The sequence below is a fragment of the Azovibrio restrictus DSM 23866 genome, assembly GCF_000429665.1.
Taxonomy (GTDB): domain Bacteria; phylum Pseudomonadota; class Gammaproteobacteria; order Burkholderiales; family Rhodocyclaceae; genus Azovibrio; species Azovibrio restrictus.
Genome location: NZ_AUCH01000001.1, coordinates 278,390 through 389,988, shown reverse-complemented (window position 1 = coordinate 389,988; position 111,599 = coordinate 278,390). Strand labels below are relative to the sequence as shown.

The window sequence follows — 111,599 nt, the reverse complement described above, 5'->3', positions numbered from 1 at the left end:
GCCATCCTGGCCGACCTGCAAGCCCGGGACGCCCGGGACAGCCAGCGGCCCGTGGCGCCCCTGCGCCAGGAGGCCGATGCCCTGCTGCTGGATACGGACCATCTGGATATCGAGGCTGCCGTGGGGCAGGTGCTCGACTGGTACCGGGACGCCGCAAAAAAATTGCAATAACCGTTTGATCGATAAACTTTTTCTCTGCTATCATCCCAAGCTTCCCGGGTTGTCCGGGAAAAACGGGGTGCTGGCGGTGCCGTCTTTTCCTTCAGCGTTCATCAACCAACCGCTGCTTTGCAGCAAGAATGGCTTTATCCCTCATGGAATCTTTTGCTCAACTTTTCGAAGAAAGCCTGGCTCGCCAGGAAATGCGTCAAGGCGAAGTCATCACCGCCGAGGTGGTGCGCGTGGACCAGAACTTTGTCGTGGTCAACGCCGGCCTGAAATCCGAATCCTACATCCCCGTTGAAGAATTCCTCAGCGACCAGGGCGAAGTGGAAGCCGCTCCCGGCGACTTCGTGCAGGTCGCCATCGAAATGCTGGAAGACGGCTACGGCGAGACCCGTCTGTCCCGCGACCGCGCCAAGCGCATCGCTTCCTGGAACTTCCTGGAGCAGGCCCTGAACGACGGCTCCCTGGTGAACGGCACCATCACCGGCAAGGTCAAGGGCGGTCTGACCGTCATGACCAACGGCGTGCGCGCCTTCCTGCCCGGTTCCCTGGTGGACATGCGTCCCATCAAGGACACCACCCCCTACGAAGGCAAGACCCTGGAATTCAAGGTCATCAAGCTGGATCGCAAGCGCAACAACGTGGTGGTGTCCCGCCGCGCCGTGCTGGAAGCTTCCGCTGGTGAAGAGCGCGAAAAGCTGCTGGAAAACCTGAAGGAAGGCACCATCGTCAAGGGTATCGTCAAGAACATCACCGACTACGGCGCCTTTGTGGACCTGGGCGGCATCGACGGCCTGCTGCACATCACCGACCTGGCCTGGCGCCGTGTGCGTCACCCCAGCGAAGTGCTGGCCGTGGGCGACGAGCTCGAAGCCAAGGTGCTCAAGTTTGACGCCGAGAAGAACCGCGTCTCCCTGGGCCTGAAGCAGCTGGGCGAAGATCCCTGGGTGGGCATCGCCCGCCGTTACCCCGCCGGCACCCGTCTGTTCGGCAAGGTCACCAACCTGACCGACTACGGCGCCTTCGTGGAAATCGAACAGGGTATCGAAGGTCTGGTGCACGTCTCCGAAATGGACTGGACCAACAAGAACGTCCATCCTTCCAAGGTGGTCCAGCTGGGCGACGAAGTGGAAGTCATGATCCTGGAAATCGACGAAGATCGTCGTCGTATCTCCCTGGGTATGAAGCAGTGCCAAGCCAACCCCTGGGAAGAGTTCTGCCAGAACTACAAGAAGGGCGACAAGGTTTCCGGCGGCATCAAGTCCATCACCGACTTCGGTATCTTCATCGGTCTGCCCGGCGGCATCGACGGCCTGGTGCACCTGTCCGACCTGTCCTGGAACGTGGCTGGCGAAGAAGCCATCCGCAATTTCAAGAAGGGCGACGAAGTGGAAGCCGTGGTCCTGGCCATCGACGTGGAGAAGGAACGCATTTCCCTGGGCATCAAGCAGATGGAAGGCGATCCCTACACCAACTACATCGCCACCCACGAGAAGAACACCATCACCCGCGGTACCGTCAAGACCGTGGATGCCAAGGGTGCCGTGATCTCCCTGGACGGTGAAGTGGAAGGCTATCTGCGTGCTTCCGACTTCTCCCGTGACCGCATCGATGACCTGTCCCAGGTGCTGAAGGTGGGTGACGAGGTGGAAGCCATGATCACCAACGTGGACCGCAAGACCCGTTCCATCAACCTGTCCATCAAGGCCAAGGATCAGGCCGAGCAGGCTGAAGTCATGCAGAAGTTCAGCGCTGACTCCGCCGCTTCCGCTGGTACCACCAACCTGGGCGCCTTGCTGAAGGCCAAGCTGAACCAGCAGGGTTGATTTGTTCAGCATGACCAAATCCGAACTGATCGACCGACTGGCGGCTCGCTTCCCCCAGTTGGTGGCGAAGGATGCGGATTTTGCGGTCAAGATGATTCTCGATGCGATGTCCGGCGCCCTGGCTGCCGGGGATCGTATCGAGATCCGCGGATTCGGCAGCTTTGCCCTCAACTACCGTCCGCCGCGGACGGGGCGCAATCCCAAGTCGGGCGAGAAGGTGCAGGTCCCGGAAAAATGGGTGCCTCACTTCAAGGCGGGTAAGGAATTGCGGGAGCGGGTGGACAACCAGCCACGCTAAACCCGCGAGCTGTGGTAGATTCCAAGGCGGCAACGCAAGTTGCCGCCTTTTTTATTTTGGGCCTTGCAGATAATTCCACCATGCGCGTCCTGACCTGGGTGCTCCGCCTGCTGCTGTTCCTGTTCATGTTTGTCTTCGCCCTGAAAAACACGGGGCCCGTCAATCTGCAGTTCTTCTTTGGCCAGGTTTGGCAACTGCCCCTGGTGCTGCTGCTGCTCGGCTTCTTTGCCGTGGGGATCCTGCTCGGGGTGCTGGCCGTGGCCGGCGCCCTGTTCCGGGAACGGCGGGTGTCTGCCGCCCTGCGCCGGGACCTGGCCAGGTTGAGTCCGTCCCCCTCTACGGTTTCCCCCGCTTCGGAGTCCTGATGGAAATGGAGTACTGGCAGCTTCTGTTGCTGCCGCTTTTCTTTGGCCTGGGCTGGATTGCAGCCCGGGTGGATATCCGGCACGTGGTGCAGGAATCCCGGGTTTTGCCCCGTTCCTATTTCCAGGGCCTCAATTTCCTTCTCAACGAGCAGCCGGACAAGGCCATCGATGCCTTCCTGGAAGTGGCCCGGGGGGATTCCCAGACCGTGGAGCTGCACTTTGCCCTGGGGGGGCTGTTCCGCCGCCGGGGTGAAACCGAAAGGGCGATCCGCATGCACCAGAGCCTGATCGACCGGGACGATCTGGGCGAGGAGGTGCGGCTGCAGGCCCTCTCCGAACTGGGCCAGGATTACCTGAAGGCCGGTCTCCTGGACCGGGCCGAAGAGGTTTTCATCAAGCTCCAGGACTCTTCCCTGAAGGACGAGGCCCAGCGCCAGCTGCTGGAGATCTATCAGCTGGAGAAGGACTGGGGCAAGGCCATCAGCGTAGCCGGGGAGCTGCCCGATCTCTATTCGGGCAAGGAGATCGCCCATTTTTACTGCGAGCTGGCGGCCAACGAACTGATGCGCTCCAACTTCGAGGCGGTGGAGCAGCATCTGGCCGAGGCCCTGAAGGTGCACCGCAAGTGCGTGCGCGCCAGCCTGCTGCAGGGGGACATGGCCATGCAGCAGAATCTCCCGGAGCAGGCCATTGCCGCCTGGCAGCGCATCGAGCAGCAGGACCCGGCCTATCTTTCCCTGGTGGCCCAGCGGCTGCTGGAAGCCTACCGGCGCCTGGATCGCGCCGAGGCGGGGCTGGCCCTGCTGCGGGCCTATCTGGAGCGCTATCCGTCCCTGGATCTGCTCGAAAGCGTCTATCAACTGGAGCTGGAAGGGGAGGGCAGCGAGGCCGCCTACAAACTGGTGCGGGCCGAGTTGCAGCGCAATCCTTCCCTGCTCGGGCTGGAAAAACTGATGGGGGCCCGCCTGCCCCTGGTGGCGCCGGAAACCCGGGGGGACCTGGAGCTGGCCAGAACCATCGTGCAGGGTTACACCCGCCGTCTGGCCCGCTATCGGTGCGATAATTGCGGCTTCCGGGCCCGCCAGTTTTACTGGCGCTGCCCCGCCTGCGGCGGCTGGGAAACCTATCCGCCGCGCCGGGCCGAAGAATTCGATTCATCACTTTAGGACGTTCAATGAAGATTACCGTGGTTGGGACCGGCTATGTGGGCCTGGTCAGCGGCACCTGCCTGGCCGAGGTGGGTAACGATGTGTTGTGTCTCGATGTGGATCCCGAGAAGATCCGCATCCTCGAAGAGGGCGGCATCCCCATTTTCGAACCGGGTCTGCAGGAAATGGTGCGCCGCAACGTGGCGGCCGGCCGCCTGCATTTCACCACCGACGTGGACAAGGCCGTGGACTTCGGCACCATCCAGTTCATCGCCGTGGGCACCCCTCCGGACGAGGACGGCTCTGCCGACCTGCAATATGTGTTGGCTGCGGCCCGCAACATCGGCAAGCGCATGACCGATTACAAGGTGATCGTAGACAAGTCCACCGTGCCCGTGGGCACCGCCGACAAGGTGAATGCCGCCGTGGCTGACGAACTCAAAAAGCGGGGGGTGGAGATTCCCTATTCCGTGGTGTCCAACCCGGAATTCCTCAAGGAAGGGGCTGCGGTCGAGGACTTCATGCGCCCTGACCGCATCGTCGTGGGGGCCGAGGATGACCGGGCCATCCATCTGATGCGCGCCCTCTACGCGCCCTTCCAGCGCAACCACGAGCGCCTGATCGTCATGGACGTGAAGAGCGCCGAGCTGACCAAGTATGCCGCCAACGCCATGCTGGCCACCCGCATCAGCTTCATGAATGAACTGGCCAACCTGGCCGAGAAGCTGGGGGCTGACATCGAGGCGGTACGCCAGGGCATCGGTTCCGATCCCCGCATCGGCTACCACTTCCTCTATCCCGGCTGCGGCTACGGCGGCTCCTGCTTCCCCAAGGACGTCAAGGCCTTGATCCAGACCGCCAAGGACGACGCCGGCATGACCCTGCAGGTGCTGACCGCCGTGGAAGCCGCCAACGATCACCAGAAGCATGTCCTCACCGCCAAGATCAAGGCCCGCTTCGGCGGCGACCTGAAGGGGCGCCGTTTTGCCGTCTGGGGCCTGGCCTTCAAGCCCAACACCGACGACATGCGCGAGGCCCCGAGCCGGGAGCTGATCGCCGACCTGTTTGCCGCAGGTGCCAGTGTACGGGCCTACGATCCGGTGGCCATGCACGAAACCCAGCGCATCTTCGGCGACGAGCCCCGGCTGGCCTACGCGGAAAACCCCATGGATGCCCTCCAGGATGTGGATGCCCTGGTGATCGTCACCGAGTGGAAGGAATTCCGCAGCCCCGACTTCGAGGCCATCAAGGCCAGGCTCAAGACCCCGGTGATCTTCGATGGCCGCAACCTCTACGATCCCAAACTGGTGCGGGATAGCGGCCTGGAATATAACCCCATCGGCCGTCCATGATCGCCCTGGAAAGGCTGCGGCAGGTCCGCCTGCTGGTGGTGGGGGATGTGATGCTGGACCGCTACTGGTTCGGCGAGGTGAATCGCATCTCCCCGGAGGCCCCGGTGCCGGTGGTCAAGGTGGAGCGTCTGGAAGAGCGCCTGGGCGGAGCGGCCAACGTGGCTCGCAACATCGTCTCCCTGGGGGCCACCTGCTGCCTGCTCTCGGTGGTGGGGCCCGACGAGGCGGGCCGGAGCCTGCAGCGTCTGCTGGACGAGGGCGCCATAGCCGCCGGCCTGCAGGTGGATGAAGGCATTGCCACCACGGTCAAGCTGCGGGTCATCGGTCGCCAGCAGCAGTTGCTGCGCATCGACTTCGAGACGGCGCCCTCCCACGAGGTGCTGCGCGCCAAGCTGGAGGACTTCCAGCGCCGTCTGGCCGACTGTGACGTGGTGGTGCTCTCCGACTATGGCAAGGGCGGTCTCACCCACATCGAGGAAATGATCCGCCTGGCCCGGGCTGCCGACAAGCCGGTGCTGGTGGACCCCAAGGGGGATGACTTCTCCAAGTACGCTGGCGCCACGCTGATCACCCCCAATCGGGGTGAACTGCAGGCCGTGGTGGGGCGCTGGCGCTCCGAGGCGGAACTGGAGGACAAGGCCCGCCGTCTCAAGGGGGAGCTGGGCCTGGAGGCCCTGCTGGTGACCCGCAGCGAGGAGGGCATGAGCCTGTTCGCCGACGGGGAGTCCCTGCACGAATCGGCCCAGGCCCGGGAAGTCTTTGATGTTTCCGGCGCCGGCGACACGGTGATCGCCACCCTGGCGGTGATGCTGGCGGCGGGAGCCCCCTGGGCCGACGCCATCCACGTGGCCAACGTGGCAGCCGGCATCGTGGTGGGCAAGCTGGGGACTGCCGTGGTGACCCGTGCCGAACTGGAAGCGGCCCTGAAACAAGGAAGGAACTGAATGTATACCATCGTCACCGGCGCTGCCGGCTTCATTGGCGCCAACATCGTCAAGGCTCTGAATGAACGGGGCGTGACCCGGATCATCGCCGTGGATAACCTCTCCAAGGCCGACAAGTTCAGGAATCTGGTGGACTGCGAGATCGCCGACTACCTGGACAAGGAGGACTTCATCCAGCGGCTCCAGCACGGCCACTTCGACGGAGACATCGAGGCCATCTTCCATGAAGGCGCCTGCTCCGACACCATGGAGACCGATGGCCGCTACATGATGGAGAACAACTACCGCTACTCCACCATCCTGCTGGACTGGTGCCTGGAGCAGGAGGTGCAGTTCCTCTACGCCTCCTCCGCCGCCACCTACGGGGGCAGCAGCGTGTTCAAGGAAGAGCGCCAGTACGAGGCGCCCCTGAACGTGTATGGCTACTCCAAGTTCCTGTTCGACCAGATCGTGCGCCAGCGCCTGCCGGATGCATCCTCCCAGGTGGTGGGGTTCCGCTACTTCAACGTCTACGGCCCCCGGGAAAACCACAAGGGCCGCATGGCCTCGGTGGCCTGGCACCACTTCCACCAGTTCAGGAACGAGGGGCGGGTGAAGCTCTTTGAAAGCTCCCACGGCTACCCGAACGGGGGGCAGCAACGGGACTTCGTTTATGTGGGCGACGTGGCCAAGGTCAATCTGCACTTCCTTGATCATCCGGACCAGTCGGGCATCTTCAACCTGGGTACCGGCCGGGCCCAGAGCTTCAACGACGTGGCCGTGGCGACGGTCAACGGCTGCCGGGCCCTGGAGGGGGAGGCGCCCCTGAGCCTGGAGGAAATCCTCGGGCGCGGCCTGCTGGAATACGTGCCCTTCCCCGACGCCCTGAAGGGCAAGTACCAGGCCTTCACCCAGGCCGACCTGACCCGCCTGCGGGCCGCCGGCTACGAGGCGCCCTTCGCTTCCGTGGAAGAGGGGGTTTCCCAATACGTTCAGTGGCTGGGCCAGCCATGAGCACGCCGACCCGTTTTCGCACCCTGGAGGATTTCGTCGGCAACACCCCCCTGGTGCAGTTGAAGCGCCTGCCGGGGGAAGACAGTTTCCGCCGCAACAACGCCATCCTGGTGAAGCTGGAGGGCAATAATCCGGCCGGTTCGGTCAAGGATCGGCCCGCCCTGTCCATGATCACCCACGCGGAAGCCCGGAGCGACATCAAGCCCGGCGACACCCTGATCGAGGCCACCTCCGGCAACACCGGCATCGCCCTGGCCATGGCGGCCGCCATGCGCGGCTACCGGATGATCCTGGTGATGCCCGAAAACCAGAGCATCGAACGGCGCCAGACCATGCGCGCCTACGGGGCCGAGCTGGTGCTCACCCCCCGGGAGGGCGGCATGGAGCTGGCCCGGGACGTGGCCGAGAAGATGCGCGATGAAGGCAAGGGCATCATCCTCGACCAGTTCGCCAACCCCGATAATCCCCTGGCCCACACCCAGGGCACCGGTCCCGAAATCTGGCGCGACACGGAGGGCAGCATCACCCACTTCGTGTCTTCCATGGGCACCACGGGCACCATCATGGGGACTTCCCGCTACCTCAAGTCGGTCAATCCGGCGATCCAGGTGATCGGCTGCCAGCCCGAGGAAGGCAGCCAGATTCCCGGCATCCGCAAATGGCCCGAAGCCTACCTGCCGAAGATTTACGAGCGCCAGTGGGTGGACCGGCTCGAATATGTCTCCCAGGCCGACGCTGAGGACATGACCCGGCGCCTGGCCCGGGAAGAGGGCATCTTCGCCGGCATCTCCTCCGGTGGCGCCCTGGCCGTGGCCCTGCGCCTGGCGGCCCAGGTGGACAACGCGGTGATCGTTTCCATCGTCTGCGACCGGGGTGATCGCTACCTCTCCACCGGAGTCTTCCCCGCCTGATCCGCCAGCCCCTCCGCCTCCTGCTGATGCTGCTGGGATGCGGTCTGCTGGCCGGGGCGGCCCATGGCCTGTCCCTCGAAAGCCTGGCCCTGAACCTCAGGGCCGGGCGGATTTCCCATCCCCTGTTCAAGCTGGAAGCCCTGGAGCTGCGCCTGGAAGGCCAGGGGGGCGAGCTTTCCCTGGGGCGCCTGGAGCTATTCGGCCAGCAATGGCATAAAGCCAGGATTTCCTGCGGCCGGCTGGCGCTGACTGGCGGCGCCTTCCGTTGCGAGCAGGGGCAACTGCACCTGCCCGGGCAGGCGCCCGTGGCCCTCAGCCTGCGCCAGGAGGCGGGGGAATGGCGGCTGCAACTGCGGCCCGGCCCCGGAGAGCAATGGGACATCCGCCAGCAGGAGGGCGGCCGGCTGCGGCTGCAGGTGCGCCAGGGCCGTCCCCGGCTGCTGCGCCTCTTCCTGCCCCGGGAGCATCCGCTGGCTACCCTGGGCCTGCTGGGCCGCCTGGAGGGGCAGCTGGATTACGGACCCGAAGGGCTGCAGGGGCAGCTGGAGCTCAAGGACGGCGGTTTTTCCAGCGTCGATGGGCGCCTGGCGGCGGAGGGCCTGGGCCTCTCCCTGTCCGTCTCGGGACGGCAGGCCAAGGGCAGCTGGCAGCTCCAGGGCCGCCTGGAATGGCATGGCGGGGCCCTTTACCGGGAACCGGTGCTGCTCCAGGGCGCGGCCCAGTCCCTGGATTTTTCCGGCAGTTTTGCCGCCGGGGCCTGGCGTCTGGATCAGGCCGTCCTGAACTGGCCCCGGGTCGGCGTGCTGCGGGGCCAGGCAACGGGGGGCCGGAACGGACTTCAGGAAGCGGAGCTGGAAGCTTCAGGCCTGGCCCTGGAGCCCCTGGGGCAGGCCCTGTTGCAGCCGCTCCTGGAAGCCCGGGGCCTGCCCCGGACCACCCTCTCGGGAGAGGCCCGGGTGCTGGCCCGCTGGCAGCAGGATGGCCTTGCTGCCCTGGAGCTGGAGCCCCGGGGGGCGGGGCTGGAGCTGGAGGGCGGGCGCCTGAGCCTGACGGGGCTGGAGGGGCGCCTCCAGTGGGACAGGCAGCAGACTCGCTTGGGTGCGCTCCGGGTGGGCCGGCTGGCCCTGGGGCGCCTGGAGAGCGGCAGCTTCCTGCTGCCTTTGCAGCTGAGTCCCCGCCGCGTCGCCTTGAGCCAGGGGGTTTCCATTCCCTTTCTGGATAGCGAGTTGGTCCTGGATCACCTGCAGGCCAGCCTGGGGGCTGACGGCCAGGATTGGGAAGGGGCCCTGGGGCTTTCCATCTATCCCGTTTCCCTGGAGGCTTTGACCCGGGCCCTGGACTTGCCGCCCATGGGGGGGCTCCTGTCGGCCAACCTGCCGGCGATCCGCTATGCCCGGGGCGAGGCCAGCCTGGAGGGGGCCCTGGTGATCCAGGTTTTCGATGGCTACCTCAACTGCACCGACCTGCGTCTGATCGATCCTTTCGGCACCGTGCCGCGCCTCCTGGCGGACGTGGAGGCCAGGCATATCGACCTGGGGCAGCTGACCCAGACTTTCTCCTTCGGCCAGATGACCGGGTTCGTGGATGCCGAGCTGAAGGCTCTGGAAATATCCGCCTGGCGCCCTCAGGCGTTCAAGGCCCGGATTGTCAGTAGTCCCGGAAGTTATCCACGCCGCATCAGCCAGAAGGCGGTGGCCGACATCACGGCCCTGGGGGGCGGCGGCGCCATGGCGGCCATCCAGTCCAGTTTCCTGCGCTTCTTCCAGGATTTCGGCTATCGCCGTATCGGCCTCTCGTGCCAGCTGGAGAACGGCGTCTGCCGCATGGGCGGCATCGAGGGGCTGGACCGGCAGGGGGCCTATGCCATCGTCGAGGGGGGCGGCATCCCGGCCCTGACGGTCATCGGGTACAATCGGGAGGTCCATTGGGACGAGCTGGTCGCCCGCCTGAAGGCGGCCATCAGCAATTCTTCCCGTCCCGTCATCGACTGAGGTCCCCCGATGCAGAAGATACTTTCCCGAACGTGCGTGGTCCTGATGGCCGTCAGCCTGCTTTCGGCCTGCGTCACCATCAACATCTATTTTCCCGCTGCCGCTGCCGAGATGGCGGCGGACCGCATCATCGACGAGGTCTGGCAGCTGCAGCCCCCCGCAGCCCAGCCGCAGCCGAACCCTAATCCGGACAAGAAGGTGACTCCATGAAGAAATGGCTGATGCTGGGGCTGCTGGCCCTGAGCTGCGTGGTCCAGGCCCAGGGCAATCTGGAAGTGAATACCCCGGCCGTGAGCAGTCTCAAAGCCTCCATGCAGGGACGTTTTGCCCAGCTGGAACCCCTGTTTGCCGCTGGCGCCCTGGGGCTGACCCGGGATGGCCGGGTCGAGGTACGGGACCCCGCTGCCATTCCCCTGGCCCAGCGCCAGTCCGCCACCAGCCTGGTAGGAGCGGAAAACCGGGACCGGACCGCCCTGTACCGGGAGATCGCCCGGGCCAATGGTCATCCCGAATGGGAGGCCGACATTGCCAACACCTTCGGCGGCCGCTGGATCGACAAGGCCAGGGCCGGCTGGTGGGTGCAGGAGGCCGGGGGCCGGTGGAAGCAGAAGTGAATTTTCATCGTCCTGTCCTGGTCTTCGATATCGAGACCATTCCCGATGTCCCCGGTTTGCGGCGCCTGCATGGGCTGGACCCGGTCCTCTCCGACGCGGAAGTGGCGGAGCTGGCCTTCCAGCAGCGCCGGGCCCAGTCCGGCCATGACTTCCTGCCCCTGCACCTGCAGCGGGTGGTGGCCATCTCCTGCGTCCTGCGGGCCGGCGACAGCTTCAAGGTCTGGTCTCTGGCGGCGCCCGCCCTCTCGGAAGCGGAGATCATCCAGCGCTTCTTCGATGGCATCGAAAAGTTCACGCCCCAGATCGTTTCCTGGAACGGCGGCGGCTTCGACCTGCCGGTGCTGCACTACCGGGGCCTGATCCACGGGGTCACGGCACCCCGCTACTGGGACCTGGGGGACGGGGATTACGCCGATTCCCGGGATTTCAAGTGGAACAACTACATCAGCCGCTACCACACCCGGCACCTGGACCTGATGGACCTGCTGGCCCTGTACCAGCCCCGGGCCAATGCGCCCCTGGACGATCTGGCCAAGCTGATGGGCTTTCCGGGCAAGCTGGGCATGGACGGCAGCAAGGTCTGGGAGGCCTGGCAGGCGGGGCAGGGGGATGAGATCCGCGATTACTGCGAGACGGACGTGGTCAACACCTACCTGGTGTTCAATCGTTTCCGCCTGCTGCGCGGCGAGCAGGACAAGGCCTCCTGTACGGCGGAAGAGGCCTTCGTGCGGGCCGAACTGGAGCGCCTGAATCTGCCCCACTGGCACGAGTACCTGGCCGCCTGGGGTGCTACGGACTGAATCTGCCCCGATGAAAGCAGAACCGGCCCGCAAGGGGCCGGTCATTCATCTGCCGGCCGGAATCCGGCCAGGGCTCAGGGGATCAATGATTGTGATGGCTCATGATCTGCTTCAGCCCGGGGATGTCGAGGATGCGGATGTGCTTTTGCTGCACGGCGATCAGGCCTTCTTCCTGGAAGCGTGAGAAAGCCCGGGATACGGTTTCCAGTTTCAGCCCCAGGTAACTGCCGATTTCCTCCCGGGTCATGCGCAGGTTGAATTCCGCGTGGGAGAAGCCCCGGGCGGTGAAGCGCTGGGACAGGTTGAGCAGGAAGGCGGCCAGGCGCTCCTCGGCGCGCATGGTGCCGAGCAGCATCATTACCCCGTGGTCGCGCACGATCTCCCGGCTCATGACCTTGTGGAAGTGGTGCTGCAGGGCCTGGATTTCCCGGGACAGGTTTTCCAGCCGGGAGAAGGGAATGTGACAGACCTCGCTGTCTTCCAGGGCTACGGCGTTGCAGGAATGGTGTTCGGTGCTGATGCCGTCCAGGCCCAGCAACTCTCCGGCCATCTGGAAACCGGTGACCTGGTCGCGGCCATCTTCGAGGAGCACGTCGGTCTTGAAGAAGCCGGAACGGATGGCGTAGATGGATTCGAAGGATTGTCCTGCCCGGTACAGATGCTCGCCCCGCTTGATGCGTTTCCTGACGTTGATCAGTTCGTCGAGGCGGGCCATTTCCTCTTCGGAAAGGCCAAAGGGCAGGCAGAGTTCCCGCAGGTTGCAGTTGGAGCAGGCGGTCTTGATGACCGCGATGGAAATTTCCTTGTATACCGGGCTCAGGGGCATTGATTTTCCTCGTCACGCCGTTCTGTTTGGGGGTTGATCCATGTCAACCGTGTCCGGGCGGCTTGCAAACATAATCCGCTCACCTTAAGGCCCTATGTTTCAATGAATTTCTCTACCGCCAATCTGGTTTTCGATCCGCAGATCATCCGCCGTTTTGACGTGAATGGCCCTCGCTACACGTCCTATCCTACCGCAGACCGTTTCGTCGAGGCTTTTGATGCCGAGGCTGCCAAGCTGTGGCTGGGCAAGCGCAACATCGGCGGCATCAGCCGGCCCCTGTCATTATACTTCCACATCCCCTTCTGCAACACCATCTGCTATTACTGCGCCTGCAACAAGATCATCACCAAGGATCACGGGCGCAGCGCCAAGTACCTGAAGTACATCGCCAGGGAAGTGGCCCTGCAGAGCGAATACCTGGATGGTGAGCATGAGGTGATCCAGCTGCACTGGGGCGGCGGCACGCCCACTTTCCTGTCCCACGACGAGATGCGCCAGCTGATGGAAGTCACCCGGCGGCATTTCCGGCTGGTGGAAGGAGGGGAGTTTTCCATCGAGGTGGACCCCCGCAAGGTGGACGATGCCACGGTGTCCCTGCTCGGGGAGCTGGGCTTCAACCGCATGAGTGTCGGGGTCCAGGATTTCGACGAGAACGTGCAGCGGGCCATCAACCGCATCCAGAGCGAGGCGGAAACCAGCAGCGTCATCCGGGCAGCGCGGGCCAGTGGTTTCAAGTCCATTTCCGTGGACCTGATCTATGGCCTGCCCAAGCAGACGGTGATGGGCTTCAACCGTACCCTGGAGCGGGTCATCGCCATGGACCCGGACCGGCTGTCGATCTACAACTACGCCCATCTGCCCAGCCTGTTCAAGCCCCAGCGCCGTATTGCCGAGGCGGACATGCCCAGCGCCGATACCCGGCTGCAGATTCTCGCCCTGGCCATCAAGAAGCTCACCGATGCCGGCTATGTCTACATCGGCATGGACCATTTCGCCAAGCCCGACGACGAGCTGGCCGTGGCCCAGCGCCAGGGCCGCCTGCACCGGAATTTCCAGGGCTACTCGACCTATGCCGACTGCGACATGCTTTCCTTCGGCATTTCCTCCATCAGCAAGGTCGGTCCCACCTATTCCCAGAACGTGAAGACCCTGGATGAATACTACGACCGTCTTGACGCCCAGATTCTGCCGGTGTTCCGGGGCATAGAACTGAATGCCGACGATATCCTGCGGCGTGCCATCATCCAGGCCCTGATGTGTCATTTCGAGCTGTCCATCGAATCCATCGAAAGCGCCCACCTGATCGATTTCAAGCGCTACTTTGCCGCCGAGCTGGAGGACCTGCGGGAGATGCAGGCCGCCGGCCTGGTGAAGGTGGACGATGAATGGATCACCGTCCTGCCCCCCGGGCGCATGCTGGTGCGGGCCATCTCCATGGCTTTCGACCGTTACCTGCGTGCCGACCGGCAGCGTACCCGCTATTCCAAGGTGATCTGAGCAGCACTTCCGTGTTTGCCAAAGGGCCGGCCCGTTCCGGCCCTTTTTACGTGTGCGATTTGATGAGGTTTTCATGCCCGATTCGGCTTTTCTCGCCTTGTTCCTAGTAGGGCTGCTCGGAGGCACCCACTGCGTCGGCATGTGTGGCGGCATTGTCGGGGCCCTGTCCATGGGCGGTCCCCCGCGCTGGAGCCTGCACCTGGCCTACAACCTGGGGCGCATCCTGTCCTACGGCCTGGCCGGCCTCCTGGTGGGGGCTCTGGGGGCTGGCAGCCTGGCCCTGTCGGAACAATTGCCCCTGCGGCTGGTCTTGTTGATATTCGCCAACCTGATGCTGGTGGCCCTGGGGTTCTACATGCTCGGGGCCACCCGGGTCCTGGCCCTGACCGAGCAGTGGGGGCAGCGGCTGTGGCGCCGCATCCAGCCCCTGGGAAAGCGCTTCCTGCCGGCCCGGACGGTGGGGCAGGCTTTTCCCCTGGGGCTGCTCTGGGGCTGGTTGCCCTGCGGCCTGGTCTACAGCGCCCTGGCCACGGCTCTGGGGGCCGGTTCAGCCCTGGAGGGCGGCCTGCTGATGCTGGCCTTCGGGTTGGGAACCCTGCCCAATCTGCTCCTGGCCGGGCTGCTGCTGGCCCGTTTCCGTACTCTGGTGCAGAAGCCCCTGGTCCGGGCGCTGGCAGGCTTCCTGATTCTTGCCTATGGCCTGTATGGACTCTACGGGGCTCTGGGCCTGGCCCGGACAAACTGATATAACGGAGAAAAACATAACTTACCGCCCCCGGAAACAGCCATGACAGAACGACAGCTGGAATTACCCATCACCGGCATGAGCTGTGCGGCCTGCGCCGCCCGCATCGAAAAGGTCCTGAACAAGCTGCCCGGCGTCCAGGCCAGCGTCAATTTCGCCAGTGAAAAAGCCAGCGTCGGCCTGATGCCGGAGTCGGCCACTCCCGAGCAGGTGCTGGCGGCCATCGAGAAGGCAGGATTCCAGGTCCAGGCCCAGACCCTGGAGCTGGCTATTGGCGGCATGACCTGCGCGGCTTGTGCGGCGCGGATCGAGAAGGTCCTGAACCGGCTGGCCGGGGTGGAGGCGAGCGTCAATCTGGCCAGCGAACGGGCCAAGGTGCGTTGGCAGCCCGGGCTGGCGGATGCGGCCCGGATCATCGCGGCCATCGAGAAGGCCGGCTTCAAGGCTGCCCGGGTGGAAGGTCAGTCCCGGGAGGAAGAGCGGGCCCGGAAGGAGGCCGCCTACCAGGCCGAGTTGCGGCGCTTCTGGATTAGCGCCGCCCTGACCTTGCCGCTCCTGGGGCAGATGCTGTTCATGTTCGGTCCCCCCACGGAGCATGGCCATCCGGAGCTGCCCCGCTGGCTGCAGTTCCTGCTCGCCACCCCGGTGCAGTTCTGGATCGGCTGGCGCTTCTACAGCGGCGCCTGGAAGGCCCTGCGCGGCGGCGGGGCCAACATGGATGTGCTGGTGGCTCTGGGAACCACCATGGCCTGGGGCTATTCCGCCCTGGTGACCCTGCTGGGGCTGGTGCATCAGCATGTCTATTTCGAGGGGGCGGCGGCGGTGATCACCCTGGTGCTGCTGGGCAAGCTGCTGGAAGCCAGGGCCAAGGCGCGCACCTCCGAGGCCATCGAATCCCTGGTGCGCCTGCAGCCCCGGACGGCCCGCCTGGAGAAGGATGGGCAACTACTGGAAGTGCCGGTGGACAGCCTAATGCCTGGAGACGTGTTTCTGGTGCGGGCCGGGGAGGCGGTGCCGGTGGATGGTCAGGTGCTGGAAGGCAGCTCGGCGGTGGATGAGGCCATGCTGACCGGCGAGAGCATGCCGGTGAGCAAGGGGGCCGGGGATGCGGTCTATGCCGCCACCCATAACGGGGGTGGTCTGCTGCGTTGTCGCGCCACGGGGGTGGGGGAACAGACCCTGCTGGCTGGCATCATCCGCCTGGTGGCCGAGGCCCAGGGTTCCAAGGCTCCGGTGCAGCGTCTGGCGGACCGGATCGCTGCCGTGTTCGTGCCCGTGGTCTGCGCCATTGCCCTGGCGACCTTCCTGGGCTGGTGGCTGGTGGGCGGCGATCTGGCCACGGCCCTGGTGAATGCGGTGGCGGTGCTGGTGATTGCCTGTCCCTGCGCCCTGGGGCTGGCCACGCCCACGGCCATCATGGTGGGAACCGGGCAGGGCGCCAAGGCCGGCATCCTGATCCGCAATGCGGAAGCCCTGGAGCGGGCTGAACAGCTCCGGGTCCTGGCCCTGGACAAGACCGGCACCCTGACCCTGGGGCAACCCCGGGTGACCGATGTGCAGGACCTGGGCGTCGGGCGGGCCCGGCTGCTGACGCTGGCGGCGAGCCTGGAGCAGGGCTCCGAGCACCCCCTGGGGCGCGCCATCCTGGCGGAGCCCGAGGCCGCCGGCGCCGCTGCGGCGGAAGATTTCCTGAATGTTCCCGGGCACGGGGTCGAAGGCCGGGTCGGCGCCCAGCGCCTGCGCCTGGGGTCCCCCGACTGGGTCCTCTCGTGCATCACCGCGCCTGACCCGGCGCTGCTGGAGGCCGTGGCGGGTTTGCAGGAGCAGGGCAAGACCGTGGTGGCCCTGGCGGATGCGGAGGCCGGCAGCCTGCTGGGCCTGATCGCCATTGCCGATCCCCTGCGGCCTACCTCTGCCGCGGCCCTGGCCCGTCTGAGCGCCGCCGGGGTGCGCCCGGTGATGCTCACCGGCGACAATCCCCGTACCGCCCGGGCCGTGGCCGCCGAGGCCGGGATCAGCGATTTCCGCGCCGGCATCCTGCCCGAGGGCAAGGCCCGGGCCGTGACCGACCTGAAGGCCGAGGGCCTGCTGGTGGGCATGGTGGGGGATGGCATCAACGATGCGCCGGCCCTGGCGGCAGCGGATGTGAGCTTTGCCATGGGGGCCGGTTCCGATGCGGCCATCAAGGCGGCGGATGTAACCCTGATGCGTAATGACCTGAACGCCCTGGCCGATGCCCTGGAGCTGTCCCGGGCCACCCTGGCGAAGATCCGCCAGAACCTGTTCTTCGCCTTCATCTACAACGTGCTGGGCATTCCCCTGGCGGCCCTGGGTTTCCTGAACCCGGTGGTGGCAGGGGCGGCCATGGCCATGTCCTCGGTCTCGGTGGTCAGTAACTCCCTGCGTCTCAAATCCTGGAAGCATCGCCCATGAGCCTGCCTGCCGACCTGCTGCAGATGGAAACCAGCGAACAGCTGGTGCGACGCTTTGCCGAGGCGGTGGGGGACGGTGAGGGGCATGTGATTTACCGGCTCGATCTGGTACGCGGCTGTTATGACTACATCAGCAGTGCCGCCGAGCAGATCACCGGCCTGAGTGCTGCCGAGCTGCGCCAGGATGGTGCCCTGGTGCGTCTGGCTGAACATGTGCACCCTGCTGATTACCAGCGGGTCCTGGATGCCATGGGAGCGGCTGCGAGCCAGATGCCGGACGGGGTGGCCCGGTTGCGGCTGGAATACCGGGTGCGCAACCAGGCGGGCCAGTGGTTGTGGTTCGATGATTCCATGGCCGTGCACACGGATGCCCAGGGCCGGGCCGCCTACGCGGTCGGGGTGGCCATCGACGTGACCCGCCTGAAACGGGCGGAACTGTCCCTGCAGGAGAGCGAGGCCAAGTTCCATACCACCCTGGATGCTTCGTTTGCCGGCTTCTTCGTACACCAGGAGCTGGCCTTCCGCTATGTGAATCCGGCTCTGGCGCGGATGTTCGGCTACCAGGCCGAGGAGCTGGTGGGAAAGCTGGGGCCGGTGGATCTGATCGCTCCGGAACGCCATGTTCAGTTGCGGGAGCACATCGCCCGGCGCGAGGCCGGCGAGGAAAGTTGTTCCTACGAAACCCTGGGACGGCGCAAGGATGGTTCCACTTTCCCGGTGATCATCTGGGCCAAGCGGCTGATGTATGAAGGGCGCCCCGCCTCGGCCGGCACCGTGGTGGACATCAGCGAGCGCAAGGCGGCGGAGGAGGCCCTGCAGGCGGCCAATGCGCAGCTGGAGATGATGGCCCTGGTGTTCCGCCACAGCCAGGAGGCCATCATCATCACTGATGCCGAAGCCAGGATCGTGTCGGTCAACGCGGCCTTCGAGCGCATCAACGGCTACCGGGCCGAGGAGGTGCTGGGCAAGAACCCGCATCTGCTGTCTTCGGGGCGCCAGGACCAGGCTTTCTATGCCGCCATGTGGCAGGCCCTGTTCCAGAACGGTTACTGGGAGGGTGAGGTGTGGAACCGGCGCAAGGACGGGGCCGCCTACCCGGCCTGGCTGCGGGTGTCCGCCGTGCGGGACGCCCAGGGGAACATCCACAACTACATCGGCATCGTGGCCGATGTGACGGAACGCCACGAGGCGGAGGAGCGCATCCGGCAGCTGGCCTACTTCGATCCCCTCACCCGGCTGGCCAACCGTTCCCTGCTCCAGGACCGGGTCTGCCAGGCCCTGGCCCAGGCGGAACGGGACAAGTACCAGGTGGCCCTGCTGTTCGTGGACCTGGACCGGTTCAAGAACATCAACGATTCCCTCGGGCATTTCTCCGGTGATCGGGTGCTGCAATCCGTGGCCGAGCGGCTGGAGTCCTGCCTGCGCTGGGCCGATACGGTGGCCCGCCTGGGGGGCGACGAGTTCGTGGTGCTCTGTCCCGAGCAGGATGTGGATGGAGCTCGGGAGGTGGCGCAGCGCCTGATCGATGCCCTGGCGCGTCCCTATCCCCTGGGGCAGACGGAGCTGACCATCACCGCCTCCATCGGCATCAGCCTGTTTCCCCAGGATGGCGGCGATTTCGAGACCCTGCTCAAGCATGCGGATACGGCCATGTATCGGGCCAAGGCCTCGGGGCGCAACCAGCTGCAGTTCTTCTCCCGGGAGATGAACGTGGCGGCCCTGGAGCGGCTGGTGCTGGAAAACAGCCTGCGCCAGGCCCTGGAGCGGCAGGAGTTCGAACTGGTGTATCAGCCCCAGGTGGATGCCGGCACCGGCCGCATTGTCGCGGCGGAGGCCCTGCTGCGCTGGAATCATCCCCAGGCCGGGGTGATCATGCCTGGGCGCTTCATCCCCGTGGCCGAGGATTCCGGGCTGATCCTGAGCCTGGGCGACTGGGTGCTGGCGGAGGCCTGCCGGCAGCTGTGCTCCTGGCAGGCCCTGGGGCTGTCCAGCGAGTTTCGCCTGGCGGTGAACATCTCCGCCATCCAGCTGGCCGTGTCCGACTTTGACCAGCGGGTGGCCCGGATTCTGGCGGAAACCGGTGTCAATCCGGCCTGCCTGGAGCTGGAGCTCACCGAGAGCGCCGCCATGGCCGACGTGGAGGCCGGCTCCGCCATGCTGCGCCGCCTCCAGGACCTGGGCGTGGGGCTGGCCATCGATGATTTTGGTACTGGCTATTCCAGTCTCTCCTATCTCAAGCGTTTTCCCATCGACAAGCTGAAGATTGACCAGTCCCTGATCCGCGATATCGTGGAAGATGCCAACGACCGGGCCATAGCCGAGGCCATCATCAGTCTGGCCCACGTGCTGCGCCTGCCGGTGGTGGCTGAGGGGGTGGAAAAACCAGACCAGCTGGATCTCCTTTCAGGCAAGGGTTGCGATCTGGTTCAGGGGTATCATTTCTCCCGCCCGGTGGAGGCGGAAACCTTCGCTTCCCTGGTGTGGCAACAGGTCTTTCTCAAATAGGAGCTACGCGTGGACAACACGACCATCAAGGTGGGCGGCATGAGCTGCCAGGGCTGCGTCAAGAATGTCACCGGGGTGCTGCAGGCCCTGGATGGAGTGGCTGAAGTGGAGGTTTCCCTGGAAGCCGCCCGGGCCCGGGTGAGTTTCGATGCCGGCAAGGTGGACCGCCCGGCCCTCTGCGCGGCCATCGAAGATGCCGGGTTTGACGCCGAGTAGCACCATTTTCCCCCTGGCGGCAGCGGAGCTCCAGGCGCTGCTGCCCCGCCTGGGGAGCCGCTGGGTGGGGCCAGAGTTGCTGCAGTCCCTGGCCCGCAATCCGGAGGCCAGGGTTCATCCCGTGAGTGAGCAGCTGGCCTTCAAGGTGGTCCAGCGCTGCTGCCAGCCTCCCTTCGAAGAACCCTTCCTGTTCGGCCAGGTCGCTGCCGCCCATGCCCTGAACGGCCTCTATGCCCGTGGGGCCAGGCCGGTGGCGGCCCTGGCCCTGCTGACCCTGCCCGAACCCGATATTCCCAGCCGCATGCTGGTGGGGATGGAGGCGGGCCTGTCGGCCTGCTGTCAGCTGGCGGAAGTGGAGCTCGGGGGTATCCACGTGATGCCCGGGCCGACCCTGTCCTGCGGCCTCCTGGCCCTGGGGCAGCTCAATCCGCGCAACATGGAGCATGGTTCCCCTCCCTCGGCCGGAGATCGGGTGATTCTCGGCAAACCCCTGGGCGACGCCTGCTATCGGGCCGCCCTGGCCAGGGGGCTGCTGCATGCCCATGATGTCCGGGAGTGGCTGGATAGCGCCCTGCTGCAGCCCAACTGCTCCGGCCCGGCCCTGGACTGCCTGGATGGCGTGCATCAGGTGCTGGCCGTGGAGGAGGGCGGACTCGCTGCGGTTCTCGATCAAGTGGGCCGGCCAGGGATGGGCGTCCGTCTGGAACGGGGGGCTCTGCCCCTCTTGCACCGGGCGGCGGCCCTGGCCGGGGAAGCTGCCGGGGGAGACCCTTACCCGGCCTTGCTGGCGGACAGTCCCCTCAACGGCCCCCTGGTAGTGGTCTGCCACCCGGATACGGTGACCGAGGCCCTGGCGATTTTCCTGCAACAGGGGTTTGGCCACGCGGCCGTGGTGGGGGAGGTGGTGGCCGGCCAAGAAGAAGTGTGGCGCCTGGCCTGAGGGCTGCCGGGCCAGACTGGCGCCCGGAAAAAAGGCAGGCCGCAGCCTGCCTTGCTCTGGTGCGGGGTCGGACTCAGGTGGGGCTGCCGCTGCCCATCTGGGACTGCAGGTAGTTCTGCAGGCCGGTGAGCTTGATCAGGCCCAGCTGCTGTTCCAGCCAGTGGGCGTGGTCCTGTTCGGTATCGTCCAGCATCTGTTCGAGGATTTCCCGGGTCACGTAATCTTTGGCGGCTTCGCATTCGGCGATCACGTCCTTCAGGGCCTTGACCACCGAGTACTCCACTGCAAGATCGTTTTCCAGCATGGCGGGGACATCCTTGCCCACCTTCAGGGCTTCACGGGTGGCCAGGTCGGGGGTGCCTTCCAGAAACAGGATGCGGGCGATCAGGGCCCGGGCGTGTTCCCGTTCGTCTTCCATCTCGTGGTTGACCCGTTCGAACAGGCGGTTCAGACCGAAGTTCTTGTACATCTCCGCGTGGATGAAGTACTGGTCGATGGCGGTCAGCTCTCCGGCCAGCAACTGGTTGAGCCGCTGAATAATCTTCTTGTCGCCTTTCATGGCTGCACTCCTTGATTCTGATGGATTGTGGGTGGCTGGCTGGTCTGGGGGACTGGCTGGCTGGGGAGGGGGATCAGTCTTCTTCGTGGATCTGGGACTGGAGGTAATTCTGCAGCCCGACCTTCTCGATCAGCTCCAGCTGGGTTTCCAGGTAGTCGATATGTTCCTCGGTGTCTTCGAGGATGTCGTCCAGCAGTTCCCGGGAAACATAATCCTTGGCTGACTCGCAGTAGGCGATGGCTTCCTTCAGGGTAGCGTGGGAAACCTTCTCCAGTTTCAGGTCGCCCTGGATGCACTCGGGCACGTTTTCACCGATCAGGAGTTTGTCCAGGTTCTGCAGATTGGGCAGGCCTTCCAGCAGCAGGATGCGCTCGATGAGCTTGTCCGCATGCTTCATTTCCTCGATGGATTCCTTGTACTCGTGCTTGCCGAGGCGTTCGAAGCCCCAGTTGCCGTACATGCGGGCGTGGAGGAAATACTGGTTGATGGCCGTCAGCTCATGGGTGAGCTGCTTGTTGAGGAATTTGAGGACTTGCTTGTCGCCTTGCATGGAGGGCTCCTTTATTGGGGGTGCTGACCATGCGCAGGGTACTACGAAAAGTTGCCGTCAAGAAGCCTCTGGGGCGAGCCGGGACAGCGAGCTTAGAAGCTGAATTTATGTAGGAAAAACGACAATCAGGCGGGCATCAGCTCCGGTGTGGGGGCCAGGTGTACCGGTATGAAGGGCGCGGCCGACTGCTGCTGGGCCTTGCGGGCATCTTTCAGGCACTCGTGGGCACAGGTGGCGCAACGGCCGCAATCCTGGGTGACGCCCAGTTGCTGGCGCAAATCCTTGAGGCGGCTGGCGCCATTGCGTGCCGCTTCGTGAATCTGGCGTTCAGTGACACCTTGGCAGACACAGACGTACATGAATCAGACTCCTGTGGGGTGGTGGCCAGCCCATGAAATTATTGTGCCAGCCTCGTAGTTGCTAGGAATTCTTGTTCGAATTCGTATTGCAGTCGCTGCTTTGAGTGAGGTCAAAGCGGTTTGTTCAAAAAAGGTTTGGCTGGCGATGGCTGGCTGAACCAACGAGAGTGCAACAACGGAGAACGATGAATCGGTACGGCGCTTACTTGGTCAGGATCAGCTTGTTTTCCCGGGTCAGGCGCAGGGAATAACGCACATCACCATGAATGATTTCCACCTGGCGCTGGCCATTCTGAAACAGTTGCCGGGTATCCAGGGTGGGTAGGGCCGGGCTGGTCTGATCGGCACAGGGAGGCACGGGATTGGGCGGCGTATTCATGGCGGTGGTCCTGATGCGATAAGGGCTCAGCATGGCTAGTCACTCTTATTGATGTTTAAATGAGAACTGTTGCTATTGTTGTTCACTCAAGGCCTGCCGTCAACACCTTCCTTGAATATTTGCATCAGGTGCGCAGGGCGTAGTATTCGACCACCTGCTGCATGTCGATGGGAAAGGGCACATCGCTGGAGCCGGGCAGATGGGCCACCCGGACCGTGCGGGCGCCATCGTCCCAGGAGAGCCATTCGGGGCGGATCAGGGCGGGCTCGGCCAAGCTTTCCTTGACTACCTGCAGCATGGATTCGGGTTTGTGCAGGGTGATCTGGTCACCGATTCTGACCTGCTGGCTGGGGATGGTGCTGCGCCGGTTGTTGAGCCGGATGTGGCCGTGGCGCACCAGCTGCCGGGCGGCGGGAATGGTGGGGGCGTAACCGGCCCGGAACACCACGTTGTCCAGGCGCCGTTCCAGCAGGCTGAGGATATTTTCCCCGGTGGAGCCCTTCATGGTCTTGGACTTGAGGACGATACGGCGCAACTGGGTTTCGGTGATGCCATAGTTGTAGCGCAGTTTCTGCTTTTCCATGAGCTTCAGGCCGAAGTCGGACTTGCGCTTTTGTTTCGAGCCATGCTGGCCCGGCGGGTTGGGGCGGTCCTGCATGCTCTTGCGGGACAGGCCGGGGAGGTCCACGCCCAGGGCGCGCAGGACTTTGAGGCGGGGACCGGTGTAACGGGACATGTTTTTCCTTTCTGATGGGTGGGTTAATGGGTGGTGGGTGCGCCGTCGTCGTCGCGTTCCAGTTCCGCATAGGCATGGGCCAGGTCGGCCCAGCGGGCGAGCAGCTGTTCCTGGCACTGGCGCAGGGGCAGGGGAATGCGTTCCCGGGGCAGGCGCTGGATTTCCGAGAGCTTGCGCACCACCAGCCAGCACATGGCTGGTTCGCCGGTGCAGGCGTGTTCGGTCATCCAGTACATGGCCTCGGAGATGAGGTGCACGCATTCTTCGGCGGAGGGGGTTTCTTGGCCCATGGGCTGGTTTCGCGAAGACGGGGTCATAATTGCTCCGGGTGCCAGTGCCTGAAGTGTTCCCGATAGCGGAAGCCCTGGACCAGATCGAAGCCGTGTTTGCGGGCGAACTCCAGGTCAGCCTCGGTTTCCACGCCTTCCAGCACGGTCATCACCGACATGGCGTGGGCGGCTGACAGGGACCAGCGCAGGATTTCCTCCCGGCGCGGCTGTCCCTGCTCCGCCAGCCAGGAGAGGTCGAATTTGAGGTAGGTGGCGTCAGCCAGGGAGCCGAAGGAAATCAGGCCCTTGGAAACGGCCAGATCGTCCATGGCCACCTTGAGCTCGTGTCCGGAGAGGGTGTCGATCATGCGCCGGGAAAGCACTACGTCGCGTACGGCCAGGTTCTCGATGATCTCGATCACCAGACGTTCCTTGATGCCGCAATCTTCGAACAGGTCCAGGAAGGTGTTGCCCCCGGGGTGATCTTTTTCTCCCTGGTCGTAGCTGTCCGGATCCAGGTTGAGAAACAGCAGTCCCTCTTCCGGCGCGTGTTGCAGCTGTATCCGTTTGGCGGAGAGTTCCAGGTGGTAGAGCAGCAGGGGTTCCACATGCAGGCGCTCGAACAGGGTGTCCGGGGCGATGGGGGAGCCTTCGTATCGGTAGAAGCGGGCCAGGGCCTCGTAGCCGATGATGCGTTCGGTGCTGGCCGAGACCAGGGGTTGGTACTCCACGCCGCAGCGGCCCTGGACGGCAATTTCCAGGATCTCGTGGGGGTGCAGCTGGTAGGCATTGATGCTGCTGGGGGCGAGGGGAAGTCGGGCATTCATGGGGCAGCCTTTTCGGAGGGGCAGGGGATGGGAGCGGCAGCAACCGGCTGGGCCAGCTGTTCCAGGCTGCGCACGAAGGTGCTGAGACTGGGGGTTTTCAGGTACAGGCAGGGCTTGCCGGTGCGCTTGCATTGTTCCTTGACGCGCCAGTAGGCGTTGTGACTGATGCAGCCGGCCTGGCAGATCACTGCGTCGGCAGCGGCGATGGAGCCTTCCAGGCGGCCCAGGTTTTCTTCCATGCCGCCGTCGTGGTGGATGAAGCGCCCTCCCAGGCGTTCCACCAGGGCCCGGTAATGATGGGCGGCTCCGGTGCGGCCGCCGACGCAGAGGACGCAGCGTCCGACCAGCGCGTCATCGGCGGCGGGAGCTGGTGCATCTGGCATGGTCGGGGATGGCGGCTGGCGGGTCAGGGCTTCTGCCAGCTGGACGTTTTCCTTCTGCAGGCGATCGACCTGATGCTCCAGTTCGGACGTTCTGGCGCGCAGGGCCGTGTAACGGGATTCGGCTTGCTGGGCCCGGCGCGCGAGGGCGACCGGGGTTTCCTTTTCCCGCAAGTGTTCGCGCAGGGTGGCAAGTTCCCCCTGGTAGCGGGCGCTGGCCTGTTCCTGGCGCAGGGCCTCTTCGCGGCTGGCTGCCAGTTGCTGCCGGAGTTCGTCCATTTCCCGGGCATGCTGCTGGCGCAGGGCGGTGAGCTTGTCCTGCAACTGGTTCCGGGCCCCGAGCAGTTCGGTCTTTTCCTGCTGCAGGCGGCGCAATACCGCCAGATCGGCCCGTTCCCCCGCACCAACCTGGTGCTGCAGCATGTGGATATCCCCATAAACGGTCTGGACCAGATCCGGGGTGCAGCGGGGATGGGTCAGGGTGGCCCAGAGGGGGCCGGCGATATCGGTGATGGCCAGGGCATCACGCCAGAGTGCTGTCAGTTCATCGGTGCTGCGGGCGCGCTTGAAGCGCTGGACCGCCAGAGCGTACTGGCGCTCCAGTTCTTTTTGCAGCAGTTCGGCCAGGGCGCTGCGGCTGCCGCTTTCCCGTACGGCGGTGACGTGAATCTCGAAATCCGTGGTCTGGGGCGTGGTCACCATCACCTTGCCGACCAGCTGGCGAATCCGTTTCAAATCAAAACACACGCCGACCACCGGGCAGTGGCATTTGTGCTCCAGCTCCCAGAGCTTCAGGCGCCGGGAGCCGCCACCTGGATGGAGGGGCTTGTCCATGCTCAGATCTCCCTGGAGCGGCAGCTCTTGCGGCTCAGGGGCAGCCAGGCATCGTAGAGCTGCTCACAGGTGCGGCGCAGGGGGGCGGCCACGGCCGGGTGTTCCGACAGGTGTTCCAGCTGGCAGAGGATGGCCTGGGCCAGGCGGGGATTCTGACTGTCCGGATTGTCCCGCAGGGCGTAGCAGTGCAGCAGGGTCAGCACGGTAGCCAGGGCCGCGTCCGGTGGTGTGCTCAAGGAGGAGCTGACGGGGGTGAGGGGGCTCATGGTTCGCTCCATTCGGTTAATGATTGCGAATCATTCTCGTTAGTGTTGTTCGGTCTGTCAATAGGACAAAGGGCATGGGTGGTGTGGATAATTTCCTTCTTTGGGTGTGCTGTGGCCATGCATGGGAAGCTTGTCTGTTCCGCTGTTCGAGTGGGTGGCAGATTTCTTGCATCGGACTGTCGCAGCAGCTGGTATGCAACTGGCTTTGTCATCTTCAATAATAGTTGTTATCATTTATGTGAATTCGGCCAGCCAGTGAATCCTTGTAGCAAGCGTCCGAATGGGTTCCCGTGGCCGGCTGTTCCTTCCGATTTCAGAGGAGGTCCCCGGACCATGCCGCAACCGCTCTCCGTGCTGTTCCCATTCCCCCCGGTGTTGATGTCCGTTCCCGCCAGGTCTTTCTGCCGGGAGGCGCGCCCATGAGTGCCGTTCATCCTGCTGTTGTGTCCATGCCCCTGCCCCTGGCCAATCCCGGCGAGCCCATGCGCATCACTGCCTTTGCCCAAGGGCGGGAGGTGGAGAAGCGGCTGGCCGGCATGGGCTTGACCCTCGGTTGCGAAGTGCACCTGCTGCAGCACGAAGGAGGAAATCTCGTGGTGGCCGTGGGCAATACCCGTCTGGCCCTGGGTCATGGCCTGGCCCAGAAAATTCTGGTGGTCCCCGCCTGAACCTGAAAGGATGATGATGACAAGCAGTTTGCAGGATCTGAAAGTCGGCCAGACGGCCCGGGTGGCGGGATTTGTGAAGGGGGAGGGCGGAGGTGGCCGGGCTTACCGGCAGAAGCTCCTGTCCATGGGGCTGACCCCGGGAACGGAATTCCTGGTGACCCGGGTGGCCCCCATGGGGGATCCGGTGGAGATCAGTGTGCGGGGTTTTTCCCTCAGCCTGCGCAAGGATGAGGCAGCCAGCCTGTTGGTGGAAGTTTGTGGAGAGCGTCAGTGATGAGCCAGGATAAACGTCTGACCATAGGTCTGGTCGGTAACCCCAACTGTGGCAAGACCACTTTGTTCAATGCGCTGACCGGTTCCCGCCAGCGGGTGGGCAACTGGCCCGGGGTGACCGTGGAAAGGAAGAGCGGTGCGTTCACCCACCAGGGCCGGGAGGTGGAGGTGGTGGATCTGCCCGGCACCTACTCCCTGGACGTGATAGGCGGCACCTCCCTGGATGAGCAGGTGGCCCGCAACTATGTGCTCGCCCACGAGGCGGACCTGATCGTCAATATCGTCGATGCCTCCAATCTGGAGCGCAATCTGTACCTGACCACCCAGCTGCTGGAAATGCGGGTGCCCCTGATCCTGGCCCTGAACATGACTGATGTGGCCGAGGCCAAGGGGGTGAGCGTGGATGTGGCCGCCCTGGCCCGGGAACTGGGATGTCCGGTGCTGACCCTGGTGGCGGCCAGGAATCAGGGCGTCCAGGGGTTGAAGGATTTCCTGGTGACCCAGGTTTCCTTTGCCCTGCCGGCGGCGCGCCCCGCTTACCCGGCGCCCCTGCAGGCGGCCATGGATGAGCTGCAATCCCGCCTTGCCCCCCGTCTGGGGGCCAAGGCCGATCCCCAGTGGGTGGCCCTCAAGGCCCTGGAAGGGGACGAGCTGGCCCAGAAGCTGGTGGGAGCGGCAGATGCCGAATTCCTGGAAGGCCTGCGAGCCCGGGTGGAAGAGGCACTGGATGACGAGCTCGACATCATTGCGGCCGATGCCCGCTACGGCTTCATCGGCCGGGTGGCCCAGGCTTCGGTCAAGCGCCGGGACCGGCTGACCCGCACCGGCTCGGACCGGATCGACCAGGTGGTGCTCAACCGGGTGCTGGGCATCCCCATCTTCCTGTTCATGATGTACCTGATGTTCATGTTCACCATCAACCTGGGGGGCGCCTTCATCGACTTCTTCGATGGGGTGGCCGGGACGATCTTCGTGGACGGGGTCGGGCATCTGCTCCAGCTTCTGGGGGCGCCGCTCTGGCTGGAAGTGCTGCTGGCCAAGGGCATCGGCGGCGGCATCCAGACCGTGGCCACCTTCATTCCGGTGATCGGCTTCCTGTTCATCTTCCTCTCCCTCCTCGAGGATTCCGGCTACATGGCCCGGGCGGCCTTCGTCATGGACCGTTTCATGCGCTTCATCGGCCTGCCGGGCAAATCCTTCGTCCCCCTGATCGTCGGTTTCGGCTGCAATGTGCCGGCGGTGATGGCCAGCCGCACCCTGGAAGGGGAGCGGGACCGGCTCATGACCATGGCCATGACCCCCTTCATGTCCTGCGGCGCCCGCCTGCCCGTATATGCCTTGTTTGCCGTGGCCTTCTTCCCTGAGGGCGGGCAGAACCTGGTGTTCCTTCTGTACCTGATCGGTATCGCTGCGGCAGTGCTCACCGGGCTGGCCCTGAAGCGCACCCTGCTGCCCGGGCAGAGCACGCCCTTCGTCATGGAGCTGCCGCCCTACCACCTGCCCACCGCCAAGGGGGTGCTGATCCACACCTGGAGCCGGCTGCAGGGTTTCGTGCTCAAGGCCGGCAAGGTGATCGTGCCCATGGTGCTGGTGCTCAACATCCTCAATGCGGCCGGCACCGATGGCAGCTTCGGCCACGAGGACAGCGAGGCTTCCGTGCTCTCCGCCATTGGCAAGGGCATCACGCCGGTGTTCGCTCCCATGGGCCTGCATGAGAACAACTGGCCGGCCGCCGTGGGCATCTTCACCGGGGTGCTGGCCAAGGAAGCCGTGGTGGGTACCCTGAACGCCCTGTATTCCCAGGTGGCGGCGGAAGAGGCCGGCGTCGACACCAAGACCGGGGTGTTTGACCTGTGGGCCGGGCTGGGCAAGGCGGTGGATACCATTCCCGAGAAATTCGGGGAGCTGTCCGGCAAGGTGCTGGACCCCCTGGGCATCGACATCGGCGAGGTCAAGGAAGTGGAAGCGGCGGCGGAGGCCCAGGAGGTTTCCGTGGATACCTTTGGCGCCATGGCTCGCCTGTTTGGCAGCGGCGCTTCCGCCTTTGCCTACCAGGTGCTGATCCTCCTGTACTTCCCCTGCGTGGCGGTCCTGGGGGCGGTGAACCGGGAGGCCGGCCTGCGCTGGGCCATGTTCGTGGCGGCCTGGAGTACGGGTATTGGCTACAGCACCTCGGTGCTCTGCTACCAGTTGCTGACCTTTGCCGAACACCCGCTCAGTTCCTCCCTGTGGATCGTCGGGGTGGCGGTGCTGGCCTGGCTGGCCCTGGGCTTCATGGGACGTCACGGCCGCCAGCGCCAGGCTTCCATGGCCCTGGCCCAGGAGGCCCTGTGACCCCCAGCGAGCTGCGCACCTACCTGCGTCAGCGGGGCCAGGCCAGCCTGGTGGACCTGGTGGCCCGCTTCGACACGGACCCGGAGGTGGTACGGGATGTGCTGGGCTACTGGCAGCGCAAGGGCCGCATCCAGGAAACGGCGGCCGGCTGCGGCAAGACCTGTGGCAATTGCAACAATGGCCCGGTAGTTTTCTATCAATGGCAGGAATGAGCATGCAAACCCATGATCTGACACCCTGGCAGCATTCTCACCACTTTCTCGATGACCGGGATGTGCGGCGGCAAAGGCGTACCGAATGGGTGGTGGGCCTGACCCTGGTGACCATGGTCCTGGAGCTACTGTTCGGCTACTGGACAGGTTCCATGGCCCTGCTGGCCGATGGCTGGCACATGGGGTCCCACGTGGCGGCCCTGGGCATTGCGGTGTTTGCCTACCGCTACGCCCGGCGCCAGTCCGGCAATGCCCGCTTCACCTTCGGCACCGGCAAGGTGGGCGCCCTGGGGGGCTATACCAGCGCCGTGTTCCTGGCCCTGGTGGCGGTGCTGATGGCCTGGGAGTCGGTGCTGCGCCTCTGGCAGCCGCTCCCCGTGGCCTACGATGAAGCCCTGCTGGTGGCCATTGTGGGCCTGCTGGTGAACATGGCTTCGGCCTGGCTGCTGCGGGACGACCATGATGGGCACCATCATCACCATCACCATCACCAACACCACGATCATGGGCATCACCATGATCACGGGCACGCCGGGGGCCATCAGGATCACAACCTCCAGGGGGCTTTCATGCATGTGATGGCCGACCTGGTCACCTCCCTGCTCGCCATTGTTGCCCTGGTGGGGGGGCGTCACCTGGGCTGGTTTGCCCTGGACCCCCTGATGGGGCTGGTGGGGGCGGGGGTGATCCTGTTCTGGGCCCGGGGGCTGCTGCAGGCCTCGGGGCGCACCCTGCTGGATGCGGAGGATCACGAGGAAGCCCGGCGGGCCATTGTCGCGGCCATCGAGGCCCGTCCCGACCACCGGGTGGTGGACCTGCACATCTGGCGCCTGGGCCCGGATTCCCGGGGCTGCATCGTCTCCATCCTCAGCCACCATCCGGAAGGCACGGAAGTCTACAAGCAGCAGCTGGAAGCCTTGCCGGGCATGGGGCACGTGACGGTGGAGGTCAACCGCTGCGATTGCGCCATTCCCCTGCGTTGAGATTGCTGCGACCGCACAAAAACGTTGACGAAATGTTGCTGATTGCGAATAATGAGAATAATTCGTGTTAGCCGCCAGGGCAACCCAGTTTCGAGAAATCCATGCTAGCTCCGTCCATCTGTCTTTCCTCCGTTGCCGATGCTTCCGACGCCAACCGGGCTTCCCTGGGAATGCGTCTGGGGTGGGTGGGTTCGGCGGTGCTTCTGCACGGGGTCCTGATCGCCGCCGTGATGCCCTGGGGGGAGGTGGAGCACATTCAGCCGCCCATGCCCATCCAGGTCAGCCTGCTGGACCCGGCGCCGCCGGTCCAGGCGCCCCCCAAGCCGGCGCCTCCGGAGCCTCCGAAACCCGTGCCGACGCCGCCCAAGCCGGTGCCCAAGCCCAAACCCGTGGCTCGGCCGGTGCCGCTGTCCACCGTGCCGGTGCCCAATCCGGTGGAGCCGGCCCCGGTCCAGGCCGAGCCTGTGGCCGCGGCCCCGGCTCCGGCGCCTGCCCCGGTGGCGGCGCCTCCTGCCAGTGGCGGGGCTCTGGTGGAAGCCCGTTTCGATGCGGATTACCTGCAGAATCCGGCCCCCGTCTATCCCCCCTTGTCCCGCCGCATGGGCGAGGAGGGCAAGGTCATGCTGCGCGCCTACGTGCTGCCCACCGGCCGCCCGGAAACCGTGGAGCTGAAACACAGCTCCGGTAGCAACCGCCTGGACGAGGCGGCTTTGGCCGCCGTGCGCAAATGGCGTTTCGTGCCGGCCCGCCGCGGCAGTGAAGCCGTGGCCGCCTGGGTCCTGATCCCTATTTCCTTCCGTCTGGAGTCCTGATTCATGAATCCTTCCACCCAAACTCCCGCCACCAGTGGTCTGGACATCGCTTCCGTCTGGGCCCAAGGGGACGCGGTTTCCCATACGGTGGCCATCGTGCTGCTGATCATGTCCGTGGCCAGCTGGGCCATCATCCTGGGCAAGGCCTGGTCCGTCTGGACCCTGCGTCAGAAGACGCCCAAGGCGCTCGAGGCCTTCTGGGATTCCAGCAGCGTCAGCGCCGGCCTGGAGCGGCTGGAAGCCGTGAAGCCTTTCCGTGACATGGCGGCCCAGGGCCAGGGGGCTGTCCGCCACCTGGAATCCCACCAGCGCCAGGGCGGCCACCTGGATGCCCATCTGCCGGCCAGCGAGCTGGTGACCCGGGCTCTGCGCAACAGCATCTCCCGGACCACCGCCCGGCTCGAAGGGGGGCTCACCCTGCTGGCTTCCGTGGGCTCCACGGCGCCCTTCGTGGGGCTGTTCGGTACCGTCTGGGGCATCTACCACGCTCTGGCCCGTATCGGCGCCACCGGCCAGGCCAGCCTGGACAAGGTGGCCGGCCCCGTGGGGGAGGCCCTGGTGATGACCGCCGCCGGCCTGTTCGTGGCCATCCCCGCGGTGCTTGCCTACAACACCTTCGTGCGCAACCTGCGCCTGATCACCGGGGACATGGAAGCTTTCGCCCATGACCTGCACGCCTACTTCACCACCGGCCATCCCTTGCCGACTCCCCAGGGCAGCAGCAAGCTGCGTCCGGTGAATGTGGCCGTGGCCGCCGGCGGAGCCGCCTGAGATGGCGTTCGGCAGCTTTGATTCGGGCTCTTCCAGCCCCATGGTGGAAATCAACACCACGCCCCTGGTGGACGTGATGCTGGTACTCCTGATCATCTTCCTGGTGACGGCGCCCCTGATGACCCAGGCGGTCAAGGTGGATCTGCCCCAGGCCTCGGCCCAGGCGGCGGATACCAAGCCCGAGACCATCCGGCTGGCCATCGATGCCCAGGGGGTTCTGTACTGGAACGAAACCCCCTTCACGGACACTTCCATCCAGGGGCTGGAAAGCCGCCTGCAGGCGGCGGTCAGTGCCGATGCCCAGCTGGAAGTGCAGCTTTCCGCCGACCGGGACACCCGCTACCAGCGGGTCGCCGAGATCATGGCGGCCGCCAAGCGGGCGGGGGTCACCAAGCTGGGTTTCGTGACCCAGCCCGGGGAGGCCCGGTAGTCAACCCGTAGCACCAGGCAGGGCTTTCCCGGAATCCGGCTCCGGGCCGGGAAAGTCAGCCTGCTTTGTAGCCAGCCACACCGGGGAACTCTGCCCTCTCCGGTCCAGCCAGCCAGTTTGTTCGGTCTGGCTGGCGGGCCTGCAGCGCCGCCTGGCCAGCCTTTGGCTCCGCGCCACCTGACCCAGGAGATGACCATGATCCGTTCCATCGCGCTTGCTGCCCTGGCTGCCGGGGTCCTGTGCCTGCCCTTCGAGCTCAAGGCACGGGAGCTTCCCCTGCCTTCCCCATCCCTCACCCTGGAGGTGAGTTCCCTGTAAGTCCCCGTTCCGGGCCCCGGCGCCCGGAATCTGAAAATTTGCCAGCCACCCACCGGCATGTCCGGCAGGCAGCGAGCTTTGTCTTTGTTCATCTGGAGAAACTCGATGCTAGCCATTCCCCGTGCCGGGAGCGGCCGCCCCTCTGGCGGCTACTGCCCTCCCTTTCATCATTCCCGTCGTCTGATCTCCCTGTCCGTGGCCCGGGCCCTGCTGGGCCTGACCCTGGGCAGCAGTCTGGCCCTGGTGCCGGACCAGGATGCCCACGCCCAGGGGGCTGGGCTGATGAAGGAGGTGACCATCACCGCCACCCGCACCGAGCAGGACGTCCACGACGTGGCCAATACCGTGACCGTGATCCCGGCCAGCCAGGTGGAGGAGGAGATGCCCACGGACATCAAGGACCTGCTGCGCCACGAGACCGGCATTTCGGTGCGCTCCCAGACCAACCGTGCTTCGGCGGCCTTCTACAGCACCGGCCGGGGGGGCAACGAGGGGATCAACGTGCGCGGTCTGGAAGGCAACCAGGTGCTGCTGCAGAGCGACGGGGTGCGCCTGCCCCTGGGCTACAGCAGCGGTCCCTACGCCGCCGGGCGGGGCGATTACATTGATGTGGAAGCCTTCAAACGGGCCGAGATCCTGCGCGGTCCCGCCTCCACCCAGTTCGGCAGCGACGGCCTGGCCGGGGCGGTGAGCTTCATGACCAAGGATCCCGCCGACCTGCTCACCCTGGGCAAGTCCACCCAGGCCGCCATCAAGCTGGGCTACCACTCGGTGGATGAGAGCTGGTCCCTGGTGCCGTCCTTTGCGGCCCGGGGGGAGATGTTCGAGGGCATGTTCCTGGCCAGCCTGCGGCGCGGCCATGCCGCCCAGACCGCCGGCGACAACGCCGCCCATGACAATACCCGCACCGAAGCCAATCCCCAGGACACCAAGTCCGACTACATGCTCGCCAAGGTGGTGTTGAAGGCCAGTCCCCGGCACCGCTTCAAGCTGACCCTGGAAGACCTGGACCGGGAAAACGACACCACCATCTACACCCTGTTCAAGGACCCCATGTATCCGACCACCACTGACGTCAAGGCCAGGGATGACATCACCCGGGAACTGGCCAAGGTGGATTACGAGTACACCGACGGGGACAATCCCTGGTTCCAGCGGGCCCAGGCCAGTCTCTATCGCCAGGAGTCGAAGAACTCCCAATGGGGTTACGAGGCGCGCAGCAACTCCAGCGCCTGGAATTCCCGGGAGCGCACCACCTGGTACCAGGAGGAGATGCTGGGCGGCAATGTGCAGTTCGAGAGCCACCTGGGCCAGGACGTGACCCACCGGCTGGTGTATGGGGTGGATTTCTCCCGTTCCGAGGTCAGTTCCCTGAAGGAGGGGGCCAACTACCTGAATGGCAGTCTGGTGACCACGGGGAGCTCGGCCTTCGTCACCAACCGCAGCTTTCCCAATACCGACTACAACCTGTTCGGCGCCTTCATCCAGGACGAGATCGGCATCGGCCGCCTGAGCCTGATTCCCGGGCTGCGCTACGACAGTTTCGAGCTGAAGCCCAAGGCGGACCGGCTCTACAGCCTCAACAATGCCGTGGCCCCCGCCTCCCTGGAGGACCAGGCCCTGTCGCCCAAGCTGGGCGTGGTGTGGAAGCAGGACCCCATGTGGAACCTGTTCGGCCAGTACTCCCACGGCTTCCGGGCGCCCACCCCGTCCCAGGTCAATGGCGGAGTCACCAACCTGACCGCCTCCACCCCCTACACCTCGGTCGGCAATCCCAACCTCAAATCCGAGACCAGCAAATCCCTGGAGCTGGGGGTCCGGGGCCGCAGCCAGACCCTGCGCTACAGCGCCAGTGTGTTCTACAGCAAGTACAAGGACTTCATCGCCAGCAACGTGCGGGTGGGCGGCAGCGGCACCGTGGCCGACCCGGTGGTGTACCAGTCGGTGAACCTGGGCAGCGTCGATATCAGCGGCCTGGAGCTGAGTGGCGAATGGGCCTTCGCGCCCCACTGGAGCGTCATGGGCAGCTTCGCCCTGGCCAAGGGGGATCAGGAAGCGGAGGGGGAGAAGACGCCCCTGGACACCATCGACCCCGCCAAGCTGGTGCTGGCCCTGCGCTATGACCTGGCGAACCGCTACGGGGCCCAGCTCACCGGGACCTTCGTGGAGCGCAAGCAGCGCCGTCCCGATCCCAGCCGCTACAGCCCCGACGGCTACCAGACCTTCGACCTGACGGCCTGGTACCACTTCAGCCGCAACGCCAGCGTGAACCTGGGCATCTTCAACCTGTTCGACCGGAAGTACTACGAATGGGCCGACGTGCGGGACATCGCCGCCAGCAGTTCGGTCCTGGATGCCTACGGTCAGCCGGGCCGCAATTTCAGCGCCAGCTTCAAGTACCAGTTCTGATCCAGCCGGCGGGAAGCCCCCGGGTTTCCCGCCCCCAGTGCCAAGGTTCCGTCCATGCCCCTGTTCCGCTTTCTGCTTCTTTTCTCGTCCCTGCTGCTGGGGCTGGCGGCGTCGGCCGTCCAGGCCCGGGACACCCAGGTCCTGTTCCTCGCCGCCAGCCCCGTGCAGCCGGGCAAGTTCGTGAACCTGGAGCGGCTGGCCCGGGCCCAGGGGGTCAGGCTCCAGGCCCGCTTTGCGGAAAAGCTGCCCGCCGAAGTGGACGGCAGCCTGTTCCAGGAGGCGGACCTGGTGATCCTGGATGCGCCCCGGGACCACATCGAGGCCTATGTGCGGGGCCGCCTGGGCCAGGCCCTGGAAGCCCTGGAGCACAAGCCCCACATCTGGATGAACACCCAGCAGCCCCGCTTTGCCGGGCTGGCCCCGGAACTGGCCGGGCGCCTGCATGGCTATTACGTGAACGGGGCACGCAGCAATTTCGAACATTTCTTCCAGGCCATCGCTGCCCGGGATGATCCGGCGGCCCTGGCCCGGGTGCCGCCACCCATCCGCTTTCCCACCTCGGCCATCTACCATCCCCGCGCCCCCAGCCTGGTGTTTGCCGATGCCCCCGCCTACCTGGCCTGGAAAGGGCATGACGAGCGCCGTCCAGTGGTGGCCATCGCCCTGCACCAGCAGTACATCGCCGCCGAGCAGACCGCCTTCATCGACGACCTGATCGCCCGCATCGAAGCCGCCGGCGCCGTGCCCCTGCCGTTCTACACCCCGATCCTGGGGGAGGAATCCGTGCGCCAGCTCCTGGTGCGCCAGGGCAAGCCCCTGGCCGACGTGCTGATCAACACCCAGATCATGCTCAACCCGGATGGGCGCCGGAAGGAATTCGAGGCCATGGGCATCCCGGTGATCCAGGCCATGCCCTACCGCAAGGGAGATGAGGCCGACTGGCTGGCCGACAGCCAGGGAGTCTCCCTGATGGATGTGCCTTTCTACCTGGCTCAGGCCGAGTACGCCGGCATCACCGACATCCTGATCGCCGCCGCCAGCCGCGTTGACGACCAGGTGGTGGCCATCGAGGCCCAGGCCGCCGCCGCGGTGCACAAGGCCCTGCGCCAGGTGGCCCTGCAGCGCAAGGCCAACCGGGACAAGCGCCTGGCGATCTTCTTCTACAACTATCCCCCGGGGGAAAAGAACCTCTCCGCATCCTTCCTGAACGTGCCCCGTAGCCTGGGCTCCACCCTGGACAGCCTGCAACGCGCCGGTTACGCCACCCAGGTGGAGCCCGAGTCCACCCTGGTGCCCCTGTTGCAACGGCTGCTGCGGCCCTATTACCGGGCCGGGGAACTGCCCGGGCTGCTGGCCGACGGCCTGGCCGCCACTTTCCCCGTGGCCCGCTACGAAGCCTGGCTGCAGACCCTGCCGCCCGCCGTGCGCCGGGAGCTGGAAGCCCAGGGCTCGCCCCGCCAGGGGCCCATGATCGTGGAGCGGGACGGGGCGCCCCATTTCGTCATTCCCCGCCTGCAACTGGGCCAGGTGACGATCCTGCCCCAGCCGTCCCGGGCCGAGACCTACGGCCAGAGCGCCGCCATGCGGGAAAAGGCCCTGTACCACAGCAGCAAGGCGCCGCCATCCCACTACTATCTGGCCACCTACCTCTGGGCCCGGGAGGCCCTGGGCGCCGACGCCCTGATCCACTACGGCACCCACGGCAGCTACGAATGGCTGCCGGGCAAGGAACGGGGCCTGTCGGTGCATGACTACCCGATGCTGGCCGTGGGAGACCTGCCGGTGCTCTACCCCTACATCGTGGACAACATCGGTGAAGCCCTGCAGGCCAAGCGCCGGGGCCGGGCCATCACCATCACCCACCAGACCCCGCCTTTCACCCCGGCCGGCCTGCACCAGGCCCTGGTGGAAATCCACGACCTGCTGCACGACTGGCTCAATCAGGACCAGGGCCTGGTGCGGGACAAGCTGCGCGAGGGGATACTGGAGCGGGTGCGGCGGCAGCGCATTGACCAGGACCTGGGCCTGTCCCGGGCCCGGATCGAACAGGACTTTCCCGCCTTCATCCGGCGGCTCCACGACCACCTGCACGAGCTGGCCCAGACTGCCCAGCCCCTGGGCCTGCACACCCTGGGCCAGGCCCCGGAGGAGCGGCACCGGATCGGCACCGTGCTGCTGATACTGGGCAAGGACTACTGGGCCGCCGCTGCCGCGCCCGGCGAGGCGGCGGATGAAAGCTTCGTGGGGGACTACAGCCGCCTGGCGGAAAGCCGCCCCTACCAGCTGATCCAGCGGCACGTGGTGCAGGGCGAGTCCGCTGCGGGGCTTCCCCCGGCCCTGCAGGGCTACCTGGCCCAGGCCCGGCGCCACTACCAGGCCCTGGGGGCGGCCCAGGAGGCGGATGCCCTGCTGGCGGGGCTGGCGGGCCGCTACCTGCCCACCTCTTACGGCGGCGATCCGGTCAAGAACCCGGACACCCTGCCCACGGGACGCAACCTGTACGGCTTCGATCCCTCCCGGATTCCCACCCGGGCGGCCTGGGAGGCGGGCAAGGAAGCCATGGAAAACCTGCTCGCCGAACACCGCAAACTCAAGGGGCAGACACCGAAGAAGCTGACCTTCTCCCTCTGGTCCGTGGAAACCATGCGCCACCAGGGCATGCTCGAAGCCCAGGCCCTCTGGGCCCTGGGGGTGGAGCCCGTGTGGGATGGGGGCGGCCGGGTCAGCGACGTGAAACTGATCCCCCGGCAGGAACTGAAACGGCCCCGGGTGGACGTGGTGCTCTCGGCCACGGGCCTGTACCGGGACCAGTTCCCCAACACCATGAAGCATCTGGCCAAGGCGGTGCAGCTGGCGGCCCAGGCCCAGGAGGCAGACAACCCGGTCTGGGCCAACGCCCGGGACATCCGCGCCCAGCTGCTGCGCCAGGGGCTGGATGAAGCCGCCGCCACCCGGGCGGCCCAGACCCGCATCTTCTCCTCCGAATCGGGCCGCTACGGCACCGGCCTGGATGACGCGGCCCTGGCCACCGATACCTGGAAGGGCAAGGCGGAGGGGGACCGCAAGCTGGCCCAGCTCTACCTGTCCCGGATGCAGTTCGCCTATGGTCCGGACGAGGCCGAGTGGGGGCAGGCCGGGCCCCGGGGCGTCAATCTCTACGCCGCTCACCTGAAGGGCACCGAGGGGGCGGTCCTGTCCCGCAGCTCCAACCTGTACGGGATGCTGACCACCGATGATCCCTTCCAGTACCTGGGCGGCATTGCCCTGGCGGTGCGCCACCTGGATGGCCAGGCGCCGGAACTGTACATCTCCAACCTGCGCGGCAGCGGTTCCGGCAAGGTGGAGGGGGTGGCCCAGTTCATGGCCAAGGAGCTGGCAACCCGCAACTTCCACCCGGGCTACATCCAGGGGCTGATGCAGGAAGGCTACTCCGGCACCCTGCAGGTGCTGGACGGCATCAACAATTTCTGGGGCTGGCAGGCCACGGCCCGTGAAGTGGTGCGCGATGACCAGTGGCAGGAGTTCGTGGATGTCTATGTGCGCGACAAGCACCGGCTGGGGCTGAAGGACTGGTTCGAAAAGGAAAATCCCCACGCCCTGGCCCAGTCCATCGAGCGCATGCTGGAAGCGGCCCGCCAGGGCTACTGGCAGGCCGACGCGGCCACGCTGGCCGAGTTGAAGCAGCGCTACCGGGAACTGGCCCGGCGCCACGATGTGAAGAGCGACAACCCGGTGTTCGAGCAGTTCGTGGCGGCCGGCTTCGGCACGGCGGCAGCCCGGCCGGCGCTCCAGGCCCCGACCCGGCCCCAGAAGGCCGATGACCTGGCCGCCCCGGAACCCGAGCCGGCCCCGGCGCCGCCCCCCATCCAGGGCATGCTGCTGGAGAAGGTGGCGCCGCCCCGGGCCGATCCGATGCTGCCCTACACCCTGGCGGGGCTGCTGCTCCTGGTCCTGAGCACCCTGGGCGGCGGCGGCGCTGCCCTGCTGCGCCAGCGCCGCAGTCCATCCTGTTGAATTTCCCCTCGTTTACTGGAGAACCCATGTCCCATCTCGTCGAACTGTCCATGTACCAGATTTCGCAGCTGTTCCTGCTGCCCACCCTGGCCCTGATCTCGGCCCTGTTCCTCTACGCCTTCTGGGTGCTGGGAGAGTTCCTGGTCCTGGCCTATGCCCGCCGGGCCGGCCGGGGGCGCAGCCTGATGCACCGCTTCCTGGCCCAGCCCACCATGAGCGATGACGAGCTGGACGTGCTGGCCCACAAAGTCCTGGAAAACCCCCGCATCGCCAGCCGGGTGACCCCCATGCTGGGCCTGGTGGCCACCATGATCCCCATGGGGCCGGCCTTGAAATCCCTCTCCGACGGCAATCTGGCCGATGTTTCCAACAATCTCACCATCGCCTTCTCGGCGGTGATCCTGGCCCTGATCGCCGCCTCCATCACCTACTGGGTGGTCAACGTGCGGCGCCGCTGGCTCGCCGAGGAAATCCTGGAAATCCAGGCCCTGCGCGGAGCGCGGGCATGAGTCTGAAGCTGCTGCACGAGCCCGAGACCGAGGACCCCATCCTGTCGGTGGTGAACCTCATCGACATCTTCCTGGTGATCATCGCGGCCCTCCTCATCACCGTGGCCCAGAATCCCCTGATCAATCCCTTCAGCAAGCAGGACGTGACGGTGATTACCGACCCGGGCAAGCCGACCATGGAGATGGTGGTGAAAAAGGGCGAGAAGATCGAGAAATACAAGGCCAGCGGCCAGATCGGCAGCGGCGACGGGGAAAAGGCCGGCGTCGCCTATCGCATGAAGGACGGCTCCATCGTGTATGTTCCCGAAACTGCCCCCGCATCCGGTGCCGCTACCCCCGCCCGGACCGGGCAGCCCTGAACCTTTGGCGGAGTCCTGCACCATGTCCTTCTTGCGTTTTTCCCTGGGCTTCGGCCTCTGCGTGGCGCTCCTGGCCGGCGGCGCCCAGGCCGCCTCCCCGGGGGCCGAAACCGGTATTTTCGAAACCGCCAGCGGCCGCAGCCTGAGCCGGGCCGAACTGTTGCAGCGCCTGGCCGGGGCCGATTACCTGCTGCTCGGGGAGCTGCACGACAATGCCGAGCAGCACCGGGAACGGGGTCTGTTGATCCGGGATCTGGCCCGGCAGCGGCCCGGCCTGAAAGTGCTGGCCGAGCACCTGGAACTGGGGCGGCAGGTGGAGGAGGGCGGGGCGCCGCTGGAGCGCCTGAGCCGCGCCGGCTTTGATCCCAAGGGCTGGCGCTGGCCGGCCCACGAGCCCCTGTTCGCCCCCCTTCTGGAGGAGCCTCTGCCGCTCTTGGGGGGCAATATTCCCCGGGACGAGGCCCGCCGCATCGTGCGGGAGGGCCAGAGAGCCCTGCGGCCTGCCCTGGCGGCCGCCATGCAGGCCACGCCCCTGGGGCCTGAGGCCCGGGCCCAGCTGGAAGCGAGCCTGCTCCAGGGCCATTGCGGCCAGATGCCGGAGCGCCTCAAGGCTCCCATGGTGCTGGCCCAGGAGGCCAAGGACGCGGCCATGGCCCGGGGGCTCCTGGATGCCGGGGCGCCGGCCGTGCTGGTGGCCGGCAATGGCCATGTGCGCCGGGACTACGGGGTGCCGCGCTTCCTGCCCGGGGGCCGCAGCCTGAGCGTGGGTTTTCTGGAGCAGGGCCGGGTGGAAAGCGAGGGGGCCGCCCTGGCCCTCATCTACGACTATGTCTGGGTGACGCCGGCCATGAGCCGGGATGACCCCTGCCTGGGCCTGAAACTGCCGGCGGCGGAGTCGGCCAGGGCCGTTTCGGGGAACTGAAGAAATTCTCACGGCCGGCATTTTTGCCGGCCGGGCGGGCAGTTATAATCGCGGCTTTCACCCATCCATAGCTCCGGAGACAGATAACAATGAACCTCGACGCCCTTTCCATCGGCAAGGACATTCCCAACGATTTCAACGTGGTCATCGAAATTCCCGCCAACACCCCGGGTATCAAGTTCGAACTGGACAAGGATTCCGGTTGCGTGCTGGTGGACCGCTTCATGTCCACCCCCATGCACTACCCCTGTGACTACGGCTTCATCCCCCATACCCTGTCCGATGACGGCGATCCGGTGGATGTGCTGGTGGTGGCCCCGTTCCCCCTGCGTCCCAGCGTCGTGGTCCGCTGCCGTCCCCTGGGCATGCTGGAAATGGAAGACGAAGCCGGCATGGATGCCAAGCTGGTGGCCGTGCCCGTCTCCAAGCTGACCACCATCTATGATGACGTGAAGAGCGTGGATGACCTGCAGCCCCTGTTGCTGCAACAGATCGCCCACTTCTTCGAGCACTACAAGGACCTGGAAAAGGGCAAGTGGGTCAAGGTCAAGGGCTGGAAGGGCATCGATGCCGCCAAGCAGGAAATCCTGGATTCCGTGCAGCGTTTCGAAGCCAGCAAGGAAAAGCCCCATTTCTGATCCCGGTTCTCCCGGGTTTTCCTGATGCCAATGCCCGCCCTCCGGCGGGCGTTGTTTTTTTGTATAGTGGCGCCCCATGTCCTCACTCAAAATCGCCATGGCCCAGGTCAATCCCGTCCTGGGCGACCTCGACGCCAATGTGGAACTGATCGCTGCCGCCGCCCGGGAAGCCTGGCTGGCCGGCGCCGACCTGCTCCTGACCCCGGAACTGGCCCTGTGCGGCTATCCGCCCGAAGATCTGCTGCTGCGCCCGGACTTCCTGCGGGCCTGTGACCAGGCCCTGGAGCGCCTGGCCGCCCGGGTGGAAGGCATCACCCTGGTGGTGGGCCATCCGGTGTTCCGCGATGGCCGCTGCTACAACGCCGCCACGGTGCTGCAGCCGGGGCGGCCTGCCCTGTCCTATCACAAGCAGCGCCTGCCCAATGCCCAGGTCTTCGACGAGGTGCGCTATTTCAGCCCGGGCACGGCGCCCCTGGTGGTAGAGCTGCAGGGGGTCCGCTGCGGCCTGGCCATCTGCGAGGATGTCTGGCATCCGGAACCGGCGCGTCTGGCCCGGGAAGCCGGGGCCGAACTGCTTCTGGTCCTGAATGCCTCCCCCTGCCACCTGGGCAAGCAGCCGGAGCGGGCCGACACCCTGGGCCGCCGGGTGCTGGAGACGGGGCTGCCTGCCGTCTACACCAACCTGGTGGGCGGACAGGATGAACTGGTGTTCGACGGGGGTTCCTTCGCCCTCAACCGGGAAGCTCGGATCATGGCCCGGCTGCCCCAGTTCGAAACCGGGGTGATGCTGGTGGATTACCTGGATGGGGACATCCAGCCCGGCCTGGTGGCGCCCATCCTGCCCGAGGAAGCCGAGGCCTATCAGGCCCTGGTGCTGGGGGTGCGCGACTATGTGGGCAAGAACCGTTTCCCCAGTGTGCTGATCGGCCTCTCCGGCGGCATCGATTCGGCCCTGACCGTCTGCGTCGCCGTGGATGCCCTGGGGGCCGACAAGGTGCGGGCGGTGATGATGCCTTCACCCTACACGGCCCAGATGAGCCTGGACGATTCCCGGGCCATGGTCGAGGCCCTGGGCATCCACTATGACGAGATTCCCATCCAGCCGGCGATGCAGGCCTTCGAGACCATGCTGGCCTCCCAGTTCGCCGGGACCCAGGCGGATACCACCGAGGAGAACATCCAGGCCCGGGCCCGGGGCATGATCCTGATGGCCCTTTCCAACAAGACCGGGGCCCTGGTGCTCACCACCGGCAACAAGTCGGAAATGGCCGTGGGCTACTGCACCCTGTACGGGGACATGGCCGGCGGTTTCGCCGTCATCAAGGATGTGTACAAGACCCTCGTGTATCGCCTGTCCCGCTTCCGCAACCGGCAGAGCCCGGACCGGCCGCCGATTCCCGAGAACATCATCGTCCGTCCCCCCTCCGCCGAGCTGCGGCCCGACCAGAAGGACCAGGATTCCCTGCCCGAGTACGAGATTCTCGATACCATCGTCCAGGGCTACATGGAAGAGGATCGCAGCCCCCGGGAACTGATCGCCAGCGGCCTGCCCGAAGCGGCGGTGAGAAAGGTGGTGCGCCTACTGCGCATCGCCGAGTACAAGCGCCGCCAGGCCCCGGTGGGCATCCGCATCACGCCCCGTGGCTTCGGCAAGGATTGGCGGTATCCTATTACCAACCGCTATGCGGACGAATATTGATTCCTAGGAGAGACAAGCATGAAAAAGATCGAAGCCATCATCAAACCCTTCAAGCTGGACGAAGTGCGGGAAGCCCTGTCCGAAATCGGCGTCACCGGCCTGACCGTCACCGAGGTCAAGGGTTTCGGCCGCCAGAAGGGGCACACGGAGCTGTACCGGGGCGCCGAGTACGTGGTGGATTTCCTGCCCAAGATCAAGCTGGAGATCGTGGTGGCCGAGCATATCGTTGAGCCGGCCATCGACGCCATCATCAAGGCGGCGGGCACCGGCAAGATCGGCGACGGCAAGATCTTCGTCATGCCCGTGGAACAGGTGGTGCGCATCCGTACCGGCGAAACCGGAGAAGCCGCCGTCTGACCCGGTCTCTCACGACGCTGCCGTAAACGGCCCCGGGAGTCGCATCCCGGGGCTTTTGTTTTTGGGGGACGGCATCGGCCTGCCAAGCCGCGGGGCACCCAGGTAATCCAGCAGTTCCCGGAGCAGGGCAGCGGAGCTCGGCTGGTTGCGCCTGCTCAGTTCCCGGAGCTTGTGGCCTGGGGGCGCAGCACGAGGAGCTTGCCGAAGGAGCGCAGGGCGACGATTTCTTCCAGCTTCAGGCCGCTGTCCCCAAACATGCGCTGCCATTCCTGCAGGGTGCGCTCCCGGCCCCGGGTGCCCATGAACATCTGCATGTCGAAGCTGGCGCTGCTCAGGTCAGCTCCTGTTTCGGGCATGACCTGTTCCAGCAGCACGATAGGAGCGCCCCGGCCGCCGCTGGCCCGGGCCAGATTGCGCAGGGCCCGCAGGCAATCGGCCTGGCCCATCCCGTGGAGTACGGCGGAGACCAGGTAGATGTCCCGCTCGTCCCGGGCCGGGGGAAGCGCCTGCAGCAGGTCGCCGGCCTGAAACTCCAGGCGCAGGGCGTCCGGGTCGGGGTGGGCGGCCCAATGGGTCCGGGCTTCGGCGATCACCTGAGGGCAATCCAGGACCAGGGCCTGCAACCCGGGATGGCGCCGGAGGATGGCCAGGGACTTGCTGCCCCGGGCGCCTCCCACATCGATGATGCGCCGGAAGCGGCTCCAGTCGAAGTCCGTGGCGAAGCTGTCGCCGCTGAGCGCTTCGACGCTGTCCATGGCCTCGGAGAACAGGCGGGCGAAATCCGGTGCCCTGTCCAGGTGGGCAAACAGCTCCTCCCCGTGGGTCAGCTCGAATGGCGGGGTGCCGCTGCGTATTCCCTGTTCCAGCTGTTCGTACCAGGGGCGGCTCATGGTGTCCGAGTTGTGCATCAGGATCATGGCCCGGACGTTGCCTGGGTGATCCTGCCGCAGGAAGGCGGAAACCTGATTGTTGCGATAGATGCCCGGTCCTGCTTCGGCAAATACCCCCAGGGCGGACAGCAGGCGCAGGAGCCGGGCGAGGGCGTCGGCATCGGCGCCGACCCGGGTAGCGATGCTGTCGCAGTCCAGCCGGGCATCTCCCAGTACGGTGGCCACATCGAGCCGGGTGGTTACGTACAGGGCCCGGGACTGCCAGAAGGCCGAGCCGATCTGCATCAGGCGGAAAGGGGGAGGGGTCAGCTTGCCGGGCAGGGTTTGCAGCCAGGCGCCGAATTTCATCATCTTTCCGAAGCGGCGTACGGCCCCGGCGTTGCGTTGCAGTGTCATGGTCAGTTTTCCTTGGTACTTGGCGCTTGCAGGCCGGCGGCGAAGAGATGGCCATTGAAGGCGGCCAGCTCCTGCAGGAAGGCGGCATCCATGGGGCGTTCCATCTGAGTTTCAAAGATGTCCTTGAGCAGCATCGGGGTCATGGCCAGGCTGACGAAGGCCAGGCGCAGGATGTCCGCATCCACCCGAAGACCGAGCTGGCCGCTGGCTTGCAGTTCTCCAACCCGGCGGGCACCCCGGGTCCGGCCCCGCTCCAGCAACTGCTGGATGAAACGCCGGCCCGGTCCCTGGTTCAGGGCCAGGACCTTCAGGATCAGCCTGGGAAATTCGGGATGCTTGCTCATGGTGTCGTAGTAAAGCTGGAGGAAGTCGGCAAAGCCATGGACCGAAGTCAGCATGGGGCCATCCAGTACTGCTAGCAGGGGGGCCAGGGTCTCTCGGATCATTTCCTCATACAGCCCCTCCTTGTGGCCGAAGTAGTAGCGGATCATGGAAACGTTGGCCCTGGCCCGTTCGGCGATCCGGCGCGTACTCACCCGGTGGTAGTCGTCGGCCAGGAAGCACTCCAGGGCGGCCCGCAACAGGCGGGCCCGAACGGGTTCTTCGGGATCGGGATGATCCATGGACAGCTCCTTTCTCTTGACCCGGGTAAGGCTAGCACCGGGGTTGAAGGGAGGCCGAGACCTTTCGTCAATCAAATTCTGGGAGATGATTGGATGGTGCCCCGGGAAGTGGTGAACAGCGTGAGGGAATGAGGCGAACGCAAAGCCGACGGGTCATCGGACATCTTTGGTAGTAGGCATTGCTGGACTTCAACCGAACCATGAGGAATAGCCCGATGACCCAAGACAGGATGCCGCTTTCTAAGGCATCAGGGGGATGTGGCACACGGAGAACCTGACCCTGGAACGGATAGGAATCCTGCGCGGTCCTTTTTCTCTGGTGTGTACAGGTTGGAACATTCCCGGCGGGACGGTGGTGCGCTCAGCAAGCGGCCCGGGGCGGAGGGGGGCGGGAAATCCAGCTGCGGTTGGGCCAATCTCACCGTCACCTATCGCTGGTGAGGGCAGTGATGTCCGGGACTGGCCCCGGGGCGGCGTCGCTTTTCGGCAGCGTCAGCACGAAGCGGGCGCCCGGGCCGGAGGCGGGGATTTCCGCGGTCAGGCGCCCCCCGTGGGCCTCGGCGATGCTGCGGCAGATGGAGAGCCCCAGGCCCAGGCCGTCCGGCTTGGTGGTGAAGAAAGGCTGGAAGAGCTGGGCGCAGGTGGTCGCATCCAGGCCGCAGCCCAGGTCCCGGACGCCCAGGCGGATGTAGTCGCCGGCGTCTTCCAGACTGACCAGGATCTGCTGGCGTTCGGGCGGTAGTTCCTGGCTGGCGTCCCAGGCATTCTTGAGCAGGTTCAAGAGCACCTGCTGGAGCTGCAGCCGGTCGGCCCCGATCCGGGTGCCGGCAGGCAGGCGGTCATCCACCTCCACCCGGGGCGCCCGGGCCAGCATGCCCTGGAACAGGGTGATCGCCTCCTGCACCACTTCCCCCGGGGCGACAGGCGCACAGCTGCCGACCCGCTTGCGGGAAAAGCCGCGGATCCGCGCCATGATTCCGGCGGCCCGTTCGGCTTGGTCGGCGATCTCGCCGGCGGCCTCGCGTACGGCCGCCTCGGTCAGGCGCTGGTTGTCGGCCCGGCGCCTGAGGCTGCCGGCGTAATTGGTGATGGTGGCCAGGGGCTGGTTGAGCTCGTGGGCCAGGGTGCCCGAGAGTTCTCCAAGCACCGACAGGCGGGACAGGTGTTCGGCCTGCTCCTGGGCGGCCCGCATCCGCTGTTCGCTGGCGTCCCGGGCGGCCAGGGCCTCCCGCAGGGCGCGGGTGCGGACATGCACCAGATGTTCGACCCGCAGGGTGTACAGCACCCAGGCCAGGATCAGCAGGGCCATGCCGGCCATCCAGGGCCAGTAGCGTTCGGCCAGGTGCCTCAGGCCGGGGCTGCGCAGATAGGCATAGGGGCCGATTTCCAGCTTGCGGAACAGCTCATGCACGGACTGGTAGTCGGCCGGCATGGACCAGGCCATGCCGTGTTTTTCCTGCGTCATGCCCAGCAGGGCAATGGCCACTGCCCGGGAGTGTTCCGGGGGCGTATGGCGCAGGGCCGCCAGGGGCCAGTCCGGGTAGAGGCGGGTGGAGCTGGCGCAGGGAAAGCCGGGAATCTCCCGGGGGGAGAGTACCCGGTAGCGCGCCATCCAGTCCGGCCGGCTTTCCAGCATGCAGCTGCGCAGCACCCCCGCATCCGCCTGGCCCTGTTCCAGGGCTTCGATGACCCGATTCATGGGCAGGCCCACTTCATGGAGCCCGGCCAGCTCCTGCTCCGGATCGATACCCAGCCCCAGGAGTTCGCCCCAGAGCATCTGGTAGCCCCCGAAGGCTTCGTGACTGACGACGGCCAGACGCCGGCCGCGCAGGTCCTCCAGGCGGCGCAGGGGGCTGGAGTCCCGGCGAACGATCACGGTGGAACCCAGGGCGGACTGGGGCGAGCGCCCGCTGCCCGCATCCAGGGAGAGGATGCGGCTTGCGCCCAGCTCCGCCTCCAGTTCGATGTAATGCCCGGGGTTGGTGATGACGAAATCCAGCTCCCCCCGGCGGGCTGCAGCACGCAGGCCCTCATGGTCGAAATGGGTGAGGCTGACCTGGTATCCGGGCAGGGAGGTTTGCAGCTGGCGCAGCACCGGGGACCATTCCTGGATCGTCGCCTCGGCGCCCAGCACCGCGAGTACGCCGATGCGCAGGGGAGGGGCGGCGGTCGCCCCTGTCCCGGCCGGCAGGAACAGGAGGAGGGCGACCAGTCCGGTCAGCAGGGGCAGGCATCTGGAGAACACGGAGGGACGGAGGAATGGCGAACTGTCATTGTCCCCCACAGGCCCGCGGCCGCCCAGGGGGCTTTGCCGGGCCGGTCGCGCCCGCCAACGAAAACGCCGCGCAAGGCGGCGTTCGGGATGGTCTGGGGGCCTCAGGGAGTTCAGGGGTTGCTGATGACCCGGCGGGCGCCGTTGTAGCGTTGCACCCAGTAACTGTTCTGCATGTTTTCCACCCGCACGGCGCTGCCGGCCCGGGGGGCGTGCAGGAAATAGTTGTCGCCCATGTAGATGCCCACATGGGAAAAAGCCCGGCGCATGGTGTTGAAGAACACCAGATCACCAGGCTTGAGTTCGGACTTGTCGCTTACTTCCTCGCCGAGCTGGGATTGTTCCCGGGCGGTACGGGGCAGGACCAGGCCTGCGGCTTCCCGGTACACCACCTGGACGTAACTGCTGCAGTCCAGACCGCTGTTGGGGTCATTGCCCCCCATGCGGTAGTTGATGCCCACCAGCTCCAGGCCTTTCAGGATGACATCCTGGGCCGCATTGGAGTAACGTGCGAAAAACGATTTTTCCTCGTGCTGGCGGGCCGGATCGGCGAGACCAGCGGTACTGAAGGATGCCGCAGCAGCGGCACACAGAACCAGAGCGAGGGCTTTGAAAGGCTTCAACATGGGCGCACAATTTAGGCGATTACTCATGTTTTGTAAACTATTCAGCGGCATAGCACCTTGAGCGTAATTGATGTTTATAATTCGTAATTATGAATTCTGCGACCCCGTTTCCCGGCCCGGTGCAGCCGTTTTTGCGGTTGAAAAAGGAGTACTGAGCCGTGTCTGAACTGCCTCGCATCCTGATTGTTGACGATTCCCGCATGGTGCGGGCTTCCTTGAGCCGGCATCTGAAGGGCATCTACGAGGTGCGGGAGGAGGGCGATGGCGAGGCGGCCTGGCAGACCTTGGTGCTGGATCACACCATCTCGGCGGTGATTTCCGATCTGCAGATGCCGGTGCTGGATGGTTTCGGCCTCCTGGAACGGGTGCGGGCCTGCAAGCTGGCGCGTCTGCGGGAAATCCCCTTCGTGCTGATTTCCGGGGAGGACGACCAGGAGTTCCTGGACAAGGCCGAGAAGCTGGGGGTGTCGGACTTCATCAACAAGGGCATCAATGCCGTGGAGTTGAAGACCCGGCTGGCCCATCTGCTGCAGTTCGCTTCCACCCGGCAGAGCCTGGAGGAGGCCAAGGCCCAGCAGGTGCAGGACCCGGATACGGGGCTGTTTACCCGCAAGTACATCGAGTTGCAGGCGGCTCAGGCCCTGTCCCATGCCTTCCGTCACCATGGTGAGGCCAGCGTCATGGTCATCGGTTTCGATGACTATCCCGCCCTGATCGACCAGGTGGGGGAGGCCAAGGCGGCGGAGATGGGGGTCAAGTTCGCCCGGCTGGTGGCGGGCAAGATCCGCCGGGAGGATTGCCTGGGGCACTTTGCCCCGGGGCGTTTTGCCATCGTGTCGCCGGGTACGGCGCCCGGGTCCTGCATTTCCTTTGCGGACCGGGTGCGGCGGGCCGTGGCCGATGCGGTGATCACTGCCGGGGGCAAGCGTCTTTCCCTGACCATGAGTGTCGGGGTGGCGAGTGTGCCGGCGGACCGGGTGATCTCGGCCGGCAGCCTCATGGACCTGGCCTGCAACCGCATGGAAGCGGCCATGGCGGCGGGGGGCAATCGTACGGATTCGGGGGATCTGGCCCTCAATGCGCCGGTGCTGCCCCTGAGCCTGAACCAGGCCCTGGAGCTGCTGCGGGACAATCGTCCCGAGGCGGTGACCCGGCAATTGGGGCGCCTGGGGCAGCAGTTGCTGCCCATGCTGCGTTTGCTGCAGCAGGAATTGGGGGTGGAGCTGCCCCTGGATGAGTTGGAGAAGAGATTGGCAGATCGGGAGCAGCAACACAAACCTGACTAGGCCGTTGTTTATTTTTTGCAGGAAAACACCAAGGAAGAGGGAGTCTTATGACCAGTTACAAAGAGTTTCACAAGTATTCCATCGAGAATCCGGATGCCTTCTGGAGTGAGCAGGCTCAGCTGGTGGATTGGAAGGAACCGTTCACCCAGGTGTGCGACTATTCGCGCCCTCCGTTTGCCAAGTGGTTCGTGGGTGGCAAGATCAATCTCTGCCACAACGCCGTGGATCGCCACGCTGCCAAGCGTCCCGATGACCGGGCCCTGATCTATGTGTCCACCGAGACCAACGAAGAAAAGGTCTACTCCTACGCCGAGCTGCAGCGCGAAGTGGAGCGCATGGCCGCCATCTACAAGAGCCTGGGCGTCAACAAGGGTGACCGGGTCCTGATCTACATGCCCATGATTCCCCAGGCCTGCTTCGCCATGCTGGCCTGCGTACGCATCGGTGCCATCCATTCCGTGGTGTTTGGTGGCTTCGCTTCCGGTTCCCTGGCCACCCGCATCGACGATGCCAAGCCGGCCCTGATCGTGTCCGCCGATGCCGGCATGCGCGGCGGCAAGGCCGTGCCCTACAAGCACCTGCTCGACGACGCCATCGACATTGCCGAGCACAAGCCCGCCAAGGTGCTGATGGTCAATCGGGGCCTGGATCCCGAGTTCAACAAGGTCGAAGGCCGTGACGTGGATTACGCCAGCCTGCGGGAAACCGTGCTGGACGCCCAGGTCCCCTGTGAGTGGATGGAATCCTCCGATCCTTCCTACATCCTGTACACCTCCGGCACCACCGGCAAGCCCAAGGGCGTGCAGCGTGACACCGGCGGCTACTGCGTCGCCCTGGCTTCCACCATGAAGCACATCTACTGCGGCGAAGCTGGCGAGACTTTCTTCTCCACCTCCGACATCGGCTGGGTGGTGGGGCACTCCTACATCATCTACGCCCCCCTGATCGCCGGCATGGCCACGATCATGTACGAAGGCACCCCCCTGCGTCCCGACCCCGGTATCTGGTGGAAGATCGTCGAAGACTACAAGGTCTCCGTCATGTTCTCCGCCCCCACCGCCGCCCGGGTGCTGAAGAAGCAGGATCCCAAGTACCTGCACACCTACGACATCTCCAGCCTGAAGCACGTCTTCATGGCGGGCGAACCCCTGGACCAGCCCACCCATGAATGGATCATGGGCGAGCTGGGCAAGCCCGTGATCGACAACTACTGGCAGACCGAGACCGGCTGGCCCATGCTCTCCGCCATGCACGGTGTGGAGCAGACCCCGCTGAAGTTTGGCTCCCCCAGCTTCCCGGTCTATGGCTACAACCTGAAGATCTACCGGGAAGATGGTTCCGAGTGCGAGGCCAACGAGAAGGGCATCGCCGCCGTGGTGCCGCCCCTGCCGCCCGGTTGCCTGTCCACCGTCTGGGGGCAGGACGAGCGCTTCGTCAGCACCTACTTCTCCCTGTTCAAGGACCCGCTGGTCTATTCCTCCTATGACTGGGCCATCAAGGATGAAGACGGTTACTTCTTCATCCTGGGCCGTACCGACGACGTGATCAACGTGGCCGGCCACCGCCTGGGCACCCGCGAAATCGAGGAAGCCGTCCAGGGTCACAACGCCATTGCCGAAGTGGCCGTGGTGGGCGTCGAGGACAAGCTCAAGGGCCAGGTGCCCATCGCCTTCGCCGTGGTCAAGGATGCCTCCCGGATCGCCACGACCGAACAGCGTGCTGCCCTGGAGAAGGAAGTGTTCAAGGTGGTGGATGACTCCCTGGGGGCCATCGCCCGTCCGGGCCGGGTGCACTTCGTCACCGGTCTGCCCAAGACCCGTTCCGGCAAGATGCTGCGCCGTTCCCTGCAGGCCCTGGCCGAAGGGCGCGATCCCGGCGACCTGACCACCATCGACGATCCCTCCACCCTGGAGCAGATCAAGGCTCTGCTGGCCGGCTGATTCCTGTCAGCCCAGCCTCTGGAAACGGCCCCCGAGCGGGGCCGTTTTTTCTTGGGCTCTGTTATATTGGGGGCTGGATCAACAGCCCCTTTTTTTCTGTGCTGAAGAAGATCAATGTGGAGCATCTCCGGGTCGGCATGCACCTGGAGCAATTCTGCGGTTCCTGGATGGATCACCCCTTCTGGCGCAACTGCTTCGTCATCACTGATCCCGAGGACTTAGTGCGCATCCGCGAGAGCTCCATCCGCGAGGTCTGGATCGATGCGGCCAAGGGGCTGGATGTGGAAACGGCCCAGGTGGTGGCCGAGGCCGAGGCGGACGTGGTGCATGAGGAGTTGCGTGCCGCCTCCCGCCAGCCGGCCCTACAGGAAAAGACCAGCATGGCCGAGGAGGCCAAGCGGGCGGCCCGGATCTGCGCCAAGGCCAAGGAAGCCGTGGTTTCCATGTTCCAGGAAGCGCGCATGGGCAAGGCCATCGATGCGGAGCAGGCCCTGCCCCTGGTGGAGGAGATTTCCTCTTCGGTTTCCCGTAATCCCGGCGCCTTGATCAGCCTAGCCAGGCTGAAGACGGCCGACGATTACACCTACATGCACTCGGTGGCCGTCTGCGCTCTGATGATCGCTTTGGCCCGGCAGCTGGGGCTGGACGAACAGCAGACCCGGGAGGCTGGCCTGGCCGGTCTGCTGCACGACCTGGGCAAGGCCCTGATTCCTTACGAAATCCTCAACAAGCCCGGCAAGCTCACGGATGCGGAGTTCGAAGTCGTCAAGACCCATCCGGCCGAGGGGCATCGTCTCTTGCTGGAGGGGAGCGGCGTCGGTCCGGTGACCCTGGATGTCTGTCTGCACCACCACGAGAAGGTGGATGGCAGCGGTTATCCCGAAGGCTTGAAAGCGGAGCAGATCAGCCTGTTCGCCAAGATGGGGGCGGTCTGCGATGTCTATGATGCGATCACCTCCAATCGGCCTTACAAGAACGGCTGGGACCCGGCCGAGTCCCTGAAACGCATGGCCGAATGGGCCAAGGGGCATTTCGACGAGGCCGTGTTCCAGGCCTTCGTCAAGAGTCTGGGCATCTACCCGGTGGGCTCTTTCGTGGCCCTGAGCTCCGGGCGCCTGGGCGTGGTCCTGGAGCAGAGCGAAAAATCCCTGCTGAAGCCGGTGATCAAGGTGTTCTTTTCCACCCGTTCCCAGGCCTACATCAAGCCGGAAATCATCGACCTTTCCCGGCCTGGCTGCCCCGAGAAGATTTCCGGTCGGGAAGACCCGGCCAAATGGGGCATCAAGGATGTGGACCGTTTCTGGGCCGGAGACCAGGCTCGTATCTGACTTATGTCATGTCCATAAGCCGGGGTGGCGGAAAAATAGCGTTCCGGGCGCTCTGAGCAGGGGGCTTGTCAGCCTGGAGCAAGCTCCAGCCCGTATAATGCCGCCATGGTTTCCGTCGTTCATTCCGTCGCCACCCAGGGCGACGACCAACACTCCCTGCAAACCCTCTCGGAAGGTCTGAGCGTCGAGGACGTCGAACGTCTGGGCGCTGCCCTGACCTTTGTCCGGGAGGTCTATGGCGACGCTGTCCTGGGCAGCGGCGAAGGCATCTGGTCCCATGCGCTGGGCATGGCCCTGATCGTGGCCGGCCTGAAGCTCGATACCGACTCCCGCCTGGCGGCCCTGCTGTTTGCCGTCCCTGCCTATGACGAGCCCAGTGCGGCCCAGATCAGTAGCCGTTTCGGCCCCGATGTGGCGCAGCTGGTGCAGGGGATCTCCCGCCTCAACCGTCTGCGTCCCATTGCCCGGGGCTTCATGGCCGGCAGCAGCGAGGTGGGCAACAGCAATCCCCAGGAAACCCGGGCCCAGGTGGAGGTGCTGCGCAAGATGCTGCTGGCCATGGTGGAGGACATCCGCGTGGTGCTCCTGCGCCTGGCTTCCCGCACCCAGACCCTGCGCTACTACGCCGCCAATGCCGACGAACTGCGGGTCCAGGTGGCCCGGGAGACCCTGGAGCTCTACTCTCCCCTGGCCAACCGGCTCGGGGTGTGGGAACTGAAGTGGGAGCTGGAGGACCTGTCCTTCCGCTTCCTGCATCCGGAGACCTACAAGAAAATCGCCAAGATGCTCGATGAGAAGCGCATCGAGCGGGAGCAGTTCATCGCCGACGCCATCGAGCGGCTGAAGGGGGAGCTGTCCACCCTGGGCATCGATGCGGAGGTCTATGGCCGCCCCAAGCACATCTACAGCATCTGGAACAAGATGCGCAAGAAGGGGGTGGAGTTCTCCGAGGTCTATGACATCCGCGCCCTGCGGGTCATTGTCGAAGGGGTGAAGGACTGCTACACGGCCCTGGGCATCGTGCACAACATCTGGACGCCGATTCCCAAGGAATTCGACGACTACATCTCCAATCCCAAAGGCAATTACTACCGCTCCCTGCACACGGCGGTGCGCTGTCCCGACGGCCGTTCCCTGGAAGTGCAGATCCGTACCTGGGACATGCACCGGCATGCGGAGCTGGGGGTTGCGGCCCACTGGCGCTACAAGGAAGGCAGCAAGAGCGGCGGCGAGGACAGCTACGACGAGAAGATCGCCTGGTTGCGCCAGCTCCTGACCTGGAAGGACGAGGTGGCCGACAGTTCCGACTGGGTGCGCCACTACAAGCAGGCAGCCCTGGACGAGACCATCTACATCCTGACGCCGCACGGCAAGGTGGTGGACCTGCCCCGGGGCGCCACGCCCCTGGACTTTGCCTACCGGGTGCATACGGATCTGGGGCATCGCTGCCGGGGGGCCAAGATCGATGGTCTGCTGGCGCCCCTGAACACCACCTTGAAAACCGGCCAGCGGGTGGAAATCATCACCGCCAAGCAGGGCGGCCCTTCGCGGGACTGGCTCAACACCGCCCAGGGCTACATCCAGACCAAGGGGGCCCGGACCAAGGTGCGCCAGTGGTTTGCCAGTCTGGCCCTGGAGGAAACCCTGGCTGATGGCCGTTCGGTGATCGCCAAGGAACTGCAGCGCCTGGGGCAGGGGGGCGTCAATATCGAGGAGCTGTCGCGCAAGCTGGGCTTTGCCAGGAGCGACGACCTGTTCGTGGCCGCCGCCCGCAACGAGCTCAACCTGCGCCAGTTCCAGGCCGTGGTACGGGGCGATCCCCAGACCCTGGTGGATGCCGATGCCCTGGAAAAACCGGCCATCGCCCTGCGACGTCCGGCCGAGGAACCCAAGGGCATCCTCATCGTTGGCGTGGACAAGCTGCTGACCCAGCTGGCCCGCTGCTGCAAGCCGGCGCCCCCGGATCCCATCGAGGGTTTCGTCACCCGGGGCAAGGGGGTTTCCATCCACCGGGTGGATTGTCCCAACTTCCAGCATCTGGCCGCCCTGCATCCGGAACGGGTCATCGAAACCGACTGGGGCGGGGCCGAGGCCGACGGCATCTTTGCCACCGACATCGTGGTGGATGCCCATGATCGCCAGGGGCTGCTGCGCGACATTTCCGAGATTTTCGCCAAGGAGAAGATCAACGTCATCGGCGTCAATACCCAGTCCAAGCAGGGCAAGGCGCGCATGGGGTTCACGGTGGAGGTGCACAACCTGCAGCAGTTGAAGCGCACCCTGGGCCTGATCCACGAGGTGGAAGGGGTGGTGGCCGCCCGGCGCGGTTGATCCGGCCTCCCGAAAAAGCAAAAGCCCCGGCCAGCAGCCGGGGCTTTTGTTTGGGCGCCTCAGTGTCCCAGGGAGGCCATCAGCTCCGCCTGCACGTTTCTGGGCTTGGCCCGGGGCGAACGTTTGCGGCTGTAATGGCCGTCGCTGGACATCTCCCAGGCCAGCTGGTTGTCGGCCAGGTAATGGCGCAGGCCTTCGAGCATGACCCGCTTTTTCAGCCGGTGGTCGAGGATGGGGAAGGCCAGCTCGATGCGGCGGAAGAAATTGCGCTCCATCCAGTCGGCGCTGGAGAGGTAGAGCTTTTCTTCCCCGTCGGCGTGGAAGAAGAAGACCCGGTGGTGTTCCAGGAAGCGGCCGATGATGGAGCGCACCCGGATGTTGTCCGACAGGCCGGGCACGCCCGGGCGCAGGGCGCAGACGCCGCGCACGATCAGATCGATCTGTACCCCGGCCTGGGAGGCCTCGTACAGCGCGTTGATGGTTTCCGGCTCCAGCAGGGCGTTCATCTTGGCCACGATCATGGCCTTCTTGCCGGCCCGGGCGTGTTCCGCCTCGGCCTGGATGCAGGCAACGATATTGGGTTGCAAGGTGAAGGGGGCCTGCCACAGGTGCTTCAGGGTACGGGCCTTGCCCAGGCCGGTGAGCTGCTTGAACACCTCGGAGACGTCCTGGCCGATTTCCTCGTTGGCGGTCAGGAGGCCGAAGTCCGAGTACAGGCGGGCGGTGCGCGGGTGGTAGTTGCCGGTGCCCAGATGCACGTAGCGGCGCAACTGGCCTTCTTCCCGGCGCACGATCAGGAGGGCCTTGGCATGCACCTTGTAGCCCACCACCCCGTACACCACGTGGGCGCCGACTTCTTCGAGCTTGGTGGCCCAGCCGATGTTGGCCTCCTCGTCGAAGCGGGCCATCAGTTCCACCACCACGGTCACTTCCTTGCCGTTCTGGGCGGCGCGGATCAGGGACTGCATCAGCACCGAGTCGGTGCCGGTGCGGTACACGGTCATCTTGATGGCGGCCACCTGGGGATCGGTGGCGGCCTGCTGCAGCAGGTCGATGACCGGGGCGAAGGACTGGTAGGGGTGGTGCAGCAGGATGTCCCCCTGGCGGATGGTGGCGAAGATGTTGGGATTCTTGTCCAACCCCTTGGGCAGGCCCGGGGCGTAGGGGGAGAACTTCAGGTCGGGGCGGTCCACCCAGTCCGGCACCTGCATCAGGCGCACCAGGTTCACCGGCCCCTGGACCCGGTACAGGTCGGCTTCCGTGAGGCCGAACTGGGAGAGCAGGAAGGAGGTCATGGCCGGCGAGCAGTTGTCCGCCACTTCCAGGCGCACCGCGTCGCCGAAGTGGCGGTGGGGCAGTTCCCCCTGGAGCTTGGTGCGCAGGTTGGTGATTTCCTCCTCATCCACGAACAGGTCGGAGTTGCGGGTGACCCGGAACTGATAGCAGCCCAGTACCGTCATGCCGGAGAACAGTTCGCCGACGAACTCGTGCAGGATCGAGGAGAGGAACACGAAGCCGTAGGGGCAGTCGGCCAGCTCGGGGGGCAGCTGTACCACCCGGGGCAGCATGCGTGGCGCCTGGACGATGGCGGCGCCGGAACTGCGGCCGAAGGCGTCCTTGCCCTGCAGTTCCACAGCAAAGTTGAGGCTCTTGTTGAGCACCCGGGGGAAGGGGTGGGAAGGGTCCAGCCCGATGGGGGTCAGCACCGGGATCATCTCGCGGATGAAGTAGTCCCGGATCCAGGTGCGCTGGGCCTCGGTCCAGGCGGAGCGGCGGATGAAGTGGATGCCCTCGGCGGCCAGTTGGGGGGTGATCTCCTGGTTGAAGGTCTGGTACTGCTCCTCCACCAGGGCATGGGCGGCGCTGCTGACCATGCGGAACACCTCGTGGGCGGTCTTGCCGTCGGTGGTCAGGGTGGAGGCATTGGCGCGGATCTGCTCCTTGAGGCCCCCGACCCGGATCTCGAACAGTTCATCCATGTTGCTGGAGACGATGCAGAGGAAACGCAGCCGCTCCAGCAGGGGGGTGCGTTCATCCCGGGCCTGGGCCATGACCCGGCGATTGAAGGCCAGTAGGCCCAGCTCACGGTTCAGGTAATGGTCGGAGGGGAACTGGCGATGGTGGGGGAGGCGGTTCATGATCTGGGTCCTCTGGAGACTTTAGGTGATGACTTGCTGCTAAGTCAGTCATTTTTTTACAGTTATATTAAAGGAATATTAACGGCGAAGATAAGGAAAGCGGGGAGGGGGCCGATGGTAGAATTGCCCGTCCCAATCCGAGCCTGATTTTTGATGGAATACGAAACGATCGCCGCCGTGGACCTGGGGTCCAACAGCTTCCGACTCCAGGTCGGGCGGGTGGTGGAGGACCAGATTTATCCCCTGGATTCCCTCAAGGAAACCGTGCGTCTGGCCAGTGGCCTGACCCCGGAGAAAATGCTGGACGAGGCCTCCCAGGTGAGGGGGCTGGAAGCCCTGCGACGCTTTGGCGAACGGTTGCGGGGGCTGGATGAAGGGGCGGTGCGGGCCGTGGCCACCAACACCCTGCGGGTGGCGAAGAATGCCCGGGAGTTCCTGGCCCAGGGGGAGGCGGCCCTGGGTTTCCCCATCGAAATCATTGCCGGTCGGGAAGAAGCGCGCCTGATCTACATCGGCGCCATCCACTCCCTGCCCCTGGTGCCCCACAAGCGGCTGGTGGTGGATATCGGCGGCGGCTCCACCGAATTCATCATCGGCAAGAAATCCGAGCCCTTCCTGACCGAGTCCCTCTACATGGGCTGCGTCAGCTATACCCTGCGCTATTTCCCCGATGGCCGGGTGGACAAGAAGCGCCTGCGTGAAGCCCAGGTAGCGGCGGCCAAGGAAATCGAGCTGATTGCCCACGATTACCTGCAACTGGGCTGGAAGGAGGCCGTGGGCTCCTCCGGCACGGCCCGGGCCATCGCCGATCTGCTGGAACTGAACAACCTCAATCCCGGCGCGGTCACCGGCATCACCCGGGAGGGGCTGGAGAAACTCGCCGCCATGCTCGTCAAGGCCGGCTCCATCCATGCCTTCAACGCCCCGGGGGTGCGCCCGGACCGGCTGCCGGTGCTGCCCGGGGGGCTGGCCATCCTCTCCGCCGTGTTCGAAGAGCTGGGGATAGAGCGCATGAACTACGCCGACGGCGCCCTGCGGCTGGGGGTGCTCTACGATCTGCTCGGACGTTTCCAGCAGCAGGACATGCGCGACGCCACGGTCAAGCAGTTCATGCGCCGTTATCAGGTGGAGCGGGGCCAGGCGGCCCGGGTGCGCAAGACGGCCCTGGACATCCTCGCCCAGCTGGGGGAGCGGCCGGGGGAAGAGCAGGAGCAGCAGTTCTTGGGCTGGGCGGCGGCGCTCCATGAAATCGGGATTTCCGTGGCCCACAACGGCTACCACAAGCATGGGGCCTACATCCTCACCTTTGCCGACATGCCGGGCTTTTCCAACAAGGATCAGGCGCGGCTGGCCACCCTGGTGCTCGGCCACCGGGGTAAGCTGGAAAAACTGGCGGCCCTGCCCCCGGAAGACTCCAGCTGGCGCCTGGTGTTCAGCCTGCGCCTGGCGGTGCTGCTGCACCGGACCCGGGATGACCGGGATCTGCCGGCCTACAGCGTCAAGGCGACGCCCGACGGGTTCCAGCTGGATCTGCCAGGGCGCTGGCTGGAATCCAACCCCTGGACGGCGGCGGCCCTGAGCGAGGAGACCCTGGTCTGGCGCCGGGTCGGACTGCTGTTCCGGGTGCGCTCCGGCGCCCAGGCCAAGGGGCGTTGAGGGTCATGGGGACACCGCTCCTGGTCCAGAATGCCGGCGAGGTCAGCCTCTCCGGCACCTGGACCCTGGTGTCCCTGATGGCTTCCGACCAGGACCCGCGCCGGGCCCTGGCGGCCCTGGGGCAGGTCCAGGGCTGGAACCTCCTGGGGGTGGAGCGGCTGGACAGTGCTGCGGCCGTGCTGCTCTGGCGTACCTGGGGGCGGCGCTGGCCGGAGCGCCTGGAAATTTCCCCCACGCTACGCGCCACCCTGGAGCGGGTGGCCGACTTGCCTCCGGAGCCGCCGGCCGTGCGGGATTATCGGGATTCCCTGGTGGGGCGGGTAGGGCGCCTGACCCTCTCCATCCTGCGTAACATGCTCGGACTGGTGGAGCTGTATGGCCGGCTGGTGCTGGATCTGTTCTTTCTCTGCCGCCATCCCCGGGACATCCCCTGGAAGGAGTTCTCCGCCAACCTCTACAAGGCCGGGGCCCAGGCCCTGCCGGTCTCGGCCCTGGTGGGCTTCCTGATCGGCATCACCATCAGTTATCTCTCGGCCCTGCAGTTGAAGACCTACGGGGCCGACCTGTTCATCGTGAACATCCTGGGCATCAGCATCATCCGGGAGTTGGGGCCGGTGCTGGTGGCAGTGCTGGTGGCCGGCCGTTCCGGCTCGGCCATGACGGCCCAGATCGGGGTGATGCGGGTGACCGAGGAAATCGACGCCCTGTCCACCCTGGGCGTGTCGCGCACCATCCGGGTGGTGCTGCCCAAGGTGGCGGCCCTGACCGTGGCCATGCCCCTGCTGGTGGTCTGGTCCTCGGCCTCCGCCCTGCTGGGGGGTGCCCTGGCGGCTTTCTGGCAGCTGGATTTTTCCTTCAACTATTTTTTCTCCATGCTGCCCAAGGCGGTGCCCATCGCCAATCTCTGGATCGGTCTGGCCAAGGGGGCCGTGTTCGGTTTCCTGATCGCACTGCTGGCCTGCCAGTTCGGTCTGCACGTGCGGCCCAACACCGAGAGTCTGTCCATGCGCACCACGGCGTCCGTGGTGACGGCCATCACCCTGGTGATCATCGTGGATGCCGTCTTCGCGATCTTCACCCGCAACCTGGGGATGCCAAGCTAGTCATGCAGATGCCGGTGATCGACATGCAGGGCATCTGGAGCCAGTACCGGGAGGTGGTGATCCACAAGGATCTGTCTTTCCAGGTCCAGCCCGGGGAAGTGGTTTCCCTGGTGGGGGGCTCGGGGAGCGGCAAGACCACCCTGTTGCGGGAGATTCTCGGCCTGTTGCGTCCCACCCGGGGCTCCGTGCGCCTGTTCGGCACCGACCTTCATGACCCGGATCCCATCCGCCAGCGGGACATCCGCCGCCGCCTGGGCATGCTGTTCCAGCAGGGGGCCCTGTTTTCGGCCCTGTCCGTTTATGACAACATTGCCTTTCCCTTGCGGGAGCTGCGTTTCCTCGACGAAGACTGGATCCGGGAGCTGGTGCTCCTGAAGCTGGCCATGGTGGAGCTGGAGCCCAAGCATGCGGCCCTGATGCCGGCCGAGTTGTCCGGCGGCATGATCAAGCGGGTGGCCCTGGCCCGGGCCCTGGCCCTGGAGCCGGAGCTGCTGCTGCTGGATGAGCCCACGGCGGGCCTGGACCCGGTCCGGAGCCAGAACTTCGTGCAGCTGATCAAGGAGTTGCAGCGCGCCATCGGCTTCACCGTGGTGCTGGTGACCCATGACATTGATACCATCTATGGCTTGGGCAGCGACGTGGCCGTATTGGCGGAACAACGCATCCTGATCCAGGGCAGCCTGGACCAGGTCGTCGCCCTGGATCACCCGGTGATCCACCAGTTTTTCGAAAACCATCGCAACCGCAGCGCCGCCTAGCCCTTCAGGATTCACTTCATGGAAAACCGCTCCCACGCCCTGATTGCCGGATTCTTCACCCTGCTGCTCGGGGCGGCCACCGTGCTGGCCCTGTACATGTTCGGCGAGCGCCGGGAGGACACCCGGGAGCTGCTGGTGGTCACCAAGCAGAACGTCACCGGCCTCAATCCCCAGGCCCAGGTCCGCTATCGGGGCATCCGGGTGGGGAAGGTGCTGGACATCCGCCTGGACCCGGAGGATGTGAGCAACATCCTGATTCTGGTGGAAGTGGACAGGCTGGTGCCCCTGAGCCGGGGAACCACGGCCAAGCTTTCCTACCAGGGGGTGACGGGCATTGCCCATGTGCTGCTGGAGGACGATGGGCGGGATCCCGGGGCCCTGGAGGGCAGCCTGCCCCGTGTCGCCATGCAGCCTTCCATGCTCGACCATCTGGAAGACGCCCTGCCGGGGGTGCTGGCCCAGGCCCAGCTGTTCCTGGTCAATGCCAATGCGGTGCTGGGTCAGGACAACCGGCAGAACCTGGGCAAGACCCTGGCCAATCTGGAGGCTGCCACCGGGCGCATGAACACTTCCATGGCCCAGTTGCAGAAGCTGCTGGCCGAAGACAATGTGGCGGGCATCGCGGCGGCCATGCAGCAGTCCGGTCCCCTGATGGGGGAGACCCGTAAGCTGGTGCAGCAGTTGCAGGGCGTATCCACCCGCATCGACGGCATGCTGGGGGAACCCAGCCAGGGGAACGTCAGCAGTCTGGTGCCCCGGATCAGCGACATGACCGTCGAACTCACCGCCACCTCCCGTCAGTTGAACCGGGTGCTGCACATGCTGGAGGATGCCCCCCAGAGCCTGGTATTCGGTACTCCCCCGGCCGCCCCGGGGCCTGGTGAGCCCGGCTTCTCGGCCCCGCCCGCTGCCCGTCCTTGAGGAATAGTCATGCGTATCCTGATCCTGTTGCTGGGGAGCCTGCTGCTGGCTGCCTGCGCTTCCCCCGCCTACCGTAACGGCAGCCAGCCGGTGGCCCTGTTCGACCTGGGGCCGGTGGCAGCACCTGAAGGCCAGGCTGTCCGTCCCTGGCGTTTCTCGGTCAGTGCCGGAGGCGGGCTGGAGGAGGTGGCCATGCGTTACCGTCTGGCCTACGCTGATCCTGCCCGGGTCATGGAATACGCCCAGTCCCGCTGGGTGGGCGGGCCGGCGGAACTGCTGCAGCGCCGCCTGGAATCCCGGCTCCACTGGACTGGGGCAGAAGCCGCCGATGCCTGTGAGCTGTATCTGGAATTGCGCCGTTTCGAGCAGGTGTTCGGCAATCCTGGTGCCAGTACCGGGGTCCTGGGGGTCAGGGCCCAATTGCGGCGCAAGACCGGGGCCGTGGTGGATGAGGTCTTGTGGACCCTGGAAGAGGCGGCGCCGACCCCTGATGCGGCGGGCGGGGTCCAGGCCCTGGCCAGCGCTGCCGACCGCCTGGCCGGGATGCTCCAGAACTGGCGCAAGGCCGGGGCGACCGGAGGAGGGCGCCAGGGCTGCCGGGAGTGAGTCATCATGAATCTGCCCTATCCCCTGCTGAGTGAGGCCTGGTACTGGCTGGCCTGGGGGCTCTGGTTGCCCCTGATGCTCCTGGCCCTGCGCCGGGCGCCCTGGTCCGTCTTCCGGGAGGGGGAGCGTCTGCATCTCTGGTTGGGCATGGTGGTGGTGCTGGTGCTGCTCTGGAGCATGAAGGCCGGGGTCAAGCCGGGGCTGGACCTGCACCTGACCGGCATCATGCTGTTTTCCCTGGTGTTCGAGCTGCCCCTGGCTTTCGTGGGCTTCAACCTGGTGCTCCTGGGGCTGGTGCTGAATGGGGCCCTGGCCTGGGAAAGCCTGGCCCTGAACGCCCTCCTGACCGCCGGTACCGGTCTGCTTCTGGCCAGACTGCTGCAACTGGGAGTGGACCGGCTGTTTCCCCGGCATTTCTTTGTCTTTGTCTTCCTCAAGGGATTTTTCGGCGCCGCCCTGGTGGTCATGGGGGTGGGGCTCGGTTTCACCTGTCTCTATGGTCTGGATGGCATCTATGCCTGGAATTACCTGCTGGAGGAATATCTGCCCTATTACCTGCTCCTGGGTTTCTCCGAGGCCTGGATTTCGGGTATGGTGCTGACCTTGATGCTGGTTTATCGTCCGGGCTGGGTCGCCACCTTTGATCAATCTATTTATTCAATTGGCAAGTAAGTGGTAGAATCCCCGGCTTCTTGAGGTTGATTGGGTTTTTATGGGGTTGAACATCAGAGTTTCCTCCATTTCCCTGGCCGTTTTGCTGGCTTGCTCGGGAAATGCCATGGCATTGGGCCTGGGCGAGATTCGTGGCGACTCGCGCCTGGGCGAATCCTTGAAGCTGGAAATCCCCGTGGTGCTGGGGGCCGGGGAGCGGCTGGAGTCCAGTTGCTTCCGCCTGGTCAAGCCGGCGGGGGATTTCCCCTGGTTGAAGCAGGGGCGTTTCGAGCTCAAGGGGCATACCCTGGTGGTGCGCAGTTTGCGCCCGGTTGCCGAGCCTATCTACCAGGTGGCGATCCAGGTGAACTGTGGTCACGACCTGCGCCGCGAATACACGCTGATGCTGTCGCCCCCCGTTCAGGGGCCGGTAGTGACGTCCGCCGGGCGCTCCGACTCCCGGCAGGGATCGGAGGGCGGCCGTCGCGTGCGTGCGGGGGAAACCCCTGCCAGCATTGCCGCCGAACTCTATCCTGACAGCCGTGCCGACCAGCGCCGTTTCGTCCAGGCCCTGATCCGCAGCAACCGGCATCTGGGGCTGAGCGCATCCCGGGGTGGCCGTCAGTCCCTGCCGGAAGGCGAGGAGCTGACCATCCCCGAACTGCCCCCGGTCGTCGAGGCCCCCGCCCCCCGTCCCCGCGTCGAAGCACCGCCCCCGGCCATGCGTCAGGAAGAGCGCCTGACCCCGCGTCCCCCCTTGCCCGAACCTCCGCCCCTGCCAGCCCTCAAGGATGGCGCGGGGGACCGGCTGGTGTTGAGCGCCGGTACCGAAGGTGGCGAGGATGCGCCCCTGCGCCTCTCCCAGGAGCTGGGCGTGGTGCCTGGCGAGGAGGTGAGCGAGGACCTGGCCCTGCGGCGCAAGCTGTTCCGGCTCGAATACCGGATGCTGGCCTTCCTGGAAAACCAGGCGGAAACCGCCCACCTGCCGCCCCAGGAGCGCCTGAAGGCCCTGGAGACCGTGCTCGGCGAAGCCGCACCGGCAGGTGCCCAGGGGGCTGTGCCGGAAGCGGCCAAACCCGCAGCTGCCAAGCCTGCAGCGCCGGCGCCGGAAGAAGAGGGCGGCGGCTGGTGGTACTGGCTGCTGGGCGGTCTGGCCTTGGCGGGCCTGGGCGGTCTGGGCTGGTACCAGTGGCAGCGCCGCCGCCTGGTGGCCGACGGGGATCAGGGCAGTTACCTGGCCCCCTCCCTGGATGCTTCCAGCAAGCGGGATCCCTTCGACGATTTTGATGAACCGGCCCCCGCCAGGGTGGCTGCAAGCCGGGCCCCCAGTCCCGCCAGCGACGATTATGGTCTGCAGCCCAATGTCCTGGATGATCTGGACCTGCCCCATTCCCAGGCCCCCGGAGCCGCGGTTCAGGCCGATTCCCAGTCCCCCTCCCGGCAGACCGGGCCCGAGTCCATCCTCGACGCTTCGGTGGATGAGTCCTTCTCCCATAACCCGGTCATGGAACTGGCGGACATCATGCTGTCCTTCGGCCGGGTGAAGGGGGCGGCCCAGGCCCTGCAGGAATTCGTGGACCAGAATCCCAAGGAGGCCCTGCAGCCCTGGGTCAAGCTCCTGGAGGTGTATCGCCAGGCGGACATGAAGGAAGAGTTCGAACGGCTCGCCAAGAACCTCAACGAACACTTCAACGTGGAGCTGATCCGCTGGGCCGATGTGCCCAAATCCGGGGACCCGGGTTCCGTGGATTTCGTTCTCGAGCTGACGCCCATCGAGGAGCACGACAGCCGCCCGGCGGTGGTCAAGCCCCGCTCCGTGGAGGACATGGCCCACATCCGCGACCGCATCCTGGAAAGCTGGGGTACGCCCCAGTGTCTGGACTACATCCAGGGGCTGCTGCGGGATAACCGGGGTGGTGCCCGTCAGGGCTTCCCCCTGGCCGTGGCCGATGAACTGCTGTTCCTCTCGGAAATCCTGAAGGATGACGTGTATCGGGTGTCCATGACGCCCGACATCGACCTGGCCGCCCCTGATCTTTGAAGCCCGGGGCGGGCTGGGCTTTTGCCCGCTGAATGCGTAAAGTGACGCCTTCGTCGTTCACGGCCTTTCCGGGCGGATCCTCCATTCATGAACAGCAGTCTGCGCCAGCGTTGGGAAAACCTGCTCTCCGCCGAACGCCTGGGCGCCGGTTCCGGCCCCAGCGCCCCCGAGCGTACCGCCTTTCAGCAGGACTATGACCGCATCGTGTTCACTTCCGCCTTCCGGCGGTTGAAGGACAAGACCCAGGTTTTTCCCCTTTCCAAGAGCGACTATGTGCGCACCCGCCTGACCCACAGTCTGGAGGCCAGCTGCGTGGGGCGCTCCCTGGGGGCCGTGGTGGGCCGGGAGATCATCGACCGGCATGGACTCCAGGGGGTGGAGGCGGGAGATTTCGGCGCCATCGTGGCGGCCGCCTGCCTGGCCCACGACATTGGCAATCCCCCCTTCGGCCATGCTGGCGAGGACGCCATCCGGGAATGGTTCAAGGCCTCCGGCCTCCTCGATACCTATGCCTTTACCCCGGCTCAGCGAGCTGATTTCCAGTGCTATGAGGGTAATGCCCAGGGCTTTCGCGTCCTGACCAGGCTGCAAAGCCCGGCCAATCCGGGCCTGCAGCTGACCAGCGCGGTGCTGGCCACTTTTACCAAATACCCCCGGAGTTCCTGGCTGGAATCCCCCTTGTCCGGTAACAGTGGCAAGAAGTTCGGCTATTTCCAGGAGGACGCCGGTGCCTTCCAGCGGGTGGCCCGGGCTACCGGGCTGCTGGAGCGGGTGCCGGGCCAGGCCTGGCACCGCCATCCCCTGGCCTTCCTGGTGGAGGTGGCCGATGACACCTGCTACCTGATCGTGGACCTGGAGGATGCCTCCCGCCTGGGCTTCGTGCGCCACGAGGACGCGGAACTGCTGCTGGCGGACCTGGCTGGCAGCAGCGTCAATGAGGGCAAGCTGGCGCGCATGTCCGAACCCAAGGAGCGCATCGAATATCTGCGCGCCAAGGCCATCGGGCGCCTGCTGGAGGGGGCGGCCGCAGTATTTCTGGAGCATGAGGCAGCGATCCTGGCCGGGGACTTCGATACGGACCTGCTCGAAGCCTCCCCCGTGGGAACTCCGCTGCAGGCGGTGAAGAAGGTGGCCCAGGAGCACATCTATGTGGCCCGGCCGGCCCTGGAGATCGAGACCGCCGGTTTCGAGGTCCTGGGGGGGCTCCTGTCCCTGTTCGTGGCGGCGGTGGAAGCCGGGGCCGGGATGCGTCCCAAGACCACCCGGGAGCGCATGCTGCTGCAACTCCTGCCGACCCAGTTCCTGGGTCCCGGGCGGCAGCCGGATCCGGACCCCTACCTGCGCCTGTTGCGGGTCGCAGATTTCGTGACCGGCATGACCGACTCCTATGCGGTGGATCTGTACCGCAAGCTGAAGGGCATCGACCTGCCCGGAGAATGACACTGATGAAGTACGAGAAAATCCTTGCCCTGGCCGGGATCGGCCTGTTGCTGCTGCAGGGTTGCGGCGAACCGGCGCCGGGGGGTGATGCCGGAGCGGCGCCGACCAAGGCCGCCGAGATTCAGAGCCAGTCCCCGGCCCAGGTTCCGGAAACCCGCTGGGAAGCCCTTATCCCGGCGGACTGGGATCCCCAGGCCATGTTCAAGGGCGTGGATATCGACAGTTTCGACGACAACGATCCCCGGGCCCTGGACCTGATGCTGAAGCTGCGCCAGGCCTGGGACAATGCGCCGGTCAACATGGCCCTGAACGGCAAGCCGGTGCGGATTCCCGGTTACGTGGTGCCCCTGGACCAGCAGGCCGACGGCATCCGCGAGTTCCTCTTGGTGCCATACTTCGGCGCCTGCGTCCATGTGCCGCCGCCCCCGGCCAACCAGATCATCCATGTGCTGGCCAGCGAGACCATTCCGCTGCAGACCATGAGCACGGTCTGGGTCAGCGGTACCCTGGAGGTGATGCGTTCGGAAACGGAAATGGGCAAGGCCGGCTACCGGGTGCAGCAGGCCCAGGTGAAGATGTTCGAGGAATAGACAGGCGGGAGGAGGGCCGGGCTCAGCCCAGAGGATCTTCCCGGAAGCGTTCCTGGATGCTGCGTATCGCATCGGCCTGGCTGATCAGGGCCTGGACGCAGTCCCGATCGAGCACATCCCCGGCCAGCTCCTGCAGCAGGGTAAAGGTGTCCTCGTTGCTCCAGGCGTCCTTGTAGGGGCGTTTGCTGGTGAGGGCGTCGAACACGTCCGCCACGGCGGCGATGCGGGCTTCGATGGGGATGGCCTCGCCCTTGAGTCCCAGGGGGTAGCCCTGGCCGTTCATGGCCTCATGGTGGTAGAGGGCGATGTTGCGCAGCAGCTGGGAGTGGGGCAGGCCGGAGAGGCCGAAATGCTCCAGCAGGGCATCGATGATCTCCACCCCTCGTGCCGGATGGGTCTTCATGGTCTCGAACTCCTCGGCATCGAGCTTGCCGGGTTTCAGCAGGATGCTGTCCGAGATGCCGATCTTGCCGATGTCGTGCAGGGGGGCGAACAGGAAGATGTGCTCCACCGTGTGATCGTCCAGGCCGTACCTGGGGGCGATGGCCCGGGCAATCAGGCGGGCGTAGTGGGCCATGCGGTCCAGGTGGGCACCGGTCTCGAAATCCCGGTGCTGGGCCAGGGTGGAGGTGCTGCGCACACTCGCCACCAGGGTGCGGGCGGTGGTCAGCTGGTCGATCAGGGAATAGCCCACCAGATGCCCCACCAGATCCAGGTGGTGCAGGGCGCGCTCATCGAGTACGTGCTTGTGATAGGAATTGAAGAACAGCAGGCCGAGAAAGTCGCCGTTGCGGAAGATGGGCAGGGTATAGCTGGAGCCATAGCCCTGGCCCCGGATGCGTTCGCTGTGGGGGCGGCTGGCGGGCAGCAGGGCCAGATCGTCGATGACCCGGGGGCGGTGCAGGCGGACGATTTCCTGCAGGGTGGTGCTGTCGCTCAGGCGGGCATCGTAGAGGGACAGGGGGTCGTCGCCCTTGCTGGAGTGGGCGTAGGTCTTGAGCAGGTCCGTCTGGGGGTCGTACAGGGCAACGGCGATCCGGTCTATCCAGGGAAAGTCCTGGTGCAGGTAGTCATGCAGGAATTCCAGCTTGTTCGAGAAGGGGGCATCTTCTCCCAGGGCCGCCAACCTGTCCGCATGCCGAAACCAGTCGGGCAAGGCTTCCATTTCCACTCCTCCACTTCAGGTCTGCAACGCGCTCTGCGGCGCATTCTCGGGAAGCAGCATCATAACCATTTTTGGCGTGGGGATAGCAGGTCAGCGTGTGGGAAGGTTAGCTGTCAACCAGTCCGGGGGGAGCCGCGTTTTTGTCTTCCAGGTGGGCCTTCCACCCATACCAACAGGAGATAGAACAAAATGGGCAGTCTCAGTCACGAGTCCTTTGAAGAGTTCCTGGACTTGCTTAAAGCCGCCGGTATCAGCATCACCCGTGAAAACGAATTGCGCGAGCGCCTGGCAGAAGCCCAGGTCTGGCGCTATGCCTTCATGACCCTGGCCGCCAATGGCCGCTCCATCGGTATCCGTTTCCAGGGTGAAGACGAAAGCGTGGATGAAGAGCAGATCCGTCGTACCCTGGCAGCGTTCCAGTTCCCCGAAAGTTCCCAGCAGGTGTTCACCGCCAGCATCCAGACCCACTGATTTCCAGGCCCTGGAACCGGGTTACCGGTTCCAGATGATGTCGCCGCAGATGACCCGGGTTTCCCCGTTGACCTTGAAACTGGCCGACAGGGTGACGCAAAGCTGGGCACTGGAGACGGAAAGGTAGGGCCGGGTAACCTGGACCTTGCCGAAGTTTTCCAAGGCGCGCCGGAAATAGGGGCGCCGGGCCCAGCGGGCGCTGCGGGCGTCCGCCAGGGGCGCAAAACGGATGTCGCAGGCCGGATGCACCTGGGCGTAGAGGTTGGTGCCGATCTGCTGGCCGCTGGCATCCAGCACATAGCAGAAATCGGCCTGGGGTAGATCCAGGAAAGAGGCGCAGGCTTCCTCCAGGCAGCGTCCGGCGGACAGCAGCACTGATGCATAGCCAATGGCGTTGATGTAGGGGGCCACAGCTTCCTGATAGCTGTTCTTCTCGTCCCGCCACATGTGGTCGAAGTCTTTCCACAGCCCGTCGATGGTGGCTTCGCCGGCACCCAGGGTGACCAGTTGCGGGGCAGGGCGGCCAAAGTAGTAGCCCTGCACGAAATCCACATCCCCTTCCAGAGCGATATAAGCCTCCAGGGAGGTTTCTATGCCTTCCACCAGCACCATGGCTCCTGCCTCATGCAGCAGTTGCACCATCTGGGCCATGAAGCGGCGCAGCTTGCTGTCCGCCGCCGCCGAGACGATCAGGGAGCGGTCCAGCTTGACGATCTCGGGCTTGAGGCGCCAGACCCGGTCGAAATTGGAGTGGCCGGCTCCGAAATCATCCAGGGCGATCAGGCAGCCCATGTCGCGGAAGTAGGCCACGGCCTCCTGCAGGCGGGTGATGTCCTGGACCGCATTCTCCAGCACTTCGATGACCAGCCGCTGGGGCGCCACATGGGCTTGCTTGCAGGCTTGCAGCAGGAAATCACGCCCGCCCCGGGACTGGCTGCGCAGGAAAACCTCCGCATTCATGTTCAGGAACAGCCAGCCGGGCGCCTGGTCCGTGCTCATGCTGGCAAAATTGGCCAGATGCAGGGCGCGGCAGAGGCGGTCCAGTCCCAGCAGCTGCTCGAAGTTGTGGCTGACGCTGTCGAGCACTTCCAGGGGGGAGATGTTCCAGCCTTCGGGATTGTGGGCCCGCATCAGGGCTTCGTGGCCGATGGGGCGCCGGTGGGAAAGGCTGAAGATGGGCTGGAAATGGGAGCTCAGGGTGATCTGGCCCAGTTGGGGATTCCGGGCCTGCCAACCGCCGGGTACCGCTTGGAGGCAGGCGCCGATCTCGTCAAAACTGCAGGATGGGTGGTGGGGGGCGGACAAAAGCGTATGATTCCGGGCGTTTCCAAGACTGGGGATTGTATATGAAGAAAGAACTGACACCCTATGAGGCCGTTGGTGGGGAAGTGGTCCTGGGACGGCTGGCCGACCGGTTTTATGAACTGATGGATACGGTGCCCCAGTTTGCGGGAATTCGCGCCATGCATCCCGAGAGCTTGCAGGGCTCCCGGGACAAGCTGTTCATGTTCCTTTCCGGCTGGTTTGGTGGCCCCGACCTGTTCGTGGAGCAGTACGGTCATCCCCGCCTGCGGGCCCGGCACATGTCCTTTGCCATCGGCACTTCGGAGCGGGACCAGTGGGTGGCCTGCATGGTTCTGGCCATGGAGGATGTGGGCATAGAAGAAGGGCTGCGCAAGAAATTGCTGGAGAACTTTTTCAATACTGCCGACTTCATGCGCAACAAAGCGGACTGAATCCGCAACAATTAGTTGCTGCAACGCAGCAGATAAGGCCCGGATTTTGTTAGAATCCTGGCTCTTGAATTTTCGGCTTCCTTATCCATGTCCACCCGCCCCATTCGCAACATCGCCATCATCGCCCACGTTGACCACGGCAAGACCACCCTGGTTGACCAGCTCCTGCGCCAGTCCGGCACCTTTGCAGCCCACCAGCAGGTGGCCGAGCGGGTGATGGACTCCAACGACCTGGAAAAGGAGCGGGGCATCACCATTCTCGCCAAGAACACCTCCGTGGACTACGAAGGCATCCACATCAACATCGTGGATACCCCGGGACACGCGGACTTCGGCGGCGAAGTGGAACGGGTGCTGGGCATGGTGGACGGCGTGGTGCTGCTGGTGGATGCGGTCGAAGGCCCCATGCCCCAGACCCGTTTCGTGACCAAGAAGGCCCTGGGCCTGGGTCTGCGTCCCATCGTGCTGGTGAACAAGGTGGACCGGGACGGCGCCGATCCTGACAACGCCGTGAACCTGACTTTCGACCTGTTCGACAAGCTGGGCGCCACCGACGAGCAGATGGATTTCCCCATCGTCTACGCCTCCGGCCTGAACGGCTGGGCCGCTCTGGAGCTGGATGCTCCCCGCGAGGACATGCGTCCCCTGTTCGACATGATCCTGAAGCATGTGCCGGCCCCCGACGCCGATGTGAATGCGCCCCTGCAGTTCCAGATTTCCGCTCTGGACTATTCCTCCTACGTGGGCCGGATCGGCATCGGCCGCATCAAGCAGGGCAAGGTCAAGACCGGTCAGCAGGTGATGGTCATGTTCGGCACCGACGAAGAGGCGGCCGCCCACGAGCGCACTCCCTTCAAGGCCAAGATCGGCCAGGTGTTCGGCTACAAGGGTCTGAACAAGGTGGAGCTGGAAGAAGGCACCGCCGGCGACATCGTGCAGATCACCGGTGTTGAAGACCTGGTGCTGGGTTGCACCCTGACCGATCCCGACAATCCCCAGACCCTGCCGCTCCTGAAGATCGACGAACCCACCCTGTCCATGCAGTTCATGGTGAACTCCAGCCCCCTGGCCGGCACTGAAGGCAAGTTCGTCACCAGCCGCCAGATCCGCGACCGCCTGCACAAGGAACTGCTGACTGACATGGCCCTGCGCGTGGATGACACCCCCAACGGCGACATCTTCGACGTCTGCGGCCGGGGCGAACTGCACCTGTCCATCCTGCTGGAAAACATGCGCCGGGAAGGTTACGAACTGGCCGTGGGCCGTCCCCGCGTGGTGAAGAAGGTTGTCGACGGCGTGGAATGCGAACCCTACGAATTCCTGACCGTGGACGTGGAAGAGGACAGCCAGGGGGGCGTCATGGAATCCCTGGGGCTGCGCAAGGGCGAAATGCTGGACATGGTGCCGGACGGCCGTGGCCGGGTGCGTATCGAATACCGCATTCCCGCCCGGGGCCTGATCGGCTTCCAGGGTGAATTCATGAACCTGACACGGGGTACCGGCCTGATGAGCCACGTCTTCGACGAATACGCCCCCGTCAAGGATGGCAATGTCGCCGAGCGTCGCAACGGGGTGCTGGTGTCCCAGGAAAATGGTGACGCCGTGGCCTACGCCCTGTGGAAGCTCCAGGATCGGGGCCGCATGTTCGTGAACCCCGGCGAGAAGCTGTACGAAGGCATGATCATCGGCATCCACAGCCGGGAAAACGACCTGGTGGTGAACCCGGTCAAGGGCAAGCAGCTCACCAACGTGCGCGCCTCCGGCACCGACGAAGCCGTGCGCCTGGTACCGCCCGTCCAGCTGACCCTGGAATCCGCCATTGAATTCATCGCCGATGACGAACTGGTGGAAATCACCCCCAAGAGCATCCGCATCCGCAAGCGCCACCTGTCGGAAAACGACCGCAAGCGGGCCCTGCGCGAAGGCAACTGATGCTCGCCAACCCTTGCCGGGATTGCCGCTCGCCCCTGTGCGAGCGGCTCTGTGCCTGGGTGAAGGAAAATAGAAAAACGGTCCGTTGGGCCTTTTTTTTGCTATTGCTCAGCGCTTTCTTCACCTGGCTGGGCAGCGTGGCCGAACCCATGTATGGGGCCGGCTTCTGCAAGGTCTATTACTGACCCGCAGTTACTGACTCGGGGCACCCAGAGGGCTGAAATCGGCGCCCCTGAGGCCGGTGAGCAGCGCATCCCCATCGCCGGCCACGCGGAATTCCCCATAGCGGGCCTGTTCGTAGTGCCGGCCCTGGCCTTCCTGAAAGAAGAAGGCGTTGGTGGCCAGTTTGACCTGACCCGCCCGGACCCGATAGCGCAGACGCACTTCATCCCGGGCCAGGGGGCGGCCGTCGTCCAGGCGCAGGAAACGCCCCAGCTGCTGTTCGTCCAGCTGCAGCACCAGCAGGCCGTCAGGCTGCTCGGTATCATCGGCATCCCGCCCCAGGGCCTCGGCCACCTGGAAACGCAGGGCCACGTAATCTCCCTGCATCAGGGAGCGCGGGTCCACCGGCGCCAGTTCCAGGAGCACGATACGTCCTTCCTGGCGCAGGGTTTCCCGGCTGTGGATCGTGTAGTTGATCAGGCCCAGCAGGGCAATCCCCACGGCCAGCACCAGCCATTTACCCATGTCCAGGCTCCTCGTCCGTTGCCGCCAGCCCGGCCAGCCGCCGGGCGGCCAGGCGCCCGAGCAGCAATGCCAGGCCGGTAGCCGCCATGTAGGCGGATTTTTCCAGCAGGCTGGCTTCCAGGGTGTAGTAATAAAAAGCCAGTCCCCCCAGCAGGGCCGCCACGCCCAGGCCGGCCAGGAGGCGATTGCCCTGGCCAAAGCCCAGCAGCAGGATCATCAGGGCCAGGGCCAGGCCGGGTATTTTCAGATTGGCGCCAGCCAGCAGCGCAGCCAGGGCGAGCAGGGCCAGCGCGGCAGGGGAACGGCCGGGAATGCCTTCCCGCTGGAGGAAGTAGTGGCTCGTCCAGAGCAGGGCTGCGCCGCTCAGGGCGGCGCCGAGCCAGGCGTGACCAGGCCAGGGGCCTGCGGCTTCGGCGCCGTGCCAGTACCAGGCATGGGTAAGCCAGGAGAGCAGGGGGGCGCTGGGCAGCAGGACCAGGCTCAGGCCGTAGCCCCCGGCGCGCAGCAGGGCACCCCGGTGGGTCAGACGGAATTCCTGCTGCCAGATCCAGGCGCAGGCCAGGGCCAGGAGGCCCGGTACGTAGGCCTGCCAGCGCCATTCCAGAAATGCCTCTATCAGGGCGATGCTGCCGGCACCGGCAGACCAGACCCGGTGGGTGAAATTGTCGAGGCCGGCAAAGAGCAGGAGCTGGAGCAGGGCCATGCTCAGGGCAATGGCGGCCACCTGATGATCCAGCTGTTCGAAGAGGGCCACCAGGACCAGGCCCTGGCCGGCCAGGCTGAGGGCCAGGGCAAACTGGCAGAAGAAATCGCTCCGGCCCTGGTGCCGGTACAGCAGGGCCGCCACCGTGCAGGCGGCCAGGCCACCCAGGCCGGACAAGAGCGCTGAGCGGATGACGAAAGTCAGGGTGATGCCGACAAAACCCAGCAGGAACAGGGCGCCGATCCAGCCGCCCACCCCCTGCATCAGGCGGATGTACCAGTAGCCCCGGTCTTCCCGGGCCGGGGGTTCCGCTCCCTGGACCAGGCCGGCTTCCTGGAGTTGCTGCCAGAGCTGGGTGTCAGTGGTGCTCATGGAGCTTCCTCCGCCGCCACCCGTTTCAACCACCAGCCGGCGGCGGCGGAGAGGCCGATCACCAGCAGGCCCACCAGCAGGAAGCCGCTCCCGTGGCGGAAGGAGAGCCAGTCGACAAAGAAGCTGCTGACTACCAGGATCAGGGACAGGGCGCCTCCGGCCAGCATGAACAGGTCCTTCTGCCTGCGCCGGTAGATCCAGCCGCAGGCGGCCAGCCAGAGCAGCCAGACGGGCAGGGCCAGGACACTGCTCCCATGCCAGTCGGTCACTTGCAGCACGGCCAGGGCCGTGATCATGGCGCCGCCGGCACAGGCCAGCAGGCGGGCTCCCCAGCGGGGCTGCAGCCAGGTAATGCCATGCCGGGCGGCCAGCTCCCAGAGGAGTTGGGCCAGGGTGTTCCAGGCAAAGAGCAGCCAGAGCTGTTGCTCGGCGCCCAGCAGACGGCCCAGGAAACGGCCGGGAAACAGCTGGAAATACAGGACGATGGCCAGGTTGACCAGCAGCAGCCAGAGCAGCCACAGGGGGGCACAGCGGCCCAGCAGCACCCAGGGCAGCAGCATCAGGGCCCAGCTGGCGAACAGTTCGTAGGTATCGGCCCCGGTCTGGTAGGTCTGTCCCACCAGGGCCAGGAGGGCACCCAGGGCCAGGCTGGCGCCCAGCAGGGCCGCCTTGCCGCCCGGGCGTTCCAGGCCCTGGTGCCAGACGCCGGCCAGGGCCAGCAACACGGCGCCTTCGGCCAGGGCAAACTTGGCGTAGTGCCCCAGGTCCTGCCAGTTGTAGGCCAGGAAGAACACCAGGCTGGCCGCCAGGAACAGGGTTCCGGCCCAGAGCAGCAGCCGGTCGATGCTGCGTTGCCAGGCGGGACGGGAGGGCAGGGCGCCGCTGGCGACCATGGCCGGGTACAGGGCCTCTGGCGCCAGGTGGCCTTGCTCGGTCCAGCCCAGCAGGGTGGAGCGCGGATTGTCCATGGGCTTACTCTCTGGCGCCGTGGGGAAAACGGCATCCTGCGTTGATTCCTCCGGAATATCAAGTCGGAGGGGCCGGCAGTTTCAGCCCAGAGCCTGCCCGATATCCCAGAGGATGTCTTCCAGGCTTTCCAGGCCCACGGACAGCCGGATCAGGTCGGGGGGAACCCCGGCGGCAATCTGTTCTGCCTCGCTCAGCTGGCGATGGGTGGTGGATGCCGGGTGGATCACCAGGGTCTTGGCGTCGCCGATGTTGGCGAGGTGGGAGAGGAACTGGACCTGTTCAATGAAACGTTGGCCGGCCTCGGCTCCGCCCTTGACGCCGAAGGTGAGCACGGCCCCGGCTCCCTTGGGCAGATATTTCCTGGCCAGGTGATGTTGGGGATGATCCTCCAGACCTGGGTAATTGACCCAGGAAACCCGAGGGTGATCCTTCAGGAAGCGCGCCACGGCCAGGGCATTGCTGCAATGGCGCTCCATGCGCAGGGGCAGGGTCTCCACCCCCTGGAGCAGCAGGAAGGCACTGAAAGGGGCGAGGGCCGGGCCGAAGGTGCGCATGCCTTCCATGCGGCATTTCATGGTGAAGCCGAAATCCCCGAAAGTTTCGTAGAAACGTACCCCATGGTAACCCTGGCTGGGCTCGGTCATGGTGGGGAAGCGGCCGTTGTCCCAGGGGAAATTGCCCGACTCGACGATGATGCCGCCCAGGGTGGTGCCGTGGCCTCCCAGGAACTTGGTGGCCGAGTGCACGACTACGGCAGCGCCCCATTCCAGGGGGCGGCAGAGCCAGGGGCTGGCAAAGGTGTTGTCGATGAACAGGGGAACCCCGGCGCCGTTGGCGATCCTGGCCACGGCTTCGATATCCAGGATATCCAGGCTGGGATTGCCCTGGACTTCGGCGAACACGGCCTTGGTCCTGGGGGTGATGGCGCAGGCGAAGTTTTCCGGGTCCCGGGGATCGACAAAGCGGGTCTTGATGCCCAGCTTGCGGAAATTCACGTCCAGTTGGGTGTAGGTGCCGCCGTACAGGGCCCGGGAGGCGACGATCTCGTCTCCCGCCTCGCAGATATTGAGCAGGGCGATCATCTGGGCGGCCATGCCGGAAGCCGTGGCCACGGCGGCCCGACCACCTTCCAGGGCGGCCACCCGTTCCTCCAGAACCGCCACCGTGGGGTTGGAAAGCCGGGAATAGACATTGCCGAAGGTCTGCAAGTTGAACAGGCTGGCGGCGTGCTCCGGGCTGTCGAAGACATAGGAACTGGTCTGATGGATGGGCACGGCCCGGCTGCCGGTATCCGTGTCGGGAATCTGGCCCGCATGCAGGCAAAGGGTATCGAAGCCGAATTGACGGTCGCTCATGGGAAAGCCTCTAGTGGATGGCTGACAGGGGCCGGCGGGCGGAAATCAGGCGGGTATTGACGCCGAACCAGTGCAGGCCGCCGAACAGGCGGGCGTACTCGATCTTGACGCAGCGGTCCATGACCACCTCCAGCCCGGCGTCGGCGGCGATCTGCCGGGCCGCCTCGCTGACCACCCCGATCTGCAGCCAGAGGAAGCGGGCGCCGATGGCCACGGCCTGCCGGGCAATGTCCGGGCACTGTTCCGGACGGCGGAACACATCCACCATATCGACCTTTTCCGGGATCGAGGCCAGATCCGGGTAGCACTTTTCGCCGAGGATTTCCTCGTAGCGGGGATTGACGGGAATCACCCGGTAGCCGTGGGCCTGCATGTACTTGGCGGCGAAATTGGAGGGGCGGAACCAGTCGGCGGACAGGCCGACCATGGCCAGGCTGCGGGTTTCGCCGAGGATGTGCCGCAGGGTCTGAATGTCACTCATGGAAAAGGGCCGGAACAGGGAAAACCCGGATTCTCCTGAATCCGGGCGGGCGACTGAAATACGGATTTCCTCTTTGCTTATCCAGGAATCAGGCCGGGCCTTCCCGTCGGGCGATTTCCCGGCGCAAATGCTTCAGGGAGGGGGTCACGATGGCGATGAAATAGGCTTCCCGCAGCCGGCGCTGGGCCGTGGCGGTACGCAGGTAGCCACGGGCCCCCTGGTGCAGCATGGCGGCGTTGGCGGCCCGCAGGGCCAATTCGCCGCCCGCCAGACGGATGCGCAGTACCTCGGTGAGCAGCTCCGGCAGTTCTTCGGGCGAGGGGTCCCCATCGAGCCGGGCCGCGAGGCGGAAGACTTCCTGTTCGGCAGCGGCCAGGGCGGCAGCCAGCTCGTCGGCCTGGTCCCGCTCGAAGGCATTGACGTGGGCGTGGGTCCGGCCAGCCCGCTCCACCAGGCGCACGCAATCGCGGATCAGGCCTATGCCCATGCCCAGCTGGGAGAGGAACATGCCGGGCTGGATACGGGCCAGGTAGGCGGCCGCGGCATCCGGGTGTGCCAGCACCTCGCCATCGGGAATGAACACCTGGCGGAACTGGCAAGCCAGGGTGCGGGTGCCCTCCAGGGCGGTGAAGTGGGCCGATTCCACCAGCCGGAAGCCGTCCTGGTTGCAGCGGGTGACGAAGAACACCAGGCGGCCGTCCCCATCCACCGGGCAGCCGGTGACGAAGATGTGCGCCTCTCCCAGGTTGGAAACCCAGGGCAGGGTGCCATTGATTTCGTAACCGCCCTGGACCCGCCGGGCGGTGAGCAGGAAGCGCTCGATCTCGCAATTGGACTTGCAGGTGTTGGACAGGCCGGTGCCTCCCAGCTGGGTGCCCTTGGCCAGGCGCGGCAGCCAGCGGGACTTGGCGCTGGCGTTGTCGGAAAGCTGGATGTAGCGGGCGCAGGCGGTCTGGCACCAGTGGGTGAAGGCCGTAGACAGACAGGTTTCCCCGATCTGGGCCATGGTGGCGATGGTGTCCGCGAGGCCCTTGCCGCTACCGCCGAAGGCCGGGGCCACGACGCCGGCAAAGCCTCCGAGCTGGCCTACGGCGCGCAGGAAGGATTCCGGGTATTCACCCTCCAGGTCTATGGCATGGACCCGGGGCGCCAGGGTCTGGGCGATCAGGCTGCCCAGATCGGAGGGCGGGGAAGTGACGGTGGTCATGGGTTTTCTCCAGAAAGGAAATCAGTCGCCGCTCCAGCGGCGGTGGGCGAGGCGGGCCAGCCAGTCGAGCAGGAAACCGAGCAGGCCGATGAACAGCACGCCGGCCATCAGCTCCCCGTAGGCCATGCGGTCGCGGGTGTCGAGGATGAAATAGCCGAGGCCGGCATTGACGCCGAGCATTTCGGCCGGCACCAGCACCACCCAGATCAGGCCGATGGCCAGACGCACGCCGGTGAGCAGGTGGCTGGCAATGGCCGGCACGGTGATGTGCCAGAGCTGCTCGCGGCGACTGGCCCCGAGGCTGTCGGCCAGGGTCAGCCAGAGCGGATCGATGGCGCGGATGCCGGCCGCCACGTTGAGGACGATGGGCCAGACGGCGGCGAAAGCGAGCAGGAACACCACCGGCGCCTCGCCGACTCCCAGGGCCATGACGGCGATGGGCATCCAGGACAGGGGCGAGATCATGCGCAGGAACTGGAAGGCGGTGGAACTGGCCCGCTCAAAGGCGGCCCAGCTGCCCAGCAGCAGGCCGAGCGGGATGCCGGCAGCCAGCGCGATGGCCAGACCGTAGGCGACCCGCCGCAGGCTGGCGAATGCGTGTTGCCAGATCTCGCCACCGGCGGCGAGAGCAAGTGCCGCCTGCGCTGTGGTTTCCGGTGCAAAGCGGGCGGCCATCAGCGAATCGCGTCCGAGACCATGCACGGCCAGCCACCACAGGGCGAGCAGCAGCGCCAGACCGGCCAAGGGCCAGAGGAAGCCGTTGCAGAGCCGGCAGGGGGGCGGGGTTTGCGGGGCGTTCATCTCAGGCGGCCAGGGTTTCCGAGCGGGTGTATTTTTCCGGCAGGCCGAAGGCTTTCAGTCCCCCCAGGGCGGCGATGGATTTCTTCACGTAGCGCTCATCCACCAGATCCCGGGCCACGAAGGCCGGGTCCAGGCTGGCCAGGAAGCTGTTGTTGCCTTCCACCTGCGTCGTCTTGAGCAGCTGCACCAGCTGCTCCGTGTAGGAGGGGAAGGGATAAGGCTGGTACTCGATGCGCTCGTCCTTCCATTCCGGGTGGCGGATCGCGCCTTCCCGGACGTACTGCTGCTGGCGTTCGGCGTTGGGCACCAGCACCCGTTCCAGCACGGCGGAGGGGAACGGGGTGTATTTTCCCGGCCCGTCCCGGGAAAGCAGCTGGGCCCCTTCCTGGCGGTTCTCCCTGAGCCAGTGCTGGGCATTCACGATGGCGTTGACCACCTTCTGGGACCATTCCGGGCGGTCCTTCAGGTCCCGTTCGTGCATGCTCACGACGCAGCAGGCATGCTCGCGCCAGACATCGCCGGTGAAGCGCAGGATGCGGCCGATGCCATTGGTTTCGGCGGCAGCGTTGAAGGGTTCGGCGACGATGAAGCCGGCGATGGCGCCGTTGGCGAGTGCCGGGCCCATGTCGGCCGGAGCCATGATGGACAGGGCCACCTCGTTGGCTTTCAGGCTCTCGGCCGGCTTGGTGACGACGGTCAGGCCGTTCTCCCGCAGCAGGTGCTGCAGCACCACGTTGTGGATCGAGTACCAGAAGGGCACGGCCACCTTCTTGCCGCCCAGATCCTTGATGTTCCGGATGCCGGGGGCGACCGTCAGCGCCGAGCCGGACATGTGGTTCCAGGCCACCACCTTGGCCGGGAAGCGGCTGCCGTAGCGGGCCCACACGGTCATGGGGGAGAGCAGATGCACCACGTTCACCTGGCCGGCCATGAAGGCCTCGACGATCTGGGCCCAGGAACGGAACAGCCTGGGCGCCTCCACTTCCAGGCCCTGCGCCTCGAACAGCTTCCTGCTGTGCGCGACGAGCAGGGGCGAGGCGTCAGTGATCGGCAGGTAGCCGATGCGCACCGGGTCGTTGGGATTGGCGGCGCGGGCCAGGGGCGGCAGGGCCAGGCTGCCGGTCAAGAGCGCCGCAAGGCGCAGGAAGTCCCGGCGGGACACCGGCAGGTCGTCCGGCAGGGTGGCGCCGGGATGGGTAAGCGGATCATCGTTCATGGCAGCTCCTAGAGATCGGGAAACCAGGCAGGGCCCGGGTTGGAAAGGGCGTAGAGGATTTCTTCGCGCATGTGGTTCAGGGCGGGCGAGCGGTGCTGACGCGGCACCCGGCCATCGGGCTGCCATTGGCCGACGATGCGGGCCGGCCCCCCGTCGGCACAACCGGCCAGCAGCAGCACCCGGTCGCCGATGCGCAGGGCCTCGTCGATGTCGTGGGTGACCAGCAGGGCCGCGCTCTGCTGCTGGTGGGCCAGCGCCACCAGCAGGTCCTGCATGGACTCCCGGGTGATGGCATCGAGGGCGGAAAACGGTTCGTCCAGATAGATGATTTCCGGGTCCCGGGCCAGCGCCCGGGCCAGGGCGACGCGCTGGGCCATGCCGCCGGACAGGGCCTGGGGCTTCTTTTCACCCTGTCCGGTCAGACCCACCAAGTCCAGCACTCGGGCGATGCGCTCGTGGCGGGCGGCCTTGCCCTCGGCAGGGCGGCAGGCGAAGTCGAGGCCAAAGCCCACGTTGTCGGCCACGCTCAGCCAGGGCAGCAGGGCCGGGGACTGGAACACGACGCTGGCCTTGGCGGCGCGCCAGGCACCGGATTCCCCGTCCACCGTGACGCTGCCGCTGCCCGGTTCGGCCAGACCGGCGAGCAGGCGCAGCAGGGTGGATTTGCCGCAACCGGAGGCGCCGATCAGGCAGACGATCTCGCGCCGGGCGATGTGCAGGTCCACACCGGCGAACACCGGCGCTCCCCCGTAGGAAAACGCCAGCTGGCGGGCCGACAACAGGAGGTTGGCGTCGCTCACGCGGTTCAGGCCCGGGGTTGCCAGCGGTAGGCCGCCAGTTCCGGATTGAGTTCGGTATCGGCGAGCACGTTGCTGAAGTTGCACAGGGTCGCCAGGGCCACCCCGAGGATCACCTCGAGCACCTGCTGCTCCCCGTAGCCGGCCGCCTTGAAGGCATCCAGCTCGGCGCTGCTGACGGCACCCTTGCTGCGGATGATGGCGCGGGTGAAGGCGGCCAGGGCTTCCAGCCGGGCATCGGGCAGGGGGGTCTGGTGGCGCAGGGCTTCGACCAGCTCCTCGGGCAGCTTGCCCTGCTTGTAGGCCACGGCGGTATGGCCGGCGACGCAAAAGCTGCAGCCGTGGTTGGTGGCGGCGGTGAGCTGCACCACTTCCCGCTCGGTCAGGGAAAAGCTGCTGCGGCTGTTGATCTCGGTAACGCTCAGGTAGGTTTCGATGGCGCTGGGGGCATGGGCCAGCACGCCGAGCAGGTTGGGGACAAAGCCGTTCTTGGCCTTGGCTTTTTCCAGATAGGGGCGGCTGGCTTCCGGTGCGGATTCGATGCTGTGGATGCTGATGCGGGACATGGGAGACTCCTCTTGAAGACAGGGAAATTGTCGGTGCCGGGCGGTCTGCCCTCAATGCGCGAAGCTCCCCGTTTCTTGCTCGAAAATCTTCAATTCAGGCTGGCGCGGCGAACACTGCCCGGCAGCCGGCCGGTGCTCTTCTTGAAAGCCCGGGAAAAGGCCGCATCGGACTGGTAGCCCACCTGCTCGGCGGCCCGGGACAGGGACATGCCGCGCCCCAGCAACCGGCCGGCCAGGGTCATGCGCAGGCTGGTCAGGAACTGGCCGGGAGAGGTGCCGGCCACCCGGGTGAAGTGCTTGTGGAAACTGGCCCGCGACATGTGGCTCAGATCGGCCATGCGGTCTATGGTCCAGTCCCGGGCCGGGTCCTCGAGCAGGGCGTCGAGGAGGGGGGCGAACTCGGGGCGGGCCAGCACCGCCCACAGGCCGGAGGCAATCTCCTGGCGCCGGCACAGGTGGCGGATGACATAGAAGAACAGCAGATCCACCAGCCGGGCGATCAGGGGCGAGGGTTCGCTGCCGCCCTGGCGGGCTTCGGCCAGGATCAGCTGGAAAATGGGCCGGCTTTCCCGGAGGCCGTCGTCGTCCCGGGGAATCAGCACGTAATCCGGAAAGGGGCCGAGAAAGCGTTCGTGCAGGGGGGTCTGGAAAGCAAAGAAGCCGCAGGCCAGGGCGGTGCCGCCGGCATCCTCGCTGAAGGGCTGCATGGGGCAGCGCGGCGCTTGAGCCGCCAGCTCCGGGTCGGCGTGGGGGCTGAGCAGGTGGGGGATGTCGCGCAGGAAGAAGACGGCGTCACCGGCATGCAGCGGCAGCGAGGTGCCCGCTTCCGGCAGGTGCAGCCAGCAGTCGCCAGCCAGGACCACATGAAACCCCGCATCGGCCAGCCCCTTGGTGGAGGCCTTCCAGGAGCCGCAGTAGCGGCCCAGGTGGAACAGCGTCGTGCGCAGCTCCAGGCTGTCCAGCAGCCAGTGGATCAGACGGTCCGGGGATGGGGCCATGGTGGGTTCTCCTGGGGTATGCCATGAGCGCCATGGTAGAAAGCCGGCCGTCTGCCACCAACGATGAAAAAACTATATCCATATGGGCGAATCGCCCAGGCCCTGTCCGGTTGTCAGCGTCCGCACCACACGGGCTCGCGCTTGTCGATGAAGGCGTTGATGCCTTCCTGGGCGTCGTGGGCTTCCAGGTTGGTGACCATCACTTCCCGGGCGTAGGCATAGGCTTCGGCCAGGGGCAGCTCGGCCTGGCGGTAATAGGCGGCCTTGCCTGTCCTCACGGTCAGGGCTGACTTCGAGGCGATCTTGCGCGCCAGCTCCAGGGTCTTTGCTTCCAGCTCTCCGGCAGGTACCAGCTCATTGACCAGGCCGAAGCGCAGGGCGGTGGGCGCATCGATCAGGTCGCCGCTGAGGAGCATCTGCAGGGCATGCTTGTGGGAGATGTTGCGCGACAGGGCCACCATGGGGGTCGAGCAGAACAGGCCGATATGCACCCCGGGGGTGGCGAAGCGGCTGTCCTCGGCGGCCACGGCGAGATCGGCGCTGGCCACCAGTTGCGCCCCGGCGGCGGTGGCGATGCCATGCACCCGGGCAATCACCGGCTGGGGCAGCCTGACGATGGCCTGCATCAGCTCGGCGCAGTCGGCGAACAGTTTTTCGGTGTAGTCCCGGGCATAGCCGGCGGCGCGGATTTCCTTCAGGTCGTGGCCGGCGCAGAAGGCCGGGCCGGCGCCGGCGAGGATGACGACGCGCACCGAGGCGTCGGCGGCGATGGCTGAAAAGGCATCGAGCAGGGCGCGCAGCATGGCTTGCGACAGGGCATTGCGGGCTTGCGGGCGGTTCAGGGTCAGGGTGGTGACGCCGGCGTCATCGTGACGCAGGAGGAGGGCGGTATCCGTCATGGGGGTTTCCTTGCAAAAAAACAGCTTCATTGTCGATGGGGTAAAGCCGGCCCGGCATGGGCCTTGGGGAAGGGCTGGCCGGCCCGGATTCAGCGCTTTCTCAGGGCGCCGGTGGCATCCACCTGGCGCAGGGCGGCCAGTTCCTCCTGTGTCGGTTCGGGAACGACGCGCACGTTTGGTGACACCTTCAGATCCCAGCCCGTGGCGGCGCGGATTTCCTCGACACTGGAGAAGGCGTAGTAGGCATCGAGGAAGAATTCCTTCGTCACCGGATCGGGCCGCAGGATGCCCAGCGTCGTGACGATGGCGGACGGCCCGCCGCCGACGAAGCCGTATCGTTCCCGGGCCGCGCCGCCGTCCAGATAACCGGGGGAGCTGATGTAGCTGACCTTGTCGGCGAAGCGCTTCGGCTCGTGCGTGACCATGATGACCACGCGGCCGGCGCCGCAGGCGATGTCGTTGGCGCCGCCGGCGCCGGTCAGGCGGGTTTTCGGCAGGCGGTAGCTGTCGCCGATGTCACCGTCCCAGATGCCGGTGGTGTTCACGTTGCCGAACTTGTCCACCTGCGCAGCGCCGATGATGCCCACGTCGCAGCGCCCGGAGGCGACGAGGAAACCGAGCGCGTCGATGGCGTTGGTGAAGCTCGTGGCGTTGGCCGAGATGCGGTTGCATTCGATACCCCAGGGCAGGCCGCCGACCGGCGTGGCGCCATAGACCCCGCCTTCGGTCATTGAGCGCAGCCTGGGGGCGTGGTGGGCCTGGGCGAAGTAGCCGGCGAGCATGGAAAGGCCGACGCCGAAGATGGCCAGTTCGCCGTCGTGCAGTTCGCGGCCGGTGGCGATGGCCATCATCTCCTGGCGGGTATAGGGCTGCTGTTCGAGCTGGGTCGAGGTTTGCGGGGCGTTCATGCGGCGGTCTCCTCCGTGGTTTCAGCGAGCAGGGCGGCAACTTCAGCCGGCGTCTTGATCCACTGGCGGAAGGGGGCAAGCAGAAAGGCCGTGGCGGTGTCGCTCAATTCGGCGACCTTGTCCCGGCCGATGTTGTCGAGATAGGCGTCGATGTCGTCGATGCCGGTCACGTGCTCGCGCAGGTAGTCGGCCGTGCCTTCGACGCTCGACAGGGATTTGTTCATGGATTTCATGTGCGCTTCGTCGGCGTCGTAGAACCCCGGCGAGCTCTGGGGCCAGGCGGCGAAGGGGTGGTACACCACGGCATCCACGATCACGTCGGGAATGCGCACGAGATTGGGGTACTGGCGCATGCAGTCGGTGTCTACGATGGCGTCGGCGATCAGCACGACCTTCTGCGCCGCCCGGGCCAGTTCGAAGCGGCTCCACTCGGTGCCGAGCAGGATGGCGTTACCCAGCGGGTCGGCCAGGGACACGTGGATGGCGGCCACTTCCGGCCTGAGGGGGCTGAAGGCGCCGATTTCCCGGCCGGAAAACGGATCGGTGACGGTCGGAATCTTCGATTTCGCCGGGTAGTCGTCGGGGGCGAAGGCCGAGCGGTGCTGGATGTCCGAGCCGATGTTGACGGTGGCCGGTACGAAGGGCCAGTTCAGCGCGCCGCCCAGGAGGCGCAGGGCCATGGCCAGGTTGGAGTAATCCTCCAGGGCCGTCTGGCCCGACTCGACGGCCCGGCGCAGGCCGTTGGCGAAACCGAACACCTCCAGCCCGGAGAAGCCGCATTCGGCTTTCGTGACCGCCCCGGCGCCGGCCAGCAGGTTCAGTTGCTGGGTGTTGCAGTGAAAGATGGCGTGCAGGTTCTTGCGGCCCTGGCGCAGCAACTCGCGGCCGAAGACCACGGCATCGGAGCCCACCGGCAGGGCGGCGCCGCTGGCGTACTGGATGCCGTCATGGGTGTAGCGGCGCACCGCCTCGGCCAGGGTGATCAGTTTTTGCTGTGACATATTTCGTTTCTCGAGCGGCCTTTGGCGCGCAATTGGGTGAACTGGCCTTGCAGATAGGCCAGGTAGGGCTGGTTCTCGAATTCCCGGTCGGCCACGAAACGGCCCAGCAGCACCAGTTCCGGACAGTCGGCCACGGGACCCAGGTGGCGATAGAGGATCTGGCCCCTGGCATCGAAGAACACCAGGGCCGGGGTGCCGAGGACACCGATCTGCTGGGCCCAGGCCCGGGTGGGCAGGTGCTCGCCGGCCGGGGTGGTGACTTCCGCCTGGGTGTCCAGGTTCACCGTCACGGTGCGAAAGCGCCGGCCGAACAGGCGCTGGGCATCTGGCTTGGACAGCACCTCTCGCTTCAGCTGCAGGCAGGTGGGGCAGTTTTCCAGTTCGAACAGGACGACCAGGAGCCGGCCGGATTGCCGGGCCTGGGCCAGCTCCTGCTCCAGGGCGGTCCCCTGGTTTTCAAACAGGGCGGCCCGGACCGGCAGAGTCAGGCAGAGGAGCAGCAGGCCCAGGGTCAGACCACGGGGCAGAGACATGGCGCTTTCCCCCTCAGCGCAGCCAGAACAGGGCCCGCCGCCGGGCCAGTTCCAGCAGGGTCATGGACAGGTAGGTGACCAGGCCGGTGTAGAGAATGCCCGCCACCATCTTGGGATAGTCGGCGTAATCCGCGTAGAACTGGACGAAGCGTCCCAGTCCGGCGTTGGCGCCGAACAGCTCGGCCACGGTCAGGAGCACGAAGGAAAAAGCCAGGCCTACCCCCATGCCGGAGAAGATGTGGGGCAGGGAGGCCGGCAGTACCACCCGCCAGCGGTATTCGATACCGCTGAGGCCGAGGATGCCGGCGTTATCCCGGTAACGTTGTTCCAGGGCCAGGGCCCCGGCTGCCGTGTTGTGGAACACGGGCCAGAAGGCGCCGATGAAGACCACGAAGATGGCGGAGAGCTGGAAGGTGGGCAGGATGGCGATGGCGTAGGGGATGTACACCGTCGGCGGTACCGGCGCCGCCACCCGGGCGAAGGGGAAGAAGATCCGCTGCAGGCGGGGCACGGTGCCGACCGCCAGGCCGCTGGCCACGCCCAGCAGGGTGGCGAGCAGAAAGCCGGGGATCAGGATGGCAAAGGAGGACAGGGTGCCGGCCCAGAGTTCCGGCAGGGATTCCCGCAGGGTGCTGAACACCAGCAGGGGGGCCGGAATCAGGGGATTGTCCCCCAGGGGCAGGTAGATGGCGGCCAGCTGCCAGGCAGCCAGCAGCACGATCCAGATGCTGGAGGCTTCCAGCAGGCGCAGCAGCCGGGCCCGGCGGGCCGGGGCGGCAAGGAGGGCATCGGTGGCCGGGAGTTCCCGGCCATCCAGGGTGACGGTATCGGACATGGAGCTTCCTTTTGCAGTCAAGAGGGCAAAGGTCTGGGGCAAAGGTCTGGGGCGAGGGCCTGGGGTGACGCCTCAGGCGGCGATCAGCCGGCGCAGGGTGTCGGCCGCCAGGGTTTCGGCGATGGCTTCCCGCTGGGTGCGGAAATCCTCCCCGTCGAACAGGGTGCGGCGGTCCCGGTGGCGCGGGAAATCCACGCTCAGATCGGCAATCACCCGGCCCGGGGCGGCGCCCAGGATCACCACCCGGTCGCTCAGATAGAGGGCCTCGTCGATGTCGTGGGTGACGAAGACGATGGTCTTCCTGGGGCTGGCAGCCTCCCAGATTTCCAGCAGCAGATCCTGGAGCCGGGCCCGGTTCACCGGGTCCAGGGCGCCGAAGGGCTCGTCCATCAGCAGCAGGGGCGACCCCAGGGCCAGGGCCCGGGCAATGGCGCCCCGCTGGCGCATGCCGCCGGAAAGCTCGAAGGGATATTTGCCGATGGCCGACTCCAGCCCCACCTTGCGCAGGTACTCGGCGGCTTCCTCACGTCGGGCGGCCTTGCCGGTTTCCGGCCTGGCCTTGCCGATGGCGACGGCGATGTTGTCCACCACCGACATCCAGGGGAACAGGGCGTAGTCCTGGAACACGATGCCCCGCTCCAGGCTGGTGCCCCGGATGGGCTGCCCGTTCCAGCCCAGGCTGCCCCGGTCGGGGGCCTGGAGCCCGGCAAGCAGGCGCAGGAGGGTGGATTTGCCGCAGCCGCTGGAGCCCAGCAGGGTCACGAACTGACCCGCCGGAATCTGCAGGCTGATCCGCTCCAGGATCGGCGTGTCTTCATAGGCGAAGTCCACGCCTTCCAGTATCAGTCCGGTGCTCATCAGCTGTTCTTCCGCTTGAATTCCTGCTGGAGTTTCTTCCAGTAGGGGTCCCGGGGGTGTTCCTGGGCCAGCTGGTTCAGGGCCTGTTCGTAGAGCCGGGGCTCCACCAGGGTGCTGATGTCCGGCTTGTTGTTGATGAACTCGCTGTTGAGCATCACGTCGGCGAAATGGTTCACCCCGTTCTTGTTGGGATCGGTGCTCTGATCCAGGTAGGGGGTGTAGTAGCCGTCCCAGAGCAGCTTCCGGTCCAGCTTCACGTACTTGGCGATGGAATCTATGGTTTCCTTCCTGTTTTCAGCCGCGTACTTCTCGGCCTTCAGGATGGCCCGCAGGAATTTCTGCCAGGTGACGGTGTCCTTGATCCGGGCCTCGGTGACCACCAGGCGGCAGCAGGGGTGGCCGGGCTGCAGGGTCTTGGAGCGGGCCACCACCTTCAGCCCCTGTTCCTCGGCGCGCAGGTCGAAGGGCCCCCACACCACGCCCGCATCCACCTGGCCGGACTTGACGGATTCCAGCACTGCTGGCGGATTCTTCAGCTCGAAGATCTGCACGTCGGTTTTCCAGTTCAGGCCGGCGTCCTTGAGGGCGCCGCGCAGGACGGCATCACCGGAGGCCATGCGCACCGTGGCGATCTTCTTGCCGCGCAGATTCTTCAGCTCGGACAGACCGGCTGCCTGCTCCGGCCTGGCGATGATGGAGGCGTCCTCCCCCATGATGCCGCCGATGATCTTGATCCGGGTGCCCTTGGCGGCATGGGCCACGGGAGCCGTGGTGCCGAAGGAACCCGTATCGAGCTTGCCGGCGATGATGGCGTTGAGGCCGTCGGCGGAGTTCTGGAACTCCACCAGCTCCACCTCCAGCCCTTCCTGATCGAAGAAACCCCGGTCCTTGGCGACGAAGAACTTGCCGTGGCCGGTGATGGGAAGGTAGCCGACCTTCAGGGATTCGGCATGGGCCAGCTGCTGGGCGCCCAGCAGGGTGAGTCCAGCCAGGGAGAGGCTGAGGAGGGAACGGGAGAGGTTCATGCTGTGCTCCGGATAACAGGGAATGTGGGAGCAATTTAGCGGCGTCGGCGCAGGCAGCGAACGAAGAAAACCTGCATTGCTTATGCCCCTGGATCGGCTAAGCATATGCAGGTCCCAGGAGAGGGGGCGCTCGGCCGCGGCCCCTCGGAAGCCGCGCTTCAGAGCACCCGGAAGCCGTGGGTTCCGTCCCGTCCCAGCTGTTCGACCAGGCCGAATTCCCAGTCCAGGTAGGCCTGCATTGCCTCCCTGGCGTTGTCGGTGCCCTCGTAGGGGCGGCGGTAGCGGTCGATGGGCGGCGAGGCGAGGCGGCCCGGGCCGCCTTCGAGCGCCAGACCGGCGGCCTGCCAGGCGGCGTTGCCGCCATCCAGGACGACCACCGGTGTGTCCACCTGGGCCTGGATTTCGGCGTGAGCGTGCAGCGCCAGCCGGCTGCTGGCGCAGGTCAGCACGTAGCGCCGGGCTCGCGGAATCTGCGCCAGGGCCTCGCCGATGCGCGAGCGCAGCGCGTACCAGGCGCCGGGGATGTGGCCGCGCAGGTAGTGGGCATGCAGCGTCAGGTCGAGCACGGCGACTGCGCCGGGCCGCTCGAGCAAGGCCGCCAGTTCGGCCGGTGCGATCAGCGGCGCGGTCGGCGTTGGCGGCAAGAGGGGCTGCCACGGGCCGGTTTCCGCGAAGGCCGGGGTGTTGGCGGCATCGTCGAGGACGAAAACCTCCCAGTTCATCTGCGCCAGCCAGGAGGCGGTCATGTCGGCCCGGGCGCCTAGGTCGTCGGCGAGCACGATGCGGGCGCCGCGCACCGGGGCGACCATCTCGGTTTCCTGGACCAGCTGGCCGCCGGCCACCGAGCGGAAATCGGGCAGATGGCCGGCTTCGTATTCGGCCGGGTCACGGACGTCGAAGAAATAGGTGGTACGCCCCTGCTGTTCTTGCCAGGCGAGCACGTCGGTCCAGGCGGCACGCTTGACGCCGGCCAGGTCGGCGACCCGGCGGGCGGCGGCTGCGGCTTTTTGCGCCTGCTCGCGGTCGACCGCAGGAAAGCGGCGGTTCTGCCCGTGCTGCAGCGTCTGCCCGGCCAGGGTCCAGCCGATGGTGCCGTTTCTCAGCGCCGCGACCGGGTTGGGCAGGCCGGCGTTGATGAGCGACTGGGTGCCGATGATGCTGCGCGTGCGGCCGGCGCAATTGACGATCACCTGGGTGTTCGGATCGGGCGCCAGGGCCGGTACCCGCAGCACCAGTTCAGCGCCGGGCACGCTGGTGGAGCCGGGGATGTTCATGGTCTGGTACTCGTCGAAACGGCGCACATCCACCACTACCACGTCGGCGTTGGCGGCGAGCAGGGCCTGCACTTCCTCGGCGGAGAACGAGGGGGTGTGCCGCCGTGCCTCCACCAGTTCGCCGAAGGCCTTGCTCGGCACATTCACGTCCCGGAACAACTCGCCGCCGGCTGCCGCCCAGCCGGCGACACCGCCCCGGAAGACGGCGACATCCCTGTAGCCGAGTTCGCGCAGCTTGCGGGCGGCGGCTTCGGCAGCACGCTCGTCGCCCTCGTCCAGGGTGACGATGGGCACGTCGCGGCGGGGCAGCGTCGCCCAGGCGTTGAGTTCGAGGCGTCCGAGGGGAAAGTTGGCGGCAAAGAGCGGGTGCGACTGGGCATGGGGATCTTCCTCGCGCACGTCCAGGAGAGCGATCTCGCGCCTGTCGAGCAGGGCGGCGCGGACCTCGGCGTAGTCGGCCCGGCGGATTTCAGCAGTCATCGTTCAGCTCCACAGGTTGGGGACGACGTCGCTGGCATAGCCGGAAACGAAGGATTTTTCCGCGCCGCTCACCGCGTCGAAGACGTGGCGATGGACGCGGCCGATGTTGCGGCCATAGACGTGGATGCTGATGGACGGCTGGTCGGGCAGGTCGTTGGCGACCTCATGGACGTCGCCGATGGCGGGCGACACGGCGGTGGTCTGGCCGGGCAGCAGCAGCGCACTGCCGGTGGCCTTGTAGCTGCCGTCGGCCTGTTTTTCGTAAGTCGTTTCGCGCTCGCGGCCGCGCAGGCCGCCGACCAGGCCCCAGGTCAGGTGGTCGTGCACCGGCGTCTTCTGGCCCGGACCCCAGACGAAGCTGACGATCGAAAGCCGGTCGAGGGGATCGGCGTAGAGCAGGTATTGCTGGTAGTGCTGGGGATGGGGCTGGGCGAAAGCGTCGGGCAGCCAGTCGTCGCTGGCCACCAGTTCGGCGAGCAGGGCCTGGCCCTGGCTCAGGATGGTGCTTTCGTCGGGATTCGTGTCGAGCAGTCGGGTGATGCCTTGCACGAAGTTGAGGAGTTTTTCGGTGCTCATGGGGATTCTCCATAAGTCAGGTGGTGAGTTGGCGGGCTTCGGCGTACAGCCGTTCCAGGGTGGGGGTGGATAGCGCCCGGCGGCGGGCCAGTTCCAGCACGGCGCCGACGATGGGTTCGAGTTCGAGGGATTTGCCGGCGGCCCGGTCCTGCAACATGGAGGTGCGGAAATGGCCGGAGGCGGCAACCTGGGCGGTACGGGCCAGCCGCTCTTCCGGCGTGGGGCCGGGCGGCAGACCGTTGGCCAGGGCGACGGCCTGGGCTTCGCCGATGACCAGCGGATGCAGCTTGCCTTCCTTGTAATAGGGTTGGGCCAGCGACAGGCCGGCCGAACCGACCGGCAGGTGGCCGGCGATCAGGTCGGCGACGAGGGGTGCAGTACCTTTGAAGGCAATCTTGGTCAGGTTCGCTTGCTGATGGTGGCTCAACCAGTCGTAGAGAATGTCGCTGGTGGCGCCGTTGCCGGTAGAGCCAACGGCGACCGGAGGTTTCGCCGGGTCCCGGGCGCGGGCGATGAATTCGGCGTAGTTGCGGACGCCGGCGCTGGGATGCGCGGTCAGGATGTAGGCGGTCTCAGCGACCAGGGCGACCGGGACAAAATCCTTGACCGGGTCGAACTGCACAGGCTCCGGTGAGGAGACGACGGCGCCGACCAGGGCGACGGTATTCCCGAACAGCAGCGTGTAACCGTCCGCCTTGCTGCGGGCAACGTGACGGGCGCCAATGGTCCCGGTGGCGCCGGCGCGGTTCTCGACGACCACCGGCTGCCCCAGACCGGCCGACAACTCCTTCGCCAGGATCCGGGCCATGACGTCCGATGGTCCGCCTGCCGGCCAGGGAACGACGAGGTGAATTTCCTTTGCCGGCCATTTTTCCCCGGCCTGGGGGGCGAGGGGTGACAGCAGCAGTGTGATGCCGGCAATCCAGGCCAGCAGGTGAATTAGCCAGCGTTTAAGCGTTTGTGGCGGGAGCGTGTCCATGGGAATTCCTGCTCGGTCGGTTTAGAAAGGCATTCACCTTAAAACCGGCATTTCCCCCAACGAACGAAATTAAGCGCATAAACAATTGGCCGCCGCCTGGATAAGGATCGCAGCAATACGTCTATGGCTTTTTGTTCCTGAGATGGTGGCGAGTCGTCTTGTGCCCCGCTTGATGTCAGGGAAACCCGGGCGATCTATCCGGAGGCCGATCGGGATACCCCTGGCCAGGTGAGTTCCTTGGCCTTGCCCCTTGTCTTGCGCTCAGGATTGGCGGCAGGGGTTTGCCGACGCCGGGATAGGCCGCTCCGGCAGATGCATATGGCTCCCGCCTCTATTTCCTTATGGTTTAAAAATCCTTGGGCGCCAGGGGCGGGCTGGTTTTAATGGGGCGGTCGAATTCTTGCGGGAGTCTCCCATGAGTAAGGAACTGGCCCTGAACAACAGTAGTGGCTCCGGTGAGCCTGGCGATGCCGGGCCTCCGTTGGCGGAACGGCTGCTGCATCTGCAGCGTCAGCAGCAGCAAAGTCTGGATGAGTTGCAGCGTCTGCAGCAGTACAGCCGCCAGCTGCGCTTGCGGCTGCAGTTGCCCCGGGAGGCATGATGGGAGCCCTGATCGTGGGGGGCGACCATGTGGCCCCCTATCGCAGCTTCCTGGAGCAGCGCGGGTTTGCTGCGGTACGGCACTGGAACGGGCGCCGGCATAGTGAGTGTCACCGCCGCATTCCCGGTGATACGGAGCTGATTCTGGTGCTGGTGGACCAGGTCAATCACGGCCTGGCCCGCAAGGTCCGCCGTCTGGCGGGCGAGATGGGGGTGCCGGTGTTGTTCAGCCGGCGCAGCCGGGGGCAGCTGGACGATGCGCTGGCTATCCACGGCTTGGGGGCCTGCCCGGGCGTGGAAGGCAGATCGTGATCAGAGGCCGGGGAGGCCGCCTGCAGGGGCTTTCCCCAGTCGGCTTATTCAATCCGGATTAAAAAGCTTAGAAGGATTTCGTCGTTAGTTTTGGCGATTCAGCTCGCTACATTGACTCCAGTGTCATCACCACCCAGGCGGTATCCCGGCGGGACACAGCCTAATTTCACTGGAGGTTTCTATGAGCCTGTACGAGAACAACGCCCTGTCCATCGGGCATACCCCCCTGATCCGTCTCCACCGCATTACCGACGGCGCGGGTGCCACGGTGCTGGCCAAGATCGAAGGCCGCAATCCGGCCTACTCGGTCAAGTGCCGGATCGGCGCCGCCCTGGTGGAAGACGCCGAACGGCGCGGCCTGCTGGGGCCGGGCAAGGAACTGGTGGAACCCACCAGCGGCAACACCGGCATCGCCCTGGCTTTCGTGGCGGCCGCCAAGGGGATTCCCCTGACCCTGACCATGCCGGAAACCATGAGCCTGGAGCGGCGCAAGCTGTTGATCGCCTTTGGTGCCCGGCTGGTGCTCACGGAAGGGGCCAAGGGCATGGCCGGTGCCATTGCCAAGGCCACCGAAATCGCCGAGTCCGAGCCGGACAAATATGTGTTGCTGCAGCAGTTCAAGAATCCGGCCAACCCGGCCATTCACGAAGCCACCACCGGACCGGAAATCTGGGAAGACACCCAGGGCAGGGTGGATATCTTCGTCTCCGGGGTGGGGACGGGCGGCACCATTACCGGCGTATCCCGCTACATCAAGCAGGGCAAGGGCAAGCCCATCCTGTCCGTGGCCGTGGAGCCCGAAGCCAGCCCGGTGCTGACCCAGAAACGCAACGGCCAGCCCCTGCAGCCCGGGCCGCACAAGATCCAGGGCATAGGCGCCGGCTTTGTCCCCGATGTGCTGGATCTTGCCCTGGTGGACCAGATCGAGCAGGTGAGCAACGAGGAGGCCATCCTGTACGCCCGCCGCCTGGCCCGGGAGGAGGGCATCCTGTCCGGCATTTCTTCCGGGGCCGCTGTGGCGGCTGCGGTGCGGCTGGCGCAGCAGCCCGAGCACGCGGGTAGGACCATCGTGGTGGTGCTGCCGGATTCCGGCGAGCGCTACCTGAGTTCGGTGCTCTTCGAAGGGCTGTTCGACGCCTCCGGGGTGGCCCTGTGACCGCCTTTGCCGCCGGTCAGGAAGCGCCCCTCCAGGGCGGTCTGCATCTGGACATCGACGGGATCGTGGCGGAACTGCGCGGCCTGCGGGTGAAATCCCTGCAGACCCGGCAGCGTATCGGCCGGCCCCCCAAGCTGCCCTCGCGCAAGGCCCTGGTGGGCATTCTCGACGGCCTGGCGGCGGCCCTGTTCCCGAACCGGCTGGGGGCGCCGGAGCTCACCGACGAGGGGGTGGATTACTACGTCGGCCACACCCTGGACCATACCCTGCGGGCCCTGTACGAGGAGATACGCCGGGAGCTGCGCTTCGTGGCCAACCTGGATCCGGAGGCCGGGGAGGAAAGCGCCCAGGCCGCCGCCATCGTCCATGATTTTGCCGCCCGCCTGCCGGTGGTGCGCAGCCTGCTCGAAAGCGACATCCGGGCCGCCTACCAGGGGGACCCGGCGGCCCGGAGCGTCGATGAGGTGCTGGTCTGCTACCCAGGCATCACCGCCATCACCCACCACCGCCTGGCCCATGAGCTGTACCGGCTGGGGGTGCCGCTCTTGGCGCGCATCATCGCCGAGATCGCCCACTCCGCCACGGGCATAGACATCCACCCGGGGGCCCGCATCGGCGGGAGTTTCTTCATCGACCACGGTACCGGGGTGGTGATCGGCGAAACCTGCGTCATCGGCGAACGGGTGCGCATCTACCAGGCGGTCACCCTGGGCGCCAAGCGCTTCCCGGTGGATGAAAAAGGCGAGCTGATCAAGGGGGGCGCCCGTCACCCCATCGTCGAAGACGACGTGGTGATTTATGCCGGCGCCACCATCCTGGGCCGGGTCAGCATCGGCCAGGGCTCCTCCATCGGCGGCAGCGTCTGGCTCACCCGCAGCGTCCCTCCCCATAGCCACATCACCCAGGCCCAGGCCCGTAGCGATGCCTTCGATGCGGGCGGGGGCATCTGATTTCTTTCATCACCCTAAAGGAAAACCACATGTCCGACATTCATGAAGCACAAACCGCCCTGGGCGACGTCGCCGCACGCACCCTGGCCAATGCCACCAAGACCGTGCCGATGCTGCCCAGCATCAGCCCCCGCTGGCTCACCCACTTGCTGCAGTGGGTGCCGGTGGAGGCGGGTATCTACCGGGTAAACCGGGTCAAGGACGACTCCCGGGTGACCGTGGACTGTTCCAGCCGGGACGAGCGGGAGCTGCCCCAGACCTTCGTGGACTACGAGGAGTGGGGCCGGGAATACATGCTCTCCGCCGTGAATACGGTGCTGGACGTGCACACCCGGGTCTCCGACCTGTACAGCAGCCCCCACAACCAGATCCAGGAACAGCTGCGCCTCACCATCGAGATCATCAAGGAGCGTCAGGAAAGCGAACTGATCAACCATAAGGAATACGGCCTGCTCAACAACATCGCCGCCAGCCAGCGGGTGCAGCCCCGTACCGGCGCACCGACGCCCGATGATCTGGATGAGCTGATCGCCAGGGTATGGAAGGAGCCCGGCTTCTTCCTGGCCCACCCCAAGGCCATCGCCGCCTTCGGCCGCGAGTGCACCCGCCGCGGGGTGCCGCCTCCCACGGTTTCCCTGTTCGGCTCCCAGTTCCTCACCTGGCGCGGCATTCCCCTGATTCCCTGCGACAAGCTGAAGATCGAGAACGGCAGGACCAACATCATCCTGCTGCGTACCGGCGAGAGCCGCCAGGGGGTGGTGGGCCTGTACCAGCCCAACCTGCCGGGGGAACAGACCAAGGGCCTGTCGGTGCGCTTCATGGGCATCAACCACAAGGCCATTGCCTCCTACCTGGTTTCCCTCTACTGCTCCCTGGCGGTGTTGACCGAAGACGCCATCGCCGTCCTGGAGAACGTGGAAGTGGGCAAGTACCATGAGTACCAGTGATTCCATCCCTATCGATTCCAGCTTCGCAGCCCTGGCTGATCAGGCTGTCCTGGCCGGTTTGGGGGCCGGGCCGGTAGCGGCGCTGCCGGGAGACTTTCCCGGCGAGGCCGAGCTCTCCCGGCTGGCCAGCGAGCTGTTCAATGCCCTGCCGCAGACCTGGGTGCCCGGGGAAACCTGCCCCCAGCTGGCCGGTGCCGCCCTGGCCTCTGGCAGGCGCCCGGGGCCGGGCCTGCCCGGCGTTGCCGCCGGGGGCCATGGACTTACGGGGCTGATTCCGCCGAATCAGGCCCCGGCCGCTGCTGTTACGGTACTCCCGGAGCCGGCGCCCCCAGCAATCTCTGCCGGCAGCGCTCCGGCGGGGCCATTCCCCCGTTTCGACGTGCCCCTGCCCGGGGTGCGCGAGCTGGAGGCCCTGGCGGGAGCGGCAGGTTCCGGCCGGGTGGCGGGTCAGCCCTACTATTTCCTGGAGGGGGAAGGGCCCTTCCGGTCGGGCATCCGGGTGCCCGGCAGCTATGGGCACGAATCCTTCCTGGCCCCCCAGGCCCTGCCGGGCCAGGCTTTTGACGTGCAAGCCGTGCGGCGGGATTTCCCCATCCTCAGGGAAACCGTCCAGGGGCGTCCGCTGATCTGGCTCGACAACGCCGCCACCACCCAGAAGCCCCAGGCGGTGATCGACCGGATCGCCCACTTCTATGCCCACGAGAACTCCAACATCCACCGGGCCGCTCACGAACTGGCGGCCCGGGCCACGGATGCCTACGAGGCGGCGCGGGAAACCGTCAGGCGGTTCATCAACGCCCGTTCGGTCCATGAAGTGGTGTTCGTGCGTGGCACCACCGAGGGCATCAACCTGATCGCCCAGAGCTGGGGTCGGCAGCACCTGAAGCCGGGAGATGAAATCCTCATCACCTGGCTGGAGCACCACGCCAACATCGTGCCCTGGCAGCAGCTGGCCGCCCGGACCGGGGCCGTGCTCAAGGTGGCGCCGGTGGATGAGCTGGGGCAGGTGCGCCTGGATGAATACGAAAAGCTGCTGGGGCCCCGGACCCGGCTGGTGTCCTTCACCCAGGTGTCCAACGCCCTGGGCACCATCACCCCGGCCCGGGAGATGGTGCGGCTGGCTCATGCCCAGGGGGCCAAGGTGCTGGTGGACGGGGCCCAGTCCGTATCCCACCTGCGGGCCGATGTGCAGGTCCTGGATTGCGACTGGTTCGTCTTTTCCGGCCACAAGGTGTTCGGTCCCACCGGCATCGGCGTGGTCTATGGCAAGGAAGCCCTGCTCAATGCAACCGACCCCTGGCAGGGGGGCGGCAACATGATCAAGGACGTGACCTTCGAGCAGACCCTGTACCACGACGCTCCGGGACGCTTCGAGGCGGGCACCGGCAACATCGCCGATGCCGTGGGCCTGGGGGCGGCCCTGGAATACGTGGAGCGGATCGGCATCGAGAACATCGCCCGCCATGAGCATGAGCTGCTGCTCCATGGCACCCGGCTCCTGGAGGAGATTCCCGGGCTGCGGCTGGTGGGCCGGGCGGCCGAGAAGGCCGGGGTTCTGTCTTTCGTGCTCGAAGGTTACAAGACCGAGGAAGTGGGGGCTGCGCTCAACAAGGAAGGCATCGCGGTGCGTTCCGGCCACCACTGTGCCCAGCCCATCCTGCGCCGTTTCGGCCTGGAAGCCACGGTGCGGCCCTCCCTGGCGCTCTACAACAGCCATGAGGATCTGGATGCCCTGGCAGCCGTGCTCCGGAAGTTGCACCGGGCCAGGGGCACCCGCTTCTAGGCGGCTTGCCGGCTTCCCCTTCAGGCCCCTGCGGGGGTCTTTTTTTGTTCTGATTCAGAAGCTTATAAGGATAAAGTCGTTTCTGGCGGGGGCGGCGGGGCGCACAATGGCCTGGCATGTTGCTCCGCAGCATTCCGGCTGGCGGAGCGCGCATCTTTCAATGACAACCAGGAGTTTTTGCCATGACCATCCAAAAGGAATTCCTTGCTTCTTCCATCCTCAGCGCCTATTCCAGTCTCCATGAACTGGCGCAGATTGCCCTGGACAGCACCGAACAGACCCTGCAGCTCAACCTCAAGGCGGCGCGCAGCTATCTGGAGGCCAGCCAGGGGCAGGACCTCGACGGCTTCCAGGATTGGGGCAGTTTCCGGTCTTCCCTGACGGAGTCCTGGCTGACGAGCGGCAGCCAGTACGCCAGCAGCCTGTACGGCATTGCCGCAAAGACCAGGGAAGCCCTGGGGCATCTGGGGGAAAACCACCGGGCCGGCCTCAGCAAGTCGGTGGGCCATCTCCTGGAGAAGGCGGAGAAAAGCGCCCCTGCCGGTGCGGAACTGGGTATCGTCGCCGTCCGCTCCGCCCTTTCCGCGGCCAACTCGGCCTTTGATACCTGGAATCAGGCGGGGCAGCGGGCAGCGGCTTTCACCGAGGCCCAGGTGGCAGCGGTTTCGGGGGCCACGGCCAAGGCGGTGCCAGCTGTTGCGGCCAAGGGTAAGGCGGCTTGATCCTGCTGCCTGGTGGGGCCAGCCTTCCGTCCGGGAGGCTGGCTTTGTTCATCAGCCAACCGTTCAGGCCAGTTCAAGTGACTGTTGCAATCGGGAAAAGTGCTGCAATACCTCCGGCCAGGGGCCATGGCCGGAATCCACGTTGATGTGCCCCAGGGGACCCACGTTGATGAAGTCGCTGCCCCAGGTGCGGGCCCAGCGCCGGGCCGAGTCGAGGGACACCCAGGGGTCGTTGCTGCTGGCCACCACCAGGGACGGAAAAGGCAGCTGCTCTTCCAGCACCACGGCGGGGATCTGGAACCGGTCCGGGTCGGCTGGTGCCACCAGCAGGGCTCCCAGGATCTTCCCCGGGGCCTGGCAGGCTGCAGCCACCGAGGCCAGGCAGCCGAAACTGTGGGCCACGACCCAGACCGGGGCCGGTTCCGCCTCCAGGGCATCCCGGACCCGGCCGGCCCAGTCGGGCAGGTGGGGATGTTCCCAATCCTGCTGCTGCACCCGCCGGGTGCGGGGCTGGGTGTGTTCAAACCAGGTCTGCCAGTGGCCGGGGCCGCTGTTGCGCAGCCCCGGTACTATCAGGATGGGATCAACCAGGATGGGATCATTCTGCGGCTTCATCATGGCCTCCTTTGCCGTGCCGATGCTACGTCCATGATCGATGCGCGGCCGCCTCGGGGGAAGGAATAAATTTGCATAAGCTAATGGCGGAATGAACCGCCGGCCCGGGGCAGGAGTGGTCCCGGAATGCATATATTCATATCAGGATTTCGTCGTTGGATGGCCAGGGGCGAGCCGCTATCGTTGGGGCATCCGATCCGTTTCCGGGAGTGATTCATGGGCTGTCAGTTTCCTGGCGTCCTGCTGCAGTTGCGAGCCAGGCCTTGAAGCATGGGTGAAGCCTGTGTCATGCCGGCCCGCCCTGGGCGGGGGGGCAAGCCCGGTGCACGGCCTCAGCGGGAGTGTCCGCCGGGGCCCTCCGGCCTACCCGAGCGGAGGGGCGCCGCCCCGGCTCCGGAGCGTCTGCCCTCCCTGCAGCGCAACGCCCTGTGCAAGTTCTTCGAACGCCCGGACTTCACGCCCGCCGATGTGGTGGCCCTGGGCCATGGCCGGTTGTTGAAGATCAACGGCATCGGCCCCAAGGGCATCCAGGTCATCGTCCTCTGGCTGCGCCACCATGGCCTGTGCCTGGATGTGGCTGACGGTGCCCGGGCCATGCGGCAGGTCCAGCGGGTGGAGCGGGCCATCCGCCTGCTCGAACGTCATGGTTACGAGGTGAAGAAGAAGGCGGCTCCGGCCGGGAGTGTTCCATGAGCCCGGGCCCCTGCGTTCCCGTGTTGAAATCCGATTGAGGCAGGAGGTGCCCATGAGCGAAGTATTGTCGAAACTGGCGGAGCAGCCTGCCTATAGCGGTGACCTAGCGCCGGAAGAAGCCTGGGCCCTGGTCCGGGAAAATCCCGGGGTCCGTTTGCTGGACATCCGTTCCCAGGCCGAGTGGGAGCTGGTGGGGCGCATTCCCGGCGCCATCGAGATCGAGTACCGGACGTATCCGGGCTGGCAACTGAACCGGGATTTCATTGCTCTGGCGCGGCAGAAAACCCGGGGGGCCGAAGCCCTGCTGCTGCTCTGCCGTTCCGGCGTGCGCTCCCGGGAGGCGGCGGAAATCCTGGCGGGGAGCGGCTTCAAGCGGGTGTTCAACGTCCTCGAGGGGTTCGAGGGGGAGAAGGACGCCAGCGGCCAGCGCCAGCAGGGCGGCTGGAAGGCCCGGGGGCTGCCCTGGTTCCACTCATGAGCAGGGGGCGTTATGTCCCCCTTCGCTTCAGGCCGGCGGCCTGAGCCGCCGGCTGTTTCCTACTTGCCGGTGAAGCGGGGTGGGCGTTTTTCCAAGAAGGCGGCCAGGCCCTCCCGGTAATCCTCCGTTTCCAGGAAGGCGAAGGAGGCGGCTTTTTCCGCGTCGGTGAGGGGCAGGTCGTGGGACAGGCGGCGCATCCACTGCTTGTGCCAGGTGGCCACCCGGGGGGCGCCGCCCATGATGCGCCGGACGCAGGCGGCGATTTCCTCTTCCAGCTTCTCCGGGGCCACCACCCGGCTCACCAGGTTCTTGCGGGCCGCGTCTTCCGCGTCCAGGATCCGCGCTTCCAGCAGGATTTCCGCCACCAGGGCGGGACCGGCCAGCTTCAGCAGCCCCGCCATCTCGCCGGGATACATGGAAAAGCCCAGCTTGTTGATGGGGGCACCGAAGCGGGCCGTGCTGTCGCAGATGCGGATGTCGCATTGGGCCGCGATTTCCAGGCCGCCGCCGATGCAGGCACCGCGGATCATGGCCACCGTCGGGTGGTCGCAGTGGTGGATGGCCTCCAGGGCGTTGGCTACTTCCTCGTGGTAGACCAGGGCCTGGTCCAGGGTGGTGCGCAGGGTCTGGAATTCCTCCAGGTCCCCGCCGGCGGCGAAATGATCGCCGGCCCCGCGCAGGATCACGCAGCGCACGCTTTCGTCCCGGGAGACCTGGTCCATGACCCGGTGCAGTTCCCGCCACATGGACAGGTTGATGGCGTTCAGCTTGCCCGGATTGTCCAGGGTGAGGGTGGCCAGGCCGCCCTCCTGATGCAGTTTGATGGAAGCTTCCATGGGATGTGGTGTTCTCCGGCCCACGTGAAAAAACCCCGGCGGACCGGGGTTTTCCTGGGCACTGATGGGGTCAGCTGCCCAGGCGTTCGGGCAGTACGTCGCGCAGCAGCACGGCGGCGTCGCGCAGCATCTTCTCGGTGGTATCCCAGTCCACGCAGCCGTCGGTGACCGAGCAGCCGTACTTGAGCTGGGACAGGTCGGCGGGGATGGGCTGGTTGCCAGCCTCGATATTGGATTCGATCATCACCCCGACGATGGACTGATTGCCGGCGCGGACCTGGCTGACTACGTCGGCCATCACCAGGGGCTGCATTTCCGGCTTCTTGTAGCTGTTGGCGTGGGAGCAGTCCACCACCAGGTTGGCGGGCAGCTTGGCCTTCTTCAGGGCTTCCTCGGCCATGGCGATGGAAACCGTGTCGTAGTTGGGCTTGCCGTCGCCGCCGCGCAGCACCACGTGGCCGTAGGGGTTGCCGGTGGTGCGCACGATGGTGACCCGGCCGTCCATGTCCAGGCCCAGGAAGGAGTGGGGCCGGGAGGCGGAGAGAATGGCGTTGATGGCCACGGTCAGGTCGCCGCTGGTGCCGTTCTTGAAGCCCACGGGGGTGGACAGGCCCGAGGACATTTCCCGGTGGGTCTGGGATTCCGTGGTGCGGGCGCCGATGGCGGTCCAGGCGATCAGGTCCCCGTAGTACTGGGGCGAATTGGGGTCCAGGGCCTCGGTGCCGGTGGGCAGGCCGATTTCATTGACCTGGAGCAGGAAGTCGCGGGCCTTCTCCATGCCCTTGTCCACCTGGAAGGAGTCGTCCATGAAGGGATCGTTGATGTAACCCTTCCAGCCCACGGTGGTGCGGGGCTTTTCGAAATAGACCCGCATCACGATCAAGAGCACGTCGGAGATCTCGTCGGCCAGAGCCTTCAGGCGGCGGGCGTAATCCAGGCCGGCCACCGGGTCGTGGATGGAGCAGGGGCCCACCACCACGAACAGGCGGGGATCCTTGCGGTCCAGGATGGCGTTCAGGGCCTTGCGGCCGTTGGAGACGGTGCGGGCGGCAGCCTTGCTCATGGGCAGACGGGCGTGGAGTTCGGCCGGGCTGGGCATGGGGTCGAAAGCCGCGACATTGATGTCTTCGAGAGTGTCGATCTTGTCGTCGTCGGTCATTGGGTCAGGGTCCTTATCATGTCTTTGACGGCGGCCACCTTGTCCTTCAGGGTGGGGCAGTGGCGCACCAATGCGAGTTTATCCTGTCCGGCCAGTTTGTAGTTCCGGTTCTTCTGGATCAAGTTGATTATCTTGATCGGTTCGATAGGCGCCAGCTTCGCAAATTCCGGGCCGAAGGTGACCAGGATCTGGTCGGCGGTGGCATCCAGCTTCTGCACGCAGTAAGGCTTCACCAGGATGCGCAGCCGGTGGGTGGCGATCAGGGATTCCCCCTGGGGCGGCAGTTCCCCGAAGCGGTCGATCAGCTCTTCCTGCAGGGCGTCCACCTCCTCCTGCTGCTCGCAGTTGGCCAGGCGTTTGTAGAGGGACAGGCGCTCGTGCACGTCCGGACAGTAGGCGTTGGGGAGCAGGGCGGGCACGTGCAGGTTGATGTCGGTGCTGATGCCGATGGGCTGGGTCAGGTCCTCTTCGCTCAGGTGCTTGCCCTGGCGCAGGGCCGAGACGGCCCGGTTGAGCATGTCGGTGAACACATTGAAGCCCACCTCCTGCATTTCCCCAGACTGGTTGTCTCCCAGCACCTCGCCGGCGCCGCGGATTTCCAGGTCGTGCATGGCCAGGTAGAAGCCGGAACCCAGGTCCTCCATCATCTGGATGGCCTCCAGGCGCTGCCTGGCCTGCTTGGTCATGGCCTTTTCATCCTGCACCAGCAGGTAGGCGTAGGCCTGGTGGTGGGAGCGGCCGACCCGGCCGCGCAACTGGTGCAGCTGGGCGAGACCGAACTTTTCCGAACGGTTGATCAGGATGGTGTTGGCGTGGGGGTTGTCGATGCCGGTCTCGATGATGGTGGTGCACAGGAGCAGGTTGGCCCGCTGGCTGGTGAAGTCGCGCATCACCCGCTCCAGGTCCCGTTCCCCCATCTGGCCGTGACCGACGACGACCCGGGCTTCGGGCACCAGCTTTTCCAGCTTCTCCCGCATGTTCTCGATGGTGTCCACCTCGTTGTGCAGGAAGTACACCTGGCCGCCCCGCTTCAGTTCCCGCAGCACGGCTTCGCGGATGATGCCGTCCGAGAAGCGGGAGACGAAGGTCTTGATGGCCAGCCGCTTTTGCGGTGCCGTGGCGATCACCGAAAAGTCCCGCAGGCCTTCCAGGCTCATGGCGAGCGTCCGGGGAATCGGGGTGGCGGTAAGCGTCAGCACGTCCACCTCGGCGCGCAGGGCCTTCAGGGCTTCCTTCTGGCGCACCCCGAAACGGTGTTCCTCGTCGATCATCACCAGGCCCAGGCGGGCGAATTTCACGTCCTTGGCGATCAGCTTGTGGGTGCCGATGATGATGTCGATCTTGCCTTCTTCCAGCTCCTTCAGGGCCAGTGCGGTTTCCTTGGCGGTCTTGAAGCGGGAGATTTCGGCGACCTTGACCGGCCAGTCGGCGAAGCGGTCGGCGAAGGTCTGGTAGTGCTGTTCGCAGAGCAGGGTGGTGGGGCAGAGCACCGCCACCTGCTTGCCGCCGGCCACGGCGCAGAAGGCGGCGCGCAGGGCCACCTCGGTCTTGCCGAAGCCCACGTCGCCGCACACCAGCCGGTCCATGGGCTTGCCGGACTTCATGTCCTCGATCACGGCGGCGATGGCGGCGGCCTGGTCGGCGGTTTCCTCGAAGCCGAAGCCGTCGGCGAAGGCCTCGTAGTCCTGTTCGGTGAATTCGAAGGCGTGCCCCTGGCGGGCGGCCCGGCGGGCGTACAGGGCCAGCAGCTCGGCGGCCGTGTCCCGGGCCTGGAGGGCGGCCTTCCTCTTGGCCTTTTCCCACTGGCCCGAGCCCAGGGTGTGCAGGGGCGCGGCTTCCGGGTCGGCCCCCGAGTAACGGGAGATCACGTGCAGTTGCGACACGGGCACGAACAGCTTGGCCTCATTGGCGTAATGCAGCTCCAGGAACTCCAGGGGACCTTCCCCCAGGTCCATGTGCACCAGGCCCATGTAGCGGCCGATGCCGTGGGATTCGTGCACCACCGGGTCGCCCACCTTGAGCTCGGTCAGGTCCTTCAGCCAGTTGTCCAGGCTGGCCTTGCGCTTTTGTTCCTTGCGGGTCTTCCTGGGGCTGCCGGCGTAGAGCTCGCTCTCGGTGATCAGGGCCAGCTGTGCGTCGATCAAGAGGCCCGCCTGGAGAGGGGCGGCGCCCAGGGCCAGGCGGCTGTCGCCGGCCAGGAAGGCGGCCAGGTCGGCACTGGCCTCGGGGCGGACCCCGTGTTCGGCCAGCATCTGGGCCAGGGTTTCCCGGCGCCCGGCGGATTCGGCCAGGATCAGCACCCGGCCCGGAAAGCCGGCGAGGAAATCCTTCAGGCGGGCCAGGGGGTCTTCGGCGCGGCGGTCCACGGCGACGCTGCCTACCGGGCTACCGGCCTGGGGCTGGAGCTGGATGCGGCCGTGCCGCTTCGCGGCGATGAAGAAATCTTCCTCGGGCACGAACAGCTCGCCGGGCGGCAGCAGGGGCCGGGCCTTGTCCCCCTGGAGCATGTCGTGGCGGGAGCGGGTGTCCTTCCAGAAATCCCCCAGGGCCTTGGGCACGTCCCCGTGGGTGATCAGCAGGGCGTCCGAGGGCAGGTAGTCGAACAGGCTGGCGGTTTCCTCGAAGAAGAGGGGCAGGTAATACTCGATGCCGGCGGTGGCGATGCCGGCGGAAATGTCCTTGTACACCTGCACCTTGGCCGGGTCCCCCTCGAACACTTCGCGGAACTTCTGCCGGAAGCGGGTGCGGCCCTTGTCGTCCATGGGGAATTCCCGGGCTGGCAGCAGGCGGATTTCGGGCACCGGGTAGAGGGTGCGCTGGGTATCCACGTCGAAGGTGCGGATGGATTCGATCTCGTCGTCGAACAGGTCGAGCCGGTAGGGCAGGGGCGAGCCCATGGGGAACAGGTCGATCAGCCCGCCCCGGATCGAGTATTCCCCCGGAGACACCACCTGGGTCACGTGGTGGTAGCCGGCCAGGGTCACCTGGGCCCGGAACTGTTCCGCATCCAGCCGCTCGCCCTTCTTGAAGGAGAAGGTGTAGGCGGCCAGGAAGGCTGGCGGCGCCAGCCGGTAGACGGCGGTGGAAGCGGGCACCAGCAGCACCTGGCATTCGCCCTGGCGCACGCTCCAGAGGGTGGCCAAGCGCTCGGAGACCAGGTCCTGGTGGGGCGAGAAGCTGTCATAGGGCAGGGTTTCCCAGTCCGGCAGCAGCCGCACCTTCAGGTCCGGGGCAAACCAGGGGATTTCCTCCAGCAGGCGCTGGGCGTCCAGGGCGTTGGCGGTGATCACGGTGAGCAGCCGGTCCCGGGACCCAGCGGCCAGGGTGGCCAGCAGCAGGGCGTCCTGGCTGCCGGGGCCGCTGTTCCAGTCCAGCTTGTGGCCGGGGGCGGGCAGGGACGGGAGGGGAAGAGCAGGAAGGCTGGGGCTTGAGGTCACGGTGGGACGGGGTTCGGCAAAGGCCGGCATTATACCGGCTCGGGGGGAGGTGCCCGAAACCCCGGGGGGCGTTCAGCCCCCGGTCATGGACATGAAGCGCACCACCTGGGGGGCGTCCATCTGCTGGGTGAAGTCGTGGGCCTTGGGTTTGAGGCCCATGCTGTCCATGATCGCCTGGCGCACGGCGCCATCGTCGTCCGGATGCCGGCGCAGCAGGGGCAGCAGGGCCGTGGCGTCATTGTGGCCCAGGCAGGGATAGAGCTCCCCCTGAGCGGTGATGCGCACCCGGTTGCAGCTGTCGCAGAAGTTGTGGCTGTGGGGCGAGATGAAGCCCACCCGGGTCTGGCTGCCGGGGATGCGCCAGTAGCGGGCCGGGCCGCCGGAGCTTTCCGCCGAGGGGATCAGGTCGAAATGCTGCTGCAGTCCTGCCAGGGCCTCCTGGCTGGAGATGTAGGTGCGGCAGCGGCCGGCGATGTCGCCCAGGGGCATTTCCTCGATGAAGGAAATGTCCAGCCCGTTTGCCAGGGCGTAGCGCACCAGGTCCGGGAACTCGTCGTCGTTGAAGCCGCGCATCATCACCGTGTTCAACTTGGTGTGCACGAAGCCGGCCTGCCGTGCTGCCTCCAGCCCGGTGAGCACCTTGTCCAGGGAGCCGATGCGGGTGATGGTGCGAAAGCGCTCCGGGCGCAGGGTGTCCAGGCTGACGTTGAGGCGCCTGACGCCGGCCGCCTTCAGGGCCGGGGCATGGCGTTCCAGCTGGGAACCGTTGGTGGTCAGCACCAGCTCCCGCAGCCCCTCCAGTTGGCCGAGCTGCTCGAACAGCCACAGGGCGTTGGGGCGCACCAGGGGCTCCCCCCCCGTCATGCGCAGCTTGCTGACCCCCAGCTGCACGAAAATCCGCGCCACCCGCAGGCATTCTTCCAGGCTCATGACCTGGTCCCGGGGCAGGAAGGTCATGTTCTCGCTCATGCAATAGGTGCAGCGGAAGTCGCAGCGGTCGGTGATGGACAGCCGGACATAGCTGATCTGCCGGCCGTACTTGTCCACCAGGGTGCCGGCGGGCAGTTCCCGGTGCAGGGAGTCGAGCTGGGGCGGGGTGCCGGCCTGGTACTCCAGGCCGGGGTTCATGGTGTCGTTGTGCATGGGAATCCTGATCCGTGGGCCGGATTATTGTTCCCTTGGCACAGGGGCCGCAAGCGACCTAAATCAAAAATTTCCAGAATATTCCCAGGGCGGCGCCTATGCCTATGGTGCTAATCACCCCCAGGTTCCAGCGGCCCATGGCCAGTAGTGCTCCCAGGCACAGTCCCAGGGCGGGGAGATCGGGGGCGCCTGCCCCGATGAACACATGGCGGGCCAGCAGCAGGGCCAGGGTGAGGATCACCCCCACCACGGCGGCACTGATGGCGGTGAGAGGGGCCTGCAGGCGCAGGTTGTCGCGGCTGGCCTCGATCCAGGGGGCGCCGGCAAAAATGAAGGCGAAGGAAGGCAGGAAGGTGAACAGGGTGGCGACCCCGGCGCCGATGCAGCCGGCCAGGGCCGGCTCCAGCCCCAGGTGGGCGGCCCCGTTCCAGCCGCCCATGAAGCCCACGAAGGCGACGATGATGATCAGGGGCCCCGGGGTGGTTTCACCCAGGGCCAGACCATCGATCATCTGGGGCGCGCTGAGCCAGCCGTGGGTGCTGACGGCAGCCTGCTGCACGTAGGGCAGTACCGCGTAGGCGCCGCCGAAGGTGACCAGGGCGGTCTGGGTGAAGAACAGGGCCATGGTGCTGAAGTAGCTGTTGGTCAGCATCAACAGCAGGGCTCCCACTCCCAGGGTCAGGATCAGGGGTTTGAGGCTTGCCAGCAGGCTGGCCTGCACCGGGGGCGGGTTCTGGTCATCGATCAGGGCTGGCGGCTGGGATGTCTGGCTGGACGAGGCGGGCTGGGCAAAGCCGGGGCGCAGCCGTTCCAGGAGGATGCCGGCCAGGGCCGCCCCGGCGATCACCAGGGGAAAGGGGGCGCCCAGGAATTCCATGGCCAGGAAAGCCAGGGCGGCCACCAGGCCCAGGGCCGGGGTCTTCAGGGTGCGCTGGCCCAGGCGCCAGGCGGCCAGGATGACGATGGCGGTGACCACCGGTTTGATGCCGTACAGGGCTGCCATGGTCAGGGGCTGGTCGGCATGGAGGGCGTAGGCCCAGCTCAATCCCGTGAGCAGCAGGAAGGCCGGCAGCACGAACAGGATGCCCGCTGTCAGCCCGCCCTTCACCCCGTGCAGCAGCCAGCCCAGGTAGGTGGCCAGCTGCTGGGCTTCCGGGCCGGGCAGGGCCATGCAGTAGTTGAGGGCGTGCAGGAAGCGCTGCTCGGAAATCCAGCGCCGTCGTTCCACCAGTTCCGCGTGCATCAGGGAGATTTGCCCGGCGGGGCCGCCGAAGCTGATGCAGCCCAGTTTGAACCAGTAGGCCATGGCGCTGAGAAAGCTGGGGTGTTCGGGAATCATGGTCGATGCCGGAATGGATGGGGGCAAATGGGGTGCGCCATTCTCCCCCGGATTGGGGTCGTTTTGGTGACAGGGCCGGGGGGCTGCCGTGTTATGATCACGGCACGAGTTCAAGGGCAAACCGGGGGTAATCCCGGGACGCAAAGCCTACGGGTCCCACTCCCCGCGCGGGAAGGATGGCCGGGTTGCGCAACGCGGCTGGTGTGCCGTTCGCACCGCCTTCTCCGGACCAGATTTCCGGTTTCCCCTTGGTTTTCCGGCTTTCGGGGGACATTCCCATGACGACCCAGCGACGTGATACCCGTAATGGCGCCAATACGGTGCTGATAGGCTCCCTGGCGGTGCTGATTTTCATCGCCGGCAGCATTGCCGGCTTCTTCATCTGGAAGCAAACCCAGCCGGACCAGCAAGTGGAACAGCCTGCCTATGTGAGCCTGGGGCGGGTGGTGGCCCAGGTGGGCGGGGGGCGGTTCGTGCGCACGGACATCCAGCTGGAAATCTCGGGGCCGGAGTACACGGGCCTGTTCCAGCAGCACCACGTGCAGGTGCTGGAAGGTGTGCGCCGGGGATTCAGCCAGGTGCCCGGGGATGACATCTATTCCCTGGAAGGCAAGAAGGCCGCCCAGGAGGCCATCATCGCCCACCTCAACCACTATTTCGAAGCACCCCTGGTGGAACGGGTCTATTTTTCCGATTTTCTCGTGGCGGGCGGCTGATCCCGTGGTGCCGGCTCCCCGGCTGGGGCTAGAATCCCGGCATCTTGTGTAGGGAGTGGGCATGCTCAGATTTTTCCGGGAGCGGGGCGGGGATACGCCCCTGGCGACCTGCCGCCTGTTCTCCGGCCTCTCCGGCCGGGATGTGCAGGTGGTCCAGGGCTTCCTGCATCAACGCCGTTATCAGGCGGGGGAAGTGATCTTCGATGAAGGGGAAGAGGGCCAGGCCCTTTACATCCTGCTGTCCGGCCAGGTGCTGATCTGCCGGCAGGGGGAGACCGAAGCCCCCATCGCCCAGCTGGAGCCGGGTTCCTTCTTTGGCGAGATGGCCCTGCTCGACGATGCGCCCCGGGCAGCTCAGGCCCGGGCCCTGGGGCCGGTGGAAGTGGCGGTGCTGTTCCGGGGTGACTTCCTGCATCTCATGGATGACCATGCCCGCATCGCCTCCCGGATTTCCCTGGATCTGGCCCGTCAGCTGGGGGACCGGCTGCGCCGCATGATCCTCGCCCAGGGACCCCGATGAACCGGCCCGAGTACCGCTACCGCTCCGGTCCCCTGGTGTGGGCGGCCGTGCTCGGCAGCACCTGCCTGTTGCTGTTCCTGTTCCAGAAGATGCTCTGGCTGGTGGTGCCCTTCCTCCTCGCCCTGGTCATCTATTACCTGTTGTTGCCCCTGCGGGAGCGGCTGATCCTGGCGGGCCTATCCCGGGCCGGGGCGGCCAATCTGGTCAGCCTGGGGGCGTTCGCCGTGCTCGGCGGCGGCCTGGCCCTGGCTTTTCCCTGGCTGGCCACCCAGGCCGTGGGCTGGCAGGAGAGCGCCCTGCGTTACCTGCAGGGCGGGCTGTTCTTCGCGGCCCAGGCCCTGTACCAGTTGGAGGAGCGCTTCGAGGTCCTGGCCGATGCCCATGTGAGCACGGAGTTCGTGCGCCAGGTGGCCGAGTTGATCGACACCTTTGCCGCCAAATATCTGGGATCACTGGCCATGGGAGTGGCGGCCTGGACGCCGCTCCTGCTCCTGGCCCCTTTCATCGCCTATTTCATGTTGCGGGACGGGGCCCTGTTCCGGCATTTCCTGATCCGCGCCGTGCCCAATGCCTTCTTCGAGCGCACCCTGTACCTGTTCGACCAGGTGGATCGCACGGCCCGGCTGTATTTCCAGGGGCTGCTGGCCCTGACCGTGCTCGATGCCCTGTGCCTGGCCGCCGGCCTGTGGTGGCTGGGGGTTTCCGCGCCCCTGCTGCTGGGCGGGGTGACTGCGGTGCTGGCCTGGATTCCCTACGTGGGCTCGGTGCTGGGCTGCCTGCTGGTGGTGCTGGTGGCGGCCACCGACTTCCCCGAGGCGCCCCAGGTGGCCTACGGTGCCATTGCCCTGTTCCTGGTGGTGCGCCTCCTGGATGACTTCCTGTTCATGCCCATGACCATAGGCCGCAGCCTGAAGCTGCATCCCCTGCTCACGGTGTTGATGATTTTCGTGGGTGGAGCGGTGGCCGGGGTGCCCGGCCTGATGCTGGTCCTGCCGGTGCTGGGGGTGGTGATGGTGCTGGGGGAGACCGTGGGCCAGGTGGTGACCGATCCCCGCCTGATGGCCCGGCACCTGCACGCCCGGCAATTGCGCCGGACCGCCGTGGGCCGCGATCTTTATTGAAGTCTTTCGGCCCGGCGAGGCTGGGGATGGCTTAAAATCCCGCTTTTCCCCACGCGAACGATCATGCCGCACCGCAAGTTGAATGTCCCGGAACGGGGCATGCTGGATGCTTATGAGAAGACCCTGGCCGACCGGGGCTATACCGCTGATGCCGCCCAGATGGCCGCGGCCTCCCGCCTGCAGCAGTTATACACGGAGCTCCTGGGCTTCAAGGTGAAGCGGGGCAGTACCCTGACCCGGCTGCTGACCCGGCCAGCCCCGCCCAAGGGGGTTTATTTCTGGGGCGGGGTAGGGCGCGGCAAGAGCTTCCTGATGGACTGCTTCTTCGATGCTGTGCCTTACCGGCGCAAGAAGCGCATCCATTTCCATGCCTTCATGCAGCGCATCCACCGGGAGCTGGATGCCTTCAAGGGAGAGGCGGACCCCATGCTCAAGGTGGCAGAGAAGATCGCCCGGGAAACCCGGCTGCTCTGCTTCGACGAATTCCACGTTTCCGACATCGCCGATGCCATGATCCTCGGGCGCCTGCTCACCGGGCTGGAGGCCCAGGGGGTGGTGCTGGTGATGACTTCCAACTACCCCCCTGACAACCTCTATCCCAACGGTCTGCACCGGGAAAGCTTCCTGCCGGCCATTGCCCTGCTGAAGCGGCAGATGGACGTGATCGAGGTGGAGGCCGGCATCGATTACCGCCTGCGGGCCCTGGAGCAGGTGGAAATCTACCATTACCCGGCGGACCAGGCGGCCGAGGCCAAGATGCTCGACTATTTCCGCATGGTGGCGGGCGAGGAGGGCAGGAAAGGTGGTCACATCGACGTGCTGGGGCGGGAGATTCCCACCCTGCGGCGTGGCAACGGGGTGATCTGGTTCGATTTTGCCAGCCTTTGCGGCGGTCCCCGGTCCCAGAATGATTACCTGGAAATCGCCCAGTCCTACCATACGGTCCTGCTTTCCCATATTCCCTGCATGACTCAGCACCAGGCCTCGGAGGCCCGTCGATTCACCTGGCTGGTGGACGTTTTTTACGACCATAAGGTGAAGCTGATTGTCACCGCTGACTGCGAAGCGGAAAAGCTATATACCCAGGGAACCCAGTCCAGTGAATTTTTCCGGACCGTGAGCCGTTTGACGGAAATGCATTCCAAGGAATATCTGGCCATGCCCCACCTGGTGCTTTAGCTTTTATTTTCTTTTGGCTTGCCCATAAGCTGCGGGTT

At 65.7% G+C, this 111,599-nt stretch carries 110 protein-coding genes and 1 riboswitch (1 of these 111 cut by a window edge); of the genes, 66 read left to right on the top strand and 44 right to left on the bottom strand.

What is annotated here, in order from left to right; translation table 11 throughout:
- The 13 genes from G474_RS0101910 to G474_RS0101850 all read left to right on the top strand — a co-directional run.
- On the top strand, positions 1 to 171 hold the 3' portion of the coding sequence (locus G474_RS0101910; protein ID WP_026685511.1) for a bifunctional 3-phosphoshikimate 1-carboxyvinyltransferase/cytidylate kinase. It extends 1,782 nt beyond the left edge of the window; 171 of the gene's 1,953 nt are visible here — the last part of the coding sequence; its start codon lies beyond the left edge, outside the window; its stop codon occupies positions 169 to 171.
- Positions 172 to 314: 143 nt separating this feature from the next.
- Entirely contained in the window at positions 315 to 1,991 is a 1,677-nt protein-coding gene (gene rpsA, locus G474_RS0101905; RefSeq protein ID WP_026685510.1) for a 30S ribosomal protein S1, read from the top strand.
- 10 nt (positions 1,992 to 2,001) lie between these two features.
- Complete coding sequence (locus G474_RS0101900) at positions 2,002 to 2,289, top strand: integration host factor subunit beta (RefSeq protein WP_026685509.1); 288 nt, start codon at positions 2,002 to 2,004, stop codon at positions 2,287 to 2,289.
- Positions 2,290 to 2,369: 80 nt separating this feature from the next.
- Positions 2,370 to 2,654 (top strand): LapA family protein, encoded by a 285-nt coding sequence (locus tag G474_RS0101895; protein WP_026685508.1) that lies wholly within the window; start codon positions 2,370 to 2,372, stop codon positions 2,652 to 2,654.
- Entirely contained in the window at positions 2,654 to 3,820 is a 1,167-nt protein-coding gene (gene lapB / locus G474_RS0101890) for a lipopolysaccharide assembly protein LapB (protein ID WP_026685507.1), read from the top strand. The genes G474_RS0101895 and lapB overlap by 1 nt, the downstream gene beginning before the upstream one ends.
- An 8-nt stretch (positions 3,821 to 3,828) precedes the next feature.
- Positions 3,829 to 5,154, top strand: a complete 1,326-nt coding sequence (locus G474_RS0101885) for a UDP-glucose dehydrogenase family protein (RefSeq protein WP_026685506.1) — start codon at positions 3,829 to 3,831, stop codon at positions 5,152 to 5,154.
- Positions 5,151 to 6,098, top strand: a complete 948-nt coding sequence (rfaE1, locus tag G474_RS19095) for a D-glycero-beta-D-manno-heptose-7-phosphate kinase (RefSeq protein ID WP_051281674.1) — start codon at positions 5,151 to 5,153, stop codon at positions 6,096 to 6,098. Before G474_RS0101885 ends, rfaE1 begins: the two co-directional genes overlap by 4 nt.
- The gene (gene rfaD, locus G474_RS0101875) at positions 6,099 to 7,091 is read left to right on the top strand and encodes an ADP-glyceromanno-heptose 6-epimerase (protein ID WP_026685505.1); all 993 of its coding nucleotides are present in this window, start codon (positions 6,099 to 6,101) and stop codon (positions 7,089 to 7,091) included.
- The gene (gene cysM, locus G474_RS0101870) at positions 7,088 to 8,002 is read left to right on the top strand and encodes a cysteine synthase CysM (protein ID WP_043462771.1); all 915 of its coding nucleotides are present in this window, start codon (positions 7,088 to 7,090) and stop codon (positions 8,000 to 8,002) included. Before rfaD ends, cysM begins: the two co-directional genes overlap by 4 nt.
- Positions 8,003 to 8,028: 26 nt before the next feature.
- Positions 8,029 to 9,993 carry a hypothetical protein gene (locus tag G474_RS19090; protein ID WP_051281672.1) on the top strand — a complete coding sequence of 655 codons (1,965 nt, stop codon included), beginning with the start codon at positions 8,029 to 8,031 and terminating at the stop codon, positions 9,991 to 9,993.
- A 36-nt stretch (positions 9,994 to 10,029) separates the two neighbouring features.
- The gene (locus G474_RS0101860; RefSeq protein ID WP_245589286.1) at positions 10,030 to 10,203 is read left to right on the top strand and encodes a hypothetical protein; all 174 of its coding nucleotides are present in this window, start codon (positions 10,030 to 10,032) and stop codon (positions 10,201 to 10,203) included.
- On the top strand, positions 10,200 to 10,607 hold the full coding sequence (locus G474_RS0101855; RefSeq protein WP_026685502.1) for a YdbL family probable chaperone protein: 408 nt from the start codon (positions 10,200 to 10,202) through the stop codon (positions 10,605 to 10,607). The genes G474_RS0101860 and G474_RS0101855 overlap by 4 nt, the downstream gene beginning before the upstream one ends.
- Positions 10,604 to 11,407, top strand: coding sequence for a 3'-5' exonuclease (locus tag G474_RS0101850; protein WP_043462770.1), 804 nt, complete (start codon positions 10,604 to 10,606; stop codon positions 11,405 to 11,407). Before G474_RS0101855 ends, G474_RS0101850 begins: the two co-directional genes overlap by 4 nt.
- A gap of 82 nt (positions 11,408 to 11,489) precedes the next feature.
- Here G474_RS0101850 and fnr read toward each other — a convergent pair whose 3' ends face one another.
- Positions 11,490 to 12,233: a fumarate/nitrate reduction transcriptional regulator Fnr gene (fnr, locus tag G474_RS0101845; protein WP_026685500.1), complete on the bottom strand. Its 744-nt coding sequence runs from the start codon at positions 12,231 to 12,233 to the stop codon at positions 11,490 to 11,492.
- Between the two features lie 102 nt (positions 12,234 to 12,335).
- Between fnr and hemN the strand changes: the two genes are divergently transcribed.
- The 6 genes from hemN to G474_RS0101815 all read left to right on the top strand — a co-directional run bounded on the left by hemN (position 12,336) and on the right by G474_RS0101815 (position 20,568).
- Entirely contained in the window at positions 12,336 to 13,730 is a 1,395-nt protein-coding gene (gene hemN / locus G474_RS0101840) for an oxygen-independent coproporphyrinogen III oxidase (protein WP_026685499.1), read from the top strand.
- Positions 13,731 to 13,803: 73 nt separating this feature from the next.
- A complete protein-coding gene (locus tag G474_RS0101835; protein WP_026685498.1) occupies positions 13,804 to 14,475 on the top strand; it encodes a sulfite exporter TauE/SafE family protein in 672 nt (223 codons plus the stop codon).
- A gap of 42 nt (positions 14,476 to 14,517) precedes the next feature.
- On the top strand, positions 14,518 to 16,908 hold the full coding sequence (locus G474_RS0101830; protein WP_026685497.1) for a heavy metal translocating P-type ATPase: 2,391 nt from the start codon (positions 14,518 to 14,520) through the stop codon (positions 16,906 to 16,908).
- Entirely contained in the window at positions 16,905 to 19,412 is a 2,508-nt protein-coding gene (locus tag G474_RS0101825; protein ID WP_051281670.1) for a sensor domain-containing protein, read from the top strand. Before G474_RS0101830 ends, G474_RS0101825 begins: the two co-directional genes overlap by 4 nt.
- 9 nt (positions 19,413 to 19,421) lie before the next feature.
- Complete coding sequence (locus tag G474_RS0101820; RefSeq protein ID WP_026685495.1) at positions 19,422 to 19,628, top strand: heavy-metal-associated domain-containing protein; 207 nt, start codon at positions 19,422 to 19,424, stop codon at positions 19,626 to 19,628.
- Positions 19,615 to 20,568 carry an AIR synthase related protein gene (locus tag G474_RS0101815; RefSeq protein ID WP_026685494.1) on the top strand — a complete coding sequence of 318 codons (954 nt, stop codon included), beginning with the start codon at positions 19,615 to 19,617 and terminating at the stop codon, positions 20,566 to 20,568. The genes G474_RS0101820 and G474_RS0101815 overlap by 14 nt, the downstream gene beginning before the upstream one ends.
- A 73-nt stretch (positions 20,569 to 20,641) precedes the next feature.
- Here the strand turns inward: G474_RS0101815 and bfr (G474_RS0101810) are convergent, their stop codons facing one another.
- The 9 genes from bfr (G474_RS0101810) to G474_RS0101770 form a co-directional block, all read right to left on the bottom strand.
- Entirely contained in the window at positions 20,642 to 21,127 is a 486-nt protein-coding gene (bfr, locus tag G474_RS0101810) for a bacterioferritin (protein WP_026685493.1), read from the bottom strand.
- A 73-nt stretch (positions 21,128 to 21,200) separates the two neighbouring features.
- Entirely contained in the window at positions 21,201 to 21,677 is a 477-nt protein-coding gene (gene bfr / locus G474_RS0101805) for a bacterioferritin (RefSeq protein ID WP_026685492.1), read from the bottom strand.
- Positions 21,678 to 21,802: 125 nt separating this feature from the next.
- Complete coding sequence (locus tag G474_RS0101800; RefSeq protein ID WP_026685491.1) at positions 21,803 to 22,036, bottom strand: (2Fe-2S)-binding protein; 234 nt, start codon at positions 22,034 to 22,036, stop codon at positions 21,803 to 21,805.
- 202 nt (positions 22,037 to 22,238) lie between these two features.
- Positions 22,239 to 22,448, bottom strand: a complete 210-nt coding sequence (gene hemP / locus G474_RS22355) for a hemin uptake protein HemP (RefSeq protein WP_245589282.1) — start codon at positions 22,446 to 22,448, stop codon at positions 22,239 to 22,241.
- Between the two features lie 91 nt (positions 22,449 to 22,539).
- Positions 22,540 to 23,151 carry a 30S ribosomal protein S4 gene (gene rpsD / locus G474_RS0101790; protein ID WP_026685490.1) on the bottom strand — a complete coding sequence of 204 codons (612 nt, stop codon included), beginning with the start codon at positions 23,149 to 23,151 and terminating at the stop codon, positions 22,540 to 22,542.
- Between the two features lie 23 nt (positions 23,152 to 23,174).
- Positions 23,175 to 23,441 carry a hypothetical protein gene (locus G474_RS0101785; protein WP_026685489.1) on the bottom strand — a complete coding sequence of 89 codons (267 nt, stop codon included), beginning with the start codon at positions 23,439 to 23,441 and terminating at the stop codon, positions 23,175 to 23,177.
- A gap of 23 nt (positions 23,442 to 23,464) precedes the next feature.
- On the bottom strand, positions 23,465 to 24,247 hold the full coding sequence (locus G474_RS19085; RefSeq protein WP_051281668.1) for an EAL domain-containing protein: 783 nt from the start codon (positions 24,245 to 24,247) through the stop codon (positions 23,465 to 23,467).
- Positions 24,244 to 25,461, bottom strand: coding sequence for a DUF2325 domain-containing protein (locus G474_RS19080; protein WP_051281666.1), 1,218 nt, complete (start codon positions 25,459 to 25,461; stop codon positions 24,244 to 24,246). Before G474_RS19080 ends, G474_RS19085 begins: the two co-directional genes overlap by 4 nt.
- A gap of 2 nt (positions 25,462 to 25,463) precedes the next feature.
- Positions 25,464 to 25,727 carry a hypothetical protein gene (locus G474_RS0101770; RefSeq protein WP_026685488.1) on the bottom strand — a complete coding sequence of 88 codons (264 nt, stop codon included), beginning with the start codon at positions 25,725 to 25,727 and terminating at the stop codon, positions 25,464 to 25,466.
- A 419-nt stretch (positions 25,728 to 26,146) separates the two neighbouring features.
- On the opposite strand from G474_RS0101770, the gene G474_RS0101765 reads away from it, so the two are divergent.
- From G474_RS0101765 to G474_RS0101685, 17 genes are all read left to right on the top strand, one after another.
- A complete protein-coding gene (locus G474_RS0101765; RefSeq protein WP_026685487.1) occupies positions 26,147 to 26,395 on the top strand; it encodes a FeoA family protein in 249 nt (82 codons plus the stop codon).
- A gap of 28 nt (positions 26,396 to 26,423) precedes the next feature.
- On the top strand, positions 26,424 to 26,669 hold the full coding sequence (locus G474_RS0101760) for a FeoA family protein (RefSeq protein ID WP_281171690.1): 246 nt from the start codon (positions 26,424 to 26,426) through the stop codon (positions 26,667 to 26,669).
- Positions 26,669 to 29,002: a Fe(2+) transporter permease subunit FeoB gene (gene feoB / locus G474_RS0101755; RefSeq protein WP_026685485.1), complete on the top strand. Its 2,334-nt coding sequence runs from the start codon at positions 26,669 to 26,671 to the stop codon at positions 29,000 to 29,002. Before G474_RS0101760 ends, feoB begins: the two co-directional genes overlap by 1 nt.
- A complete protein-coding gene (locus G474_RS0101750) occupies positions 28,999 to 29,214 on the top strand; it encodes a FeoC-like transcriptional regulator (protein WP_026685484.1) in 216 nt (71 codons plus the stop codon). The genes feoB and G474_RS0101750 overlap by 4 nt, the downstream gene beginning before the upstream one ends.
- Positions 29,215 to 29,216: 2 nt before the next feature.
- Positions 29,217 to 30,197: a CDF family Co(II)/Ni(II) efflux transporter DmeF gene (dmeF, locus tag G474_RS0101745; RefSeq protein ID WP_026685483.1), complete on the top strand. Its 981-nt coding sequence runs from the start codon at positions 29,217 to 29,219 to the stop codon at positions 30,195 to 30,197.
- A gap of 101 nt (positions 30,198 to 30,298) precedes the next feature.
- The gene (locus tag G474_RS19075) at positions 30,299 to 31,009 is read left to right on the top strand and encodes an energy transducer TonB (RefSeq protein ID WP_051281664.1); all 711 of its coding nucleotides are present in this window, start codon (positions 30,299 to 30,301) and stop codon (positions 31,007 to 31,009) included.
- Between the two features lie 3 nt (positions 31,010 to 31,012).
- Positions 31,013 to 31,780 (top strand): MotA/TolQ/ExbB proton channel family protein, encoded by a 768-nt coding sequence (locus G474_RS0101735; protein WP_051281662.1) that lies wholly within the window; start codon positions 31,013 to 31,015, stop codon positions 31,778 to 31,780.
- Between the two features lies 1 nt (position 31,781).
- The gene (locus G474_RS0101730; protein WP_026685481.1) at positions 31,782 to 32,210 is read left to right on the top strand and encodes an ExbD/TolR family protein; all 429 of its coding nucleotides are present in this window, start codon (positions 31,782 to 31,784) and stop codon (positions 32,208 to 32,210) included.
- Positions 32,211 to 32,405: 195 nt separating this feature from the next.
- Entirely contained in the window at positions 32,406 to 32,528 is a 123-nt protein-coding gene (locus tag G474_RS24355) for a hypothetical protein (RefSeq protein WP_281171689.1), read from the top strand.
- 105 nt (positions 32,529 to 32,633) lie between these two features.
- A complete protein-coding gene (locus tag G474_RS19070; RefSeq protein ID WP_084513507.1) occupies positions 32,634 to 34,937 on the top strand; it encodes a TonB-dependent hemoglobin/transferrin/lactoferrin family receptor in 2,304 nt (767 codons plus the stop codon).
- A 54-nt stretch (positions 34,938 to 34,991) separates the two neighbouring features.
- Positions 34,992 to 38,951: a cobaltochelatase subunit CobN gene (gene cobN / locus G474_RS19065; RefSeq protein ID WP_043462767.1), complete on the top strand. Its 3,960-nt coding sequence runs from the start codon at positions 34,992 to 34,994 to the stop codon at positions 38,949 to 38,951.
- 26 nt (positions 38,952 to 38,977) lie between these two features.
- Complete coding sequence (locus G474_RS0101710) at positions 38,978 to 39,460, top strand: MotA/TolQ/ExbB proton channel family protein (RefSeq protein WP_026685480.1); 483 nt, start codon at positions 38,978 to 38,980, stop codon at positions 39,458 to 39,460.
- Positions 39,457 to 39,819, top strand: a complete 363-nt coding sequence (locus G474_RS19060; protein WP_051281660.1) for a DUF2149 domain-containing protein — start codon at positions 39,457 to 39,459, stop codon at positions 39,817 to 39,819. Before G474_RS0101710 ends, G474_RS19060 begins: the two co-directional genes overlap by 4 nt.
- A 22-nt stretch (positions 39,820 to 39,841) precedes the next feature.
- Positions 39,842 to 40,741 (top strand): ChaN family lipoprotein, encoded by a 900-nt coding sequence (locus G474_RS19055; RefSeq protein WP_051281658.1) that lies wholly within the window; start codon positions 39,842 to 39,844, stop codon positions 40,739 to 40,741.
- Positions 40,742 to 40,830: 89 nt separating this feature from the next.
- The gene (ppa, locus tag G474_RS0101695; protein WP_026685479.1) at positions 40,831 to 41,379 is read left to right on the top strand and encodes an inorganic diphosphatase; all 549 of its coding nucleotides are present in this window, start codon (positions 40,831 to 40,833) and stop codon (positions 41,377 to 41,379) included.
- Positions 41,380 to 41,455: 76 nt separating this feature from the next.
- Complete coding sequence (locus G474_RS0101690) at positions 41,456 to 43,078, top strand: NAD+ synthase (RefSeq protein WP_026685478.1); 1,623 nt, start codon at positions 41,456 to 41,458, stop codon at positions 43,076 to 43,078.
- A gap of 18 nt (positions 43,079 to 43,096) precedes the next feature.
- The gene (locus G474_RS0101685) at positions 43,097 to 43,435 is read left to right on the top strand and encodes a P-II family nitrogen regulator (RefSeq protein ID WP_026685477.1); all 339 of its coding nucleotides are present in this window, start codon (positions 43,097 to 43,099) and stop codon (positions 43,433 to 43,435) included.
- Positions 43,436 to 43,590: 155 nt separating this feature from the next.
- Here G474_RS0101685 and G474_RS0101680 read toward each other — a convergent pair whose 3' ends face one another.
- From G474_RS0101680 to G474_RS0101665, 4 genes are all read right to left on the bottom strand, one after another.
- On the bottom strand, positions 43,591 to 44,721 hold the full coding sequence (locus G474_RS0101680) for a methyltransferase (protein ID WP_026685476.1): 1,131 nt from the start codon (positions 44,719 to 44,721) through the stop codon (positions 43,591 to 43,593).
- A 2-nt stretch (positions 44,722 to 44,723) separates the two neighbouring features.
- Positions 44,724 to 45,344 (bottom strand): TetR/AcrR family transcriptional regulator, encoded by a 621-nt coding sequence (locus tag G474_RS0101675; RefSeq protein WP_026685475.1) that lies wholly within the window; start codon positions 45,342 to 45,344, stop codon positions 44,724 to 44,726.
- A gap of 424 nt (positions 45,345 to 45,768) precedes the next feature.
- Positions 45,769 to 47,589: a sensor histidine kinase gene (locus G474_RS19050; protein ID WP_245589281.1), complete on the bottom strand. Its 1,821-nt coding sequence runs from the start codon at positions 47,587 to 47,589 to the stop codon at positions 45,769 to 45,771.
- Positions 47,590 to 47,729: 140 nt separating this feature from the next.
- Entirely contained in the window at positions 47,730 to 48,242 is a 513-nt protein-coding gene (locus G474_RS0101665) for a C40 family peptidase (protein WP_026685474.1), read from the bottom strand.
- Between the two features lie 158 nt (positions 48,243 to 48,400).
- On the opposite strand from G474_RS0101665, the gene G474_RS0101660 reads away from it, so the two are divergent.
- The 4 genes from G474_RS0101660 (at position 48,401) to G474_RS0101645 (ending at position 55,127) form a co-directional block, all read left to right on the top strand.
- The gene (locus G474_RS0101660) at positions 48,401 to 49,528 is read left to right on the top strand and encodes a GGDEF domain-containing response regulator (RefSeq protein ID WP_026685473.1); all 1,128 of its coding nucleotides are present in this window, start codon (positions 48,401 to 48,403) and stop codon (positions 49,526 to 49,528) included.
- Between the two features lie 47 nt (positions 49,529 to 49,575).
- Entirely contained in the window at positions 49,576 to 51,468 is a 1,893-nt protein-coding gene (locus tag G474_RS0101655; RefSeq protein WP_026685472.1) for a propionate--CoA ligase, read from the top strand.
- A gap of 98 nt (positions 51,469 to 51,566) precedes the next feature.
- Positions 51,567 to 52,796, top strand: coding sequence for an HD-GYP domain-containing protein (locus G474_RS0101650; RefSeq protein WP_026685471.1), 1,230 nt, complete (start codon positions 51,567 to 51,569; stop codon positions 52,794 to 52,796).
- 105 nt (positions 52,797 to 52,901) lie between these two features.
- Positions 52,902 to 55,127 (top strand): RelA/SpoT family protein, encoded by a 2,226-nt coding sequence (locus G474_RS0101645; protein ID WP_026685470.1) that lies wholly within the window; start codon positions 52,902 to 52,904, stop codon positions 55,125 to 55,127.
- Positions 55,128 to 55,186: 59 nt separating this feature from the next.
- On the opposite strand, the gene ppk1 is transcribed toward G474_RS0101645, so the two are convergent.
- Positions 55,187 to 57,265 carry a polyphosphate kinase 1 gene (gene ppk1 / locus G474_RS0101640; protein WP_026685469.1) on the bottom strand — a complete coding sequence of 693 codons (2,079 nt, stop codon included), beginning with the start codon at positions 57,263 to 57,265 and terminating at the stop codon, positions 55,187 to 55,189.
- A gap of 153 nt (positions 57,266 to 57,418) precedes the next feature.
- Here ppk1 and ppx point away from each other — a divergent pair, with 153 nt between their 5' ends.
- The 9 genes from ppx (at position 57,419) to G474_RS19040 (ending at position 67,031) form a co-directional block, all read left to right on the top strand.
- The gene (gene ppx / locus G474_RS0101635; RefSeq protein WP_026685468.1) at positions 57,419 to 58,921 is read left to right on the top strand and encodes an exopolyphosphatase; all 1,503 of its coding nucleotides are present in this window, start codon (positions 57,419 to 57,421) and stop codon (positions 58,919 to 58,921) included.
- A 5-nt stretch (positions 58,922 to 58,926) separates the two neighbouring features.
- Entirely contained in the window at positions 58,927 to 60,024 is a 1,098-nt protein-coding gene (locus G474_RS0101630; RefSeq protein ID WP_026685467.1) for an MlaE family ABC transporter permease, read from the top strand.
- A gap of 2 nt (positions 60,025 to 60,026) precedes the next feature.
- Complete coding sequence (locus G474_RS0101625; protein WP_026685466.1) at positions 60,027 to 60,782, top strand: ABC transporter ATP-binding protein; 756 nt, start codon at positions 60,027 to 60,029, stop codon at positions 60,780 to 60,782.
- 18 nt (positions 60,783 to 60,800) lie between these two features.
- On the top strand, positions 60,801 to 61,703 hold the full coding sequence (locus G474_RS0101620; RefSeq protein WP_026685465.1) for an MlaD family protein: 903 nt from the start codon (positions 60,801 to 60,803) through the stop codon (positions 61,701 to 61,703).
- Positions 61,704 to 61,712: 9 nt separating this feature from the next.
- Positions 61,713 to 62,309, top strand: coding sequence for an ABC-type transport auxiliary lipoprotein family protein (locus G474_RS19045; RefSeq protein ID WP_051281656.1), 597 nt, complete (start codon positions 61,713 to 61,715; stop codon positions 62,307 to 62,309).
- Positions 62,310 to 62,315: 6 nt separating this feature from the next.
- Positions 62,316 to 62,981 carry an energy-coupling factor ABC transporter permease gene (locus G474_RS0101610; protein ID WP_026685464.1) on the top strand — a complete coding sequence of 222 codons (666 nt, stop codon included), beginning with the start codon at positions 62,316 to 62,318 and terminating at the stop codon, positions 62,979 to 62,981.
- Positions 62,982 to 63,087: 106 nt separating this feature from the next.
- A complete protein-coding gene (locus G474_RS0101605; protein WP_026685463.1) occupies positions 63,088 to 65,001 on the top strand; it encodes a type IV pilus assembly protein FimV in 1,914 nt (637 codons plus the stop codon).
- 87 nt (positions 65,002 to 65,088) lie between these two features.
- The gene (locus G474_RS0101600) at positions 65,089 to 66,441 is read left to right on the top strand and encodes a deoxyguanosinetriphosphate triphosphohydrolase (RefSeq protein WP_026685462.1); all 1,353 of its coding nucleotides are present in this window, start codon (positions 65,089 to 65,091) and stop codon (positions 66,439 to 66,441) included.
- 5 nt (positions 66,442 to 66,446) lie between these two features.
- Positions 66,447 to 67,031 carry a DUF3299 domain-containing protein gene (locus tag G474_RS19040; protein WP_169729481.1) on the top strand — a complete coding sequence of 195 codons (585 nt, stop codon included), beginning with the start codon at positions 66,447 to 66,449 and terminating at the stop codon, positions 67,029 to 67,031.
- Positions 67,032 to 67,053: 22 nt separating this feature from the next.
- Here the strand turns inward: G474_RS19040 and G474_RS0101590 are convergent, their stop codons facing one another.
- Positions 67,054 to 68,196, bottom strand: a complete 1,143-nt coding sequence (locus G474_RS0101590) for an HD-GYP domain-containing protein (protein ID WP_026685461.1) — start codon at positions 68,194 to 68,196, stop codon at positions 67,054 to 67,056.
- Between the two features lie 189 nt (positions 68,197 to 68,385).
- Between G474_RS0101590 and G474_RS0101585 the strand changes: the two genes are divergently transcribed.
- A complete protein-coding gene (locus G474_RS0101585) occupies positions 68,386 to 68,667 on the top strand; it encodes a hypothetical protein (RefSeq protein ID WP_026685460.1) in 282 nt (93 codons plus the stop codon).
- Positions 68,668 to 68,688: 21 nt separating this feature from the next.
- Here G474_RS0101585 and G474_RS0101580 read toward each other — a convergent pair whose 3' ends face one another.
- On the bottom strand, positions 68,689 to 69,972 hold the full coding sequence (locus tag G474_RS0101580) for a sensor domain-containing phosphodiesterase (RefSeq protein WP_051281654.1): 1,284 nt from the start codon (positions 69,970 to 69,972) through the stop codon (positions 68,689 to 68,691).
- A gap of 41 nt (positions 69,973 to 70,013) precedes the next feature.
- Here G474_RS0101580 and G474_RS0101575 point away from each other — a divergent pair, with 41 nt between their 5' ends.
- The 3 genes from G474_RS0101575 to G474_RS23085 all read left to right on the top strand — a co-directional run bounded on the left by G474_RS0101575 (position 70,014) and on the right by G474_RS23085 (position 72,520).
- On the top strand, positions 70,014 to 70,403 hold the full coding sequence (locus G474_RS0101575) for a group II truncated hemoglobin (RefSeq protein WP_026685458.1): 390 nt from the start codon (positions 70,014 to 70,016) through the stop codon (positions 70,401 to 70,403).
- A gap of 87 nt (positions 70,404 to 70,490) precedes the next feature.
- Positions 70,491 to 72,335 (top strand): translational GTPase TypA, encoded by a 1,845-nt coding sequence (typA, locus tag G474_RS0101570; RefSeq protein WP_026685457.1) that lies wholly within the window; start codon positions 70,491 to 70,493, stop codon positions 72,333 to 72,335.
- Positions 72,335 to 72,520: a hypothetical protein gene (locus G474_RS23085; RefSeq protein ID WP_156919101.1), complete on the top strand. Its 186-nt coding sequence runs from the start codon at positions 72,335 to 72,337 to the stop codon at positions 72,518 to 72,520. Before typA ends, G474_RS23085 begins: the two co-directional genes overlap by 1 nt.
- Positions 72,521 to 72,527: 7 nt before the next feature.
- Here G474_RS23085 and G474_RS0101560 read toward each other — a convergent pair whose 3' ends face one another.
- The 21 genes from G474_RS0101560 to G474_RS19025 form a co-directional block, all read right to left on the bottom strand.
- Entirely contained in the window at positions 72,528 to 73,022 is a 495-nt protein-coding gene (locus G474_RS0101560; protein WP_026685456.1) for a GDYXXLXY domain-containing protein, read from the bottom strand.
- A complete protein-coding gene (locus G474_RS0101555; protein ID WP_026685455.1) occupies positions 73,015 to 74,097 on the bottom strand; it encodes a DUF4401 domain-containing protein in 1,083 nt (360 codons plus the stop codon). The genes G474_RS0101560 and G474_RS0101555 overlap by 8 nt, the downstream gene beginning before the upstream one ends.
- On the bottom strand, positions 74,094 to 75,065 hold the full coding sequence (locus G474_RS0101550) for a DUF2157 domain-containing protein (protein ID WP_026685454.1): 972 nt from the start codon (positions 75,063 to 75,065) through the stop codon (positions 74,094 to 74,096). Before G474_RS0101550 ends, G474_RS0101555 begins: the two co-directional genes overlap by 4 nt.
- 81 nt (positions 75,066 to 75,146) lie before the next feature.
- A complete protein-coding gene (locus tag G474_RS0101545) occupies positions 75,147 to 76,421 on the bottom strand; it encodes an O-acetylhomoserine aminocarboxypropyltransferase/cysteine synthase family protein (RefSeq protein WP_026685453.1) in 1,275 nt (424 codons plus the stop codon).
- A gap of 10 nt (positions 76,422 to 76,431) precedes the next feature.
- Positions 76,432 to 76,902, bottom strand: coding sequence for a CoA-binding protein (locus tag G474_RS0101540; RefSeq protein WP_026685452.1), 471 nt, complete (start codon positions 76,900 to 76,902; stop codon positions 76,432 to 76,434).
- Positions 76,903 to 76,990: 88 nt separating this feature from the next.
- Positions 76,991 to 78,109, bottom strand: coding sequence for an acyl-CoA dehydrogenase family protein (locus G474_RS19035; RefSeq protein WP_043462762.1), 1,119 nt, complete (start codon positions 78,107 to 78,109; stop codon positions 76,991 to 76,993).
- Positions 78,110 to 78,130: 21 nt separating this feature from the next.
- Positions 78,131 to 78,910 carry an ABC transporter permease gene (locus G474_RS0101530; protein ID WP_026685451.1) on the bottom strand — a complete coding sequence of 260 codons (780 nt, stop codon included), beginning with the start codon at positions 78,908 to 78,910 and terminating at the stop codon, positions 78,131 to 78,133.
- Between the two features lies 1 nt (position 78,911).
- On the bottom strand, positions 78,912 to 80,126 hold the full coding sequence (locus G474_RS0101525; protein ID WP_051281652.1) for an ABC transporter substrate-binding protein: 1,215 nt from the start codon (positions 80,124 to 80,126) through the stop codon (positions 78,912 to 78,914).
- An 8-nt stretch (positions 80,127 to 80,134) separates the two neighbouring features.
- Positions 80,135 to 80,926 carry an ABC transporter ATP-binding protein gene (locus G474_RS19030; RefSeq protein WP_245589280.1) on the bottom strand — a complete coding sequence of 264 codons (792 nt, stop codon included), beginning with the start codon at positions 80,924 to 80,926 and terminating at the stop codon, positions 80,135 to 80,137.
- 5 nt (positions 80,927 to 80,931) lie between these two features.
- Positions 80,932 to 81,489, bottom strand: a complete 558-nt coding sequence (locus tag G474_RS0101515; RefSeq protein WP_026685449.1) for a carboxymuconolactone decarboxylase family protein — start codon at positions 81,487 to 81,489, stop codon at positions 80,932 to 80,934.
- 89 nt (positions 81,490 to 81,578) lie between these two features.
- Positions 81,579 to 82,487, bottom strand: coding sequence for an AraC family transcriptional regulator (locus G474_RS0101510; protein ID WP_026685448.1), 909 nt, complete (start codon positions 82,485 to 82,487; stop codon positions 81,579 to 81,581).
- 113 nt (positions 82,488 to 82,600) lie between these two features.
- Entirely contained in the window at positions 82,601 to 83,386 is a 786-nt protein-coding gene (locus G474_RS0101505; RefSeq protein ID WP_026685447.1) for an enoyl-CoA hydratase, read from the bottom strand.
- A gap of 89 nt (positions 83,387 to 83,475) precedes the next feature.
- The gene (locus G474_RS0101500; RefSeq protein WP_026685446.1) at positions 83,476 to 84,294 is read right to left on the bottom strand and encodes a CoA-transferase subunit beta; all 819 of its coding nucleotides are present in this window, start codon (positions 84,292 to 84,294) and stop codon (positions 83,476 to 83,478) included.
- The gene (locus G474_RS0101495) at positions 84,291 to 85,295 is read right to left on the bottom strand and encodes a CoA transferase subunit A (protein WP_026685445.1); all 1,005 of its coding nucleotides are present in this window, start codon (positions 85,293 to 85,295) and stop codon (positions 84,291 to 84,293) included. The genes G474_RS0101500 and G474_RS0101495 overlap by 4 nt, the downstream gene beginning before the upstream one ends.
- Positions 85,277 to 85,828 (bottom strand): thioredoxin family protein, encoded by a 552-nt coding sequence (locus G474_RS0101490; RefSeq protein WP_026685444.1) that lies wholly within the window; start codon positions 85,826 to 85,828, stop codon positions 85,277 to 85,279. Before G474_RS0101490 ends, G474_RS0101495 begins: the two co-directional genes overlap by 19 nt.
- A 13-nt stretch (positions 85,829 to 85,841) precedes the next feature.
- Positions 85,842 to 86,663 carry an ABC transporter permease gene (locus tag G474_RS0101485; RefSeq protein ID WP_026685443.1) on the bottom strand — a complete coding sequence of 274 codons (822 nt, stop codon included), beginning with the start codon at positions 86,661 to 86,663 and terminating at the stop codon, positions 85,842 to 85,844.
- A 72-nt stretch (positions 86,664 to 86,735) separates the two neighbouring features.
- Positions 86,736 to 87,521: an ABC transporter ATP-binding protein gene (locus tag G474_RS0101480; protein ID WP_026685442.1), complete on the bottom strand. Its 786-nt coding sequence runs from the start codon at positions 87,519 to 87,521 to the stop codon at positions 86,736 to 86,738.
- On the bottom strand, positions 87,521 to 88,546 hold the full coding sequence (locus G474_RS0101475; protein ID WP_026685441.1) for an ABC transporter substrate-binding protein: 1,026 nt from the start codon (positions 88,544 to 88,546) through the stop codon (positions 87,521 to 87,523). The genes G474_RS0101480 and G474_RS0101475 overlap by 1 nt, the downstream gene beginning before the upstream one ends.
- Before the next feature lie 158 nt (positions 88,547 to 88,704).
- Entirely contained in the window at positions 88,705 to 90,300 is a 1,596-nt protein-coding gene (locus tag G474_RS0101470) for a rhodanese homology domain-containing protein (RefSeq protein ID WP_026685440.1), read from the bottom strand.
- Between the two features lie 3 nt (positions 90,301 to 90,303).
- Positions 90,304 to 90,876 carry a cysteine dioxygenase family protein gene (locus G474_RS0101465; protein ID WP_026685439.1) on the bottom strand — a complete coding sequence of 191 codons (573 nt, stop codon included), beginning with the start codon at positions 90,874 to 90,876 and terminating at the stop codon, positions 90,304 to 90,306.
- Between the two features lie 16 nt (positions 90,877 to 90,892).
- A complete protein-coding gene (locus tag G474_RS19025; protein WP_084513505.1) occupies positions 90,893 to 91,855 on the bottom strand; it encodes a tripartite tricarboxylate transporter substrate-binding protein in 963 nt (320 codons plus the stop codon).
- A gap of 415 nt (positions 91,856 to 92,270) precedes the next feature.
- Between G474_RS19025 and G474_RS0101455 the strand changes: the two genes are divergently transcribed.
- The 7 genes from G474_RS0101455 to G474_RS0101425 all read left to right on the top strand — a co-directional run bounded on the left by G474_RS0101455 (position 92,271) and on the right by G474_RS0101425 (position 98,325).
- Positions 92,271 to 92,456 (top strand): hypothetical protein, encoded by a 186-nt coding sequence (locus G474_RS0101455; protein ID WP_026685438.1) that lies wholly within the window; start codon positions 92,271 to 92,273, stop codon positions 92,454 to 92,456.
- On the top strand, positions 92,453 to 92,767 hold the full coding sequence (locus G474_RS19020; protein WP_084513504.1) for a DUF2325 domain-containing protein: 315 nt from the start codon (positions 92,453 to 92,455) through the stop codon (positions 92,765 to 92,767). Before G474_RS0101455 ends, G474_RS19020 begins: the two co-directional genes overlap by 4 nt.
- A 181-nt stretch (positions 92,768 to 92,948) precedes the next feature.
- Positions 92,949 to 93,923 carry a cysteine synthase A gene (gene cysK / locus G474_RS0101445; RefSeq protein WP_026685437.1) on the top strand — a complete coding sequence of 325 codons (975 nt, stop codon included), beginning with the start codon at positions 92,949 to 92,951 and terminating at the stop codon, positions 93,921 to 93,923.
- The gene (gene epsC / locus G474_RS0101440) at positions 93,920 to 94,873 is read left to right on the top strand and encodes a serine O-acetyltransferase EpsC (protein WP_026685436.1); all 954 of its coding nucleotides are present in this window, start codon (positions 93,920 to 93,922) and stop codon (positions 94,871 to 94,873) included. Before cysK ends, epsC begins: the two co-directional genes overlap by 4 nt.
- 29 nt (positions 94,874 to 94,902) lie before the next feature.
- Positions 94,903 to 95,820, top strand: a complete 918-nt coding sequence (locus G474_RS0101435) for a family 2A encapsulin nanocompartment shell protein (RefSeq protein ID WP_026685435.1) — start codon at positions 94,903 to 94,905, stop codon at positions 95,818 to 95,820.
- Entirely contained in the window at positions 95,807 to 97,603 is a 1,797-nt protein-coding gene (locus tag G474_RS0101430) for a family 2A encapsulin nanocompartment cargo protein cysteine desulfurase (protein ID WP_051281646.1), read from the top strand. Before G474_RS0101435 ends, G474_RS0101430 begins: the two co-directional genes overlap by 14 nt.
- 182 nt (positions 97,604 to 97,785) lie before the next feature.
- Positions 97,786 to 98,325, top strand: a complete 540-nt coding sequence (locus G474_RS0101425; protein WP_026685433.1) for a phasin family protein — start codon at positions 97,786 to 97,788, stop codon at positions 98,323 to 98,325.
- A gap of 63 nt (positions 98,326 to 98,388) precedes the next feature.
- On the opposite strand, the gene G474_RS0101420 is transcribed toward G474_RS0101425, so the two are convergent.
- Positions 98,389 to 98,943, bottom strand: coding sequence for an RBBP9/YdeN family alpha/beta hydrolase (locus G474_RS0101420; protein WP_245589279.1), 555 nt, complete (start codon positions 98,941 to 98,943; stop codon positions 98,389 to 98,391).
- Positions 98,944 to 99,228: 285 nt separating this feature from the next.
- Between G474_RS0101420 and G474_RS0101415 the strand changes: the two genes are divergently transcribed.
- Complete coding sequence (locus G474_RS0101415; RefSeq protein WP_026685431.1) at positions 99,229 to 99,633, top strand: hypothetical protein; 405 nt, start codon at positions 99,229 to 99,231, stop codon at positions 99,631 to 99,633.
- Between the two features lie 52 nt (positions 99,634 to 99,685).
- Positions 99,686 to 100,111: a rhodanese-like domain-containing protein gene (locus tag G474_RS0101410; protein ID WP_026685430.1), complete on the top strand. Its 426-nt coding sequence runs from the start codon at positions 99,686 to 99,688 to the stop codon at positions 100,109 to 100,111.
- 59 nt (positions 100,112 to 100,170) lie between these two features.
- Here G474_RS0101410 and G474_RS0101405 read toward each other — a convergent pair whose 3' ends face one another.
- The 5 genes from G474_RS0101405 to chrA form a co-directional block, all read right to left on the bottom strand.
- Entirely contained in the window at positions 100,171 to 100,947 is a 777-nt protein-coding gene (locus G474_RS0101405) for an enoyl-CoA hydratase/isomerase family protein (RefSeq protein ID WP_026685429.1), read from the bottom strand.
- 70 nt (positions 100,948 to 101,017) lie between these two features.
- Entirely contained in the window at positions 101,018 to 102,106 is a 1,089-nt protein-coding gene (locus G474_RS0101400) for a 3-deoxy-7-phosphoheptulonate synthase (protein WP_026685428.1), read from the bottom strand.
- Complete coding sequence (gene mfd / locus G474_RS19015; RefSeq protein WP_084513503.1) at positions 102,103 to 105,573, bottom strand: transcription-repair coupling factor; 3,471 nt, start codon at positions 105,571 to 105,573, stop codon at positions 102,103 to 102,105. The genes G474_RS0101400 and mfd overlap by 4 nt, the downstream gene beginning before the upstream one ends.
- Before the next feature lie 42 nt (positions 105,574 to 105,615).
- Positions 105,616 to 106,686 (bottom strand): GTP 3',8-cyclase MoaA, encoded by a 1,071-nt coding sequence (gene moaA, locus G474_RS0101390; protein WP_084513502.1) that lies wholly within the window; start codon positions 106,684 to 106,686, stop codon positions 105,616 to 105,618.
- Between the two features lie 58 nt (positions 106,687 to 106,744).
- Entirely contained in the window at positions 106,745 to 108,025 is a 1,281-nt protein-coding gene (gene chrA, locus G474_RS0101385) for a chromate efflux transporter (protein WP_043462759.1), read from the bottom strand.
- Between the two features lie 105 nt (positions 108,026 to 108,130).
- Positions 108,131 to 108,218: riboswitch (cyclic di-GMP riboswitch) on the top strand.
- An 85-nt stretch (positions 108,219 to 108,303) separates the two neighbouring features.
- Between chrA and G474_RS0101380 the strand changes: the two genes are divergently transcribed.
- The 4 genes from G474_RS0101380 to zapE all read left to right on the top strand — a co-directional run bounded on the left by G474_RS0101380 (position 108,304) and on the right by zapE (position 111,561).
- Positions 108,304 to 108,741, top strand: coding sequence for a flagellar basal body-associated FliL family protein (locus tag G474_RS0101380; RefSeq protein ID WP_084513501.1), 438 nt, complete (start codon positions 108,304 to 108,306; stop codon positions 108,739 to 108,741).
- Between the two features lie 61 nt (positions 108,742 to 108,802).
- The gene (locus G474_RS0101375) at positions 108,803 to 109,261 is read left to right on the top strand and encodes a cyclic nucleotide-binding domain-containing protein (RefSeq protein WP_026685424.1); all 459 of its coding nucleotides are present in this window, start codon (positions 108,803 to 108,805) and stop codon (positions 109,259 to 109,261) included.
- Positions 109,258 to 110,382: an AI-2E family transporter gene (locus G474_RS0101370; RefSeq protein WP_026685423.1), complete on the top strand. Its 1,125-nt coding sequence runs from the start codon at positions 109,258 to 109,260 to the stop codon at positions 110,380 to 110,382. The genes G474_RS0101375 and G474_RS0101370 overlap by 4 nt, the downstream gene beginning before the upstream one ends.
- A gap of 63 nt (positions 110,383 to 110,445) precedes the next feature.
- Positions 110,446 to 111,561 (top strand): cell division protein ZapE, encoded by a 1,116-nt coding sequence (gene zapE, locus G474_RS0101365; protein WP_026685422.1) that lies wholly within the window; start codon positions 110,446 to 110,448, stop codon positions 111,559 to 111,561.
- Positions 111,562 to 111,599 lie beyond the last annotated feature (38 nt).

Coding starts and splice junctions, on each gene's coding strand:
- rpsA (WP_026685510.1), top strand. CDS start 315: ATGGAATCTTTTGCTCAACTTTTCGAAGAAAGCCTGGCTCGCCAGGAA.
- G474_RS0101900 (WP_026685509.1), top strand. CDS start 2,002: ATGACCAAATCCGAACTGATCGACCGACTGGCGGCTCGCTTCCCCCAG.
- G474_RS0101895 (WP_026685508.1), top strand. CDS start 2,370: ATGCGCGTCCTGACCTGGGTGCTCCGCCTGCTGCTGTTCCTGTTCATG.
- lapB (WP_026685507.1), top strand. CDS start 2,654: ATGGAAATGGAGTACTGGCAGCTTCTGTTGCTGCCGCTTTTCTTTGGC.
- G474_RS0101885 (WP_026685506.1), top strand. CDS start 3,829: ATGAAGATTACCGTGGTTGGGACCGGCTATGTGGGCCTGGTCAGCGGC.
- rfaE1 (WP_051281674.1), top strand. CDS start 5,151: ATGATCGCCCTGGAAAGGCTGCGGCAGGTCCGCCTGCTGGTGGTGGGG.
- rfaD (WP_026685505.1), top strand. CDS start 6,099: ATGTATACCATCGTCACCGGCGCTGCCGGCTTCATTGGCGCCAACATC.
- cysM (WP_043462771.1), top strand. CDS start 7,088: ATGAGCACGCCGACCCGTTTTCGCACCCTGGAGGATTTCGTCGGCAAC.
- G474_RS19090 (WP_051281672.1), top strand. CDS start 8,029: ATGCTGCTGGGATGCGGTCTGCTGGCCGGGGCGGCCCATGGCCTGTCC.
- G474_RS0101855 (WP_026685502.1), top strand. CDS start 10,200: ATGAAGAAATGGCTGATGCTGGGGCTGCTGGCCCTGAGCTGCGTGGTC.
- fnr (WP_026685500.1), bottom strand. CDS start 12,233: ATGCCCCTGAGCCCGGTATACAAGGAAATTTCCATCGCGGTCATCAAG.
- hemN (WP_026685499.1), top strand. CDS start 12,336: ATGAATTTCTCTACCGCCAATCTGGTTTTCGATCCGCAGATCATCCGC.
- G474_RS0101835 (WP_026685498.1), top strand. CDS start 13,804: ATGCCCGATTCGGCTTTTCTCGCCTTGTTCCTAGTAGGGCTGCTCGGA.
- G474_RS0101830 (WP_026685497.1), top strand. CDS start 14,518: ATGACAGAACGACAGCTGGAATTACCCATCACCGGCATGAGCTGTGCG.
- G474_RS0101825 (WP_051281670.1), top strand. CDS start 16,905: ATGAGCCTGCCTGCCGACCTGCTGCAGATGGAAACCAGCGAACAGCTG.
- bfr (WP_026685493.1), bottom strand. CDS start 21,127: ATGAAAGGCGACAAGAAGATTATTCAGCGGCTCAACCAGTTGCTGGCC.
- bfr (WP_026685492.1), bottom strand. CDS start 21,677: ATGCAAGGCGACAAGCAAGTCCTCAAATTCCTCAACAAGCAGCTCACC.
- G474_RS0101800 (WP_026685491.1), bottom strand. CDS start 22,036: ATGTACGTCTGTGTCTGCCAAGGTGTCACTGAACGCCAGATTCACGAA.
- hemP (WP_245589282.1), bottom strand. CDS start 22,448: ATGCTGAGCCCTTATCGCATCAGGACCACCGCCATGAATACGCCGCCC.
- rpsD (WP_026685490.1), bottom strand. CDS start 23,151: ATGTCCCGTTACACCGGTCCCCGCCTCAAAGTCCTGCGCGCCCTGGGC.
- G474_RS0101785 (WP_026685489.1), bottom strand. CDS start 23,441: ATGGGCCAAGAAACCCCCTCCGCCGAAGAATGCGTGCACCTCATCTCC.
- G474_RS19085 (WP_051281668.1), bottom strand. CDS start 24,247: ATGAATGCCCGACTTCCCCTCGCCCCCAGCAGCATCAATGCCTACCAG.
- G474_RS19080 (WP_051281666.1), bottom strand. CDS start 25,461: ATGGACAAGCCCCTCCATCCAGGTGGCGGCTCCCGGCGCCTGAAGCTC.
- G474_RS0101770 (WP_026685488.1), bottom strand. CDS start 25,727: ATGAGCCCCCTCACCCCCGTCAGCTCCTCCTTGAGCACACCACCGGAC.
- G474_RS0101765 (WP_026685487.1), top strand. CDS start 26,147: ATGAGTGCCGTTCATCCTGCTGTTGTGTCCATGCCCCTGCCCCTGGCC.
- feoB (WP_026685485.1), top strand. CDS start 26,669: ATGAGCCAGGATAAACGTCTGACCATAGGTCTGGTCGGTAACCCCAAC.
- dmeF (WP_026685483.1), top strand. CDS start 29,217: ATGCAAACCCATGATCTGACACCCTGGCAGCATTCTCACCACTTTCTC.
- G474_RS19075 (WP_051281664.1), top strand. CDS start 30,299: ATGCTAGCTCCGTCCATCTGTCTTTCCTCCGTTGCCGATGCTTCCGAC.
- G474_RS0101735 (WP_051281662.1), top strand. CDS start 31,013: ATGAATCCTTCCACCCAAACTCCCGCCACCAGTGGTCTGGACATCGCT.
- G474_RS0101730 (WP_026685481.1), top strand. CDS start 31,782: ATGGCGTTCGGCAGCTTTGATTCGGGCTCTTCCAGCCCCATGGTGGAA.
- G474_RS24355 (WP_281171689.1), top strand. CDS start 32,406: ATGATCCGTTCCATCGCGCTTGCTGCCCTGGCTGCCGGGGTCCTGTGC.
- G474_RS19070 (WP_084513507.1), top strand. CDS start 32,634: ATGCTAGCCATTCCCCGTGCCGGGAGCGGCCGCCCCTCTGGCGGCTAC.
- cobN (WP_043462767.1), top strand. CDS start 34,992: ATGCCCCTGTTCCGCTTTCTGCTTCTTTTCTCGTCCCTGCTGCTGGGG.
- G474_RS0101710 (WP_026685480.1), top strand. CDS start 38,978: ATGTCCCATCTCGTCGAACTGTCCATGTACCAGATTTCGCAGCTGTTC.
- G474_RS19060 (WP_051281660.1), top strand. CDS start 39,457: ATGAGTCTGAAGCTGCTGCACGAGCCCGAGACCGAGGACCCCATCCTG.
- G474_RS19055 (WP_051281658.1), top strand. CDS start 39,842: ATGTCCTTCTTGCGTTTTTCCCTGGGCTTCGGCCTCTGCGTGGCGCTC.
- ppa (WP_026685479.1), top strand. CDS start 40,831: ATGAACCTCGACGCCCTTTCCATCGGCAAGGACATTCCCAACGATTTC.
- G474_RS0101690 (WP_026685478.1), top strand. CDS start 41,456: ATGTCCTCACTCAAAATCGCCATGGCCCAGGTCAATCCCGTCCTGGGC.
- G474_RS0101685 (WP_026685477.1), top strand. CDS start 43,097: ATGAAAAAGATCGAAGCCATCATCAAACCCTTCAAGCTGGACGAAGTG.
- G474_RS0101680 (WP_026685476.1), bottom strand. CDS start 44,721: ATGACACTGCAACGCAACGCCGGGGCCGTACGCCGCTTCGGAAAGATG.
- G474_RS0101675 (WP_026685475.1), bottom strand. CDS start 45,344: ATGGATCATCCCGATCCCGAAGAACCCGTTCGGGCCCGCCTGTTGCGG.
- G474_RS0101665 (WP_026685474.1), bottom strand. CDS start 48,242: ATGTTGAAGCCTTTCAAAGCCCTCGCTCTGGTTCTGTGTGCCGCTGCT.
- G474_RS0101655 (WP_026685472.1), top strand. CDS start 49,576: ATGACCAGTTACAAAGAGTTTCACAAGTATTCCATCGAGAATCCGGAT.
- G474_RS0101645 (WP_026685470.1), top strand. CDS start 52,902: ATGGTTTCCGTCGTTCATTCCGTCGCCACCCAGGGCGACGACCAACAC.
- ppk1 (WP_026685469.1), bottom strand. CDS start 57,265: ATGAACCGCCTCCCCCACCATCGCCAGTTCCCCTCCGACCATTACCTG.
- ppx (WP_026685468.1), top strand. CDS start 57,419: ATGGAATACGAAACGATCGCCGCCGTGGACCTGGGGTCCAACAGCTTC.
- G474_RS0101630 (WP_026685467.1), top strand. CDS start 58,927: ATGGGGACACCGCTCCTGGTCCAGAATGCCGGCGAGGTCAGCCTCTCC.
- G474_RS0101625 (WP_026685466.1), top strand. CDS start 60,027: ATGCAGATGCCGGTGATCGACATGCAGGGCATCTGGAGCCAGTACCGG.
- G474_RS0101620 (WP_026685465.1), top strand. CDS start 60,801: ATGGAAAACCGCTCCCACGCCCTGATTGCCGGATTCTTCACCCTGCTG.
- G474_RS19045 (WP_051281656.1), top strand. CDS start 61,713: ATGCGTATCCTGATCCTGTTGCTGGGGAGCCTGCTGCTGGCTGCCTGC.
- G474_RS0101610 (WP_026685464.1), top strand. CDS start 62,316: ATGAATCTGCCCTATCCCCTGCTGAGTGAGGCCTGGTACTGGCTGGCC.
- G474_RS0101605 (WP_026685463.1), top strand. CDS start 63,088: ATGGCATTGGGCCTGGGCGAGATTCGTGGCGACTCGCGCCTGGGCGAA.
- G474_RS0101600 (WP_026685462.1), top strand. CDS start 65,089: ATGAACAGCAGTCTGCGCCAGCGTTGGGAAAACCTGCTCTCCGCCGAA.
- G474_RS19040 (WP_169729481.1), top strand. CDS start 66,447: ATGAAGTACGAGAAAATCCTTGCCCTGGCCGGGATCGGCCTGTTGCTG.
- G474_RS0101590 (WP_026685461.1), bottom strand. CDS start 68,196: ATGGAAGCCTTGCCCGACTGGTTTCGGCATGCGGACAGGTTGGCGGCC.
- G474_RS0101585 (WP_026685460.1), top strand. CDS start 68,386: ATGGGCAGTCTCAGTCACGAGTCCTTTGAAGAGTTCCTGGACTTGCTT.
- G474_RS0101575 (WP_026685458.1), top strand. CDS start 70,014: ATGAAGAAAGAACTGACACCCTATGAGGCCGTTGGTGGGGAAGTGGTC.
- typA (WP_026685457.1), top strand. CDS start 70,491: ATGTCCACCCGCCCCATTCGCAACATCGCCATCATCGCCCACGTTGAC.
- G474_RS23085 (WP_156919101.1), top strand. CDS start 72,335: ATGCTCGCCAACCCTTGCCGGGATTGCCGCTCGCCCCTGTGCGAGCGG.
- G474_RS0101560 (WP_026685456.1), bottom strand. CDS start 73,022: ATGGGTAAATGGCTGGTGCTGGCCGTGGGGATTGCCCTGCTGGGCCTG.
- G474_RS0101555 (WP_026685455.1), bottom strand. CDS start 74,097: ATGAGCACCACTGACACCCAGCTCTGGCAGCAACTCCAGGAAGCCGGC.
- G474_RS0101550 (WP_026685454.1), bottom strand. CDS start 75,065: ATGGACAATCCGCGCTCCACCCTGCTGGGCTGGACCGAGCAAGGCCAC.
- G474_RS0101545 (WP_026685453.1), bottom strand. CDS start 76,421: ATGAGCGACCGTCAATTCGGCTTCGATACCCTTTGCCTGCATGCGGGC.
- G474_RS0101540 (WP_026685452.1), bottom strand. CDS start 76,902: ATGAGTGACATTCAGACCCTGCGGCACATCCTCGGCGAAACCCGCAGC.
- G474_RS19035 (WP_043462762.1), bottom strand. CDS start 78,109: ATGACCACCGTCACTTCCCCGCCCTCCGATCTGGGCAGCCTGATCGCC.
- G474_RS0101530 (WP_026685451.1), bottom strand. CDS start 78,910: ATGAACGCCCCGCAAACCCCGCCCCCCTGCCGGCTCTGCAACGGCTTC.
- G474_RS0101525 (WP_051281652.1), bottom strand. CDS start 80,126: ATGAACGATGATCCGCTTACCCATCCCGGCGCCACCCTGCCGGACGAC.
- G474_RS0101515 (WP_026685449.1), bottom strand. CDS start 81,489: ATGTCCCGCATCAGCATCCACAGCATCGAATCCGCACCGGAAGCCAGC.
- G474_RS0101510 (WP_026685448.1), bottom strand. CDS start 82,487: ATGGCCCCATCCCCGGACCGTCTGATCCACTGGCTGCTGGACAGCCTG.
- G474_RS0101505 (WP_026685447.1), bottom strand. CDS start 83,386: ATGACGGATACCGCCCTCCTCCTGCGTCACGATGACGCCGGCGTCACC.
- G474_RS0101500 (WP_026685446.1), bottom strand. CDS start 84,294: ATGAACGCCCCGCAAACCTCGACCCAGCTCGAACAGCAGCCCTATACC.
- G474_RS0101495 (WP_026685445.1), bottom strand. CDS start 85,295: ATGTCACAGCAAAAACTGATCACCCTGGCCGAGGCGGTGCGCCGCTAC.
- G474_RS0101490 (WP_026685444.1), bottom strand. CDS start 85,828: ATGTCTCTGCCCCGTGGTCTGACCCTGGGCCTGCTGCTCCTCTGCCTG.
- G474_RS0101485 (WP_026685443.1), bottom strand. CDS start 86,663: ATGTCCGATACCGTCACCCTGGATGGCCGGGAACTCCCGGCCACCGAT.
- G474_RS0101480 (WP_026685442.1), bottom strand. CDS start 87,521: ATGAGCACCGGACTGATACTGGAAGGCGTGGACTTCGCCTATGAAGAC.
- G474_RS0101475 (WP_026685441.1), bottom strand. CDS start 88,546: ATGAACCTCTCCCGTTCCCTCCTCAGCCTCTCCCTGGCTGGACTCACC.
- G474_RS0101470 (WP_026685440.1), bottom strand. CDS start 90,300: ATGACTGCTGAAATCCGCCGGGCCGACTACGCCGAGGTCCGCGCCGCC.
- G474_RS0101465 (WP_026685439.1), bottom strand. CDS start 90,876: ATGAGCACCGAAAAACTCCTCAACTTCGTGCAAGGCATCACCCGACTG.
- G474_RS19025 (WP_084513505.1), bottom strand. CDS start 91,855: ATGGACACGCTCCCGCCACAAACGCTTAAACGCTGGCTAATTCACCTG.
- G474_RS0101455 (WP_026685438.1), top strand. CDS start 92,271: ATGAGTAAGGAACTGGCCCTGAACAACAGTAGTGGCTCCGGTGAGCCT.
- G474_RS19020 (WP_084513504.1), top strand. CDS start 92,453: ATGATGGGAGCCCTGATCGTGGGGGGCGACCATGTGGCCCCCTATCGC.
- cysK (WP_026685437.1), top strand. CDS start 92,949: ATGAGCCTGTACGAGAACAACGCCCTGTCCATCGGGCATACCCCCCTG.
- G474_RS0101435 (WP_026685435.1), top strand. CDS start 94,903: ATGTCCGACATTCATGAAGCACAAACCGCCCTGGGCGACGTCGCCGCA.
- G474_RS0101430 (WP_051281646.1), top strand. CDS start 95,807: ATGAGTACCAGTGATTCCATCCCTATCGATTCCAGCTTCGCAGCCCTG.
- G474_RS0101425 (WP_026685433.1), top strand. CDS start 97,786: ATGACCATCCAAAAGGAATTCCTTGCTTCTTCCATCCTCAGCGCCTAT.
- G474_RS0101420 (WP_245589279.1), bottom strand. CDS start 98,943: ATGATGAAGCCGCAGAATGATCCCATCCTGGTTGATCCCATCCTGATA.
- G474_RS0101415 (WP_026685431.1), top strand. CDS start 99,229: ATGCCGGCCCGCCCTGGGCGGGGGGGCAAGCCCGGTGCACGGCCTCAG.
- G474_RS0101410 (WP_026685430.1), top strand. CDS start 99,686: ATGAGCGAAGTATTGTCGAAACTGGCGGAGCAGCCTGCCTATAGCGGT.
- G474_RS0101405 (WP_026685429.1), bottom strand. CDS start 100,947: ATGGAAGCTTCCATCAAACTGCATCAGGAGGGCGGCCTGGCCACCCTC.
- G474_RS0101400 (WP_026685428.1), bottom strand. CDS start 102,106: ATGACCGACGACGACAAGATCGACACTCTCGAAGACATCAATGTCGCG.
- mfd (WP_084513503.1), bottom strand. CDS start 105,573: ATGCCGGCCTTTGCCGAACCCCGTCCCACCGTGACCTCAAGCCCCAGC.
- moaA (WP_084513502.1), bottom strand. CDS start 106,686: ATGCACAACGACACCATGAACCCCGGCCTGGAGTACCAGGCCGGCACC.
- chrA (WP_043462759.1), bottom strand. CDS start 108,025: ATGATTCCCGAACACCCCAGCTTTCTCAGCGCCATGGCCTACTGGTTC.
- G474_RS0101380 (WP_084513501.1), top strand. CDS start 108,304: ATGACGACCCAGCGACGTGATACCCGTAATGGCGCCAATACGGTGCTG.
- G474_RS0101375 (WP_026685424.1), top strand. CDS start 108,803: ATGCTCAGATTTTTCCGGGAGCGGGGCGGGGATACGCCCCTGGCGACC.
- G474_RS0101370 (WP_026685423.1), top strand. CDS start 109,258: ATGAACCGGCCCGAGTACCGCTACCGCTCCGGTCCCCTGGTGTGGGCG.
- zapE (WP_026685422.1), top strand. CDS start 110,446: ATGCCGCACCGCAAGTTGAATGTCCCGGAACGGGGCATGCTGGATGCT.